General features: G+C 43.2%; 87 protein-coding genes (1 of these 87 running past the window's edge). 33 read left to right on the forward strand and 54 right to left on the reverse strand.

Annotated features, from left to right (window positions below):
• Positions 1 to 80 precede the first annotated feature (80 nt).
• Together L3V43_RS16245 and L3V43_RS16250 are read left to right on the forward strand one after the other, a co-directional pair.
• Entirely contained in the window at positions 81 to 302 is a 222-nt protein-coding gene (locus L3V43_RS16245) for an EF-hand domain-containing protein (protein ID WP_010604272.1), read from the forward strand.
• Between the two features lie 57 nt (positions 303 to 359).
• Complete coding sequence (locus tag L3V43_RS16250; RefSeq protein WP_017217565.1) at positions 360 to 581, forward strand: EF-hand domain-containing protein; 222 nt, start codon at positions 360 to 362, stop codon at positions 579 to 581.
• A 1,137-nt stretch (positions 582 to 1,718) separates the two neighbouring features.
• Here the strand turns inward: L3V43_RS16250 and L3V43_RS16255 are convergent.
• The 4 genes from L3V43_RS16255 to L3V43_RS16270 all read right to left on the reverse strand — a co-directional run bounded on the left by L3V43_RS16255 (position 1,719) and on the right by L3V43_RS16270 (position 3,635).
• Positions 1,719 to 2,165: an Hsp20 family protein gene (locus L3V43_RS16255; RefSeq protein ID WP_237117010.1), complete on the reverse strand. Its 447-nt coding sequence runs from the start codon at positions 2,163 to 2,165 to the stop codon at positions 1,719 to 1,721.
• A gap of 256 nt (positions 2,166 to 2,421) precedes the next feature.
• The gene (locus L3V43_RS16260; protein ID WP_095728319.1) at positions 2,422 to 2,634 is read right to left on the reverse strand and encodes a 4-oxalocrotonate tautomerase family protein; all 213 of its coding nucleotides are present in this window, start codon (positions 2,632 to 2,634) and stop codon (positions 2,422 to 2,424) included.
• Between the two features lie 10 nt (positions 2,635 to 2,644).
• Positions 2,645 to 3,013, reverse strand: coding sequence for a nuclear transport factor 2 family protein (locus L3V43_RS16265; RefSeq protein ID WP_010604269.1), 369 nt, complete (start codon positions 3,011 to 3,013; stop codon positions 2,645 to 2,647).
• 7 nt (positions 3,014 to 3,020) lie between these two features.
• Complete coding sequence (locus L3V43_RS16270) at positions 3,021 to 3,635, reverse strand: glutathione S-transferase family protein (protein ID WP_237117009.1); 615 nt, start codon at positions 3,633 to 3,635, stop codon at positions 3,021 to 3,023.
• 124 nt (positions 3,636 to 3,759) lie between these two features.
• Between L3V43_RS16270 and L3V43_RS16275 the strand changes: the two genes are divergently transcribed.
• The 3 genes from L3V43_RS16275 to L3V43_RS16285 all read left to right on the forward strand — a co-directional run bounded on the left by L3V43_RS16275 (position 3,760) and on the right by L3V43_RS16285 (position 5,185).
• Positions 3,760 to 4,641, forward strand: coding sequence for a LysR family transcriptional regulator (locus tag L3V43_RS16275; RefSeq protein ID WP_237117008.1), 882 nt, complete (start codon positions 3,760 to 3,762; stop codon positions 4,639 to 4,641).
• A 78-nt stretch (positions 4,642 to 4,719) separates the two neighbouring features.
• The gene (locus L3V43_RS16280) at positions 4,720 to 4,878 is read left to right on the forward strand and encodes a hypothetical protein (RefSeq protein WP_019647622.1); all 159 of its coding nucleotides are present in this window, start codon (positions 4,720 to 4,722) and stop codon (positions 4,876 to 4,878) included.
• A gap of 55 nt (positions 4,879 to 4,933) precedes the next feature.
• On the forward strand, positions 4,934 to 5,185 hold the full coding sequence (locus L3V43_RS16285; protein WP_010604266.1) for a TIGR03643 family protein: 252 nt from the start codon (positions 4,934 to 4,936) through the stop codon (positions 5,183 to 5,185).
• 35 nt (positions 5,186 to 5,220) lie between these two features.
• Here the strand turns inward: L3V43_RS16285 and L3V43_RS16290 are convergent, their stop codons facing one another.
• The 3 genes from L3V43_RS16290 to L3V43_RS16300 form a co-directional block, all read right to left on the reverse strand.
• A complete protein-coding gene (locus L3V43_RS16290; RefSeq protein ID WP_102058628.1) occupies positions 5,221 to 5,766 on the reverse strand; it encodes a GNAT family N-acetyltransferase in 546 nt (181 codons plus the stop codon).
• Positions 5,767 to 5,827: 61 nt separating this feature from the next.
• Positions 5,828 to 7,882, reverse strand: a complete 2,055-nt coding sequence (locus L3V43_RS16295; protein ID WP_237117007.1) for a S9 family peptidase — start codon at positions 7,880 to 7,882, stop codon at positions 5,828 to 5,830.
• 134 nt (positions 7,883 to 8,016) lie between these two features.
• Positions 8,017 to 8,322 (reverse strand): hypothetical protein, encoded by a 306-nt coding sequence (locus tag L3V43_RS16300; protein ID WP_235367899.1) that lies wholly within the window; start codon positions 8,320 to 8,322, stop codon positions 8,017 to 8,019.
• 96 nt (positions 8,323 to 8,418) lie between these two features.
• Between L3V43_RS16300 and L3V43_RS16305 the strand changes: the two genes are divergently transcribed.
• Entirely contained in the window at positions 8,419 to 9,324 is a 906-nt protein-coding gene (locus L3V43_RS16305; protein WP_102058501.1) for a LysR family transcriptional regulator, read from the forward strand.
• Here the strand turns inward: L3V43_RS16305 and L3V43_RS16310 are convergent.
• Entirely contained in the window at positions 9,307 to 11,907 is a 2,601-nt protein-coding gene (locus tag L3V43_RS16310) for a TonB-dependent receptor (protein ID WP_235367898.1), read from the reverse strand. The two genes, L3V43_RS16305 and L3V43_RS16310, sit on opposite strands and share 18 nt — an antisense overlap.
• Before the next feature lie 99 nt (positions 11,908 to 12,006).
• Here L3V43_RS16310 and L3V43_RS16315 point away from each other — a divergent pair, with 99 nt between their 5' ends.
• Entirely contained in the window at positions 12,007 to 14,112 is a 2,106-nt protein-coding gene (locus L3V43_RS16315) for a winged helix-turn-helix domain-containing protein (RefSeq protein WP_102058503.1), read from the forward strand.
• A gap of 35 nt (positions 14,113 to 14,147) precedes the next feature.
• On the opposite strand, the gene L3V43_RS16320 is transcribed toward L3V43_RS16315, so the two are convergent.
• The 4 genes from L3V43_RS16320 to L3V43_RS16335 form a co-directional block, all read right to left on the reverse strand.
• Positions 14,148 to 15,476, reverse strand: a complete 1,329-nt coding sequence (locus L3V43_RS16320) for a TonB family protein (protein ID WP_235367896.1) — start codon at positions 15,474 to 15,476, stop codon at positions 14,148 to 14,150.
• Between the two features lie 258 nt (positions 15,477 to 15,734).
• Entirely contained in the window at positions 15,735 to 18,311 is a 2,577-nt protein-coding gene (locus L3V43_RS16325; protein WP_227387779.1) for a TonB-dependent receptor, read from the reverse strand.
• Between the two features lie 435 nt (positions 18,312 to 18,746).
• Positions 18,747 to 19,973 (reverse strand): threonine/serine exporter family protein, encoded by a 1,227-nt coding sequence (locus L3V43_RS16330; protein ID WP_017217546.1) that lies wholly within the window; start codon positions 19,971 to 19,973, stop codon positions 18,747 to 18,749.
• Between the two features lie 353 nt (positions 19,974 to 20,326).
• Positions 20,327 to 21,337: a LacI family DNA-binding transcriptional regulator gene (locus tag L3V43_RS16335; protein ID WP_010604256.1), complete on the reverse strand. Its 1,011-nt coding sequence runs from the start codon at positions 21,335 to 21,337 to the stop codon at positions 20,327 to 20,329.
• Positions 21,338 to 21,474: 137 nt separating this feature from the next.
• Between L3V43_RS16335 and L3V43_RS16340 the strand changes: the two genes are divergently transcribed.
• On the forward strand, positions 21,475 to 23,958 hold the full coding sequence (locus L3V43_RS16340) for a prolyl oligopeptidase family serine peptidase (protein ID WP_237117006.1): 2,484 nt from the start codon (positions 21,475 to 21,477) through the stop codon (positions 23,956 to 23,958).
• 79 nt (positions 23,959 to 24,037) lie between these two features.
• Here L3V43_RS16340 and L3V43_RS16345 read toward each other — a convergent pair whose 3' ends face one another.
• The 7 genes from L3V43_RS16345 to L3V43_RS16375 form a co-directional block, all read right to left on the reverse strand.
• Entirely contained in the window at positions 24,038 to 24,886 is an 849-nt protein-coding gene (locus L3V43_RS16345) for a DMT family transporter (protein WP_102058507.1), read from the reverse strand.
• Between the two features lie 186 nt (positions 24,887 to 25,072).
• Positions 25,073 to 25,855 (reverse strand): Rossmann-like fold-containing protein, encoded by a 783-nt coding sequence (locus L3V43_RS16350; protein WP_237117005.1) that lies wholly within the window; start codon positions 25,853 to 25,855, stop codon positions 25,073 to 25,075.
• 46 nt (positions 25,856 to 25,901) lie between these two features.
• Complete coding sequence (locus L3V43_RS16355) at positions 25,902 to 26,357, reverse strand: hypothetical protein (protein WP_102058509.1); 456 nt, start codon at positions 26,355 to 26,357, stop codon at positions 25,902 to 25,904.
• 58 nt (positions 26,358 to 26,415) lie between these two features.
• Positions 26,416 to 26,994: a hypothetical protein gene (locus tag L3V43_RS16360; protein ID WP_102058510.1), complete on the reverse strand. Its 579-nt coding sequence runs from the start codon at positions 26,992 to 26,994 to the stop codon at positions 26,416 to 26,418.
• Positions 26,995 to 27,063: 69 nt separating this feature from the next.
• Positions 27,064 to 28,146: a methyl-accepting chemotaxis protein gene (locus L3V43_RS23770; protein ID WP_010607417.1), complete on the reverse strand. Its 1,083-nt coding sequence runs from the start codon at positions 28,144 to 28,146 to the stop codon at positions 27,064 to 27,066.
• A 173-nt stretch (positions 28,147 to 28,319) separates the two neighbouring features.
• Positions 28,320 to 29,099, reverse strand: a complete 780-nt coding sequence (locus L3V43_RS16370) for a GGDEF domain-containing protein (protein WP_010607418.1) — start codon at positions 29,097 to 29,099, stop codon at positions 28,320 to 28,322.
• Positions 29,100 to 29,229: 130 nt separating this feature from the next.
• Entirely contained in the window at positions 29,230 to 29,652 is a 423-nt protein-coding gene (locus L3V43_RS16375; protein ID WP_235367889.1) for a DUF3429 domain-containing protein, read from the reverse strand.
• A 228-nt stretch (positions 29,653 to 29,880) separates the two neighbouring features.
• Between L3V43_RS16375 and ahpC the strand changes: the two genes are divergently transcribed.
• Both ahpC and ahpF read left to right on the forward strand, forming a co-directional pair.
• The gene (gene ahpC / locus L3V43_RS16380; protein WP_010377859.1) at positions 29,881 to 30,450 is read left to right on the forward strand and encodes an alkyl hydroperoxide reductase subunit C; all 570 of its coding nucleotides are present in this window, start codon (positions 29,881 to 29,883) and stop codon (positions 30,448 to 30,450) included.
• A 105-nt stretch (positions 30,451 to 30,555) separates the two neighbouring features.
• Positions 30,556 to 32,124 carry an alkyl hydroperoxide reductase subunit F gene (gene ahpF, locus L3V43_RS16385; protein ID WP_237117004.1) on the forward strand — a complete coding sequence of 523 codons (1,569 nt, stop codon included), beginning with the start codon at positions 30,556 to 30,558 and terminating at the stop codon, positions 32,122 to 32,124.
• 364 nt (positions 32,125 to 32,488) lie between these two features.
• Here the strand turns inward: ahpF and L3V43_RS16390 are convergent, their stop codons facing one another.
• Positions 32,489 to 32,977 carry a DM13 domain-containing protein gene (locus L3V43_RS16390; protein ID WP_211865944.1) on the reverse strand — a complete coding sequence of 163 codons (489 nt, stop codon included), beginning with the start codon at positions 32,975 to 32,977 and terminating at the stop codon, positions 32,489 to 32,491.
• Between the two features lie 641 nt (positions 32,978 to 33,618).
• On the opposite strand from L3V43_RS16390, the gene L3V43_RS16395 reads away from it, so the two are divergent.
• Positions 33,619 to 35,196: a lytic polysaccharide monooxygenase gene (locus L3V43_RS16395; RefSeq protein ID WP_237117003.1), complete on the forward strand. Its 1,578-nt coding sequence runs from the start codon at positions 33,619 to 33,621 to the stop codon at positions 35,194 to 35,196.
• Positions 35,197 to 35,287: 91 nt separating this feature from the next.
• On the opposite strand, the gene L3V43_RS16400 is transcribed toward L3V43_RS16395, so the two are convergent.
• The 17 genes from L3V43_RS16400 to L3V43_RS16480 all read right to left on the reverse strand — a co-directional run bounded on the left by L3V43_RS16400 (position 35,288) and on the right by L3V43_RS16480 (position 59,643).
• A complete protein-coding gene (locus L3V43_RS16400) occupies positions 35,288 to 35,824 on the reverse strand; it encodes a YaeQ family protein (protein ID WP_010607423.1) in 537 nt (178 codons plus the stop codon).
• Between the two features lie 137 nt (positions 35,825 to 35,961).
• Positions 35,962 to 38,403 (reverse strand): leucine-rich repeat domain-containing protein, encoded by a 2,442-nt coding sequence (locus tag L3V43_RS16405; RefSeq protein ID WP_237117002.1) that lies wholly within the window; start codon positions 38,401 to 38,403, stop codon positions 35,962 to 35,964.
• Between the two features lie 512 nt (positions 38,404 to 38,915).
• A complete protein-coding gene (locus L3V43_RS16410) occupies positions 38,916 to 40,052 on the reverse strand; it encodes a hypothetical protein (protein WP_237117001.1) in 1,137 nt (378 codons plus the stop codon).
• Positions 40,053 to 40,174: 122 nt separating this feature from the next.
• Positions 40,175 to 41,683 carry a hypothetical protein gene (locus tag L3V43_RS16415; RefSeq protein WP_174170648.1) on the reverse strand — a complete coding sequence of 503 codons (1,509 nt, stop codon included), beginning with the start codon at positions 41,681 to 41,683 and terminating at the stop codon, positions 40,175 to 40,177.
• Positions 41,684 to 41,694: 11 nt separating this feature from the next.
• A complete protein-coding gene (locus L3V43_RS16420) occupies positions 41,695 to 42,534 on the reverse strand; it encodes a GEVED domain-containing protein (protein WP_237117000.1) in 840 nt (279 codons plus the stop codon).
• An 11-nt stretch (positions 42,535 to 42,545) separates the two neighbouring features.
• Entirely contained in the window at positions 42,546 to 43,793 is a 1,248-nt protein-coding gene (locus tag L3V43_RS16425; protein ID WP_010607428.1) for a hypothetical protein, read from the reverse strand.
• 56 nt (positions 43,794 to 43,849) lie between these two features.
• Positions 43,850 to 45,793 (reverse strand): Hint domain-containing protein, encoded by a 1,944-nt coding sequence (locus tag L3V43_RS16430; protein ID WP_237116999.1) that lies wholly within the window; start codon positions 45,791 to 45,793, stop codon positions 43,850 to 43,852.
• Between the two features lie 10 nt (positions 45,794 to 45,803).
• Complete coding sequence (locus L3V43_RS16435) at positions 45,804 to 49,481, reverse strand: PKD domain-containing protein (protein WP_102058523.1); 3,678 nt, start codon at positions 49,479 to 49,481, stop codon at positions 45,804 to 45,806.
• Between the two features lie 508 nt (positions 49,482 to 49,989).
• Positions 49,990 to 50,526: a hypothetical protein gene (locus L3V43_RS16440; protein WP_102058524.1), complete on the reverse strand. Its 537-nt coding sequence runs from the start codon at positions 50,524 to 50,526 to the stop codon at positions 49,990 to 49,992.
• Between the two features lie 696 nt (positions 50,527 to 51,222).
• On the reverse strand, positions 51,223 to 52,458 hold the full coding sequence (locus L3V43_RS16445) for an ABC transporter permease (RefSeq protein ID WP_237116998.1): 1,236 nt from the start codon (positions 52,456 to 52,458) through the stop codon (positions 51,223 to 51,225).
• A complete protein-coding gene (locus tag L3V43_RS16450; protein WP_237116997.1) occupies positions 52,458 to 53,648 on the reverse strand; it encodes an HlyD family efflux transporter periplasmic adaptor subunit in 1,191 nt (396 codons plus the stop codon). Before L3V43_RS16450 ends, L3V43_RS16445 begins: the two co-directional genes overlap by 1 nt.
• A complete protein-coding gene (locus L3V43_RS16455) occupies positions 53,645 to 54,799 on the reverse strand; it encodes an HlyD family efflux transporter periplasmic adaptor subunit (protein ID WP_237116996.1) in 1,155 nt (384 codons plus the stop codon). The genes L3V43_RS16450 and L3V43_RS16455 overlap by 4 nt, the downstream gene beginning before the upstream one ends.
• Positions 54,789 to 55,739 carry an HlyD family efflux transporter periplasmic adaptor subunit gene (locus tag L3V43_RS16460; protein ID WP_237116995.1) on the reverse strand — a complete coding sequence of 317 codons (951 nt, stop codon included), beginning with the start codon at positions 55,737 to 55,739 and terminating at the stop codon, positions 54,789 to 54,791. Before L3V43_RS16460 ends, L3V43_RS16455 begins: the two co-directional genes overlap by 11 nt.
• Positions 55,721 to 56,407, reverse strand: a complete 687-nt coding sequence (locus L3V43_RS16465; protein ID WP_010607436.1) for an ABC transporter ATP-binding protein — start codon at positions 56,405 to 56,407, stop codon at positions 55,721 to 55,723. The genes L3V43_RS16460 and L3V43_RS16465 overlap by 19 nt, the downstream gene beginning before the upstream one ends.
• Positions 56,408 to 56,635: 228 nt before the next feature.
• Positions 56,636 to 57,088 (reverse strand): activity regulator of membrane protease YbbK, encoded by a 453-nt coding sequence (locus tag L3V43_RS16470; protein ID WP_102058530.1) that lies wholly within the window; start codon positions 57,086 to 57,088, stop codon positions 56,636 to 56,638.
• A 5-nt stretch (positions 57,089 to 57,093) separates the two neighbouring features.
• A complete protein-coding gene (locus tag L3V43_RS16475; protein ID WP_095726733.1) occupies positions 57,094 to 58,044 on the reverse strand; it encodes an SPFH domain-containing protein in 951 nt (316 codons plus the stop codon).
• Positions 58,045 to 58,191: 147 nt separating this feature from the next.
• Positions 58,192 to 59,643, reverse strand: coding sequence for a collagenase (locus L3V43_RS16480; RefSeq protein ID WP_102058531.1), 1,452 nt, complete (start codon positions 59,641 to 59,643; stop codon positions 58,192 to 58,194).
• Between the two features lie 189 nt (positions 59,644 to 59,832).
• Here L3V43_RS16480 and L3V43_RS16485 point away from each other — a divergent pair, with 189 nt between their 5' ends.
• Positions 59,833 to 60,711, forward strand: coding sequence for a hypothetical protein (locus tag L3V43_RS16485; protein ID WP_237116994.1), 879 nt, complete (start codon positions 59,833 to 59,835; stop codon positions 60,709 to 60,711).
• 43 nt (positions 60,712 to 60,754) lie between these two features.
• On the opposite strand, the gene L3V43_RS16490 is transcribed toward L3V43_RS16485, so the two are convergent.
• The gene (locus tag L3V43_RS16490; RefSeq protein ID WP_102058533.1) at positions 60,755 to 61,876 is read right to left on the reverse strand and encodes an alanine racemase; all 1,122 of its coding nucleotides are present in this window, start codon (positions 61,874 to 61,876) and stop codon (positions 60,755 to 60,757) included.
• Positions 61,877 to 61,883: 7 nt separating this feature from the next.
• Complete coding sequence (nudB, locus tag L3V43_RS16495) at positions 61,884 to 62,324, reverse strand: dihydroneopterin triphosphate diphosphatase (RefSeq protein WP_237116993.1); 441 nt, start codon at positions 62,322 to 62,324, stop codon at positions 61,884 to 61,886.
• 502 nt (positions 62,325 to 62,826) lie between these two features.
• Between nudB and L3V43_RS16500 the strand changes: the two genes are divergently transcribed.
• Both L3V43_RS16500 and L3V43_RS16505 read left to right on the forward strand, forming a co-directional pair.
• Entirely contained in the window at positions 62,827 to 64,734 is a 1,908-nt protein-coding gene (locus L3V43_RS16500) for a M6 family metalloprotease domain-containing protein (protein ID WP_102058534.1), read from the forward strand.
• Between the two features lie 202 nt (positions 64,735 to 64,936).
• Entirely contained in the window at positions 64,937 to 66,235 is a 1,299-nt protein-coding gene (locus tag L3V43_RS16505; protein ID WP_102058535.1) for a PAS domain-containing methyl-accepting chemotaxis protein, read from the forward strand.
• Between the two features lie 284 nt (positions 66,236 to 66,519).
• Here the strand turns inward: L3V43_RS16505 and L3V43_RS16510 are convergent, their stop codons facing one another.
• Positions 66,520 to 68,367 carry a choice-of-anchor I family protein gene (locus L3V43_RS16510; RefSeq protein ID WP_237116992.1) on the reverse strand — a complete coding sequence of 616 codons (1,848 nt, stop codon included), beginning with the start codon at positions 68,365 to 68,367 and terminating at the stop codon, positions 66,520 to 66,522.
• A 318-nt stretch (positions 68,368 to 68,685) separates the two neighbouring features.
• Between L3V43_RS16510 and L3V43_RS16515 the strand changes: the two genes are divergently transcribed.
• Both L3V43_RS16515 and L3V43_RS16520 read left to right on the forward strand, forming a co-directional pair.
• On the forward strand, positions 68,686 to 70,965 hold the full coding sequence (locus L3V43_RS16515) for a CHRD domain-containing protein (protein WP_237116991.1): 2,280 nt from the start codon (positions 68,686 to 68,688) through the stop codon (positions 70,963 to 70,965).
• Positions 70,966 to 71,411: 446 nt separating this feature from the next.
• Positions 71,412 to 72,788, forward strand: a complete 1,377-nt coding sequence (locus L3V43_RS16520; protein WP_102058538.1) for a glycerophosphodiester phosphodiesterase family protein — start codon at positions 71,412 to 71,414, stop codon at positions 72,786 to 72,788.
• Positions 72,789 to 72,842: 54 nt separating this feature from the next.
• Here the strand turns inward: L3V43_RS16520 and L3V43_RS16525 are convergent, their stop codons facing one another.
• Positions 72,843 to 74,243: a hypothetical protein gene (locus L3V43_RS16525; RefSeq protein ID WP_237116990.1), complete on the reverse strand. Its 1,401-nt coding sequence runs from the start codon at positions 74,241 to 74,243 to the stop codon at positions 72,843 to 72,845.
• 256 nt (positions 74,244 to 74,499) lie between these two features.
• Between L3V43_RS16525 and L3V43_RS16530 the strand changes: the two genes are divergently transcribed.
• Together L3V43_RS16530 and L3V43_RS16535 are read left to right on the forward strand one after the other, a co-directional pair.
• Complete coding sequence (locus tag L3V43_RS16530; RefSeq protein WP_237116989.1) at positions 74,500 to 76,245, forward strand: methyl-accepting chemotaxis protein; 1,746 nt, start codon at positions 74,500 to 74,502, stop codon at positions 76,243 to 76,245.
• Positions 76,246 to 76,794: 549 nt separating this feature from the next.
• Complete coding sequence (locus L3V43_RS16535; protein ID WP_237116988.1) at positions 76,795 to 79,176, forward strand: TonB-dependent receptor; 2,382 nt, start codon at positions 76,795 to 76,797, stop codon at positions 79,174 to 79,176.
• A 362-nt stretch (positions 79,177 to 79,538) separates the two neighbouring features.
• On the opposite strand, the gene dgt is transcribed toward L3V43_RS16535, so the two are convergent.
• Positions 79,539 to 81,062: a dGTPase gene (gene dgt, locus L3V43_RS16540; RefSeq protein ID WP_237116987.1), complete on the reverse strand. Its 1,524-nt coding sequence runs from the start codon at positions 81,060 to 81,062 to the stop codon at positions 79,539 to 79,541.
• Between the two features lie 614 nt (positions 81,063 to 81,676).
• Between dgt and L3V43_RS16545 the strand changes: the two genes are divergently transcribed.
• The 6 genes from L3V43_RS16545 (at position 81,677) to L3V43_RS16570 (ending at position 89,685) form a co-directional block, all read left to right on the forward strand.
• A complete protein-coding gene (locus tag L3V43_RS16545) occupies positions 81,677 to 82,279 on the forward strand; it encodes a class I SAM-dependent methyltransferase (protein ID WP_237116986.1) in 603 nt (200 codons plus the stop codon).
• Between the two features lie 4 nt (positions 82,280 to 82,283).
• Positions 82,284 to 85,277, forward strand: a complete 2,994-nt coding sequence (locus L3V43_RS16550; RefSeq protein WP_237116985.1) for a DEAD/DEAH box helicase family protein — start codon at positions 82,284 to 82,286, stop codon at positions 85,275 to 85,277.
• 189 nt (positions 85,278 to 85,466) lie between these two features.
• The gene (locus L3V43_RS16555; protein WP_237116984.1) at positions 85,467 to 86,237 is read left to right on the forward strand and encodes a hypothetical protein; all 771 of its coding nucleotides are present in this window, start codon (positions 85,467 to 85,469) and stop codon (positions 86,235 to 86,237) included.
• Positions 86,238 to 86,261: 24 nt separating this feature from the next.
• The gene (locus L3V43_RS16560; RefSeq protein ID WP_237116983.1) at positions 86,262 to 86,615 is read left to right on the forward strand and encodes a hypothetical protein; all 354 of its coding nucleotides are present in this window, start codon (positions 86,262 to 86,264) and stop codon (positions 86,613 to 86,615) included.
• 127 nt (positions 86,616 to 86,742) lie between these two features.
• Positions 86,743 to 87,882: a DUF1570 domain-containing protein gene (locus L3V43_RS16565; protein ID WP_237116982.1), complete on the forward strand. Its 1,140-nt coding sequence runs from the start codon at positions 86,743 to 86,745 to the stop codon at positions 87,880 to 87,882.
• A gap of 561 nt (positions 87,883 to 88,443) precedes the next feature.
• A complete protein-coding gene (locus tag L3V43_RS16570) occupies positions 88,444 to 89,685 on the forward strand; it encodes a UPF0149 family protein (RefSeq protein ID WP_237116981.1) in 1,242 nt (413 codons plus the stop codon).
• Positions 89,686 to 89,773: 88 nt separating this feature from the next.
• Here L3V43_RS16570 and L3V43_RS16575 read toward each other — a convergent pair whose 3' ends face one another.
• Positions 89,774 to 91,465, reverse strand: a complete 1,692-nt coding sequence (locus L3V43_RS16575; protein WP_237116980.1) for a hemolysin D — start codon at positions 91,463 to 91,465, stop codon at positions 89,774 to 89,776.
• 385 nt (positions 91,466 to 91,850) lie between these two features.
• On the opposite strand from L3V43_RS16575, the gene lodA reads away from it, so the two are divergent.
• Positions 91,851 to 93,935 (forward strand): CTQ-dependent lysine 6-oxidase LodA, encoded by a 2,085-nt coding sequence (gene lodA, locus L3V43_RS16580; protein WP_102058552.1) that lies wholly within the window; start codon positions 91,851 to 91,853, stop codon positions 93,933 to 93,935.
• A 5-nt stretch (positions 93,936 to 93,940) separates the two neighbouring features.
• Positions 93,941 to 95,071, forward strand: a complete 1,131-nt coding sequence (lodB, locus tag L3V43_RS16585) for a lysine-epsilon-oxidase maturase LodB (protein WP_237116979.1) — start codon at positions 93,941 to 93,943, stop codon at positions 95,069 to 95,071.
• A 68-nt stretch (positions 95,072 to 95,139) separates the two neighbouring features.
• Here the strand turns inward: lodB and L3V43_RS16590 are convergent, their stop codons facing one another.
• A complete protein-coding gene (locus L3V43_RS16590) occupies positions 95,140 to 95,445 on the reverse strand; it encodes a hypothetical protein (protein ID WP_010607466.1) in 306 nt (101 codons plus the stop codon).
• 112 nt (positions 95,446 to 95,557) lie between these two features.
• On the opposite strand from L3V43_RS16590, the gene L3V43_RS16595 reads away from it, so the two are divergent.
• The gene (locus tag L3V43_RS16595; RefSeq protein ID WP_010607467.1) at positions 95,558 to 96,439 is read left to right on the forward strand and encodes a LysR substrate-binding domain-containing protein; all 882 of its coding nucleotides are present in this window, start codon (positions 95,558 to 95,560) and stop codon (positions 96,437 to 96,439) included.
• A 143-nt stretch (positions 96,440 to 96,582) separates the two neighbouring features.
• On the opposite strand, the gene katG is transcribed toward L3V43_RS16595, so the two are convergent.
• On the reverse strand, positions 96,583 to 98,769 hold the full coding sequence (gene katG, locus L3V43_RS16600) for a catalase/peroxidase HPI (protein WP_102058553.1): 2,187 nt from the start codon (positions 98,767 to 98,769) through the stop codon (positions 96,583 to 96,585).
• Between the two features lie 327 nt (positions 98,770 to 99,096).
• Here katG and L3V43_RS16605 point away from each other — a divergent pair, with 327 nt between their 5' ends.
• Both L3V43_RS16605 and L3V43_RS16610 read left to right on the forward strand, forming a co-directional pair.
• Positions 99,097 to 99,312: a hypothetical protein gene (locus L3V43_RS16605; RefSeq protein ID WP_102058554.1), complete on the forward strand. Its 216-nt coding sequence runs from the start codon at positions 99,097 to 99,099 to the stop codon at positions 99,310 to 99,312.
• A 271-nt stretch (positions 99,313 to 99,583) separates the two neighbouring features.
• Positions 99,584 to 102,409, forward strand: coding sequence for a TonB-dependent receptor (locus L3V43_RS16610; RefSeq protein WP_237116978.1), 2,826 nt, complete (start codon positions 99,584 to 99,586; stop codon positions 102,407 to 102,409).
• Between the two features lie 56 nt (positions 102,410 to 102,465).
• Here the strand turns inward: L3V43_RS16610 and L3V43_RS16615 are convergent, their stop codons facing one another.
• From L3V43_RS16615 to aroQ, 5 genes are all read right to left on the reverse strand, one after another.
• Positions 102,466 to 104,061 carry a PepSY-associated TM helix domain-containing protein gene (locus L3V43_RS16615; protein ID WP_237116977.1) on the reverse strand — a complete coding sequence of 532 codons (1,596 nt, stop codon included), beginning with the start codon at positions 104,059 to 104,061 and terminating at the stop codon, positions 102,466 to 102,468.
• Positions 104,062 to 104,064: 3 nt separating this feature from the next.
• Positions 104,065 to 104,319, reverse strand: coding sequence for a hypothetical protein (locus L3V43_RS16620; RefSeq protein ID WP_010607471.1), 255 nt, complete (start codon positions 104,317 to 104,319; stop codon positions 104,065 to 104,067).
• Positions 104,309 to 104,644: a hypothetical protein gene (locus L3V43_RS16625; RefSeq protein ID WP_157782821.1), complete on the reverse strand. Its 336-nt coding sequence runs from the start codon at positions 104,642 to 104,644 to the stop codon at positions 104,309 to 104,311. Before L3V43_RS16625 ends, L3V43_RS16620 begins: the two co-directional genes overlap by 11 nt.
• A 153-nt stretch (positions 104,645 to 104,797) precedes the next feature.
• Positions 104,798 to 105,253, reverse strand: a complete 456-nt coding sequence (azu, locus tag L3V43_RS16630) for an azurin (protein ID WP_237116976.1) — start codon at positions 105,251 to 105,253, stop codon at positions 104,798 to 104,800.
• 289 nt (positions 105,254 to 105,542) lie between these two features.
• Complete coding sequence (gene aroQ / locus L3V43_RS16635) at positions 105,543 to 106,748, reverse strand: gamma subclass chorismate mutase AroQ (protein ID WP_237116975.1); 1,206 nt, start codon at positions 106,746 to 106,748, stop codon at positions 105,543 to 105,545.
• Between the two features lie 286 nt (positions 106,749 to 107,034).
• Here aroQ and L3V43_RS16640 point away from each other — a divergent pair, with 286 nt between their 5' ends.
• Positions 107,035 to 107,709 (forward strand): TorF family putative porin, encoded by a 675-nt coding sequence (locus L3V43_RS16640; RefSeq protein WP_237116974.1) that lies wholly within the window; start codon positions 107,035 to 107,037, stop codon positions 107,707 to 107,709.
• A gap of 137 nt (positions 107,710 to 107,846) precedes the next feature.
• The gene (locus L3V43_RS16645; protein WP_102058560.1) at positions 107,847 to 108,296 is read left to right on the forward strand and encodes a DUF4920 domain-containing protein; all 450 of its coding nucleotides are present in this window, start codon (positions 107,847 to 107,849) and stop codon (positions 108,294 to 108,296) included.
• On the opposite strand, the gene L3V43_RS16650 is transcribed toward L3V43_RS16645, so the two are convergent.
• The 4 genes from L3V43_RS16650 to L3V43_RS16665 form a co-directional block, all read right to left on the reverse strand.
• Positions 108,270 to 108,569, reverse strand: a complete 300-nt coding sequence (locus tag L3V43_RS16650; protein ID WP_039491726.1) for an AzlD domain-containing protein — start codon at positions 108,567 to 108,569, stop codon at positions 108,270 to 108,272. The two genes, L3V43_RS16645 and L3V43_RS16650, sit on opposite strands and share 27 nt — an antisense overlap.
• On the reverse strand, positions 108,566 to 109,249 hold the full coding sequence (locus L3V43_RS16655) for an AzlC family ABC transporter permease (RefSeq protein WP_010607477.1): 684 nt from the start codon (positions 109,247 to 109,249) through the stop codon (positions 108,566 to 108,568). Before L3V43_RS16655 ends, L3V43_RS16650 begins: the two co-directional genes overlap by 4 nt.
• A 1-nt stretch (position 109,250) precedes the next feature.
• The gene (locus L3V43_RS16660; protein ID WP_237116973.1) at positions 109,251 to 110,051 is read right to left on the reverse strand and encodes an AraC family transcriptional regulator; all 801 of its coding nucleotides are present in this window, start codon (positions 110,049 to 110,051) and stop codon (positions 109,251 to 109,253) included.
• Between the two features lie 98 nt (positions 110,052 to 110,149).
• The gene (locus tag L3V43_RS16665; protein WP_010607479.1) at positions 110,150 to 110,623 is read right to left on the reverse strand and encodes a nuclear transport factor 2 family protein; all 474 of its coding nucleotides are present in this window, start codon (positions 110,621 to 110,623) and stop codon (positions 110,150 to 110,152) included.
• Between the two features lie 652 nt (positions 110,624 to 111,275).
• Here L3V43_RS16665 and L3V43_RS16670 point away from each other — a divergent pair.
• Together L3V43_RS16670 and L3V43_RS16675 are read left to right on the forward strand one after the other, a co-directional pair.
• On the forward strand, positions 111,276 to 113,930 hold the full coding sequence (locus L3V43_RS16670; RefSeq protein ID WP_237116972.1) for a glycoside hydrolase family 16 protein: 2,655 nt from the start codon (positions 111,276 to 111,278) through the stop codon (positions 113,928 to 113,930).
• A 70-nt stretch (positions 113,931 to 114,000) separates the two neighbouring features.
• Positions 114,001 to 115,343, forward strand: the beginning of a protein-coding gene (locus L3V43_RS16675; protein WP_237116971.1) for a TonB-dependent receptor. The gene runs 1,609 nt beyond the window's last position; 1,343 of the gene's 2,952 nt are visible here — the first part of the coding sequence; its start codon is at positions 114,001 to 114,003; the stop codon falls past the right edge of the window.

A 115,343-nucleotide genomic window follows, 5' to 3' on the forward strand; every position in this document is an offset into this window, starting at 1 on the left:
AATTCGCAAACTTTAAAGGCTAAACAGTAGCCCTCCAATTTTATAAAACGAACAGTATTTAAATTTTTGAGGAATAAATGATGAAAAACGTACTAATTGCACTTTCAATCACAGGTTTATCTTTCGCGTCTGTTAATGCAATGGCGGGTGAAGACTTCGCAGCGCTAGATACAGATCAAAGCGGCACAATCAGCATGAGTGAAGCACAAGCGCATACAGCGCTTGCAGAGCAATTTAAAGCGCTAGACGCTGATGCAAATGGCGAGCTAAGCGAAACAGAATTCGCAAACTTTAAAGGCTAAACAGTAGCCCTCCAATTTTATAAAACGAACAGTATTTAAATTTTTGAGGAATAAATGATGAAAAACGTACTAATTGCACTTTCAATCACAGGTTTATCTTTCGCTTCTGTTAATGCAATGGCGGGTGAAGACTTCGCTGCGCTAGATACAGATCAAAGCGGCACAATCAGCATGAGTGAAGCACAAGCGCATACTGCACTTGCAGAGCAATTTAAAGCGCTAGACGTTGATGCAAACGGCGAGCTAAGCGAAACAGAATTTGCAAACTTTAAAGGCTAATTAGAGCTGGAGAAGCAGATTTACCTGCGCAAGGGAGTGACAGAGGAAAAGGAACTGATGTCAGGGAGCAGGGAATAGAGTTCAAAGATTATGATTATTGTTGAGTTATTTGGCATCATTACTGATTTGTTCAACTAAGCGCCTTTTTTCGGGCAAGTTTAAACAAACTGGTATAAAGGAATACTTACAGCGAGGCATCGCTATCAGAATCTTTGAGCTCCAAATTGAGAGTTTGGATGTCATTAGGGAAGTAAAGTGAAGGATCATAGTCGGTAAGAGTAAGGCGGTTATTCGCACCGCACCCAAAGCTTGGCTTAATAGCCAAGCTTTTTTTGTTTGTTTTTCAGACTCTTCTGATCTTTAAATTTAACGACATCACAGTTACATTTGGAGTTTTTTACCTATTTTTTGGCAGCTAGATGCAGGAAATGTAAGTTACTTCTATCACTAATAGCTAAGTGATTGCTTGACCTGTGATCGTCACAAATAGAAAAATATAGATCAACTTAGCGCCTTTGATAAAAAATAAGTGTGATACGGCACGGTTTTAAGTGTTGCTTGGTTAACTTAACTGCATGTAATATCACTAGTAATACTTAAAACGGGGAAACAATTTCGGCGTTTGAAACCATTGAATGCTATGTTTTGACCAAATATTAAATCTTAAGGAAAAGTATGATTTTTTTACCTTTTCATAGAGTGAAAAGTGAGTCACTTCAAACTGTTATATGGGTATCTAGGCTCTTTTATATGGCAGGAGTTTTGTCGATGCTCTTAGGAGTGTTTAAGGAATTCTATAGTGTTTATCAGTGGATAGCTTCACCTATATATAGCGAGGATCGAACTCGCTGGACATCATACCAATATAGTTTAGATTTGCTACACCCAAATTGGCACTTTATATTTTTGGGGATAATTTTAGTTTTCTCTTCTTGTATTTTAATTACGTTAGTTGTTAAAAGCGAGTTGAATCTTAACAAGTAAGCTTCAGGTTGGATTTAGCATTGCGCTGACCTCTATATCTACCTTTTTCTAGTGTTACAGTCAGCTCATACATTTTTGCAAACAAAAAAGTCGCCCGAGGGCGACTTAGAAACGTGACATCATGTAAAAACAGGGGGAAGTGACCTCAATCGATTATCTATTTTCGATGAGATTGCCTTTGCCAATTTCAATCTTTCTTGGCTTAAGTGCTTCTGGAATTTCGCGCTCAAGGTCAATGACTAACAGGCCGTTTTCAAGTCCTGCGCCAATCACTTTGACGTGATCGCCAAGTTGAAATTTACGCTCAAAGTTACGCTCTGCGATACCTTGATGGATAAATTTACGCTCAGCTTTGTCTTCTTTGTTTTGCTTTTCGCCTTTCACTGTCAGAGTATTGTTTTCTGACTCAAGGCTAAGCTCTTGCTCGGTAAATCCGGCAACAGCCATGGTAATTTGGTATTTGTCTTCACCGGTGGCTTCGATGTTATATGGCGGAAAGCTTGGTTGCTTTTCGTTGCGTGATGCTGCATCCATTAACTGTGCTAAATGGTCAAAACCGATGAATGAACGATAAAGTGGAGATAGGTCTACTGTACGCATAATTTGTATCCTCATAAAGCGATAATTAAGCTATTTATTGCTTCTATTAAAGCCAATAAATAGCATATAAAACATTTACTTAGTTTGGGTTGGGACCCTGTCGGCGTCCTCACAATACTATCTATGGACGAGGCAAATATTTTTCAAGAAACTTTTTTAAAAAAGTTTTTATTTACCTGAATTTTATAAGATTCTTTTTCAAGAAAATTGTCTTTGCAGGTAAAGAAGCACCATCTGATGCCTCTTTTTTATTGCGTTATTTAGGACTTAAGTTTTGCTGTCTCAACATAGAGACTTGATCAAACCCTATTCCCCAGTCGTCAGTTTCAACTTCTTCTATGACAACAAAAGTAACATGTGGCGCTTTATCAAGGACATCCACCATAAGCTGAGTTGCACCTTTTATTAAGGCTTGCTTCTGAGCAGGCGTAACGCCTTCCTTCGTGATTTTAATATTGATGATTGGCATTGGTTATCTCCTACAGATCATCATACATTTTGTTGACGATACGCCATTGTCCATCTTCTTTAAGTAAACCAATAAAGTCGATATAGTGATGTTCAAACAGTGGGCAATACAGCTTGACCATTGCTTGATGGTTTACAACATCCACCGACAAAATACGGTAATTAAAAGCAGCGCTTTGGCTTTCGGGCGTTTGTCGAGATGAAACCAAATCTAGCCACTGTGATTTGGTGCGCCTCATTCCAGGAGCTTTGAGCACCGCGTCAACGTGGAAAACTGCATCCAACTTTTTAATATCTCCTTGGTGTAGCCCTTCAAAATATTGTTGAATAACCGCAGTTACTTTGTCTAAATCCTGTAGTTTGAAAATAGGCTTAGTCATATTAAGCTCATGCGTCTGCACTGTGTGCTTGTTCAGCTGCTATCGAGGCGATAAAGCTGGGCCTTGCCTCAACTGCAGCTAACATTTTGCTGACTTTTTCTGGAATGATAATGTCGACTGGAAAATAGGCGCCCCAACGCGCATATACAGCCAGCATGATATCCGCAGTGGAAACCTGATCGCCGCCTAAAAATGATTGCTGCGCTAACTTTTTCTCGACTAACACCCATAATTCGTTGATGGCAACCGCTGCCGCTTCTAAAAATGGCTGGCGTGCATGCTCATCAGCGATTGCGCCTGTGGCAAAAAACAGACGATTGTAAGCCGGGTGCATAGTAGCATTGGCAAACAGAATGTTTTCTATCGCTTGTTGCTTTTGAAGAACATTAGTTTGAGGAAGAAGGTTATTTTCGTGTTTATTGAGTAGATAAAGTAGGATTGCAGCGCCTTCTACTAAGCAGTTTTCGCCATCGTTAAGAACCGGGATTTTACCTGTTGGGTTAATGGCTAAAAAGTTATCAACACCGCGTTTGTCAACCAGTTCGAAGGGTTGTTTTAATTCTCTTAATATGACTTGCGTTGCTAGCGCACAAGCACCTGGTAAGTAATATAACGTATACATAATGGTTTTCCTCATTTGCTTCTTGGCTAAAAGACAAGCTCAGTGTATAAACTAGATGTTGTTTGATATATAGCTACAATGAGAACCAAGAGTTCACATAGTGGAAACAATAATCAAGGAAAGTATGAATAAGCTACGAGCGATAGAAATGTTTGTAAAACTGGCTGAGGTACGCAGTTTTACTCGTGTTGCAGAGCAATATAATACATCCAAATCCATGATCAGTAAGGAGATCAGCCGACTAGAAGCTGAGCTTGGTGCGCGGCTTATACATCGCACCACGCGCAATTTGCAGCTCACGCATGTGGGAGAAGGCTATTTACAACGTGCTAAGGATATTCTCAATAAGTTAGAGGATGCAGACACCTTCATACAAGAGTCGCAGCAAGCACCAAAAGGTAAGCTAAAGGTGAATGTGCCAATGGTGCTTGGGATCACTGGCTTGGCAGCAATGTTCGCCGATTTTATGCAAGCGTATCCCGATGTCGATCTTGAAATACATTTAGGAGATGAGGATATCGACTTAGTAGAACAGGGATTCGATTTAGGTTTTCGGGCTTCCAGTCGTCCGTTTGACTCAAGTTATATAGGAAAAGAAATTACTCAATTTAGCTATCATGTATGCGCCTCACCACAATATTTAGCGAGTCACCCTGCAATCGAATCAGCACCAGATTTAATTCATCATAATTGTTTTGAATACAGCTATTCAAAACGCAAGAACTTATGGCCATTAGACGAAGGTGTGCGAATAAAAGGCTCCCTTAAAGTGAACAATGTCCTTTTTATGTTGCAGGCAATTAAAAGCCATTTGGGAATAGGGGTTTTACCTGAATTTGCCTGTAGAGAAGCACTTGAAAAGGGCGAGGTAGTTAGTATTTTGCAGCACGCTGACAAGCCAACGCTAGCCTTATATGCACTGTATCCCGCACGCCAATTTGTGCCAGCCGCGGTACTTCAATGTATCGAGTTTTTACAGGCTTGGTTTAAGCGTGACGGGCACTGATTGTTAAGCAAATAAGGTGGTTTACATTTCTTCATTACTTTGCCACATTAACTACTGGTTTAGATGATGGAACAATCAATGAAATGTGATAAACAAAATGCCAATCGAAAAATAGGTCTGGGGCTGGCTATCGGCGCAGGAATTGGCACAGCCGTGGGCGTTGCATCTGGGCAAATCATGTACACCTTACCTATCGGCATTGCGATGGGAATATTGATTGGACGTAAGTATTTTTAATCTAATGAGCTACTCGATACGTATCTTTGCTTTTAATTAGGGGAAGGTTAAGCAAGTGCAATTTAGTGACTCAGAAATTTCCAGGATCATTGAAATGGCGTGGGAGGATAGGACGCCATTTGAAGCTATTGAGCGACAGTTTGAGCTTAGTGAACCTGAAGTGATAAAATTGATGCGTTGTAGCCTAAAACCCAGCAGTTTTAGGCTATGGCGGCAACGAGTAAATGGCCGTAACACTAAGCATATTAAACTTAGAAGCAAAGCGGTCAATCGCGGATATTGCAAAACCCAATACAAACAAAGGTAACGCGTTATCTAAACCTTTGGGTATTAGTCTTTGCTTTATTGAAGGTCGCTTGCAAGTAAGCCGAATAGTGCAGAGTCTGAGACTTCACCAGCAATTTCCCAGCGAGCACGTAAGTGACCTTCTTTAGTAAATCCAAGTTTTGTTAGCACTTTGGCTGAGCCGATATTAGCGGGATCAATTTCAGCTTCAATACGCCTCAACTGCAGTGTTGAAAAAGCATAGTTAATGAGTGCAGAGCCCGCTTCTTGAATGACACCTTGCCCCCAGTGAGATTTGGCAATACCAAAGCCAATTTCGGCGCGACGTGACTCTTTATCCCAGCTAAAAAGTAAACATTTACCAATTAATGTTTCATCACTTTTCGAAACAATGGCCAGTGTGATCGCTTGTTGCGTAGTCAAATCTTCATGTGATTGCTTGATAAATTGCGTTGCATCGTCAAGGCATTCCCAAGGTGGCGTGTTCCAATAGCGCATGACGTCTGCGTCTGAGAATATGGCAAATAGCGCTTCGGCGTCTTGTGAGGTTAGGGATCTAAGTGTGAATCGCTCGGTGTCGAGTTGGATTGTAGTTAATAGCAATATCTTTTTCCCTGATAAAAAAGGGCGCCAATTAGCGCCCTTAAACATTAAGCTGGCTTACTTATTTATTCGCGCCTTTAACGGCTTTTAGCTTCGCCGCGTGGTCAATTTCATAATCTGGCATGTCTTTTTTGCCTTCGATTAGGTAGTTGTCCATCCAGCGCATCAAGCGCAAGCTGTAATCGTATTGAGCCGCAGCTTTGCGGTTACCGTGGCCTTCGCCTGGATAGTAAACTAGACGTACGTCTTTACCTTGCACTTTCATATAGCGATATAGCTCCATAGACTGTGCTGGGTGTACTCGCGGGTCATCTTTACCATGCATAATGAGTAATGGCGTCTTTGATTGACCAGCCCAGTAAATCGGACTGCGCTCTAGGTACCACTGCCACTTATCCCAAGGGTAAGAGCGAGCGTGCACTAAGTACATTTCGTTTGAGATATCGGTAGTACCAAACTTAGATAGTTGGTTCGTTACCCCAACAAACATCACGCTTGCTGCAAAGTGTTCGGTTAGTTTTGTAGCACCCCAAGCTGAGGCATAACCGCCGTAAGAGCCACCAGTAATACCAACACGCTTAGTGTCTACTAAACCGGTATTGACTAGGTATTCTTTCATATCTACTAAGTCGTCAAACTCTTTACCTGCGTAGTCACCTTGGCCAAGTTTTGAGTAATCAACGCCTTTACCTGTCGAACCACGGTAGTTTGGATAGAATACCGCATAGCCGCGTGCTGCGCCCATTTGACCCGGATCTGAATAGCTCGTGAGCCAGCCATTCTTATCGTGGCTTTCAGGGCCACCGTGCACCGACATGATCAGTGGATAACGTGTACCTTCTTGGTAATCAAGTGGATAAATTAATACGCCACCAATTTCAACGCCATCGCGGGCTTTGAAGTTAATAGCCTCTTGTTTTGCAAACCGTTTGTTGTCTAACCACGGGTTTGAGTTTGATAGACGAGTTGCCTTGCTTGAGCGGATCACAAACACTTCATTTGGGTGCTTAGCGGTATTTGCACGTAGGGCAATGGTTTTGTCTGAGTCAGAGATAGATAGGTTCGATGCGATAAACTTACCTTCTTTGATAAGCTTCTTGTATTTGTTTGAGCCAACTTTAATTTGGCCAACAAAACTCTCAGCGCCGACGTTTGCGACAAAAGTCAGCTGGTTTTTGCGGTTTGACCACTCAAAATCACCGATGTGACCCATAAAGTTTGGGATCCACTCTTCTACTTTGCCGCTTTGCGCATCGGCAAGGTATAAGCGACCAGTTGCCGGGTCATGCTTGTCTTCAGCGCCTAAAATCGCGATGTATTTACCATCGTGAGAAAACTCTGCGGTACCAAGTTTACCTTCTGTTTTGAACGAAGTGGTAATTTGTTGTGTTTTCGCATCAAGCACATGCCATTGTGACTTCATATACTTGTCATCAATAAGCGCTGTTGGCTGGGTTTTTACCAGTAATTTAGAGGCATCATCAGCCCAGTTGATTTCACTAACATAGCCTTCGATGTTCAGTGCCGCTGGAGTTAGCGGTTTTTCTGATGCTGCAAGATCAATGATATGAAGCTGTTTGTTTTTTAAACCCAGTTCATACACTTCAGCCATAAAACCAAGCTTTTTCAGCTCTTTTTCTGACTTATCGGCAGCTGGCATTGCAAGGATTGCAACCTGTTTGCCATCAGGGCTTAGACTATAAGCCGAGATCCCAGTTCCTTTTAGTGAAAGCACTTTCTGTGCTTCCCCACCGTTTACCGCGATGCGATAAAGGGCGCGTTGCTTGTCTTCTTTTTTCTTGGTTAGGAAATAAATGAACTGACCGTCGGCCGACCAAGAGATGCTTGAGATGCTCACTTTACCGGTGATAAATGGGCGCTCTACACCTTCGTCGTCAACCACATAAAGTTCACTGTAATTAGAACCATTTTGGTCAACGTAAAGCTCGCGCGGTACCGAGCGAGTATAAGCAACGAGTTCGCCGTCAGGACTCACCGACGTTGAGCTTACCGATTGGATCTTTGGGATGTCTTCAATAGTGATGGTATCGCTTGCGAGGCTTGCAGCACTGGTGAAGCCCATTGCTAAAGCCAAAGCAGACTTAAGTAGTTTCATTATTTATCCTAAATTTTCATTCACTTGTTGTAACTTCAAGATGAAGTTTTTAGGCATTCTACTTGTCACCAGAATAAAAACCAATGTTTGCGATTAATTGTCGGTTAAGTCTGATAAAGCAAAACCGTTATCTTTTATAGGCCAAAATTCAGCGCGCCTGAATAATCAGCCTGAAACGGCATTAGGTAATTAAGTGCATATGAAATGTTGCCTTTGTCATCCATGATGTAGATAGAAGCACCACAGTGTTTGCAAAAACCATGCTCTTGGATGGTTTGAGCTTTCGAATGCGGCACCACAAATCGTTCGAGAGATTTACAAGGGTTTTCGATCAGACCGTGAGCCTGAATAAACTGCACACCAGTGCATATTTCGTTGGCTGTTGTCGTGGTGAAAATACGATAGTGGATCTGGCCGCAGTGGCACGACGTGGTGATCATGTTGATGTCCTTTGTTTTCTTTTGAGTTAAGTTTACTTTTTATTTTTAGTTAATATATATTCATTTGGTGTAAAGACTTTTTCCTAAGAGGAAATAATGAGAAAGGAATACGATAAACTTCACTTACTTAAAATATTATGTTGTGTCGCTGAGCAACACTCCTTCAGTCGAGCTGCAGAGCAGCTCGGTACCACGACTTCAGCGGTGAGTAAATCGATAGCGCAGCTAGAGTCGTCTTATGGACAAGTACTTTTAAATAGAACAACCCGTAAACTCGCCTTGTCTGATGCCGGTAAGTTGGTTTATGAAAAAGGGAAAAAGATCCTTCGCGCGCTACGCGATTTGGAAGAGGAAGTTGAACAAGTTGGTGTGCATCAATCCGGGCATCTAAAAATAACCTTTCCAAATACGATAGGGCGTATGCTACTAAGCCAAATTTGTATCGATTTTCAAAAGCGCTATCCGCAAATAAAGTTAGAGCTGATGTTTACCGCAGCAAATCAGGATTTAATCGAAGATGAGATTGATGTCGCTTTTAGGCTCTCTGCTGCACTTAAAGACAGTCAATTTTATGTCTTGAAATTAATCAATATAAACTCAACTTTTGTTGCCACGCCCAGCTATTTAGCGGCTCACGGGAAGCCTGAGCAATTAGATGAACTGAGTAGGCACAATATGTTGTTATCTAAACTTAACCATGTTGAAGATAGTTGGCATGACGGAACTCGAAGTTATGCTTTGCAAGGTAATTTGATAGCGAACAGTCGCTTTCACATTCGAGAGGCGGTGTTGGCAGGATTGGGGATTGCCATGCTACCGTCTTATTTCTGCCAACGGGATATTGATTCGGGCGCTTTGGTTGAGCTGTTTCCCGAGCAAAATAGGCCCCAAGTTACTTTGCATGCCATATATAAAGTGAAACGAGAGCACTCTGCAAAGCTAGATTTATTCTTAGGGTTTGTACAGGCGCAATTATCATGCAAATCAGAATTGGTACCTTAGCCCCGCGTAGTAGCGCCGACCATTCACATATACCCCTGTTGGTGCGTACTCATTGCGATCATAGGTATAGATTTGTTCGTCGGTTAAATTAATAAACTCAAATTGTGCATCAAGGTTATCACTTAATTTCACCGTGAGGCTGCCGTCTAACTGACCGTAGTTATCCATCATGGTCTCGCCTACACCGGTGGCAAACTGGGTTCGATAATTATAGCTAAGCCGTGCGCTAAATTGGTGGTTCTCGTAGTAAGCGGTGAGGTTAGCGCTGTGTTTTGAGGTGCCTGGCACTTTGTTCTGTAAGCCAACGTCAGCGTTGTCACGTTCTCCATCAACATAGGTGTAATTGGCGATTAACCCAAATCCGTACGCAAGTGTCTGCTGGTAGCTTAGTTCAACGCCACGGATACTGCCGCCAGCGCCATTACTGGGCCTATCGATAGACATCAAAATACCTTCATGACGCTCAAGCTTTCGCTCAAACTCAATAAAAGACTCCACATCTTTGTTAAATAAGGCGATTGAGGCGAGTCCTGCATCGTCAAAGTACCACTCAAGGCTGGCATCAAACTGCGCCGCTCTATATGGATCTAAGCTGGCGTTACCACCTTGTCCTTGAGCTTGGGTCACGTTGTAATTAGTTGAGGGCATAAGGTGATGAAATTGCGCTCGTGACATGACGCGCGCAACGGAAAAACGGCCAACCAGACTTTCGCTTAAGTCAAACTTGATATTGGCGCTGGGTAGAATATCGATGTAATCCCGAGATTCTTCATGCCAAACATAGCTGTCGGGTGCTTCGATGGGGGAGGCGACACGTTTAAATGCGGCAGAGTCTTGAAAGGTTTTGACCACCCGTACCCCAATGTTGGCTGCATAGGATTCACCAGCGAGTTGCATTTGACCGTAAGCGGCGGCGGTTTTTTCTGTAATATGAAATCGACTGGCTTTTTCTATCTCTTGTTCAAAATTGAGCGTATCGAAGTCTTTGGCGAGCAGTGTAATATCGGCATAACTGTAGTTTTTTAAGGTGTTTGCACTACCTACGCCGCGCAAATAATCATCCACAAAAGTGCCCGGATAGGCGGCCAGTGTAGTGCCAAGCTCGCCGGCTAGACCATCAAGCCCTCCATCTTTTGAGCGATAGCGCAAAAAGTCCCGTTGATGGTCCTTGAGTTTAATGCCAAACTTAATCGCGTCGACCTGTTTAAAGTCGATATCGTACGCAAAATCGGCTTGCGCGAAGTATGATTTATCTTTGCCATCTTGGCTGTCATTTCGAGCTTCGGTGATAAACCAACTCGCCGCATCTAACGGAGAAGCCCCATAACTTGCGATGATGTTTTTTCGCATTGACGTATCAACATGAAAACGGGTGTTAGCAGAAAACTGTGACGTGACGTCTTCTTTGGTGCCACCTGAACCGTGGCTTAGACCCACTTGAAACTGGCTTGACCAATAAATGCCATCATAGACCAAGTCTAGATGAGCACTTTTAGTGCTGATCTGCGAGTCTCGCCAAATGGCTTCCATGCTGGTATTGAACGGCGCAGCTGTGGGTAAATAGTGGGCGCTCACCAAAGTACCATCTTGTACATGTAAATCGGTTACCCCGCCGCCTAGGTCAATAGACTTTGCACTTTGCCAGAGAAAGTTTTGATTGTTGTTGTCTGCGTTTAGATGAGAATAAAGTAAGTGGCTATTTAACCTAAGCCGTGGGGAAAGCTGGAATGCGGCATTGACTGTATAAGCTTGCAACTCTCTTTGCTGCTGAAAAATCGCGGAACCCCCACCTCCTGGAAACCATAACGTCTGGCTTTTGTCTTGTGGGGTCTGCTGGGTGGCATACCAAGTATCATCATCACCTTGGTATAATGTTCTATCGTGCCACCCCCACGATTCTAGGCCGTCGCGTCTGAGGCTGCGATCTCGTCGTGTTGCGGTAAAAAGCACAGCATAGTCGCCACTTTCGCTATGGTAGTTATAAATTGCAGATAATTGTGGGTCGAGTTTATCGCTCAAGTCACTGTATTGGAACTGGGCTGTAATAACGCCATAGCCTGAAGGCGTAAGCAGAGGGTCGCGGGTTTTTATATTGATTGCACCACCTAATGAACCTTCATCCTGCATAGCTTGTGGTGTTTTGAACACCTCGAGGCTAGAGACGATTTCACTGGGTAATAAGGTAAAATTAAAGCCTCGGCTTGGCTGACTTGAGATCCACCAATCAGCGGAGGCGAGATATTGACCATTCAAATAAGTTCTATTTTGCTCAGGGGTTGTGCCTCGCACGCCGATCCGTTCACCTTCACCTTGTGCTCGAGAGAGTGAGATACCGGTGATCCGTTGTAGCGCCTCTGCGACGTTTTTATCTGGAAACTTACCTATGTCTTCAGCACTGATCGTATCTGAAACTTGTTGATTGTGACGTTTATTACTGAGAGACTTGACAACGCTGTCATGGAAGGCACGGATTTCGATGCGTTCTATGGTATTTTCAGCTGTCTGATTTTGCTCAACGGCATAACTTGCAGCTGTGATAAAGAATGCGCTACAAGAAACTGTTCGGATGAGAAATTCTGACATTGTGCTCAACTTATAATACGAGTAAGTTACCTTTAGTTGATACTCATAATACGCTTTTATTACGAGCCTAACCATAGTTTTACAAATTTTTAGTAGTTGATGGTTGAAAACCTAGAAAAACGTTTTTTAATCAATGAGATACTTGTCGACCTGAGCAATTTATCTGTGTGTGTTGACGGTTCTTGGAGAAGCATCGAAGCGAAGCATGCAGCATTATTGCGTCTATTGATTGCTAACAAGGGAGAGGTTGTTACTAGAGATGCGATCTTAGATATCGTATGGCCCGGTACTATCGTCAGTGATAATTCCGTTAGTCAACTGGTGGTACAACTACGTAAGCTGCTTGGTGATAGTTCAAACGAGCCAAAAATAATTAAAACGGTACCGCGCCTAGGTTATCAATGTATTGCACAAATCAAAAAAGCCCCGACGCTACTTGAGCAAGTAGAGGAGCTGTCTCGTGGGCGTGGTGCGCAATTTGCGCTGCTCGGGTTTTTTATGGGTCTTGTGGTATCTTTGCTTGGCGTTTTTATTACCAAGCAGTGGCAAAGTGACTTGCAACAGCAGCCCGTCACAGCAACTCGGATCACGTCCTCACCGGGTGCTGAAGTCTTTGTGCGCTTTTCTCCAAATGGTAACTATTTAGCTTACAGCTATTTAGCTGAGGGAGCCGATCAATTTGATTTGGCGGTCTATGATCTTGAGACCAAAACAACCCATACGATAAAAAGCAGCGGTTATAGTGAAGAGTCGGCAAGTTGGTCTTTAGATGGTAACTGGCTGATTTATTCGCGCTCGGATCCGGTTTCCTGTGAAGTACGGGCGTTACACGTTAAAGGTCCAATAGAAATGTGGCGACTAGCGCGCGATAGCGTGCTTGGCAGCTGTAATAGTGCACAAGACTCAGCGCCTTGGCTAGAATATCGAGCGGGCCATTTTATCACTAAGTCTTGGGATAAAGCTGGGACCTATTTGCAATCTGTAGCGGTCACTTTTGCGGATAATCAACCTAAAGTGCTCAACACCACGGCGTTGCCTATTCGCGATGTAACACATTATCAAGTTAACCAACAAACGCTGTTGTATCAGGTAAAAGAGCAGGGCGTTTATCGGCTTAATCTGGGGCAACTTGGGGACCTTGAAAGCCAAACCACCACACTCTCCAAGCAGTCTTTTTCGGCATTGAGTCATGGTTATGAGGACGATACGGTTATTATCGCCAAACAAAACTTGAGTGTACTTAAAGGTCGTGAGCAACAGTTATTATACTCCGGATTTGGTGCGATATCTGAGATTGATGTCAATGCGAACTTGCGTGCTTCGGCGCACACTGAGGGCGTGGCTGAAATTAACTTTTATCAGCTTGCTGTAGACGTACAAAGCGAAGCACAGCAAAAGCAGTTGACGTCGCCCGCTCGAATGGACCTACTTGCCGCATTGTCTGATGATGGCGCACATTTTGTGTATGCCTCGGTGACAACCAAAAATAATGATGCGCCACAATTTGAGCTGTGGCATAAACATGCTTTTCGGCCAACGTCGAGTTTGCTTGGTACGATGCCGCTGGGAGAAGTGCCTATTTTGCTATTGCTGTCGCCTAATAACGAATATCTCGCCGTATTATCAAAGTCGCACAAAGTGTATTTAATAAGCTCTTTTACTAAAGAGGTGAAAAAAGTAGTTGATAACTTTGCCGAAATTGCCGACTTGCATTGGTCACAGGATGGTAGAAACCTGTATTATCGAGCGAAGCTCTCGGCGGAAGCAAAATGGCAGGCATGGCAATTTACCGTATCTCAAGGGCGCAGTGAGCAACAACCTCTGGTAACGCACTCACCTGATTTACCGCTTACTCAAAAGAACCCTAGCTTTGTGGGGTATAAAGAACAAGTTAGGGAATACCTAATTACTGCGCTCACTGAGACATTTGATGTAGAGCAGTTACGTGGGTCTTTATCTCTTTATCAGCCTGCAGTATATCGAGATGGGGTTTACTTTGTACTGAAAAGAGGCCACCAATTGGTGCTTTATCGTTATTTAAGTAGTGAAAACAAGGTCGAAGAAATTCAACCAATTGGGTTGCACCTTTACGCGGGGTTTACCGAGTTACAGGTATTATCAAGCTTTGATGGCAGTCAGGTAGTATTCAATCGGATCAACAACTATGAAAGTGACATAGTATTACTGGAGTACGGTGACCGATGAAGACATCAATGTTACGAAGCCCAGGTTGGGTACAGTTAGTTAGCTAGCTTTTGCTGGAATAAGCGTATTGCTTTACTACTCCAATTGCGCTGTGATGCCGACTTCAATGCTTGTGAGGCAAGCTTCTTGGCCTCTGCCTGATTATCTGTAAGCTTGGCAGACAGTAGCAGCAGTTCAGGGTGTTCGGGATCGATGGTGAGACCATGACGCAGCCAAGCCTTTGCCTGAGTTTTGTCGTTGAGACGAGTTAAATAAGTGTTTGCTAATAGAAGTGTGGAGCGCAAATGGCCGTTGTTCGAAGCTTCGGTAAGTACTTGTAACGCACGTGGAGTATCTTGCAGCTCTGTGTTTGTAAGTAGTGATCGTGCTAAGCGATATTTTGCGATATCCATGGTTTGTGCTGCGTGTTCAAGCCAAAGTACACTAAGTCGATGCTCTCCCACATTGATAAGTTGAGTTGCTAAGCGATATTGTGCCAAGTCCAAGCCATTTTTGGCTGCAGCTAAATATAATTCATTTTCTGGTTCTTCAGCGCGCCAGTGATAGCGCAGCAGCTGATACGCGTTGTAATCTTTCATACTCAACCAGTTAGCAATATAGTATTGTACTTGCGCCACACCACGTTCTGCAGCGTCGATATTCTGCTTTAGCTGTTTTTCGTAGGCCTTCTTTTGAATGGCTAAGGTTTCGCGATATTGCTCGCCTTTATATGTCGCAAAATGGTAAATCAGCGTGTGTGCTTGCTTTGGTCCACTATATCGCCACTTCTCTACAGCATTTAACAGGCTAGCGGTGAATATATGCTTGGGGTAGCTATCTACGACCTCAATATTGGTTGCCTTACCGCTTTGGTCGATATCAAACTCTAACCAAACCCAGCCCTCAACCCCTTGTCGTACGGCCTCATCAGGATAGTCAGGTAATACATCGTGAGTTTTACTCGGCGTAGAAACGATATTGGGTTGTTTGAGCCGGGCAAGTGTTGAATCAAGTAAGTAGGTGTCTGCCAAACGATTTTTTTGAAGTGTTACGAAATCTTTTAGGCCACTTTGGTCGTCGGACTGCTGCAAAACGAGTTGCGCAGTTTGAAAGGCTTCAGCAATACCGAACTCTTTAGCCAATGAAAACCAAGCAAAGGCATTTGCGGCACTTTGTTCGGTTCCTTGACCGTACAAATACATCACCCCAAGATTATACATGGCGTCTGCATTACCTAACTGAGCTAGGCGATTGAATTCAGAAAATGCAAGAGTGAATTCTTCATTCTGATAGGCGAGGGTAGCATCATAAAGATCGGCTTTTGTCTGCCAACTTATACTCAGAAAAAATGAAAAAATAAGCCCAGAAATGAGATTGTTGCGCATTTTATTGATTACTCATCCTCGGACTGCTCTTTGGGGTTGCTGTGGCCATTTTTAATAGGCTATATAACCACAATATAAGGGAAATTTAAATAATAAAAGCTGATAGCAAACGCTATCAGCTTTTTGGAACTCCGGGCAGGGAGTTTACTAAGTCGAACCTGTGTTAGCTTGGAAGCGACTTAATTCGAGTCATGAAACTATTTCTTTACGACTAATAAGACCAGATTTAGCGGTAAAAGTTTCATTCGCTATTCGGTGTTAGAAGTTAAATCTAACCCCCGCGCTAAAACGCCTTCCATCGGCATAGACACCCGTTAGTGCTTGCTCAACTCCCTTTTCCTGATAGCTAAATGTATGTTCATCCGTCAAGTTGATGGCCTCAAGAATAAATGCCACATTCTCATTGTAGTTATAGGTAAGGTTGGCATCTACTTGACCATAATCGTCAATGTATCCTGGCCAGTCGCGACCTGTATCATACCCTGTTCTGAAGTTGTATGAGATACGGGCACTAATGAATTCGTTTTCATAATAAGAACTCAAGTTAACAGTATGCTCAGAGTTGCCTGGGATAGTGATATCGTTACCTTCATCATCTTTGGCTTCACCATCTACATAGGTATAGTTAGCTGCAACGCCAAAACCTTCGTATAGCTCTTGTTGATAACCCACTTCTAGGCCTTGAATGCGGCCTGCTTTCCCATTAACAGGGCGGCTGATCAGCACTTCTTTACCTTCGTGAGTTTCAAGTGCTGGTTGGCTCTCGATAAACGACTGAATATCTTTGTAGAAAAATACCGCAGAAAAAAGACCTGCATCGCTAAAGTACCACTCGATACCGGTATCAAACTGCGTCGCTCTATATGGGTCGATGTCAGGATTACCGCCAGTGCCGGTTTGTGTTTCTAGGTTGTATGAGGTTGATGCTGTCATATCGGCGTAATCTGGGCGAGACATAACTCGTGCCGCAGAAAAACGCATTAATAAATCGTCATCTAAGTCAATTGCCAAGTTAATGCTTGGAAGAATGTCGAAGTAGTCCTTTTCTTCCGTTGTCCATACCTCTGCACCCGACTCACCTGCAAACGCGGATGAGGTTTGTTTGGTATTTACAAGCCTTACGCCTAAATTACCGCGTAGACCATCTGCATCCAGATTCGCTTTAATGTAGCCTGCGGTAATTTTTTCATTGATATCGAAAGTACTGGCCTTCAATACTCGGTAATTCCAACCCAGCGCATCACCTTCTTGGCGTATTTTATCTGAATCAGTGATTGCATAGCTGCGCGTTGTGCCTGCTGAGCCTATGCCTGAAAGGTAATCAGAAGGCATGGCTTTAGAGTAATCAGCTAGACTCCAGTTTAAGTCGGTACGATTATCCGTTGTGTGTTTGGTATTAAAACGACTGTGATCACGATATTTAAAGCCTACTTTGATCTGGTTAAAGATAGCGACATCAATTGGGCGTTTAAAATCGGCTTGAAAATAAGTTTCATCATCTTTCGCATCATTGCTGTCATAACGTAAAAAGCCTAAATTCCATTTATCACCATCGTTTGGATCGGCAGCATAACTGGTCTTTACGTCTTCCTCTTGTGACGCATCAAAGCTGTGAACATAGTTGCCTTCCCAACCAACGGAGCGATCCGCTTGTGAACCACCCGAACCTTCTGTGTAACCTAAGTGATATGAAGATTCCCAAAGTTGCCCTTGATGTTCAACTTTTAAGTCGTACGATTTGGTTTTGAGCTCAGAGTTACGTACTTTGGTCTCATCCAGAATGTTATTACCATCTGGTGATAAGCCAAGCGTCCCGCCGACGGCCATCTTTCCAACTACGGGGTGGTCGATAACGGTAATGTCAGTATATTGTGAGCCGCCGTAACCGGGTAACCACAGGAAGTTTTGGTTTTCATTGTCGGCTTCAAGTGTAGAGTCTAACGCATTGAATATAATGTCCATATTTTCATTTGGACGATATTGCAAGGCGAGGTTTATACCCGTGCGCACGCGCTGCTGTGAGAACATTGCTGAGCCGCCACCGCCAGGGCTGTAGACATTGTCGACGACGGTACCGTCTTCAAGTGTGATATCACGATAGGTCCAAGACCACGCTTCAATACCATCACGACGTAAGTTGCGCTCTTGGCGCACGACAGAAATTAAGGCGCCAAAAGATTCATCATCGGTCTTAAAGTTGTACATAGCGGAAAGTTGCGGGTCGGTTTCACCTGACACTTCGCTGTGCTGTGCGATAATTGAACCTGCAATTTTATTTGCTTCTAAATCAAGCGGCTTACGTGTTCTAACAATCACGGTTCCACCAATAGAGCCTTCGTCAATATCGGCTTCTGGTGATTTGTAAACTTCAAGCCCAGAAATGATTTCAGAGGGTAACATTGTGTAGTTAAATCCACGGCTCGCCGCTGAGTTAGTCCACCAGTCCGCTGAGCCAACGGCTTGACCATTTAATAAGGTCCGGTTTTGGCTTTCACCTGTGCCTCGAATGCTAACGCGTTCACCTTCACCAAAACTACGCGTGATTGAAACTCCGGTAATTCGTTGTAGCGATTCGGCAACGTTTTGATCTGGAAATTTGCCAATGTCCTCGGCGGTTACTGCATCAACAATGGCGTCAGAGTATCTTTTTGTATTGAGTGATTGAACAACGCTGCCACGGATCCCTCTGACTTGAATAACTTCAACTTCACCATTTTTAGCTGCTTCTTGATTGTTGTTTTCTTCAGCGAGAGCTAGACCCGGTGCAAAAAGTACCGAGCCGAGCAAAGATTGGCTGATTAATACAGCCAGTTTTTTCTTGTTATTGCGAAACATAAATTCCCCTTGAGTACATATACCAATTAGCCTTAATACTTGCTCAGTTTGAAGGAGTAAATCTGACGCTAACTGCGTTAAAAATTTCTTATTTAGAGCAACTAAATAGCAAAATTTTTGCCTTGTTATCGACAAGGTTTTCTCGCCTCAAAATAGACCACTTAATTAAGATAATTGGTATTACTTGTGATTGACCACGAGAAAGATTAAACACCAGCGGGGTTTGTTAAATCTTGAATTGAAATGAATAGTTATGAATTTGGTGGTTTTTTGCTTTGATTTTTCTTATTTTATTGAAATATATGGTTATAAAATAATTTTTTCTGGATTTTGTGCTGTTTAAGTTAAGTTTACTAGAGTGATTTCGCTTTGTTTTTTGTTAACATTCATAACTACAAAGAACTGGAAAGTCGCCTTTCCAGTTCTTTTTGCGCGTTATAAGCTCTTTTTAGGTGGCAGTACAACGTTTGAGAAGATAAGGCCAGCGATAAGAGACATAAATATTAAAAAGGTTTGTTGGCCAATATGGTCCGCATGAACAAAGCTTTGGCCTTCAATTAAAGAATTAAGTCCAATATAGGTTTTAGAACCAGGGACCAACACAATCAAACCTTGCATTGCAACAATGGACGCAGGGGCATTTACCACACGGTTAAAGATATTACTAAAGACACCCACTGCAAATGCACCTACAAAAGTACCAAGTGCATAATCAAAGTAAACCGCAGAGCTGATACTGGCTGCGTAGGCGATAAAGCCTGATGCGAGTGACCAACTTGCATGGCGTAACTTTGTTCTAAAGATAATAACTAGGCTGCTACAAAGTAATAGCACTGCAAGCCAAGCCGTCCAACGTGGTAATGGTGATGGTTGTATAAAATCAACTTGTCCAAAAAACGCAAACCCTAAACTGATCCCCAAAAATGCACCGAAGTAGAGCTTAAAGAGCAACATAATAGAGTCCATGACTCTAGCGGTGCCTGACACTAGATGACGAGCCGATAATTCCGCAAACCCAAGCGCCAGCGCCAAGCCAGGTATAAACACGATAATGGCCGAAAGTACCACCAAACGGATGTTGACCTGCGGGTCAATGTACACAGACACAGCGCAGGCAGCAACCGCTGATACGATGGCGACCAAAGGCTCGAGCATATGTGTTACGCGTTTGGAAATACTTGCCCAAAGCACGAATATGTATACCACAAGCGATATTAGCGCCGACCACCAAACGTCATTCCAGCTAGTTCCCATCAGCATCGCAAATGCGCCACTTGAGGTTGCAAATGCAAGACCCGTCATTAACTTATTATAAGGGGGCTTAGCGTGCAAAATGGCTTCAAGGCATTGTTCAGCTTCTTGGATTGAAAGCTCACCAGATAACACGCGTGTTGCGACGTCATCCGTATCTGCCAATGAACCTAAATCATGATCGCCGGGATCAACTCGCGCCACATGGGTATATTCTTCTTCATGACCTTCGGTCCAAATTACAAAAGTGACAGATGTCGGAGACATGACAAAGGAAGACTTTAGCCCTAGGTGAGTGGCTATTTCCATTAAATGTGCTTCGAGTCGATAGGCAGGGGTACCGTATTTGTGAAGCATTTTGCCTAACTTCACAATAAAGCGGCGTTTCTCTGTAAAGGTTGCGTTATTCAACGAAAGAGAACCTTAAATATGTAATGCCAATTCTACTGAATGAAGCGAATTGGCGAAAATGTTAAAAAAGTATGGTGTTTGAAATTAAAAAAATCAAACTGAGCTCATCATGGGTACGCGCTGCTAGTAAGGTACATATCATTGCTTTTACTAGATTTTAGTTATGTTTTTGCACACGAATTTGATATTCGCAACAGACTATTTGCATAGGTAAATTTGGCGGCCAAGATTGCTGCGAATTCTATCCAGATTCTCAGTAATGTCTATAGTTTTGGCCGCAAATATTTGCATTTTTTATAAACAGGTATCAGCGCTACATTTATTGCTAAGCGCTAAGCGCTAAGCGCTAAGAGTTACGATGATTCTCTGATCTGCAATGACACATCCACTAGGGTTCTAACGGCAGGTTGCGATTTGTTTAAAATTTCGGATAACGTATGGCATGTCCGCTTACCGATGTCGTCGGCATCAATTCTAACGCTCGTTAATGCGGGTTTCATCAGCTGGGAGTCTTGCAAGTCATCAAAACCGACAACTTTGATGTCTTCACCAGGTACCAGTCCATGTTCGCGCATGGCTTCAATTGCACCGTATGCAATGACGTCACTAAAGCAAACGATAGCTTTTATCTCTTTATGGTTAGTGATGAGAGTATTAAACGCTTCTCGGCCCCCTTGGCGATTGGTTGGAGCAGCGATCGCAGGTTGCGCTTCATTTAATCCATTGAGCTTTAGAGCGCTTTGGAAACCAGACAGTCGCTCATGGTAATCTGAAATTTCGGGAGTACCACCCAGAAAAGCAATGTCTTTTATGCCTTGCTCAATGAGGTGAGTCGTTGCTAGGTGAGTCCCTTTTTTATTGTCAGGTAGAATACAGGGGGCTTTCGCGAAGGCCACTTCACGCATAATGGTAATAACTGGAAATCCAGAGTCAGCCAATTGGTCCAGCCACTCTCGTGGAGTACTTGGTGCAGGCACCATAACAAAAGCACAAACGTTGTATTCTTTAAGTGTGTTAACCACTTGGCGTTGGCGATTAAAGTCTTCGCCTGTATTGACCAGCATAGGCACCATACCTAATGCGTAAATATGCTTTTCTAATCCAACAGCAAGCTGAGCAGAGTACGGGTTAGTTAAGTCGTTGATAACAACCGCAACAAGATTAGACTTTTTACTACGTAGCGCTGCTGCGTCGCGATTATAAACATACCCCAGCTTTTCGATGGCTTTTAGTACTTTCTCTTTGCTTTTATCGCTGACTTTATCGCTATGCGTTAGGACAAGGGATACTGTTGATTTAGAAACTTGTGCCTCTTCGGCAACATCAAAAATGGTAACCTTAGCGAGTTTTTTATCGTTGTTCATGCTAATTCGTATCAATTATGGCTGGTTAAGTGACTAAGTGTACATCAAGTTTTCATCGCATTAAATCGCAAATCTCTGCACATTTCCCGATAATCGTTATATGATCACCTGCTAAACGCCGAAGATAGGTAAATACAGTGAAATTATTAAAACAAATCACATTTATCATATTAATGACTACCGTATCATATACGGTATGTGCACAAGAGCAAGGCTACATGACACCTTCTCCAGAGCTGGCAAAGCTTGTTGATGCACCATTGATCCCAACCTCTAAATTGAGTGCAAATGGTAATTGGTTGGCATTGTTACAGCGCAATAGGGTACTCACGCTCGAAGAGCTTAGACAGCCAGAGCAAGCGCTTGCGGGGATAAAGTTCAATCCGCAAACCTTTATGCGGACCTCCAGCCGCCAATATAGCTCTATTGAGTTTAAACATGTCGCAACCGGTGCCTTAATTAAGGTGACAGGTCTACCTAAAGGCAAGATCAAGTCTCCAAGCTGGAGTGCAGATAGCCGCTATCTTGCGTTTATTCTTGAACAAGAAAATAGTGCTACGCTTTGGGCTTACGATATTGAGCAGCGCAATCTTAAACAGCTTACTCAATCAACATTAAATGGCGTGGTGACTTCAACGCCATATCAGTGGTTGCCAGACAGTACTGCAATTATCGCGAATATTGCTATTAATCATGGCAAACAGCCAAGCGCAAAAGATAAATCCAGCCTAACGCCAATAATACAAACCACATCTGGCAAAAAAGCATCAACACGCACTTATCAGAATTTATTGTCTAGTCCCTATGATATTCAGCTATTTAAGTTTTATTCTGAGGGGCAGTTAATTAAGCTAAATCTGAATGCCAGCGCGCAGCAAATTGGTAATCCAACGTATCTTAAACATTTCTCTGTTTCGCCAGACTCTACCAATCTAGTGGTTGGTATGATGGCAGATCCCTTCTCATTCCAAGTGCCTTACAGCCGTTTTCCAGCGGTATGGCAAGTGTGGGGAATGCGTGGCTATCCATTATTTGAAGTTGCAAGACAACCGCTAGCCGACGCACTGCCTGCGGGCTTTGATAGCGTGAGAGAAGGGCCTCGAAAGATCCAATGGCGTGACGACCATGGCGCGACACTGATATGGGCCGAAGCGCAAGATGGTGGGGATATGAGTGTGGAGGTTGACTATCATGACCACCTTTATACGATTAGTTCGCCATTCAAAAAGGAACCTGAACTTTTCGCAAAAGTAGAGCGTCGTTTTTCAAGTATTGAATGGGCTGATAACAATGTTGCGATTTTGAATGAATGGCGCTTTGCCGATCGCAGTATTCGTTCTTCTGTATTTTCTCCGCGTAATCCAGAGCAAAATCGCATGGTGTTTTCAGAGCGCAGTTATAATGATGCATACAAAGATCCTGGCAACTTTGTATATGAAAATAGTGATTTAGGTTCAAGAGTATTGAAGTTAGTTGGAGGCAGGTATTTGTTTTTAACGGGCAACGGTGCATCTGAGAAAGGCAACATTCCTTTTTTAGATCGTTTTGACGTAAAAACCAATACTTCAACTCGTATTTGGCAGTCGAGCGAACCTTATTACGAAAGAGTGCGTGCAATGTTAGATGACGAAGGTATGCGCTTTATTACCGTGCGTGAGTCACGCCAAGAACAACCCAACTTTTTTGTCCGTGACTTACAGTTTGATACTTTGGAGCAGCTAACTAAGTTTGCGCACCCTTATCCTGCATTTAAAGGTGTTGTAAAAGAGCAAATCAAGTACAAACGTGATGATGGCGTTGAGCTATCCGGTAATCTTTATCTTCCTACAGATTATGACCCATCAAAAGGCCGTATACCTGTGTTGATGTGGGCTTATCCGCTCGAGTTTAAAGATAAAGCCGTTGCTTCGCAGGTGCGTGAATCGCCTTATCAATTCCCATATATTGGCTATTGGGGGCCAATGCCGTATTTAGCAAAAGGTATTGCTGTTTTTGATGATCCGACGATGCCGATTGTCGGGGCTGGCGACACACAACCAAATGATACATTTAGGCAGCAATTGGTTGCGAGTGCGAAAGCTGCTGTTGATACCTTAGTAGAAAAAGGTATAGCAGATCCTAAGCGCATTGCGATTGCAGGGCATTCTTATGGAGCATTTATGGTGGCTAACTTACTCGCCCATAGTGACTTGTTTGCCACTGGCATTGCACGAAGCGGAGCTTATAATCGCACCTTGACGCCATTTGGTTTCCAAGGTGAGCCGCGTAACTTCTGGGAAGCGCAAAACGTCTATGCCAGCATGTCGCCTTTCTTCCACGCGGAAAAAATCAATGAACCTATGTTGATGATCCATGGAGAGGAAGATCCAAACTCAGGTACTTTTCCTATGCAGTCTAAACGTATGTTTGCTGCAATGAATGGTTTAGGTGCCAATGCAAGGCTGGTGATGTTGCCAGAAGAAGGCCATGGGTATAAAGCACGAGAAAGTATTTTACATGTACTTTGGGAGCAAGAGCAGTGGCTTGAAAAGTATCTGTTCCCTGAGAAGGAAGAAGCAATCCCTGAAGACACGTCAACAGATGAAATGATCTCGGTCGCAACGGAAGCGACAGTTAACTAACAATAATCGATACAATAGAGGGAGTAGTAGATCTTCTCCCTCTATTTACCCTATTTCAGTTATACGAAAATTAAGCTACCTACTCTTTACTAGACACCGAACTGCCGACGGAAGCGGTAATTACCATAAAAATAGCAAGCCATTGCCAAACAGTCAGTAACTCTCCAAGAATTAAAAAGCCAGCCAACGCCGCAACCGCAGGTTCAACGCTCATTAAAATACTAAACCCTTGTGCGGGCATTTTTCGAAGCGCTACCATTTCTAGGCTATAAGGCAGGGCGCTGGATAACAAACCAATTGCGATACCCAATGGAATAAGTGACCAATTAAGGAGGGCTACACCTTGAGACATCACGCCAAACGGTACGATAGTAAGCGCGGCAACCGTCATGCCGATTGCCACAGTCACCCCGCCGGAGCTTTCGTTGCCTGAGCGCTTACCATAGAGAATATATCCTGCCCAACAAGCGCCAGCAACCAAGGCTAAAGCAACACCTACTGGGTCTAAACCATTGACATCGCCAAGATCTGGTAACAACAGCAAAATTCCTAAAATAGCAAATGCAACCCACAAATAATCACGTTTCCGTTTAGATGAAAATAGCGCTACGGCGAGTGGCCCGGTAAACTCTAAGGCCACACCAATGCCAATAGGGATACGTTCAATGGCATAGTAAAAGGTGATATTCATGCCGCCCAAACATAGGCCATAGACGATGAGTGGTCGCCAGTTTGTCGGTAAATGACGCCAAGGCTTGAACACCAAGCACAAAATAAGAGCTGAAAATCCTAGGCGATATGCTGTGGTGCCCTCAGGCCCAACAAATGGAAATAACTGCTTGGCAATAGAGGCTCCAGATTGGATGGTGACCATAGCGCAAAGCAGGCATAAAATCGCAATGACAAAGTCGCGGCTAAGTAGTGACATTGAGACCCCAACAAGATAAATAACAAGCTTAAAAGATGGCGATATAAGGCTAGTCTAATCGTGTCTAAATAATGGCTCAATTACTTTTGTATATTTTATGCCTTTATTGGTTTTTGAAATGGTTATTTGTTGATTTATTTACTTTTAATTTTCAGTATTTTCTTTTTGTTATCGTTCCAATTGTGCTTACGTATTCAGGTAGTTAAGCCAAGCACTTTCATGTTTTTGCATATTTTTATGCTTTTTCGAGTCTAAGTGCGCGAGCTTATCGCTGTCATTGATAAAAGGGCCTGCTCTACAAATGGTACAGTAATTATCACCCAAGTAGTCAGGCACTTTGAGTTTTTCTTTTATGGCGTGAGCTGGGTTAACAGACCAGTAATAGCTAATACCACTGGTGTCTTTTACGTGCTTATCACGGTCGACATTGCGAATTTGATACTCTGGGAAGTGTGAAATCTCAAACTGAGACTGACCGAGGTAATATTGTTCAAGTCCGTTGACAAGGCTGCCTTCTAGATCCCACTCAATATAGGGCTTTACGTCCTTTGAGGTAATGATCCCGAGTTGAGCGCCATTTGGGTCAAGTGCATAAGCCGCTGCGTTTATTAAGAATTCTCGCAGCAATTTCCGATTGAGGCTGTTAACGCTCAAAGTCTGGTTTTGGAAGCTTTCAAGCGAGTCAAACGCAGGAATGAGAGGAAACTGAAAAATTACCGCATCAAAGGCATGCGACGGCACTTTTTGCCAACAATGTGCCTCAGTGACATCAAATTGAGTCACTACATCAATCCCTAGAGTATGTAGTTTATCAAATGCATTATCTTGATATTTATGCTTAAGTTCACCTTCACTGTCGTAAACACTGGCAGTAAGATGGGCTGGAGCAAAGTACTTTGCTAATGAATATGAGAAGCTTAAATCGCCGTCACCAACGGTAAGAATACGCCAGTTTTTATCGAGTATCATGGAACTGTCTAAATCAGTAAAACGAGGAGTTTATCAAACTAGGCAGTTATCTTGTAGCAATTGGCTCTTTTATTAGTTTAAAACCAACTAGACAAAATACACCCGCCAAAAACCAAATGCTCCCAGCCAAAATTGCAAAACTGGTGGTTTTTTCAGGGAAAACTATAGCTAGCGGCAGTGTAATTGCTCCCCTTACTAAACATAACGTTGAAATAGTAAAGATGGCAGGGCTAAGCATAGGTAATGGTTTGATCCACTTGAGGGCCGAAAGTGCGTAGGCGGCAGTGGTTAGAAATAATGCGGAGATAAAAACGGTTGCAGTAGGCGCATACCAAGTGCCTGCGATGGCGGAGTCGATAATATCTGCTGGAGCAAGTTGCGCGCGATAGCAACTAGCACCCAAATAAATACATGAAAGATGTGCAACTGCAGTAAAGATAGCAATACCCGCAAATGTTGAAAGGAAAATACAGCCTATTATCCTTTTAGTCTGGTATTGCATTGATTTCCTTTATTTATATCGGAACGGTGTAGGACCATTATTTGTCTATTATAAGCGTTTATAACTCAGCATACCTAAATGAAGAGTTCTCTTTAAGAAGTAGTTTACACGTAAAAAAATACAGAGGAATAAGTGCCCAAAATGTATACGAATAGGAAAACTCGCTGCCAAAAGCCGTCATTACACACCCAACTAAAGGCATTGCAATGCCCAGAAAGTAATAAGCTCTGCTTTTATAAAGCCAACCAAATGGAATGAAGTGAGAGCCAAAAAGAATGGCGAAGGCAAAAGGGAACCAATTTGGGACTAATTGAAATACTAAGATTAATACTGGCCAATATAAAAATTGGGCGCATGCTAACACCGTCCCTAAGTTTGATAACGGGGGGTGTTTAGCAAATGGATTGACTTTGAACATTTTTGAGATTAGGAAGGCTATTGGGAATGTACTTCCGGTTGCAAAAATCACCATGACCAAAGCTTGTCTTTGCGGCATAAAATGAATGGCTAAAGTACAAAAGCAAATTACCATTAAACCTGCAAATGGGAATCCTATCCCTTTTTTAGTTAGGTTTATTAATTCATCTCGGTTGTCCATAATATCTCCCTGAGTCAGCCTTTTGCTCTCTCTAGCCATTGGGTATTAACCTTATCGTACCTCTGAAATTCGCTTTCGGTTGCTATGTGTCTGTAAAGAACTTGCTTATCAATGCCCTAGTTGATCGAGTAAGTCCATTACTTCAACGCTGGCATGTTCCATTTGGTTAAGCTGTTTTACTGCGCCTTGAGAATCGCCTGCTTTAAACTTTTTCATTGCTTCTACACCAGCTCTATGGACTTCTTTATGCGGAGCTTCTAGGCGTTTAAACGCGTTGTGACCGCCAAACTTTTGGGCGCCATCGCCACTAAACCACTTGCCTAAGCGGCACATCGTATGATCGGCAAAGTCGCTGATATTTTTATGGCTATTGCCAATAATAACGTTGTATACGTCTCCTTTCCAAACGACATGATCGAGCTTTACTGTCTGGATAAAAGTTTGAGTGGTAGAAACCAAAATGGTGTCTTTCATTGAATCACAACAACTTACAATCCCTTCGTATTCATCGTTTAAGTGTCCAATACTGTCAGATAGCGTGATATTAGACGCTTGAATTTCTTCTACAGCACTCACGGTTGTGTGAGTTGTATCGATGATTTTTTTGACTAAATCGGAGACTTCGTTAGCGGATTCATTGGTATTGGTTGCCAGTGCGCGTACCTCATCGGCGACAACCGAAAAGCCACGGCCAGCTTCACCCGCTCGGGCTGCTTCAATAGCAGCATTAAGCGCTAGCAGATTCGTTTGATCTGAAATTTTTGAAATCGTCGTAACAAAGGTATTAATGCTATCTGCCATCTGCGATAGGCCAGAAATATTGGTGGTCATTCTGTCCATATTACCGCCGAGCTGCTCCATTCCCGTGAGTATTTTACGCAATGCGGTTTCAGATTTAGAAAAGGCGGAGTTTACTTGCTCAATTGAATGGCTTTCTTCTTCAATACTCATAAAGCTCGCAAGAACGGTTTCGCGGATCCCTTGCACTTGGCTTAACCCAGTCAATGCACACTGCAGTAGTTGATTGTCAGTATTATCATTGAGCGCAGCTTGTGAGCTTACAACTTCTTGTTTTAACGACTCATTTTCAGCAACTAATTGCGCATTCGCATGTTTTAAACTGGCAATCTCTTGTTGCGCGGCTAATAAGGCTTGTTGGGTTTCATTGTTTGTAAATAGTTTTGCAAACACGTTATTTTCCCTTGTAACTTGATATTAACGCAAGCTTAGCAATCATTGGAAAATAGTGCTACTTCTTTAGCTTTTAAAAAAGCTATAAATTTAGAGAAGTTAGCGTAGAATTGTAATTGGATTTTGGTGCGCTGAGCGTCATTGAAATTTAACCAATAAAACAGTGCTAAGTGTTATCCTCGAGCACTAGATCTGAGTGATTTACCGCGCTTATCGCCATACATATGCTCATCGGCTTCGTGGATGATGAGATCAGCTTGTTTAGCTGGGTCAACTTTGACCATTCCAATACTGACGTTAATTTTGTAATCGTGTAATCCCTTTAATAATGCCGCTCTTACTTCGTCTGTATCCGGAAGCACTGCATTAATATAGGCAATAAATTCGTCTCCCCCGATACGAAAGCTGTAATCTAAGCCAAAGTAATCTTTCATATTCTGCGTAAACTTAATCAAAACCTCGTCGCCAATATGATGGCCATAGTTGTCATTCACTTGCTTAAAATTATCTAAATCGAGGTAGAGTAGCCATTGATCATCAAAGCGATGTGTTTGCAAGCCTTCAAAACATGCGCGACGACTACCCACGCCTGTCATCGCATCATGGTCAGCTTCATACCGCATCCGCTCCTCTAACAATCTTCTTCTCTCTACTTCTTTTTTTAGCTCTGTAATGCTGGCTCTTTTATTGGTGATCATGCAGTAAAAACCAAAGCTGATGAGTAAAAAACCGATATTTTTCAAAGAAGTGTCAAAGTTAAGTAAGGGAATGGAAAAACCGTCGGTGAAATTATCAATAATATCAAGGAGTAGGCCCGCACAATACACAAGTAGGGCAATGCGTAAGAACGAATTTGCGATTTCTCTGGTGATCAAATTGAATAAAGTGAAAGAAATGCCGAACCAGAACAACTCTTCGTAGCTCTCGTATTCGTAGTGACCAATATAGTACATGTAGCCACCAAAAAAGATGATGGCTATCCATATTACTAAGGGAGGTAACGCGCGTTTGATCAAATTACTTTGGCTTCTGGTGCTTCAGTTATCTTTAGTTATAGTTAATTGAACTTCAGAAGCAAGCCACTTATGTGTTTAATTCAAGTGCTTGAGCAATCATAAATAGATGACTAACAAAAACGAGAGAAGTCAGTACTGTTCGCATTTTTTGATAGTCTTTATGATAGTCACTCCAGCGGGATGAACTGCGCTCTATAAAATATACGAGCCAATATGCGATAGCGAGATAGAGAAGCAACCATTGTGGTGCTGCAATACTAAGTAGGGGGTAAGGGATCACGACAATCACGGCCAGTATCGCTTGTTTGTAGGTTTGCTCTCCTGCACGCCATAAACTGCCGGCCATAAAAGCTAGAATCCCCAGACTGTAAAATTGAAAAGCATGAAGCACGTCACTCGATGCACCTGTCATTAGCGTCCATGCGATACAAGCCAAAAAGGGAATAAAGCCAAAGTAACCAAGTTGAATATGATTGAAGTACGGGTGCATAGTCACGCTCTGCTGTAGTTAATTGCTGGGATCATACCGTAATTATCTTATTTTTATACTCTTATGCTGAATTAGTTGATCACTTATAAGAGAGCTATCAGTTTTTCCGATTACAGTGATTCAAACAATCCATTTTATTTAATCAGCACTTCCCCTTATCTTTGTACTCAAGCCAAGGCGAACAGTAATCGCCAACATTATTTAAACTAAACAACAGTGAGGAAAGCGATGAGCACTTCATTAATCAATACTAAAATTCAACCATTCAACGCAACTGCATACCATGGTGGCGACTTCGTAGAAGTTTCTGAGCAAGACCTACTAGGTAAATGGTCAATCGTATTCTTTTACCCTGCGGATTTCACATTTGTATGTCCAACGGAGCTTGGTGACTTAGCTGACTACTACGCACAGCTACAAGAAATGGGTGTAGAAGTTTACTCTGTATCGACAGACACGCACTTCACGCATAAAGCATGGCACGATGCGTCAGACACTATTAAGAAAATCCAATTCCCAATGATTGGTGACCCGACAGGCCGTATTACTCGTAACTTCGGTGTAATGATCGAGGAAGAAGGTCTTGCACTTCGTGGTACTTTTGTTATCAACCCAGAGGGTGAAATCAAAGTTATCGAAACGCATGACCTAGGTATTGGTCGCAGTGCTAAAGAGCTAGTACGTAAAGTACAAGCTGCTCAATACATCGCATCTCACGATGGTGAAGTATGTCCAGCTTCTTGGCAGCCAGGTGAAGAAACACTCGCACCTTCACTAGATCTAGTTGGCAAAATCTAATTTGTCTGGGGAGTGCGGTATGCACTCCCATCTCAACCATCTAGATGAATCAAATTCATCGTTTTTGCGAATTTTTACTGTAGTTTCTGCAGAGGGTTACCTTATATGTTAGACAACCAAATTAAAACTCAACTACAAAGCCATTTTAGCTCTCTACAACGTCCGATTGAACTCGTCATTACCGTTGATGACAGTAAAAAATCGCAAGAGCTAAAAGGGTTAGCACAAGACTTAGCGTCATTGAGCGACAAAATTACTTTATCTGAATCAATTGAAGGTGAACGTATCCCACAAATGGTGGTGCATGGTGTTGAAACAAAGAGCGAAATTACGTTTGCTGGTGTTCCTATGGGACATGAGTTTACCAGTTTGGTACTTGCATTATTGCATTCAGGCGGTCATGCAACTAAAGCATCGGCAGACGATCTCGAACTGATCACAAATATAGATAACGCATTGAACTTTGAGGTTTACATTTCACTGAGTTGCCAAACTTGTCCGCAAGTCGTACAGGCTTTGAATCTCATGGCGGCTGTTAACCCAAATATTACCACCACCATGATTGATGGCGCTTTGTTCCAAGAAGAAGTGGAATCACGCAACATCATGGCCGTGCCAACCGTGTACTTAAATGGTGAGCAATTTAGCCAAGGCGCAGTGAGCCTGAACGATATACTACTCAAATTGGATAGTAAAGCTGGTGAAAAACAAGCGGCATTACTTAACGAGAAAGACGTGTTTGACGTGCTCGTTGTAGGTGGCGGCCCCGCTGGTGCATCAGCTGCTATCTATGCTGCTCGTAAAGGGTTAAATACAGGGGTAGTTGCGGAGCGTTTTGGCGGCCAAGTTGCCGATACTTTGGGTATTGAGAACTTTATTTCAGTGCAAAAAACTGAAGGCCCTAAGCTGGTTGCACAGTTAGAAGAGCATATTAACCAGTATGGCGTTGATGTGATGAAGAACCAGCGTGCAGCGGCAATTAACAAAGGCGAAACTATTGATATCACGCTTGAAAGCGGTGCGGTATTAAGGGCCAAATCTTTAGTATTGGCTACAGGTGCACGATGGAGAAGCATGAATGTACCCGGCGAAACCGAGTACAAGGGTAGAGGCGTAGCATATTGTCCACATTGCGATGGTCCGTTATTTAAGGGGAAACCTGTCGCGGTTATTGGTGGCGGTAACTCGGGTATTGAAGCAGCTATCGACTTGGCAAATATTGTTGAACACGTCACGGTATTAGAATTTGCCGATACGCTTAGAGCTGACGAAGTGCTGATCAAAAAGGCGAAAAGCCTTGCCAACATCACCATTATTAAAAACGCACAAACCACAGAAGTAGTTGGAGATGGTAGTAAAGTAACGGGTCTTAATTACATAGACAGGGTCAGCGGTGACGCTCATTCGTTGGCACTGGCTGGCATTTTTGTACAAATTGGACTTGTACCAAATACTGAATGGTTAAAGTCGAGTGAAGTTGCACTTAGCCGCTTTGGTGAAATCGAAATTGACAGCAAAGGTGCGACAAGTCTAGCTGGTGTTTACGCCGCAGGCGATGCAACCACCACACCGTTTAAGCAAATTATTATTGCGATGGGTGGAGGAGCGACAGCAAGCTTAGGCGCTTTTGATTATCTAATTCGGTTAGGGCAAGACGACGAGCAAGCTGCTTAATTACTCGCATTACTGGAAAGAATCATTGCAACAATACACCCATGCAATGCTCCCAAGCCACACTCTAGCAGTGTGGCTTTTTTTGCTTTGATTTCGAAGATTCATCGCTGCGTAAAGCAGCTCCTACTCTAACGTGTAGAATGCACTGTGGGAGGAGGCTTATCCGCCGAGCAGTTACTAGCTTAGCTAATAGGATTTTGGCTGAATAAGAAACACAAGATCGCTGCGTAAAGCAGCTCCTACTCTAACGTGTAGAATGCGCTGTGGGAGACGATTTACCCGGCGAGAGGTTACTAGCCTAGCTGAGTGGATTATCTTCCGGTGAAGAAACACAAGATCGCTGCGTAAAACAGTTCCTTCAGTCCTACTCGCTACCAACGCGTTGTAATGGCGCTGCCGATATAAACTGCTCAAAATGTTCACACCAAATAATAGCGCTCTGAAACTGGGCCAGATCGACTTGGCGATATTTACGCTGCACGAACTGCGAAAATTGGTTTATGTTAGCAATTTCCACCACGGTGTGTTTTTGTGCTTTAAAGTCGGCTTCTGTCTCAATAAATGTTTTGGCGAGGTAAAGCCGATAATCAGGCCCTGGGGCTATCTCCCCCACAAATGCAATATGATTATCCGTAAAATAAATTTCACCAGTGGCGTAGTGTAATGCGTCTGAATCTTTAAGCTCCTTCTTGAATTGGCCTTTGTATGTTGCGGCTTTACTGATCGCCAGTATTTCTGTGTGGCTAGCCGCCGGAGGTTGCGTCATTATCGGTAAAGTGTACACACCCATAATAAACCCTGTGATAAACACCACAATGAGCAACAGTAACGTAAATAGCGTTCGCAAAATCATTTCCAAGTAAGCAGTAAAGTCTAAGTATAGCCAAATTATAAGGCTATAGTACAAAACGTGACTGAGTAAAAAGGATTGTTTTTAATATTTTTGATAAGAACAAAGTGTTTTTATTAAATGTAATTTAGTACCCAATGTAGATAAAACTTTACATAGAGTAGCGCCTTCTGATTGTTAACTATTAGAGAATAAAGTATTTCAATTGTTTTGATTATTGTAATAGTCAAAGTAAACAGGTGTTTAGGCCAGAGTTATGGCGTAAAGGCGTTTTCCAATCTGGTTATAAAGTACTGAATGTAATTAATAATCTCAGCTATTGTTATTGATTTGTGCTTGAGTAAAATGCCTCGAATTCGAGTTGATTCTTACAATAAAATTAACTTGGATACGTTTCTATTACAAAAAATGAAAGCGAGCATGTCATGGACGTGCGATAGCTTATCAGTTGTTAAAAAATGACAGCGTTGTTTTTTACTGTCGAAACACAGTAGCGCGACCAAGATAAGTTGTGTTTATCAACGTGCGAAACCTAGGTGCACAGAACAAGGTTGAATTTCGTGTGGCAAGCATCGATAGACTCTCGCTCATTCTAATCTTAATCGAAGTGGCGGCAGTCACTTCTCTAATACGAGTAGAAGAAAATGAAAAATTCAATGTTAACAGTCAGTATTGGCATGGCACTTGGCATGGCAGCATCGAACGCATTTGCACATGGTTATATGGATAGTCCAAAGGCAAGACAAGCGATTTGTGAAGAACAGGGGGGATTTTGGTGGCCAAAAGATGGAAGCAATATCCCGAACGCGGCATGTCGAGCAGCTTACCTAGCGTCTGAACATGTGCAGTTTGTTCAAAAGCATGAGTTTGCAGCGAATGTTCCCGATTATTTTAATTTGCAAGCTGTACAGGCTGCTGTTCCTGACGGACAACTTTGTGCGGGTGGCGATAGAAATAAAGCGGGCATGAATATCGCGTCGAGTGAGTGGCAAAGGACCGCGATAACGCCCAATGCTCAAAACCAAATTAACGTGAGATTTCGTGCAACAACGCCTCACAACCCTAGCTTTTGGCAGTTTTATCTCACCAAACCGGAGGCGGATATTCAGTCAACGCCCCTAGCGTGGCAAGATTTAGAGCTAGTGCAAGAGTATGGCAATGTTGACTTCTTCGTTGCGCCAGATGGTAAACGCTATTATGAAATGCAGGTCGCGGTGCCGAGTAAATTTAGCGGAGATGCTATCTTGTATACGCGTTGGCAGCGTGATGATGTTGTAGGTGAAGGCTTTTACAATTGTAGCGACGTCACTATAGTGCGTGATACTACACCGACTGAGCCGGTAAGTTGGACGCCTGCTGGATTTTTAATTAAACCTGGCCAACAAGCCAATGTAGGCGATACGGTATGGCTACGTGTGTTTGATGGTGATGGCCAAGAATTGGTACAAGAAAAACTGTCGATAACACAAAGCAATATCAATCATTGGACTGCGCAATTTGCTAGCACACTAAATAATAATCATGCGAATACGCTGCAAATTGGCGTACAACAAAGTGACGGCAATATTGTATTTGATGCTGCGCAACTCGCTGCTAATCAGCTGTTTGTAAGTTTTCCCCAGTACACTTTTAACCTTTCAATTCTAGCTAAGCCACAAAACCGCGCCCCTGTGGTTCATACCCCCGCCGATATCACGCTAAAAGAAGGCTCAAGCTCATCACTTCATGTTCATGCGTTTGATGATGACAAAGATCCACTCACCTTTGCATGGCAGATCCCTGTGCCACTGAGTTATAGCGGTAGCGGTGCAACTATCACGTTGGCTGCGCCTGAGGTTCAGCAAAATACCGACTATCAGGGGCAAGTCACCGTTTCTGATGGCACGTTTGAAAAAACTGTTAGCTTTACCATCACAGTGACTAACCAAACCGCACCACCACCAAGTGGTGACACATGGCGTGCCGATCAAGTTTATACCGCTGGCGATACCGCAGTGTATCAGGGCAAAAGCTATCGCGCTAAATGGTGGGTAAAAGGCCAAAAGCCCGATCAAAGTGATGCGTGGGAGCTGGTAGATAAGTCTGATGGCAGTAACTCATGGAGTGCTAATAAGGCATACACTGGCGGCGACAAAGTGAGTTATCTAGGCGTTGAATATCAGGCGCGCTGGTGGACGCGCGGTCAGCAACCTGGCACTGACTCAGTGTGGCGTAAGCTTTAATGTAAAGCACCTCTAATAAATCACTGGCAGATATCGCTGCCAGTGAGATCAAGTGTTCAATGAGTTACATCATCTAACACTGAGCAAAATGTTACATCAGCTGTTGTGGTTTGATTTCAATATTAGCACTATCAGAGCTTACCCATACTTCGCCATCTTGAATGGTAATAGTGAGCTTGATACTACGATCTGCTAACTGAGCTAAAGCCTGAGTCGCACTATAATCCAAGCTGAAAATACTCAGGTTTTTAAAGTCGTATAATTTCGGCTGATGTTTTTGCCACCAAATAGCTTGATTATTTTCACCATAGGTATAGAGGACCACTTGCTTTGATTTATTGCACGCTTTTTTAAGGCGTTTTTCATCAGGCAGTCCTAATTCAATCCAAAGCTCAATCTCTTCGCTGTAGTTCTTAACCCATAGCTCAGGTTCATCGTCAGCGCACAAGCCTTTAGTAAACTCAAGTCCCTCACACGCATTCAGTGCATAGGCAAGTAAACGGATCATTAACCGTTGTTCGTTTTCAGAAGGGTGTTGAGCTAGCGTTAAATTAAAGTCTTGGTAAACATGCCTGTCCATATCGCTAAGTGATAGTTGGGCTTTAATAATAGTAGATTTGAGCGCCATAAATTTGCTTAAAAAATTTTTGCGCTAGTATAGCGGATTGAGATAAAAATTTGCAGAATGTTATTGTGGAAATGAAACACAGCCTCGCAAAGAGACTGTGTTTATTTGAGCAACTTAATTAATGCTTAGCGTTAAAATTAATTACAGCTACTCGAGATACGCCAAACATTGGGTAACGACTCTTGTAGTTTGCTTACTTGAGCACAGTCGATATTTGGGTTTCCATATAAACTTAAATATTCCAGATTGGTCAAATCGAAAAACGGTGACAGATCTGAAATGTTGCTATTGTCCAAGTCTAAACTGGTAAGTTCGACGTAATTTTTAATTGCGCCATAGTTTGTCAGCTTGGTATTACTCAAATTTAACTCAGTCATGCTAGTAGGTAAAACAAAGAAAGAAAAGTCGTACACTATATCGTTATTTGTATTTAGTTGGAATTTAGTCAGCGTTTGAGGAAGTACCACTTTTGTCGTCAATTCATCATTTAGCCCATTAACTTCTATACTATTGAGTGAACTAAGTTGCGCTAAGTTTGGATCCCCTAGTAATGAACTGTTAATTGAACCAATAAAGTGTATGTGGGTAACATCTTCAAATTGAGCGATGCCTTCTAATGAGCTAATAAAAGAGCCGTAGCAAGTAAGAGTGCCTCGCCCCAGTGCGTCTTGATAACCTCGCACAATGATGCATTGTTTAAATGCTTCGTCAGTGATCAAACTCAAGTCGATAGGTTTTTTAATACAGTTGGAGTTAGCGAAGAGTGTGTTTATGTCATCAACAGAACTTAGTAGCTCCTGATCATCACAGTAAATGGCACTATCCTGTATTTTTAGACTTTCAAGTTTGTTCAAATTTGCAAGCATATCGGCTCTAAAAAATTTACTGAACTTTTGTAACGTCAGTGATTTTAAAGCTGTTAACGTAGCTACAGGAGAAATATCAGTTACTTTTGACTCTCTGATTGTCAATGTTTCAAGATTGTCAAATAGCGAGAGTTGAGAGATGCTTTCTAAATGGGGAAAACCTTCTAGCCTTAATATTTTCAAGTTTGAGTTAGAACCTAAATCGTCGAGCGTAGTTACTGCTTTAGCGTAGTAACTTTCACGTGAATGTAGTTCCACAGAATTAATTGCCGATAGGTTAGTTAGGTCAATTAGCTCTGAAAAGTTGTAAGCACTAGCGTAGAGCGAAGTTAAGCTTGGCAGTGCGATATTATTTACGCCTTCAAATGACCCTGCGTAAACATGAAGCTTTTCTAGTGCTTGCATCTCAGAAATATTATTAAAATCGAAATTATAGTTGACGTCTTCAATTTCTAATGTCGACACTTTAGTTAGGTTTGATAAAACGGATAAATCCACATTGTTACCAATCTGAGAAATACTCAATGTATTTAGATTTGGTGTCAAAGATAACCAGCCAAGGTCATTGATGTAATTCAGATTTGATAAATCAAGTGATTTCAGCTCTGGTATAGATTTTAAAAAGCTAAGAGATGAAATGTTCAGAGAATCTAGCGTTAGTGATTCTAGTTCAGTAAGGCTCGAAAGTTGGCTTGTATTACTAAGTCTGAATTGATTTAAAGACAAAGACCTAAGCGTCTTATTATTGATAATGCTGCTGATATCAAGTTGTGTGCTAGCAGCTAGTTCGAGCACTTCTAATTCACTAAATCCACTTAAAAATTCGAAATCCTGGATTTGTGTTTCATCTAGAACGAGCTTTTTCAATCCTGTTTTGGCTTCGATAGCTGCATGGTCTGCGGCAGCTACATTTTTTAAAAGTAATTCATTCAAGTTAGGTATGGAGTTTAAAAATGCAAGTGAACTTAAATCTGCAATGTTGTCTAGCGCTAGGCTATTTAAATTAGTGAAACGTCTTAATTCGCTGAGGTCATCGATGCGAAAATGTTTTAACTTTAAAGTCGTTAGGCTTTCACTCTGAAGCGTATTTAAGGCGAGCGTTTCGTAGTCGTAATCGTTGTTTGCTAATTCAAGAGTTTTTAATTGCTCGAAACCAGAAAGGTCTAAATTACTGAAATGTAAGCGTCTGTTTCCCCAAGTGTGTATGTCATTCTCAGTAATTGATAGTGATTCTAGCTTAGTAAGCGCACTTATTTGGGTTAAGTGAGTTTCAAGATATTGAGTATCAACGGTTTCTAAAAAAGCATTATCAAGCTTTAATGACGTCAGTGTCGAGATGTCCGCAAGCTCACTTAGATCCTTCAATTCTGCATTGGTAACATTTACAGTAGTTAAACCTGTTAACTCAGATAAACCTGATAATGTTTCGATTGGATAGTCACGACACTCAACAATTGATATACCTACATCTTTGTGTGTATCTGATAAGCACTGAGCAAGCGCCGCGTCTGAAATCGTTAAGCTTGAAAGTGGAGCGTAAGCACTTAGGTTGACGGTCAATTCCTGTGAACGTGAACTTCCTTTATCATCGGTAGCTGTTAGCTTAAACGTGAGCGTAGTTGCCTCATCAATATCCGGCGCGTGAAACTCTAGCGTTTCACTATTGTTGTTTGTGAGCTCAACAGTTGTACCAGCTGTCTGCTCCCAAAGCAAAGCTTCAATCGCTCCGTCTTCATCTGTTACGGTCGCAACGGCTGTGATTGAGTTCCTTTCTATTGCTGTAATTGGTCTATGCTTGCAATTACTGGGCTTTATTAGTTGGTGATTGGTTTGTCAGTTCCAGTATCATTGCTGTCGCTGCCACTTCCACCGCCACATGCGGCTATAGTTGATGCAAGCAATGAAGTTACGATTCCTTTGTATATAGCGCTTTTGATCATCTTGATATCTTGTTTTGTTTTATTGAATAGTCAGAAAGCGCAGAAGTGTACTTTATTTAGATACTAGTTTCCAATAGTTACACATGGTTCCTAGCAATGGTATAGCTATCTGTTTTAGGTGTGAATTTTAAAAACAAGAAAAACAATAAATTAAAAGGAAGCAGTACATTTTGTTTGAGCCGTAATAGCTTATTGATGATTACTGAAAAGAAGCGAGGCTATATAGCCTCATTGGTTGGAGAACAAAATAATAAGGACGAGTGAATAACGGAATAAGCGTGTTGTTTAATCAACGTTTGCGATTGCCGATTCAATGCGGTTCTCGCATAGAGTCGTGCCAGGCAGAGTCGCACAGTATTCGCCAGCTTGCTCGAGCCCAATGCGCTGAGAATTGCGAGCTGTAATACGAGCTGTAAGCTGTTCGATTTCAAGCGGGTCTTCAGACACAGCTTTAAATGCACTCAACCTTTCTATTTCGTCATACACTAAATCTTGATAACTTCTGAGTCTGGCGGACAGTGCAATATAGCGGTTAGGTATTGCTGTTTGACCAGCATAGGCGAGATCATAATGGCCAGAATCCTCATAGCTTTCGACTTCGTACTTTAAAACGTTTAAATGTTCGTCTTTAAGGTCGTCGACATAATCACCACCGTCTAGTAAGTAGCTAAATAGATTGTCGGCATATGTAATACAGGGAGTTAGGTTATCTGTTTTGCAGTGCATGGTGCCATTTTTACTGAGTCTAGCGAGTTCCGGCGTCATACCTCCATCGGTATTCACCTGAATCGTATAGACGGCATCTTTGGTTGCCTCTTGAAATACTTTGGTTTTAGTAAAAGTTTTACTGAAAAATAGAAACTTCACTTTGATTTTGGTCTGAAACCATTCGTATTTTGTGCGATCTTTGAAATGGAGCTTTGCGGTAACATAGATACGAGAACCAAGTTTGATATTGTGAATAAAGCTATCACCACAGCGGTTTCTTACCTGAGTTGGATCTGTACTGAGCAGCTCGACAAAAGCGGGTTTGGTGGTTCGATTTTCAAAGTTATAACTTCCTTTTTCATAGGTTAACTCGACCGCTGAGGCAGCTGAGTTTCTATTTTTGGTTACTTTCCTGCGCATGGAAAACTTGGCTGAGCCACCAAAAATAACTAAGTTGATACCAGCCTTTACACTACCTGTAATGGTATTGATCATGGTGTCGGAGTCAAAATCGCCACGATAAGCCAAGTCGCCCATGCTACCACCTTGAAATTGCCACTGACCATCGAGGCACGATTCAAGCGGTATGCCTAATTCCTGTTCAAATCCCTGTCCGAGTTGTTCATGCTCAGTATTTAAAGAGTAATAGGTATGTGCATTTGCATAAAAGCTTAACAGGCCACAGAGCACTATTAATATGGTTCTTAAGTGCATACATAAATTCCTGTAGATGGTTTACTGTGGAAAAGACGTGGAAGTAATAATTCAATATTCTACTGTTTATTACTTGCCACGCCTCAATTGGACTAATTGAGTCTTAGTGTTTTTACGACACACTAATTTTCAAAAGCGGTTCCATAAGTTGGCAGGGCTGATTTACATGGTAGCCAAACCATCACGCCCGCAGCAGGGTCATTTGCATCAACAAAAGAAGGCGCCCAGCCCAACTGTCTAAACCCAAGTGATACATGATTTTCTTCAACCCCAAAGTTTGCTGTTGCTTCTCGGGCATTTTCACATTTGAAGTATTGCGTCATGTTATCAGCTGGTATATTCAGATCGGCAAGCGTGTAGTTTTGTATGCAGCCGACGCCACTACCACTACAGGTATTTAGGTAATCGTTCCACGCATCTGTACAAGCTGTACCATAAGGGTTATCGCGACAAACTCGAGCATATTGCTCATAAATCCATGCATTGTTGTAAGCGGCTTCCTGTACGCCTTCTGCTTTTTGACGTTGTACATCCGTCATCCAACTAGCGTATTGCGCAAGTACACCACGCGCACGGTGTTCATGATTAACCGACTTTTTGAATTGATCTTCAAGCCATAAAGTACGGTAAGTGGTTTCAAAGCGAATATCTTTATTACCTGAATCTAAACGACGTACATCTTGTGAGCTGATCTCGTAAGGCGTAGCCTTGTAACGCACTACGTTGTAATCAGATAACGCATTAAACTGATTACCAAAATCGTTCTTCGCATAGTTCACCGCTTGTTCAAATAAAGTAAAGCAAGGCTCGTAGTTATCGAGCGAACAAGTGATAATATTGTTAGGGATTATGCTGAGAAGCTGTTTAGGATCACCGCCTTTTTGTAAGGCTCTGACGGTAATACGCACACTTTTCTTTAGGTCTTCGTCGATATAATTAAGCTTACCATCGACGCTAATACCAATATTACCAGCACCGTAACTTACCCCTAAGTAACCACCAATCTCACTTTTGTGCTGCTCACTTAAGTATTCAATTTTCATGTTAATGAGTAGCTGTGCACCGTATTCAATCTCACTGATAAATCCATCGCCAGCCATGCTCATTAGCTTACTTTGGTACTCATTTGCTAGCGTATTACCTGACGGAGTCAAGGTGTAACCAATGTTGGCATCCGCTGGCATAAGTACACGTTTTTTCGGTGTTAATGATGCTTGGAAAGTATAAGTATTAGAAAATTCAGTCGAGGACATCTCTTTGGCTAAGTGACCGCCAGCTTTCACACGAATGACTGGAAAGCCAACATCAACATCAACATTACCATTGAGTTGACGGAGCACTTCGTCATAGCTGCCATTGTTTACTAGTTCAAATTGCACACGGGTATTGCCGAGAGTTTCAACAGTTTCCCCTGCGACAGTTTGAACATTCAAAAAGCGCTTTTGGTCACTGTTATAAGCCGTACCTAGTACAATGTGATCGTTCATCAATCCAGGGATTTCGCTCTGAAAAGTATTTACATTCTGTGCTTTTTGCATTAATTCCGCTTCTTTCACAAAATTGGAATCTGCGAATGCGAAAGGTGTAGTGCCGGCAATAAGTGCCGCGATAGTCTGTTTGTATAAGTTCATGTTGCCACCTATTACTTCACGTAAAGGAGGTAATCTTCTACCTCTCCGGAGTCTACTTCTTTACATGCGTCATTGCTGCCACCCAAGTAATCCATAGTGACGCGCATTTTCGTCATGCCCTTTTTGGCGCCCGTTGGCGGTGTAATTTCTACCTGAACTGCTTGCTCAGAAACACCAGCAAATAAGGTTTCTTTTGTATCGTTAAAATCACCATCTTGGTTCCAGTCAATAAACACATGCCAAGTCTCTGGATATGTTTCTGCACTACTAAATCCTGGAGTTAACGTTAACTGGTAGCTTTTATCTGCATATATTTTCGCGGTATCGCCGACATAGTTACTGTAAAAGGTGTTGCTACTGGTATTTTCAATATTTGAAAATTTAACCGATTTGATAAACTCATAAGCACGTTCACGAGACTTCGTGGTGCAATAATTCGGTATTGCAGGTGTGATCATTACAGCACTGATCCGGTAATCAGACGGGATTTGCAAACAAGATGTCGTTGGCGATTTACCCGCAAACCAATTCTTTGGATTCGCATTGTCTTCATCTCCAAAGGTAAGGTATTTCGCATCAGTCCTGAGGGTACTATTTTTGTATAGCATTACTTTTTTAAGATTTGCTATTTTCTCATCATTTGGAATGGGAGTAGTGGGATCAAAGATATTATCAGAGACTTCAACCAATAGTCCTGGGTAGCACTTTTCCAACCATTGAAAGCGTCCTAGCGCTTGTTGTGGCGTAAGTACATCTCGAGATTCAAATAAAGTCGTATTTGCCTGCGCTGATGGTGCAATTGTGGCAGCAAAGGAGGCAATTAATGTGCTGGTTAGCATGACTTTTAACATAGTCTTATTCCTTATAATTCTAGCCATTTACGGTCATACTGATGAACGCGGCCACGAGTCTGTAACTCTCTATCGCGGCAGTAATTACCAATTGGATTACGCTTACAGTAGTCAACGGCGTCCGCCAGAATAAATGAGTTAAAGAGTGCATTATCGCGAATAGTTTCTAATGCAGTTCGATGTGAGTTATTCAACTCACTGGCATAGTAATTGAGTAGGTTATCGGCACGACGATTGTCGAGAATTGCTTGCACCCAATCATCGCTCATGTTTTTGAGCGCCAATTTAGTTAGGATGCTTTTGGCAGGATAGACATCATCAGGTACTAACGGGGATAGGCTTGGCCCTGAGTCAGTATAACTTTGTGTCAAGACTCGACCGACATTGTATTTATCTAAGGTATCAAACTGAGTTACGTAGTTAGTTTTGATGTAATCGATACTGTTTTTAAATACATCAAAGCATGGTGTTGGGTTTTCCATCGTACAGTTGACGAGTTGATTAGGGATCACCTTCAAAAGTTCAGTCGGATCACCACCAAGTTGTAGCGCAGAAACGGTAATTTTGATGTTACGCTTCACATCTTCGTCTACTTTTTGCAGTTTACCACTGACACTGACTTTACCCGCCCAGTCTACACCAAGCTGACCACCCCATTTGACTTTGTCTTCGTCATTTTTATATTGAAACTTGAGATTGATCATAACTTGAGAGCCGTACTCAATCGCAGATACAAACTCATTACCAATATTATTGAATTTATCTCCAGGGTTAGCATTGACCAAATCAAGCGCAGCTTGTGTAGGTTTAAACCCGGTTTGAGGATCCGCAACTAACAGCCGTTTTTTTGGTTTTAAGGAGAGAAATAGGGTGTAAGTGCCGGTGTAGTTATCTGCGGCGTTTTGTTTTGCGTAGCTTGCGCCAACCCCAACTTTTATGACAGGAACATCAAGTGCAGCGCCTAAGTTACCATCTAGCATGCTAGATAGTTGGCTATAGCTCATATCTACACCGACTACAAAATCCATTTCGGTATTACCATAGGTTTCATCAACTCGACCAAGTACACTTTGCAGTGCATAAAAGCCTTCTTTTTCGCTATGGTAAGCAGTACCGAGTGTCACTGAGTCTAAATCAGAATTATTTGCTTGGGTAGTGAACTCTGGATTAGCAACTTGACCCGCAGTAGCTGAAAAACTGCAGGCAAAAAGTCCCACTACCCCCATGGCACGTGCCAATGGAGAATATATAAATTTCATGTTGAATTCCTTACTGAGAAGTATGGCCCCTCAATAGGAGAGGCCAGATGCAGCGATTAGTTCAGGCTGTTGATGTAGTCTGTTTTCCACTTTTCAGGAAGACGTTGAAGAATCTCTTCTTCTGACATGCGTAAGTCCTGATCTTTGTAGTTGAACTCATCTTGTGTAGCAAGATCGCCTACCGCCATACCATTGGCAAACATGGCAAAATTACGAGACTCAGCTAGTTTAGAATCTGCTGTTGGAGCAAGTTTTAGGTTATAAATCTTGTCGCGATACTTCTCTTTGGTCACGCTAGTAACCAGCACTGACCCATCCTCAGTTAAGATACGGTCACCAACTTTTAGTTCTTTCGCCCAAATAATTCCTTTATTTGACGTTGAAATTGGGTGAGTTTCAGTAGTTAAGATATCAGAGCCATCGGCGCCTTTTACGCGATACATCTTGATAGCTTCAATCCCAACCGACACATCAATAACTTGCATTGGTTCTTTAACTTGGGTATTCGAAGCAATTGCACCTAATACCAAATCGCCTTTCGCAATGTCTTCAATAGCAAGTTGTTTTCCATCGGCCATGGTGATCATTGTGCCCGTTGCTAGACAGCTGTACCCTAGCTTCATCATAGGCAATACTTCACTATAGAAGTTACCAAAACGTGTTGATGTTTCTGAGGTTAGTGAAACTTGGAATGCAACGGCGCCACCACGTCCTTTCTTAAAGTACGGATAACCTTTCACAGCAAAGGTCATATACCAGTTTGCTTCAGCGATATTAGAGAACAGTTTAGCATTACCAAAACGTCCTTCTGAACGTGGAATATTCCAGCGAATAATCGACTCTTGGTTTACTGTATCAACTTCAAACTCCAAGTAATCTGAAAATTGCTTAACGGCGTTTTCGAGTCCTTTGTAGCTTTGCTTTGTCGCGCCGCCATAGATACCTTCTTGTAGATAGATATTCGTTGGTTCATCTATACCGTTTGGTAAATCGCCCACAGTTGGATAGATTTCAGTGATCTCGTGAGGAACGCGTAATTCGCCATTGAATGGAATATTTACATCGGTAATTTCATTCGGTTCACGGTATTGATCTGCTGCGTAGTCACAGTCAGTGTGACTACGGTTTAAACAGATCTTAATAACAGCGTCGTTGTTCTTATCGATAGGCGCAGTCGCATTGTATTTCGGACGTGTATCCAATGATGAGCTGATCCCTACGCTAAGTGCAGAAGCCTCACCTTTTGCAACTGGTGAAGTAGAGCCATACAGCGCTTCAAAGTGTTCCCATGAGAATGGGTATTCAGTGTACTTCATCGTCGTGCTGATAGTGCCATCTTCTTGCTCAAGTTCAACGTATGAACTGGCGTAAATGGTATCTAGGTCGGGAAAGTTTGCTTTCAATGACTTTAGTGAAATAGTCGAAGTTGCAAGCGTGTCTTTACCATCTAATACATTAAATGTAGAACCTAAAGGCGCAAGCTGATTGCCGTTTGCATCTTCTAATAATAAGTCGATGTAGGTCGCTTTTGTGCCGCCAAAACGAGAGCTTTTCGCACGTACAATCAGGTATGGTTCATTAGTATCTGATGAAATGGCTAGGTTCATATCTAAGAAGAAATGCGCTTCTTTAATGATATCCACATCCGTTTCGCTAACAGGTGGTACTGCGGACGTTGTGATGTTCATTTTTGCTGATAAGTGCTGTCCTTTTGCTACGTCTAGTGTTTTGTGTAGCTGTGGGAATTCACTCTCAATACGATTTGCCTTCATTAATCGAGACTTTGCTAATTGATAGTGCTGCGGGTTGGACATATCGAGTTTACGGATCCCGAATTGATCCGGTTGAGTTACCGCGGTGCCTTGTATCGCTGCTGGTTCAGACTTTTGCTTCGATGCAGAGGTGGCTTGTTGATCAACACTGTTGCTAGCAGCTACTGCGTTACTGACTGCTAACGCGATTGCAAGCGGCATGAGCACCTTTTTGTTTAGTTTTTTCATGTTATTTTCCTTAATTCTTATAGATTTCTACAAGGTAGTCTTCAATTTCTCCGCTCCCCGAGGTTGCGGCACTGCTATAGTCAGAGCAAGGATCGATACTGTTTACTCTGCTAAATCCGTAATACTGCAAAATTCTCATACGAGTCGTCGTGACAGGTTGTGACAACTTATTACTTGGAATGCTAAATTCACCTTCAACATAACCTTTGCCGTAGTCTTGGTTAGTTTGGTCGAAGTCCATTACTAAAAGTTCTGATTTGTTGTTTCTCCAGTCACCATCACCAAATTGACCATCATTGTTTAAATCAATCCAAATATGATAATTTTCAGCGAATGTTTCTGTGCCAGCATAGCCAGCTTCAATACGATAGGTATTATTCTGTGTGGCATAGAGTTTGATTGGATTGTTAGGATTAACAACACCAGACTGCTGCGCATTGCTAAACGGACCATCTTGATTGAAAGTCACACTGCTGATGTGTTCATAATCAGTGATACCTACAGCTGTGCAGTATTCAACGGGCTGAGTGGCCTTTAGTTCTAACACCATATTCTTGGTACCAGTGACTCGTTCTCCTCGATCATGCCACCAAGGTTTGTCATAACTGATAGTCAAGCTTGCGGTATAGGTTCCAGCTGCTTGATAGGTATGAACTGTATCTTGGCCGAAACTATCATTCTGATTGTGCGTTGATCCGTCTCCGAAATCCCATACTAAAGTGACATTAGGATTCCAAGCGGCATTGTCAGGTTTTGCGGTGGTGTTATTAAAGCTGACCTTAAACGTACCGTCTGCTTGCTCGGCTACCGTGTAGCTCACTTCAGGAATAAAGCTTGTCTCGCCAATTTTTACCGTTTCACTGGCCGATTGTGTACCATCAACATGGTTAACTGTGAGTGTAATAGTGTATTCACCATCAGCTTGGTAGGTGTGCTGAGTGTCTCTTACCGAGGACGTGGCACCATCACCAAATTGCCACTGTATGGTGCTACCTTGAGGGATAACACTTTGGTTTGTGTCTACATAAACAGTGCTACCGGATTTACGAGGTGTGAATCTTGCGGTGATAGTTGTGTTAAACTGAACCTGTTTGTTCCAATTTCCTATGACTTTGTTGAATCTGTCATATGCTTTTAGCTCGACCGTATAGCTTCCAGCTTGCGCATATTGATGAGTAGGCGATTTTTTACTACTGGTTGAGCCATCTCCAAATTCCCATTTCCAACGTTTAACACGTGCATCAACCGTGTTGTTATCAAAACTCATTTGATTAACACCTTGGTTGGCGGTGATTCTCAAATCAACAGGGTCATTGTTTTCAGTGAGTTTAACTGTGTAGTCTTCGACTTCGCCCCAGGACATATCTCCGCATGCAGACTTCACTAAACCAAATGACACCATAGTACGAAGGCGATAGCTTTGATTTAACTCACCACTCAATGAGATGTCGCCAGCCAATTGCGTCTTACTGCTTCCAAAGAGTACAAGTTCCTCAGTCTTATGGAATAAGCCATCGTTGTCTTTATCTAACCAAACATAAAAATTCTTTGTTTTGTCTTGAGTATCTGGGTGTGGCGCTGCGGTCAGCGTTACATTGAGTGCTTTACCGTCTTTTACTTCGACGACATCATATGAGTAATCACTGTAATTGCTTGAGGTGGAATCATTTTTGTAACTATTTAACGAAACTGATGATAGGTAATATTTACTGTGATTGATGCCTTGTGCCGGACAATAGTCATCAAATACTTCAATGGGTAGTACAAATGTATCGGACTGGCCAGAAGGTGCGATGGCGGTCAGCTCAACGTTGTATTTGCCTGCGGTAGTGAAATTATGTTTGGGCTCAAAGGCGCTGTTTTGTGCACTTCCATCACCAAAGTTCCACTGCCATTGCCAGCCTTCGCTATTACTCGCCGAGACTTGCTGGCCATCACTACGGGTTAAGTTTTTAAAGTCAAAAGCTAAGAATTGGCGATCAAAACCAAGTTCGCTCTCAAGTCCACGGTCTACCTTTAAACTTATACCGACTTGTGCAAATGCCTTACGTACGTGGTTTTGTAATTCAGTGGCTTGCCAGTTACTACCATCTTGCTTTGTAACCCCATCTTGAGTCAGCTGATCAGTCACTGTGTGGGTTTGTCGCATTACACAATCTGCACCAGTAAGATAAGTACTATTGCTGGTCCAGCAATTTTTATTTGCGTTAGCAAATAGAATGAAGGAGTATTTTGTATTCCAAGGAGAGGGGTCACTATCTAAGTCAGCAGTAGTAAGATAGTAAAAAGCTTTGTTAAACACCCCAGCGCCATGGTGGGAAGTGACTGAGTCGTCATAGTCATCAACATGATCGATTGAGTTTCCATCTAGCGTCGGAGTTTCAAAATAACGTAGAGCATCATCTAGGCGGAATGTTTCGTGATTGCTTTTCCAGTCATTCGATCCAGAGTAAAAAAATTCAGCTGCCTCACCAGCCATATCGGAAAACGCTTCGTTGATAGCACGAGCTTGACCTGTCAACATTGACTTTGGTGTACTTGAGCCATACTCCTCAGTAAAACCATGGGCGATTTCATGGGCGACAACATCTAAGGAAACCATAGGGTAAAAGAGGTAGTCCCCATCACCAAAATAGACCTCGCCGTTTTCATAAAATGCCTGATCCATATTCAGACCATAATGGACATTCTGAATTATCTTTTTATTATAGTAGGGCTTATGTCCCAGATATGCTTCGAACATTAAACTCGTTGTTTGTCCGTGATGATGGGCATCATTCAAAGCAGAGCGAGCTCCGTGATATTCTTTATAATCATTACGAGTTGAATCTGAGCAGTTATAGCTATAAGGCGTATTAACTTGCGCTGTGCCGTGATTGTAGTTTCTGGTCTCAACGTTCTTTGCATCAAATAAGCAGCTAGTTTGCTGAGCATCGGTTTCCATTGCGACGACAAAGGTCTTTGGTGGGTAGGAAACATAATCAGCTTGTTGGTAATCTGGACGTGCAATCTTGTCATTGCCAGATGGACCGCTTCCACCTTCATACACAACCCGCTGCAATACATCGGATTGGTTGATAAGCTCGTTTGTTGTTAAATCGACAAAGGAGATGATCCTTTGAGGCTTAAAAGGAGCAGAGTTAAAATCGGTGAAAAAGGTAAGTTTAGCTGCATGTCGAGCTTTACCGCGATCATCTATATAAATAACTTCTTCTGTTGATTTACGTCGAAAAACTCTAGGGCGTTCACTGGCAAATTGCGAGATGATTGAATCTAATGCTGCGTTAAGTTGGTCATCAGACGCTGGAGTTAGTGCAGGTAAATCTTTAGCAACGTCTACAATGAGATCGCCATAAACTTGCTCAACTACGCCATTTTCGTCCGTAAGCACAACAAGGTCGTGATTCCAGATAGGTATATTTTGGTATTTTTGAGTTATGGTATGGCTTTGCCTAGTTTGATCTACTTGGCTTTGATGAAATGTAAGTGTGTGACCTGTGTATTGCGCAGCAAATGTTTTAAGCGCGAGTAGATAGTTTTGATTAGAATCATCACCAAATGTGGATTGTTTTTGTTGTAAAGTAGACGCAATTTTCTGCGTGTCATTGAATAAAGAGACGCGTTCAGCGCCGTGACAATACATACTTATCGCAGATGCTAAAACGCACAGAGACTTTAACCCTTGCATGTTAACTCCATAATTATTTTGAAGATTCCTTCCCACTAAAACGCAACTACTCAGTACATGAGATAAAAGAGCGAATGAGTGCGGCTGATTATTAGTGCTATTACTTTGAGCACAAACTCTAAGGTAATAAAGAATTTCAAATAAATAAATAACAAAAAATAAACAAAATTATAACTTTATGTTTTCGCAGGGAATTTAGGGAGCGATTTTGTTTTTTGTTATTTTTATCTAACTAATTATTATTATTGAATAAATCTAAATTCTTTGGGGCCTGAGAAAAACGTAAGAAAAGCTCACACGCTAGAGGAAGTAATCATCATTTTGTAATTTAAAGTAAATTTAAATGCTGGTGGGGTTACTGGGTGTTTCTTTATTGGGAATTTTTGCGCACTATTGATGAAATAAAAAGGATAAGAAGTGTTGTTTTAGGTTGCTTGATTAAAGAGGAAATTGCTCTGGTAAAAAGTACCTAGTGACTTTGCAAAAGCTAGGTACTTTTTGTGATTTTTTATTGGACGGTTACATTGATGTAGTTAGTTACAAAGGGCACTATTTCTATGGTTCCGGTCGCATAGACTTTTTTACCCACATCTTCACCTTTTATCTTTATATAGTATTGGCCGGCTGGAATAACAATGTCAGCGTAATGGCGTGTGCCAAAGTGAATAGTATCGCCTTTGACCAACCAGCCCTCTGGTGAAACTTCGTATAGATAGCCTTCGCACCTTATTTTGCCAATTCGCGGATGTTTGCATTCATTAAACTTAAGTCTAGTTTTACCACTTGGGTTTTTTGCCGTTTTTACAAACGCCAATGAGCCATAGTCTCGAGCCGTTTTCGTTGCTTGATGAGGCCATATGTCTTCTTTTTCGACTGAGTAATCGTTACTAGAGCCACTACCGGTTGCTGAAACAACGGTACCTGAACTGCCAAAAATACCATTAATAGCACCGTCTACACCGTCATTCACGACACGGTTGATATCATTACTTTTACAAGCAGTGAGTGAGGCGAGAGAAAGCGCGATAAGCGTTACTTTTTTCATTATTTGTCCTTGAAGTTCCATTCTCAGCAGCATTTTAACTGTGTTAGCTATTTTTCAAAGCTTAATTAAATATTTAATGATTTATTAAGCAGTAAAACAACACAAGTCATACGAGCATTCTTTGCTCAAATAATGCTTCCTGTTATTTTTGAGTTAAATCGGATAAAAGTTTACCTTGTGGCGAAAAAAAGTCCAATAAAAAGCGTGCTAGTTAACCTGAATTCGGGATAAGAAGTAAGTTAAACCACTAAAACCACTAAGTTCAAAAGCGTAATATCACTCTAGCCAGAAGTTATTTCTTAATACAAGGCAAATTTGTGCGTCAATAGCTGGCCTATTGCAAGCAAATTTAACGCAGTAGTAAGGGATAACGTCTGCTAGAGAACAAGTTGTTATCCCGAGTTCTGGTTAGTTAATGACTTTGGTCACTGAGCTGTATGCGAAAAAGTATTTTAACCTGAGGTTTGGATAAGGAATGTTCCAACTCATTGTTGCTAAAGCACAACTTAGCTTTTTCCTTGTCTAGCCAGAGAGTTTTAGGGAAAACAAGGCGAATTTACGCACCAATAGCTGGCTATTGGAAGTGAATTCAACGCAGTTAGCGCTAAAACTGGCTGCTAGAAAGGCATTAGTTATCCGCAGCTCAGGTTATTTTAGTCTCAAAATAAAGGATGGCGTTAGTGCCTTCCTAATTGGTTAATCACTTTGTAAGGCTTCGATCGGGTCTAGCTTTGAAGCCTTGATTGCAGGATATACACCAAATGTTAAGCCAACTAAGGCACAAATACTAAAAGAAAGAATAATAGCACTCAGAGACCAAGAAACCGCCCAGTTTGAATAAAATGCAATTATCTCTGAAAGTAAAATACCAAACACCACGCCTAATAGCCCTCCGAGTATCGAGATGGTAAAACTCTCTGTAATAAACTGAACTTGAATATTTTTCCGAGTCGCACCGATTGCGCGTAATAAGCCGATTTCTTTGGTCCGTTCAAGTACGGTTGCAAGCATGATATTCATAATCCCAATACCGCCAACAAGGAGTGATATACCTGCTACGCAAGACATCACCATATTAAAAATGGCTTGTGTTTGTTTTTGCTGAGCAAGAAGCGCTGCGGGAATGGTCAACCTATAGTCATCAATATCGCTATGACGATTGGTTAGAATGTTAGTGATAGCTTGAGATGCCAAAATTGGACTCTGAGATTTGTCGATAGCGAGTTTTAGTTCGGTAACTTCTGGTTCAAGTAATCCCTTATTGAAGCGATGAATTGCGGTCGTTAGCGGAACAAAAATACGGCTTTGCTCGCCTCCTAATGCAACGCCTTGAAACTCCTTTTTGTTCAGGTGCGGCGCTTGCAAAATGCCAACAACCTCAAACCATAAATGGTTAATTTTTACTTGTTGGCCAACAGCGCTCCCGAGGGGAAATAGCGTTTTTGCAGTATTGGCGCCGAGTAACGCAACCTGCCTATATTCTTTGCTATCTTCAGTATTTAGCAGGCGACCAGCAGCGAGTTCATAATGCGCAAGGCTAAAATAGTTTGCTGTGACGCCCGCGGCTTCCCCTTCAAAACTGCCGAATTCGCTAAATATCTGGTAGGTATCTACTAGCCGTTCAGCTGAAAAATCACTAACAAAGGGCAGGGCGTCGACAATCACTTGGCCGTCTAATAGATTAAGACCTTGCGAGTGTTTTCGTTGTTCTTTTAGGTCATTCTCTTCAATGTTTTTAGCGCTGACAATAACATTATTGATCCCCATAGAATCGATCATCTTAAGCGCTTCTCGTTCAGCACCTTCACCGATGTTCAACATAGCAATAACAGCACCCACACCGAAAATCATCCCAAGTAAGGTCAATAGGGTTCTGAGCTTATGTTGCTTTAATTGCACAATAGCGTCGGTAAATAAATCCAAATATTTCATTACAGTTCCTTATTCGCGACAAGTGCAATTTGTTGCTTGGGCGATAAACCAGAAAGTACTTCAGTATGGCTTAGGTTGCTTTGGCCTAATTCCACTTTTACGCGTTTAAACTGACTACCGTCTTTAACTTGAACAAAAAACGCATTGTTATCATTAATCACGCTGTGTTTAGGTACGAGTAACGCTTCTTTATTTTCTTGGACAAATAACGTAGCAAGCACCTTATTACCAGGTTTAAAGTAGGCTGGAGTTTCATCAAGGCTCGCTATGACCTCGTAGTATTTTTGTGGATCTCCACGACGAATAGATTGTGGGTAAGGTGACACTTTGGTGACTCTACCATCAAAGCGCTCATCGCTATTGGAGAGCAGGGTAAACGCAACCTTTTGGCCAATCGCAAGGCCAAGCGCTTCTTTTTCATGAACGAAAAGCTTAGCTTGCAGGGATGAAATATCTGGTAACCCCCCGATCTTTTGCCCAGGCCATAGTGCTTGACCTGATTTGGGCTTCTCTCCACGCCAATCGGCACTGAGGGTAAGTAAGCCATCATGTGGCGCGATGACCTCAAGACCTTCTAAGTTTGCGTTGTACATCGCAATTTTGCTTTCATGCTGCTTTGACTGCAATTTTAACAGTTCCATTTCTCCAAGAGCTGAAGATGAAAACTGCTCTGTCTGCCAGCCAAAATAAGCCTCTTTTGCATTGAGATACTCAACATTTTGCATTTGATCTAAAATGTCGAGCTTTGAGCGGATCCGTTCATCGTCAACTGAAAAGGTTTCGGCAAAGTGTTTCTCTTCACTAACGATAACCTTGTCGCTATCCAAATGGGACTTTCTCGTGGTTAAATCACTATCGGTGACCGTAATATCTTGCGCGACTTTGCCTTTGTCGAACTCACTAAAGCGTTTTCGTCTTTCTAATTGGCTGCCATCGAATCGTGCGATAACATCGCCTTTTTTCACCTGAGTGTACTCTGGCATGATCCATGCGAGCGTCTGAGCCCCTCTTGCTGAGGTTGGGGCGGATATGACGGTTTCACTTGCGGCTTCCAATTCGCCTTCTGCATCCACAGTAATCGAAAATGGCTTCGACTCTACGGTATATAGTAGTTGCGCTGGCTGCTCAGGTGCTTCTTGGCAGCCAAGTAACCATAGTGGGACAATGACTGCGAGTAATGTTTTTTTCATAGCTTTACCTCCGCGCCTTGACTAATACCAGAAGAAATCACGGCAAGCGTCGGTGTGGTATAAGAGACAGTGACCTCTTTCTCTCCGCTATTTGTGCTTACATGTACTTTACCCGCGCTTTGTTTTAACGCGTTTAATGGCACGGTCAAGGCGTTATCGAGTTGTGCTGTCACTATCTCTATACGAGCACTCAAGCCTGGCCGCAGCTTTTCGGGATCGACTTTGTCCAGCTCTATAATAGCATCAACAATGCGGCTTTTATCTTGATACGACTTTTCTCTAAAGGCCTTTCCTATTTCAACGAGTGTTCCGCCGATAACATAGCCGTCGGCGCTGTCTATGGTAACTTTGACCTTTTGCCCCAATTTGATCCGTCCAAAATCGGCTTCTTTAATTTGTGCTTTTACTTGCATTTGTTCAATAACTGATAGCTCAACAACAGGTTGACCAAATTGCATGGATTCACCAACACTGGGTTTTTCTCCTTCCCTATTTGCTCGATATGCAACTAACCCATCCATTGGCGCTTTTACTTGTAAACGCGCTATGTCACGTTTTAGTTCTTTCACTTCAGCATCCATTCGTGCAACCTTACTTCTTGCCATTTGGATACTCAGTTCTTTGTTGTTTAGATGAAAAGCGAGTTTACCGCGGGCAAGTTCTAAATCATTGGTTGCAATGGTGAAGTCGATTTGCGCTTTTTTACGATCATTGTCTGAGCGTGAGTTATCTATGATCTCTGCGCGTCGTTTTGCCTTATCAAAGTTCATTTGCGCTTCAGCGAGTGCGAGTTTGTATTCTTCTTCTTGCTTCCCGACTTGAGCTTGTTTATTTTCCAGTTCTTTTTGCGCTTGGCTTAGCTTCGAATTGTATTCCATCAAGCGATCTCTAACGGTTTGATCGTCAAATGAAACAACAATTTGGCCTTTTTGAACCGTGGTATTTTCAGGCATTAGCTGTTTTATTTTGTATTGCCACATACGCTTGATTGAAGGAGGGGCTATCAACGCTCGGCTTTTTGATTCTAATTCACCATTCGCTTCTACTGTGATAGTGATTGGCTGTGCATTAACGATATGTATATCGCTGGGGGCCTGACTACAGCCTAGTAAATATAGTGGAATGATGACTGCCAGTAACTTAACTTTCATTTTTCTCTCCTGGCAAAGTTATGCTTCCGCTCATGCCCGGTAATAGTGGCAAATCGGTGTTGAATGTGAACTTAGCTCGGTAATACATGCCTTGGCCCCAGTCTTGGCGCTTTTCAGGTTGTGTTGATAGCTCGGTGAGCGTACCTGGCGTTGGTGATGAGCGAAAGGCGTCAAATTTTAAATCGGCGGTTTGACCTTCCTTAATACCAATAGCATCTACTTCATGGATCCAGGCTTCTAGATACAGACCCGCTGTAGAAGGGATTTCTGCTACTTTCCAACCCGGTTGTACTGTTGCGCCAGCAAACAACTTGTTGCCATTCCAAGGGTGATCCGTATACAGAATTGGGCCGCTGTTACTAGCCGTTAGACTCATTTTATCGAGCTGCTCTTGGTTGTGCGTGAGGCTTGCTTCTAGACGCTTTATCTCTAGTCGCTGTTTCTGAGTATTTGCCTTTGCTTCAGTTTCTGCCTTGCCTAAACTTATTTCGGCTTTATGATTTTCGATAATCGCTTTTTCTAACGTCAGCTGGTGTTGCTCGTAGTCGTAGGTGCTGATATTGGCTTTTGGCACGCTAGCATCTATCTTGGCTCTTTCGACGAGCAAAATAGTTTTTTTCAACTGAAACTGAGCTTCGAGTATCTTTTGGGCGCCGTCTTGCTCAATTCGTTTGTACTCATCTTTTGCAGCATCAAGCGCCACTTTATCTTGGTCGATTGAGGTCGCGATAGAGCCAGAATCGTAGACGACAACAATATCCCCCTCGTTGGCAACTTCCCCTTCGGGCAGCATCCACTGAATTTGCGTTTTCCAAGAGTCGCTCATCGGTGCGTGAAAGACCTGAGTTTCACCTGCTTTAATAAGGCCTGAGACGATGATTGGTTTGGCAAAAGCCGGCAAAGAGGTGAGCAGGGCGATGCTTATGATGTAGTTGTGCATTGGCTATCCTCGACTTTTTCGCCATCTTTCATTCTGATGATACGCTCGGCATATGCTGCAATATCGTCCTCGTGTGTTACCATCACAATGGTATGGCCTTGCTGGTGTAGCTGGCATAGTAACTCCATGATTTCATGTGAGGTTTTACTATCTAAGTTACCAGTTGGTTCATCGGCAAAAATGACTTTTGGCTCATTAATGAGTGCCCGTGCAATGGCAACACGTTGGCGTTGTCCGCCAGACATTTCGAAGGGTTTATGATGTGCTCTGCTATCAAGACCTACTTTTTTTAGCATGGCAAGTCCGCGACTTTTTGCCTCTGATGGGGAAGTCTCTGTGTACCTTAGCGGTAAGATGACATTTTCCAGTGCGGTTAGGCGAGTAAGTAGATGGAATGTTTGAAAGATAAAGCCAATTTTTTGATTTCTAATTTGTGATAAGGCTTCATCTTCCACGGCCTGAATTTCTTGATTAGCAAGATAGTAAGAGCCGGAGGTCGGAGAGTCCAAGCAGCCAAGTATATTCATTAAAGTAGACTTCCCAGAGCCAGAAGACCCCATCACTGCGACAAATTCACCTTCCATTACTTCTAGAGAAACTGATTTTAGTGCATGCACTTGTGTCTCTCCGCTTCCGTATACTCGGCTTAAGTTTTCGACCCGAATCATTGTAGGTTATAATCCCTTGTTTTTTTATTATATTTTATTCATGGTTCAGAGGTGTTTAACCTTGTACCTAAATTTGAGTGTAACTGTTGTGCAGGATAGAGTAAACCGAGAAGGTACTAGACGAAAAGAGAATAAGGTAAAAAGTTGTTTCTGAACACAGAGAGTTGTTGAAAATGCCTAACAACATTTGCTGCTAGGCACTTTGTTCGCAAGGCTATACCAATTTGCTTAATTTGGCTCTACCCAAAACGCTCCAACCTCTTTTTTAACCACTTTGACTTGTGTTCCTGCGGTGATGGGTTGTTTACTTTTTAGCTGCCATGCAATACCAGAATAAGTATGAAAAATACGACTATCTGGATTTAAGTCCTTTTCTAGCGTAAAGCTAAGCTCAGCAAAATCACTCGTTACTTCCTTGTCGTCAGTTACATCTTGCATACGTCTTAGTGGTTTCCATAAAAACACCGCCAGTAATGTCGTGACTAGCGCATTAAACCAAAGTGCAGTTAGCCAAGTTTGGTCAAGCATACCTGCGTACATTAAGCCGCCGCTTATCACCAACGATAGACCTAAAAAGAACAATACAAAGGTCGCAAAACCAAGCACAGCAACCTCAACAATTAGGCAAGCAATTCCTAGTACTACTAAGGTTTGTGCTAAGTGCTCAAGTAAAAAGGCCATAGGCGTTACCCTTGCTTTTTATTCAATGTGTTAATAATAGACATGCCTTGTGCGACAAGCGAGCTTGCATCAGTGCCACTTTCTGGCAGCAATACCACAGAAGATTCTTTGGCTATTGCTTCTTTTGCTGCAATGGCTTTTGTTGCCAAGTCAAGCTGTATGGCCTTTTGACCTTCTTCGGTATTTGCGGCTTCACCGACTTTACGCAGGGCTTCAGCTTGTGCGTCTGCAACGGCAATGATCGCCTTTGCCTCACCTTCGGCGCTTAAGATCTGCTCTGCTTTTTCGGCTTCAGCTGCAAGTACTTGTGCTTGTTTCTTACCTTCCGCGACATTGATTGCAGCTTGACGGTCACCCTCAGATTCTAATATTTGAGCACGTTTCACACGCTCAGCCTTCATTTGTGCTTCCATTGCTTCCATTACAGAGTTTGGTGGCACAATATCTTTAATCTCGTAGCGCAGTACTTGAATGCCCCACGGATCAGAAGCTGAGTTGATGGCGGCGACGATGTTGGTGTTAAGCAAATCTCGTTCTTCAAAGGTTTTATCCAACTCCATTTTGCCCAATTCACTACGCATGGTGGTTTGCGCGAGCTGAGTTACCGCGAAGATATAATCGTCAACACCGTAAGTCGCTTTATACGGATCTAAAACCCTAAAATAGAGTACACCATCGACAATCAATGAAATATTGTCTTTGGTTATGGCTGATTGAGACGGTACATCAACTGCTTGCTCTTTTAAGCTTCTATCGGCGGCTACACGATCGATAAATGGCAGAATAAAGTTAAGGCCGGCTTCTTTAGTGGATTGATACTTGCCGAAACGTTCAATAATCCACGCACGGTTCTGCGGGACAAATTTGATACTACCTTTTAGTACCACGATAACGAAAATCAATAAAAACGCTTGAATGGTAAAAAGGTAATCAAAAATAAGTGTGACTGGATCCATGTTAGCTCTCCTACTACATAAGAATTGTTCGCATCAAATGCATGTTCCCAATATAGATGAACCATTAGTGAATTACTATAAATAAATTCACTCAGAGGTATAGCGATGGCAATCATCCTCAAACGATAGCCATCGTTACTTACTCTATTAAAGTAGTTCTACTTTTATTTCTATCCATGCGGTAGCGCTATTTTCTGCTCCGCCCTTTGATGTCGGGGTGATTTTGAATCCTCCCCAGTGATCGGTATATGAATTTCCGATTGTTAGCTCCGAATCGGTTTGGTCGTCACCCCACCAGCCTGGTGTTTTTGACCCTGGGGTCATATCTAAGAGGTAAGAGGTCGTTTTCCAAAAGCGTGGGTCTTGCTCATTTTCGAAGTAGCCCTCTAAATTGATGAGTATGCCGTTTTTGGTATTTGGATATCGCGCATTTGTAGTTCTGTACTCTAACCAATACGTATATAAGCCGTTACCCGATTTTAGCTTTAATCCGATATATCCTTGATCATTGCGCCCGTGGTCAAATGCATAAATGCGATATGTTCCCGATGAGGTAATGAGTGGGACTTCTGATCCGCTTACCCAACCGAAATACTTTTTGTACAGTAAGTTATATTCTTCTAAAGAATGAGCGCCCATTCCCATCATGCTATATACGTTACCATAGTTTAAGCTTTCCTTTGCATAATCATGATCGCCAATTACTCTACCAGGGCCAGCTTCTAGCGCTTTAGCATGACGTAGCCCTAGTGCATGTCCTAACTCATGTGCCACCACGCCTGATTTGTGGTGATATAAACTGATTGAAGGAGGAGCAGCGCTGGAATTGAAGTTACCAACTTGAGGGGCAACCATCATTACCACATTACCAGTTCCAGGGTTTTCGGGGTCAACGCCGTTGGCTTTAACATGCTTCTTCCATTCAGCTGTCCAACCGTGAAAGTCATTGTCAAAGTCACTTTTGGGTCGAGCAATATTAATTATTGGCACCGATGTATCATATGTGAGGTTAAATTTACCGTAAGATTGGTCCGTGTAATATGCTGCAGCATCAGCTAAATCACGCTGCATTGAATTCCAGTTAAGTTGCGCATCGCTAAATTGAAATCTAAAAACCTTGATGTTGGCATAATTTAAAGGATAACCATCATTATTTCCAGGTGGTGGAGTAGAACCTAAGTTACGGCATGAGGTTGCACCTAAATCAACGACTAATGAGGCCCCTTGACTGGCCCCATCTAACGTAATGTAAGTCCAATATTGGTTTAAGTTCTTAAGCACGATACATTCGCTATTACCGTTTCTTTTTGAATTTGGATCGCTACCGTCCAGTTTTGGCCACCCCCCATTTTTTGAATATAAATTAAGATTTCCTGAGCCATGTCCAGTGGTAATTGCCAAACTATTTGCACCTGGAATACTTAAGTAAGTTCGAGCACCACTCGGAAGGCAAATAGGTTGCTTATTTTCAATTTCTCTTCCAGTAAATGGGGCTGAGGATTTACAGGTGTCAGTGAGTTGAGCTGCACTTGCCGGACCTGCCGTTAATAGTAATAGAAGCGCATAACAGCGCGCTCTTCTCAAATATATCTTTTTCACAGTTGTATCCTTATTAAATAAGCTTGCTAATTTACAAGCCTATTTAACATAGGATTAAAGTATACAATATTCAATATGATATTCTTGTGAATTTGCTAAAGGTATGGATTTTACAATCGTAAAATCCTCAACTAAATTTAGAGAGGGAGGTATTAGGTTCAGGAATCCTTTTGTTTACCAGGTAATTGAATGATGTATATGAATTTTCTGGGGTACCTATTTGTCGTTTTTTGCTTAGCAGTCACTGCTAATGTTGATGCAACAACGATTCAGATATTTTTGGATGATGAAGAAGACCTCGCTATTTTGACGCAAAAAGCTAAACCTGAAAATATTGCTGGCGCAACCAACAAAATACTATTTGAACAGTTAAACCTCTCAAACATTGAGTTTCTCGGCGCAAGTTATAAACGGACGTTACGCTCAATGCTAAAGCAAGATAAATCAGCTATTTGCACTCTTAACAAAGTAAAAACTACTTATCGCGAAAAAAACTTTCTATTCAGCTTGCCAGTAAATTTTTATATCAGTAGACGTCTATATCAACATGCTGATTCACCTCCGCTATCTAAAGAAGTGCTTGATGAAGAAGGTAATGTAGTCTCTCTTATGCAACTTTTTAACGTATACAGAAATAAGCTGATAGTAACTGCTGACGATCTGTCATATGGGCCTTTTTTAGATAAGCAATTAGCACAGGTGGATAGCGCTAATAAAGTGGTGAGAGGTGGAAGTAATCATTATGAAACTGTACATCGGATGTTCGAATTGAAACGTGTGGATTTTTTGCTTGGTTACCCTGTTGAAGTGATGCGATATGCCAAGAGCAACCAAGATAAATATGAGTCCTATCTAATCGCGGATTCACCTCGGTTTATTTTAGGTCATGTGATGTGTAATAAGACTCAAGTAAGCAGGCTGGTGTTAGAGAGAGTAAATCAGATACTACTCAGTAATTATGGTACCAAAGAGTTTTTATTGGCCCATATAAATTATTTACCCGTTCAGGAGCATCGATCTATTCAGGAAGTTATAGAGCGCTACATAGATCAACTCGGCTCAAACTAATCCACTAAGCATGCTCCTGATCCTGTGTCGGGCGGTACAGCTATCACCACCCCCCAAATCTTGGCCAAAACTCGATGTCATCATGACTTAACACATGATAGCCCGAGTGCTGAGCAGCTGTTGCACATGCATGATTTGGTAAAATACGTAGTAGGTCACCATGTTTCACGTCTGGTAAGGTGAAGCCGGGTTCACATTCAATAACGCCATGTTCTTGATTTGCTGAGGTTACTTTGAGCCCAGGCAGCAAATTACCCGCTTGGTCACAGACGAGGCCATAGCCGCAATCAAACGCTTGACTCGCGGTACCCCTGTCTCTTGAAAGCGCCATCCAACCTGCATCTATAAAGAGTTTATTTTCACTACGCTTGATACCAGTGACACGTGTTAGCACGCTTAGTGCAATATCTTCGATATCACATATGCCGATACCAGCCATAACAAGGTCGAAGAATGTGTAGACCCCAGCTCGCACTTCAGTGATCCCATCTAGGTTTTGCGTTGACAGCGCTGTTGGTGTAGAGCCAATACTCAGCACTGTTGTGGCTATTTGGGCTTCTTCTAACATCGAGGCGGCAGCCACAACCGCTGAGCGCTCTTTCTCTGCAAACTGTATTAGCTGCTCTAGGGTGTTACAGGCGTATGAGCCGCCTGCATGTGTAAGCAAGCCCTGATATAAACCACCGCTTTCCAGTATGGTTGCGATTGTCACGATCTCTTTGTTTTTAGGACTAAGTCCTGCCCGATGTCCGTCACAGTCGATTTCTATCAGACAACTAATTTTACAGCCATTTTCCGCGCAAAATTGAGAGACAAACATAGCTTGTTCCATGCTGTCTAGTAGTATGGTTAAATTGACACCTTGATTGATAAGGACAAGAACGCGTTGTAACTTATCCTCTGTTATCCCCACCGCATAAGTGATATTGGTGTAACCTTCCGCTGCAAACGTTTCTGCTTCTTTTAGGGTGGAAACCGTACATCCCGCTTGCTTGTCGGCCAAAATATAGTTTGCGGCTGCAGTAGATTTTACCGTTTTCAAATGTGGGCGAAGAGCCACATTAAAAGCATCAAGATGCTTTTCCATGCGCGAAAGGTTATGTAAAAAAGCAATTTTATCAACAACTAAACATGGTGTTTGTAAAGATCCTAATGATGTAAACATAGCTCAATCATACTCCTATAAGTTCTATTGCCTGTCGATTGCTTGGGGACCAGACGCGTTCACAAGCGTGTGTTTTGTTTAGCCAGATAAAGTCCGTGTGTTCATCTTCAGCAAGTACCACGTTGATCCCTGACGGTACTTGGACACTAAAAACATGCTCAGTGTTCATGGTAACACCCGGCTCATAGCGATGGCGCCACTGTGGTCTTATCGTGTATTGATTCGTTTTATTATGCGAGTGGATGGTGATCCCAAGCGCCGCGGCGTCAATGCTGGTTTCTTCTTTTAACTCTCTATAAGCGGTAGCCATTGGAGTTTCACCGGGATCAACTCCCCCAGTTACCGATTGCCAAAAGTGTTTGTCGTCTGCCCTTTGTAATAGCAAAAACTCATTATGCTCGTTGTATATTACGACTAACACCGAAATGGGTTTACGTAGTGCCGACATGGTTTACATCAAATCAGGAACATGTACTTTGAGTTTAACTAGTTGAATCGCACTCGGCAATTGGTCCAAAGCGAATTTTGGACAAAAAAAAAGCAGGCCATACTGGCCTGCATAAAAACTCCAATAGCAACAAGCTGTGCCAAGGAAATCCCAATAATGCCAACATCCTAGTCGGCAAGCTCTACTTCTCGGGAGTTCAATTGTGACTTTAGGCACGCCTAGTTACGCAGGTAAAAAGGTGCAGCCCCAAAGGAACGAGACCAATGCTAATGTAATGTTTAGTACTTGTAAACTATAAATTGAAAAAAATAGTTTAAATGGGTTTTTTTTGCTCACTTTGAAATGTAAAAGCTTCTAAAATGATGAAATTGTAATCGTTGTAACTATTTGTTATTTATCTAATTGATAAATTTTGTACCTTTAATGGGCTGGTGGTTGTTGCAATTTTGTATCCTTTCTGTATGTTAACGAGTTGTACAACATGTAACCTAGGAAAGGAAAAATGAAATTAACATCAGCAATTATCGCAACGTCATTATTGGCAACCAGTGTCGCAGTAAACGCGGCTATACCTTATAAAAATGAACAGTACCAATTTACCCAACCAAGTGGTGAGGTGATCACACTTATCCTTAATGGTAATACGTACTTTGCTCAGCAGCGTACACTTGACGGCGAGCTTGTAGTGTATGACGCCTCGCTTAAAGGCATGGCTTACGCTCAGGTTTCGGCCGATGGTGAGCGACTTATATCAACAGGTAAGTTAGTTACTGAACAAGAAAAACTGGGAATAAAAAGTCGCTCAGTTTCAACTGAGCGGCAAGGATTATCATCCGCTGCTATTGCAAAAAAAGTAAAAGCGGCACAACAAGTAATGTTGGGTCAAAACCAAACACCTGTCGACTTGGTACATACGCATCAGTTTGAACGCAATAACAATGAAACGGCGTTGAATGCTGAGATCAGTGGTCAAGTAAAAGGGTTAACCATCATCATTGATTTCCCTGATGAGCGCGGCACTATCACAAAAGCGCAAGTTGAGCGTTTTTTAAATGACCAAAATTACAATGAATTTGGTAACGCGCAGTCAGTAAGAGGGTATTTTTCGTCGGTCTCTGGAGGCAAGCTCGATTATACCAATACGGTAACGGCTTATTACACCGCAAAGAAAAACAAAGCGTATTACGCGGATAGCGCATTAAGCTCAACAGTACGCTCGCAAGAACTCATAAAAGAAGCGCTAAATTGGCTTGAATTTCAACAGGGATTTGATTTTAGTTCGCTGACTACAAATGGTAGCGGGCAGATCCGTGGGTTAAATATTTTTTATGCTGGCAACTCTGATAGTGCATGGTCTAAAGGCTTATGGCCACATATGGCAAGGCTCAGTCCACGTTTTTGTGCTGATGGCGTGTGTACCGATCGCTATCAAATCACTGATATGGGAAATAGCCTTGCAATTGGCACCTTTGTCCATGAATCTGGTCACTTGATCACAAATTGGCCCGATCTTTATGATTATGATGGCAGCTCAGAGGGCTCTGTCGCAAGTTTTGGTGTTATGGGGTTTGGCGCGATTGGCGCTTCCAACCGTTTTAAGCCGACGCCACCTGTTGCACACTTTAGAGCCATAGCTGGTTGGGATACGGTAACTGAACTTAACCCAGCCGTAAATGCCAATGCCCCAACAGGAAGGCTCAGCCATATTTCAGGCGCTAATAGCTCATATAAATGGACCAACCCAAGTAACGCGAATGAAGCTTTTTACATTGAGGCTATTCATCAATCGGGACAAAACTCAGAGCAACTCGATTCAGGTTTGGCTATTTGGCACGTTGATTCCGCGGGCAATAACTCGAATGAATGGTATCCGTATATCCAAATGGAGCATGGTGATGCCAAGCGAGATCCTGAAAATGGCCGAAACCGTGGGGATAATGGCGATTTATTTGATGTGGCCGGAGAGTTTAGTGCCACACTGCCGAATGCGTTGAGTAGCAAAGGGACGAATGCGCTATGGTGGAATGGAAGCGACTCGGGCTTGTCCATCAGCAATATTTCTGATCCCGCTGCAGAGATCCAATTTACCGTAAGCGGTAGTACAACCCCACCACCAGCGGGAGATGTTTACACTGGATACTTAACGGACAAGCAACAAGCCATACAACCTGACGGCAGTTGGTTTCAGTACAGCGGTGGCACAATCGCACTTACGTTAGAGGGACCGGCGAACGCAGACTTCGATTTGAAACTCGAAGCTTGGCAAGGTGGTGCATGGCAACAAGTTGCCATTTCGGAGACGCCGACCTCACAAGAGTCAATTAACTATACGGCAAATTCAGGTTACTACCGCATCTTGGTTTATTCATACAGCGGTGCGGGTGATTACCGTCTGACGGTACAGAAGTAGTTAACCAAAGCGCTGCACTGGTTAGTCAATACAATTGATATAATGCCAAGTCGCGTTGCTTGTGTGGTAAGCGCGCGGCTTGTTTTTACTTTGGTGGATACTCTAGTGCACCAAATTCCACTTTCTTATCTATAATTCATACTTTATTACCAAAATTATGATAATAATGCGGTCATGCATATTGTTTGTTATGGAATAGCTTATGAATTTTTTTCGAAAGCCAAATCAAGAAGTTGAAAATTTGACCGCTGAACTCAAGCGTGCTCGGGCATTACTTTCTGCGATTGATGAAGCGGTCGCAAAGATTGAATTTACACCCGATGGTCAAATAGCAGCAGTCAACCAACATTTTCTTGCTGTCGTGGGTTACACTGAGACTGAAGTGATAGGGCGGCACCATCGTATTTTTTGCCATAAAGACTATGTAAGTTCTTCGGAATATCGCAGTTTTTGGGCAAGCCTTCAACATGGCCAGGCTCAGTATGGTAATTTTGAACGCTTTACCAAAAAAGGTGATGTAGTTTGGCTTGATGCTACCTATTTCCCAGTTGAAGAGAATGGCAAAGTCACCCGTATTGTTAAAATTGCGAATGACATCACAGCAGAAAAACTCACCATCAAAGCACAAGAAGCGATAGCTAAAGCGCTAAACAAATCCATGGCAACCATAGAGTTTACACCCGAGGGCGTTATTTTAGATGCGAATCCAAATTTCACGGCAACAGTGGGTTATAAACTCAGTGAGATTAAAGGTCAGCATCATCGAATGTTCTGTGACGACAGCTTTTATAAAGAGCAGCCAAATTTTTGGCAAGAGCTAGCAAAAGGACAGCATAAAAGTGGTCGCTTTCATCGCTTAGGTAAACATGGCGAAGATATTTGGATTGAAGCAACGTACAACCCTATTTTTGATGAACACGGCAAAGTCATTAAAGTGATAAAGTTTGCGACGAATATCACGGCGCGGGTGCAAAAAGCGCATCGAGTCGCACAAGCTGCCGAAGTTGCGCAGGTGACATCTGAGCAAACCGAGCAAATAGCGGCCCGTGCGAGTTTGCTGCTGCAAGAGTCTGTCAGTACCTCTGGACTTATTTCTAATCAAGTGCGAAGTGCAATGGCCGCAATAGCACAGCTTAATGAACAGTCAAAAGGGATTTCGGCAATTGTGTCCACCATCAGCGCGATTGCGGAGCAAACCAATTTGTTAGCTCTCAATGCAGCGATAGAAGCTGCCAGAGCGGGCGAGCAGGGAAGAGGGTTTGCGGTGGTAGCCGATGAAGTAAGAAGTTTAGCCGCACGTACTTCGCAGTCGACCAACGAAATCAATGATGTGGTAAATCAGAACGAAGTGCTAACTAAAGAAGCCACCGCACTGATGAATACGGTGTCCGAAAGCACCGAGCTCGGTCTTGCACAAATCGATGAAGTGAATAAAGTAATGAATGAAATAAAGCAAGGTGCAGAAAACCTCACAAATACGGTTAAAGGATTGTCAGAATAACCTAAAGATCGCCGCGTAAAGCGGCTCCCACCAAGGGTTTAAGTATGTTGTAGGAGCGAGTTCATCCCGCGAGCTTTTCATCAAAATCGGCGCGTAAAGCGGCTCCCACCAAAGACTTGAGTATTTGGTAGGAGCGGGTTCACCCCGCGAGCTTTTCATCAAAATCGGCGCGTAAAGTGGCTCACACCAAAGGCTGAATATGTTGTGGGAGCGGGTTCACCCCGCGATCTTTTCATCAAGATCGGCGCATAGAGCGTCTCCCACAGCGACATAATGTGAATGCTTTATTTTTCAGAGATTTGCCATACCGCAACTGAGCCGGAAATTTCATTACCGATCACCAATAAGGCTTCGCCAGTTGCACTTTTTTCGGCAGGAATAAATGCCATGCCCTCAGGGGCTAAGTCGCCACTGATTTCGGCATCTTCAACTAATCCGCGGTTGTAAAAATAATCTTCAAACTTAACATCGTAAGGGTTGGTGATATCGTAAACCATGATACTACCCATACGCTCTAAGCCAACGAATGCAAAAGTGCGTTCACCAATTTGACCTAGCGCTAGTGCTTCCGGCTCTGGGCCTTTTGCATCGGAGCGCGTATCGCCTTCATTGGTGTCTTCATCATTGTTAAATTGTGCGCCATGCACGGAGGCTGTGATCCGCTCGATTTGATCGCCAGAGTCGAACACCACAAGGCCGTTGCTATCCCAAATGGTGAATGAACGTGCACCATAGGTGTACAGCGCTTCATATTGGCCGTCATTATTTTCATCGCCTTTCACCGTTGTGACTTTAAGGCGACCAATGTCGTCATCGTCATTATTAAGATAAGCAAAGTTGCTTGCTAGGGTGAGATCTTCGGCACGGCTCTCATCAATGTACGCTAAACAGCCATCGTCTTTATCGTAATCTAGACCACCTTTCGCGGTACAGTCGGCTTCATCCGCAGCATCAAAAAAGTACTCTCTACCATCACCTTCATTGGCAGAGACAATAAAGTTAGCGCCTTTCCACGTGTAGCTGGAGATAGTGTCTGGCTGATACATGCCATAAAGACCGGGATACTTTTTAAAGTTGATCTTTTTATCTTTATCCGAGGCATCCATGGTGTAATTAGACCAGTCTTTGAATCCTAAACCGACTAAATTAAGGCTATTGTCACTGAGATCTACGATAGCGAGTGCGTTGTTTTCTTGGATTGAAACATAAGCGAAGCGGTTGTCTTTAGAGATGGTGGCATATTCCGGTTCTAAATCCATCGCAACTGTCGTATTAATAAGTTTGCCATTGATAGTGCGACCAGTTGGATTGGCGAAGACAACGCCTTGTGCTTCTAGCTCAGCTTGCTTGGTGTTAAATGCGCTAAAGTTTAATTGTGTTGCTGTATTTGCAACTACGCCATTTGTAAGGTTGATAATGCTGATGCTACCTTCAGGATCAACGCTGTAGTCACCTGCGGGTTCCCCTTCATTTGCGACCACGACCTTGCTGCCATCATGAGTAAAGGTAACCATATCAGGTAGTGCACCCGCCGTTACATTTTTAACAAAGGCCGGAGTTGCACCTGAGATATCATAAAAAGCGATTTGTCCTGCGTCACCCGTAGTCTTGGCAGCCATTGCAACTGCCAATAGTTGGTTGTTTTCGTCAACTGCAATACTGTTTGCGTCGCCGGGTGTATTGTCGTTTAAGTTGATAGTCATGGCTGATGTTAAATTTGTAGCGGTAATAACACCTTCATTATTTTTGACCAGAGTGGCCGTATCAAAGCTGGTTGCTGGAATAACTTCAACCACAGCGGCACTGCCTGAACTATTAATGGCATATATCCATTTTTTGGATGCTTGGTAAGCGACAATTTCTGCGGCGCCTTCAGGGCTTTCTGCATTAAGCACTGCGCGTCCCACAAGACTTATTTCAAGCACGCTATTGGCGTTAGTGCCATTGGTTCCGTCTTGTCCGTTTGCTCCATCTTGGCCGTCGGAGCCATTTGTACCATTTTGACCATCGTTACCATCTTGTCCGGCAACGCCTTGTTGCCCTTGCGAGCCTGTGGCGCCATCGTCACCATCAAGTGAACAACCTGTGAGAAGAGAAAGCAAAGAGAGCGCGATAAGTGAGTGCTTAAACATAAAATATCCTGATTATTATTGTTAAAGCAGCTACTTAATCACAAAAATATGACTCTTATATGGCAATGAGGTTTCACAATTATTGTGAGAAATTCATTGATATCACTGAGCTGAATGTAATGCCATTCAAGCGTTAGTATCATCGGTATCAATGGATGAACAGGCAAAAGTTGCTATTGCAGTTGATGCAATTAGGTACAGACAAAAAATATACAATAATTTTGCAAATTTGATGAACTTTTATTCAAACCTGTTCGTAAGGGTTAGCTATGGGTGACAAAAGTCATTCTTTTTAACCGAGTCTACAGGATGAGTATAATGAAAAAGTTTATAGTAAGTGCCAGCTTCATGCTTCTTATGGCATGCAGCGATAATGACGATAACGATACTGTTACACCTCCGCCACCGCCGCCAGCCCAAGAGTTTTCAGCGACTAAGACCTTTGAATTGATGTTATCAGGAAAGCAAGAAGTGCCGATGAATACGTCAATGCAAACCGCTTCCGCAACAGTTGAGCTTGATGAAAATCTGATGCAACTCAGAGCAACACTCGACTACAGCAACGTCGAAGGTTTTAGTGCTGCACATATTCACGATGGTGATTTGGGGGCGAATGGCGATGTGGCATTCGCCTTTGAAGCATCAGATGACAATAAAGTGAGTATTCCGATCACAGATCTGTCTGAGGATCTAATTGAGGATATGTTGGATGGTGATTGGTATATTAATCTACACACCGAAGCCTTTCCAAACGGCGAGTTACGCGCTCAGATTGTGCCTGACACGGTAAGCGTGATCACGTTTAAATTAGATGGCTCACAACAGGTGCCAATGAATGAAAGTAGTGCCATGGGGTATGGTTATGCGTCATACGACAGCACCGATGGCGAGCTTTACCTTCGCGCGGTGACTATGGGCGTTGATGATGCCACAGCTGCACATATTCACACGGGCCGCATTGGTATGAACGGCGATGTACTTGTGGTGTTAGAGCAGGACGACGAAGTAATGACAGACTGGGTAACGCCAGATGACACGATGATCGACGAAGCGACGTTGAATGTTTTGCTCTCGGGTGGACACTACGTCAATGTTCATACGCCAGAGCTGCCAAATGGTGAGATCCGCGGCCAAATCCTGACGGACAATTACGCAGTTGCGACATTTGACTTATCCGGCAAACAGGAAGTGCCAGCAGTAACAACAATGGCATCCGGTGATGGCTATGCTCTTGTTAACACTGATAACTATGAAGTAGAACTCAGAGTTGTCACTAGCGGTGTTGAGGATGCAACGGCGGCACATATTCATACCGGCCGGATCGGCATGAATGGTGATGTTTTAGTAGGCCTTGAGCAAAGCACCGATGATATGAATGTATGGATGACGCCAGACAACACTATGATAAATGCTGAGATTTTTGCGGTGCTCGCATCGGGTGGTCACTATGTTAATGTCCATACTCCTAGCAATCCCAGTGGTGAGCTACGTGGCCAAATTCTTACCAGCAATTATGCGCTCGCTACATTTGCGCTATCAGGACAGCAAGAGGTTCCTGCGGTATCGACCATGGCGTCAGGGGACGGCTACGCACTGGTTAACACAAACGATTATGAAGTTGAACTTCGTGTAGTGACAATGGGTGTTGAAGATGCAACGGCGGCACATATTCATACCGGCCGGATCGGCATGAATGGTGATGTTTTAGTGGGCCTTGAGCAAAGCACCGATGATATGAATGTATGGATGACGCCAGACAACACTATGATCAATGCTGAGATTTTTGCGGTGCTCGCATCAGGTGGTCACTATGTTAATGTCCATACCCCTAGCAATCCCAGTGGTGAGCTACGTGGCCAAATTCTTACCAGCAATTATGCGCTCGCTACATTTGCGCTTTCAGGTCAGCAAGAGGTTCCTGCAGTATCGACCATGGCGTCAGGGGACGGCTATGCATTGGTTAACACAAACGATTATGAAGTTGAACTTCGTGTAGTGACAATGGGTGTTGAGGATGCAACGGCGGCACATATTCATACCGGCCGGATCGGCATGAATGGTGATGTTTTAGTTGGCCTTGAGCAAAGCACCGATGATATGAATGTATGGATGACGCCAGACAACACCATGATCAATGCCGAGATTTTTGCAGTGCTCGCATCGGGTGGTCACTATGTTAATGTGCATACACCAGCAAATGCGAGTGGTGAGCTACGTGGCCAGATCCTCACTGACAACTACACTTTGGTAGCGTTTCCATTGAGTGGCGAGCAAGAAGTCCCAGTCGTTACAACCACAGCCACAGGTAGTGGATATGCTTTGGTAAATCGAAACGGCTTCGACCTTGAATTACAAGTCCTCACCTCAGGTGTTGCCGATGCAACGGCTGCGCATATACATACTGGTATTGCTGGTGAAAACGGCCCTGTTTTACTAACGTTAATGCAAGATAGTAGTGATGCCAATCGCTGGATGGCTCCGGCCAATGCAGCATTGACAGCGGAAATATTTGCGATTCTGGCTGGCGGTGGTCACTACGTGAATGTGCATACACCAGCAAATCCAAGTGGTGAGTTAAGAGGCCAAATAGTTAATTAACCTGAGGTTTGGATAAGGAATGTTCCAACTCATTGTTTCTAAAGAACAGCTTAGTTTTTTCCTTCTCTAGCCAGAGAGTTTTAGGGAAAACACCGCTTCCGCGTCCTGCTCTCGCTAAGGTACCTACATCCTGTAGGCAAGGCGAATTTACGCACCAATAGCTGGCTATTGGAAGTGAATTCAACGCAGTTAGCGCTAAAACTGGCTGCTAGAAAGGCATTAATTATCCGCAGCTCAGGTTAATTAATGGCTTAGATAATTATCTCGCATCTAAGAGTCTGTTAACTGCAGGCTCTTTTTCTTTATATTCAAATTACACAACCATTATCCAGTCAAGGGAGTTATATTTAGTTAAAAATATGTAACTAAAAAATCATGATTTGTTCCCGTAATCGTAATACAAAGCGTCTAGCGTAAGCCTTCTTTAAAATAATAATGGTATTACAATGAATAAGATAAGCGTTTGTTCTGCGATCGTAGCTGCATTATTACTGAGTGCATGTGATGATGATTCTGTGGAGGTTGTGCAGGTTGAAAAGCCGGTGATCACAACGGAGACTGAAATAAAAGTCGTTGAAGTTCCGGTAATTGTGGAAGTGCCAGCAGGTAGCGCAAGTGCCATGCAAGTGGGCACACGGCCTGATTTCTTGATTCAAGATATGGAAGACAGTGCACTCAAAACTAAGCTTGAGCAGTGTGCTAACGGACCTTTTTATAAAACAGACTTTTCAATTGGGCACCGTGGTGCGCCAATGCAGTTTCCTGAACACACCAAAGAATCTTATATTGCGGCAGCTAAAATGGGGGCTGGGATTTTAGAGTGTGACGTTGCTTTTACCAAAGACAAAGAGCTGGTTTGTCGCCATTCACAATGTGATTTACACACTACAACAAATATTTTAGCAACGGATTTAGGCCAAAAATGTACAACACCATTTGTACCAGGCGATCCTGAAAATGGAATTGCAGCCCAAGCTATGTGTTGTACCAGCGACATTACTTTGGCTGAGTTTAAGACATTAAAAGGTAAAATGGATGCCGCGAACTCAATGGCTACAACTGTAGCGGAATATATGGATGGCACGGCAAATTGGCGCACCGATTTATATTCGAGCCGTGGCACTTTAATGACCCATGCCCAGAGTATTGAGTTATTTAAAAGTTTAGGCGTGAAAATGACGCCAGAGCTGAAGACTCCGTCTGTCGCCATGCCTTTTGACGGTTTTACACAAGAAGCCTACGCACAAAAAATGATTGACGAATATAAAGCCGCAAATGTAGATCCAAAAAATGTCTGGGCGCAGTCATTTAATCGTGACGATGTCGTCTATTGGATAAAAGAAAATCCAGAGTTTGGTGCACAGGCAGTGTATTTGGACGACAGATACGAAGCGCAAGCAGTAGACAATGAAACCATGGTATCAGCAGAGCAAATCGTGCATAACCCAGAGCTACTTTCACCAACGATGGAAGAGCTTGCAGCGGATGGTGTTAACATTATCGCACCGCCACTTTGGATGTTATTAACCGAAGAAGGGGGGAAAATCGTTCCCTCACCATATGCCAAAGCTGCAAAAGCAGCAGGGCTTGGGATCATCACTTGGACACTAGAGCGCTCTGGTCACTTAGCCAGCGGTGGTGGTTGGTATTATCAAAGCATCAACGGCAGTCTGTCAGGTGAGGCGATGATAGATAACGATGGTGATACCTTTAAAGTACTAGATGTATTGGCCAAAGAGGTTGGCGTAATCGGCGTATTCTCTGATTGGCCAGCAACGACCACTTACTACGCAAGCTGCATGGGCATGCCTGCCAGTATTTAATATTATGTAAAAAAGGAGGGGAGCACTTCCTCCTTTAATCTATTTTTTGATAAATTATGGAAAGGTTGGTAAAAAGTCAAAAAGATACTGATAAGTAGGCGCTAGAGATTTGGTATTGGTTGTAACGCTATCAAGAGCGGTATTAAATGCTTCTAGTTGGTGTAAAACGAGCTTTTGTTGGGCGAGTAATTGTGTTTCTAGCGCCTTTAGTCTTAACTGAGATGCTAATATGTCTTGTTCATCAGTATAGCTGTTGAGATTGTCTAATTCTTCTGTGTACGCATTTTGAATTTTGTTCAAGTAATCAACGTATTTCTCGTTGATAGCTTCAATCCATTTCTTGCTTGCAGCTGTCTTTTCGTCTTTGAGCGTTAAAAGTAAAGCTTTCAGATGTGGTCGTTCTTCAGCTTTAGCATAAAATGCTTGGACTAAATTGCTTCCTAAAGTGGCGAGTTTTGTGTCAAATTGTAGCGCCAATGTCTTTTCTGGTTGAGTCGATTTGGATTCGGAAAAGCTTTGGAACTTAAACTGCTCAGGTGTTTTTCCCTGTAAAATCTCTTCTACATGGCGACTTTTATAGAGCGACTTAGTCATTAAATCTAAGCCAGGATTCTCTACTCTCTCGATGGCTGATTCAGCAGCTTCCAAACCCGTTAAAATATTGCAAGCACCATGATAGTGTATGGCATCAGCGATAGCTGCTTGCAGCGTATATTGTGTTGTATTTTCACTTCGCCTAGCGTTCAACTTTGTTCGTAACTCATTTCGTCTAGCTGTTATCCCCTTAGTGATCACTTGAGCTGCCTGACTTGCCAGATAAGCTTGGTTAAACTCAGCCCTAACACCACTCGTTATTCCTGCTAGGCCAGAAAGAATGCGGTTGCCTACTTGGTTCGTAAAAAGCGCCCCAGCACCGCCTAACACTGTTGTTAAGGTACCTAGCATAAAATTATTGCGTGACTCAGTGCGTTTTAAGTACATCCTATAGACATTACATCTTTGTTCAGATGCCGCGATGATCCGATCTTGTAGTTCATTTCTTATTTGTTGCTGAGTGTGTTGGTCATTTTTACTGTATAGGTCAAAAGCGTAGTCTAGTCGAGCCCTAGCTAGAATACAGGGTTTGCTCCCGGGGTCACTGTTTTGCTCACAATGCAAATTTTTATCAGTTAATATGGGTTTATAGTTGACAGCTTTCTCTACTTTTCTACCTCTTTGATGTTCCGCCGTCTCTACAGTGTATCCATAGAGATAAAATCCATTATCATGTTCCCATTTTTGTAATTTTTTGTCGTCCGCGATTTGTCTAGCTAAATCGATCGTAACAAACTCCGCATGCGGAAAAAGTTGGGAAGCTCCAGCCATATTGATGCGGCTATCTCCAATATACGAATATTCGGGGTTGCCACTACAACCAACAAGCAGTACAGAGAGCGCAACAATGGTATATTTCATAGCATATTCCTTATAATTATCATTTGATATACGATCCTTAGACTGCAGGATTAAAGAGGTAAGCTTAATTTGTGCTTTTGTAACTATAGTGAATTAAATGTAATTTTAAAGTTTTGAATGAGTGTTGGTTGCCTTTAAAGGATGCCGTGTTTTGCTGAGCACTTTCTCAGCTTTGATCTGTTCCCAATTTCAAACTAGAAGAATCTCACCCTCTGCACTAGTCTTTATTGTGAACGCTTTAATAAAGGCTAGAATCATGAAGTTAAACTCTATCCGTATCCTCATGACCACTATATTCGGTGGCATTATTGTTTTTGTCGTCATCGTTACCTTATTGGTTGTTAACATGTACAACGCCTTGCTTGATTTTGAGCAAATGGCGGACAACCGATATAAAGCTTATCAACTGGCCGACGAATTAAGACAAAGCTCCGACGATTTAACGCGATTGGGCAGAACTTATGCGGTAACTGGGAACGATAAATACGAAAAGATGTATATGGATGTATTAGCGATCCGTAATGGTGAAAAGCCAAGGCCTGAAGGTTACCATAAAATTTATTGGGATTTGGTGCTTAACTATGGTGAGAAACCAAAACCAGACGGTCAGCGAGAAGTATTACTCGATGCCATGAAAGCGGCGGGCTTTAGCCAAAAAGAGCTCAACTACTTAAGTGAGGCACAAGCCAATTCCGATGGCCTTGTTGCATTAGAAGTCGAAGCCATGAACGCCGTAAAAGGTAAGTTTAAAGATAGTGCCGGTAATTACACCATTCAAGGCGAGCCCAATTTGAACAAAGCGGTTAAGCTTACCCACAGTGATGATTATCATCGCTATAAAGCCAACATCATGAAGCCAGTTGAATCGTTTTTTACTGAACTTGAAAGCCGCACCAAACAAAATGTTGTGCAAGCTCACAGTGCTGTAGAGTCTTATGTTTTGTGGGCTATGGTGATGTTAGTGATAACCGTATGCTTCAGTTTATTTGGCGTGTACTTAGTTCGTCGTCGTATCGTGAAACCGATAGAGTTACTTGGTAGGACTTTTGAAGAGATAGGCAGTTCAAACGATCTTAGAAAAACGGTAGACGAAAGCGGTGCAACTGAGATTAAAGCGGTGGCCAATATTGTAAATCGTATGCTCAGTAGCTTTAAAAATACAGTCACGAATATCGGCTCAGCAGGTGGCGCGATGTCGCAATCTTCCAAAGAAGTAGCGCACTTTATTCGCAGTAACAAAGAGATAAGCGAAGAACAAAATGCCCGTCTCGAAACCATCGCCACGGCTGCGGAAGAAATGACCGCAACACTCAATGAGGTCACGTCCAGCACAGTGAGTACCGCAGATTATGCCAATCAGGTTGAACTTGAAGCACAGCGGGGGATGGAAGTGATGTCGCAAACCAGTCAGCAATTTAGTGATTTGTCAGTGCGCTTTGACGAAACTGCGAATATTATCTCTGAGTTGACTGAGCAAAGTGACCAAGTGTCAAATGTAGTGAGCGTTATCCAAGCTATTGCAGAACAAACTAACCTGCTTGCATTAAATGCAGCCATCGAAGCGGCGAGGGCGGGAGAGCAAGGCCGTGGTTTTGCTGTTGTTGCAGATGAGGTACGGACCCTTGCACAAAGAACCCAAAAATCCACCGAAGAAATTCGCGATATTATCAACCAGCTACAAACCAAAGCGGGGAGTGCGAATACCGCCATTCAGCAAAGCCAGCACCAAGTGCAAACGACGGAAGAGCAGGTGATGGTATCTTCCGAAGTGCTCGATAGTATCTTTGAAGCGGTGAGCAAAATCAAAGACTTGACTCAAGGTGTTGCCACCGCCTCACAGGAACAGTTATCGGTGACAGAAGACATTAACACTAATATCAATGGTTTGAGTGATATTTCTAAAGAAGCGATTAAGCGGATGAATGAGTTTATGGCCATTGTTGAGCAGTTAGAGCAAACCAGCCATCGCCTCAACGACAATGCGAGGGAGTTTACTGTTTAGCTTGTAGCAAGCGCTTTACGCGGTGGTCTCTTCTTTACTGATCGCCGCATAAAGCGGCTCCCACCAAGGGGTTGAGTATTTTGTATGAACGGGTTCACCCCGTGAGCTTTTCTCTAATAATCGCCGCATAAAGCGCCTCCCACGAAGGGCTTGAATATGTGGTAGGAGAGGATTTACTCCGCGATTTTGTCTCTAATTATCGCTGCGTAAAGCGGCTCCCACCAAGGGTTTAAGTATGTTGTAGGAACGGATTTACTCCGCGCTCTTTTCTCTAATAATCGCCGCGTAAAGCGCTTCCTACCAAGGGTTTGAGTATATTGTAGGAACGGATTTACTCCGCGATCTTTTCTCTAAAAATCGCCGCTTTACGCGGCGATCTCTTCATAAGCAGAAAAAAGAAAAATCAAAAAGCCTATAACGCCCCTTAAATATGATTTAAATCAAAAATGCAAATGAGATTAATTATCAATGTTTTTGACTTTTGTTCAGTTTCCATTTAGAGTACGCGCCAAAATTTACTTTAATGCAATAAATTTTGGGATATTAACAATGACAAACACGCCTTTTAAACGTGGTGTACTTTCTGCTTTGGTGCTTTCAGCCCTTAGTCCAGTTGCTTTTGCTGATTCGGTAAAAGCGCAGCCAGACATGGAGCGCATCGTGGTAACAGCGACTGGCTTTGAGCAAAAAATACCAGAAGCACCAGCGAGTATTTCAGTGATCACCGCTGAAGACATTCAAGCTCAGTCCTATACGACTTTACTTGATGCCGTGAAGTACCAAGAAGGCGTGGACATTGGCACAACTCGAGATAAAACCGGGCAAGGCAGCGTGAGTATGCGCGGTTTAACAGGTGAATATACGCTGCTACTTATTGATGGTAAGCGTCAAAACAACCACGGTGATATCTACCCAAATAACTTTGGTGGTAACGCGTTTAACCATATTCCACCTAAAAGTGCCATTGAGCGTATTGAAGTCATTAGGGGGCCAGCTTCTACACTTTACGGCGCAGATGCGATGGGCGGCGTAATCAACATTATTACTAAAAAGTCAGTTGATGAATGGACTGGCAGCATTGATTTTGGCCGAAGCTTGCAAACAAACGACCAGTTTGGTGATGACATTACCACTGACTTCAGTATCTATGGACCTTTGGTTAAAGGTTTACTCAACTTTTCTGCTCGCGGTAGCATTTATGAGCGTCAAGCTTCAAACCCTGAGTTTTCACCTGCAATCGATCCAAATGGTGAGCTGCATCATCGTGAACTTGGCTTTGGACGCGGTGGCAAAACAGTAGACAACACTAACACCCAATTGGGTGCAACCTTTGTATTCACGCCAAACGACAACCACACAGTTACTTTTGATTATGATATCTCGAATCAAGAGTACGATAATACACCAAACTACGACGTTAAGTCGGGCAAAATTACCTATCCGCTTGGCACTAAAGACAACATCGAATCAATCTGGCAAACACGCCGTGGCAAGGTAAATCCGCGCGCAGGTTATGCGGCGGATCAAGAATTCGACAGAAGCTGGTGGTCACTAACGCACCAAGGTACCTTTGGTGATATTGAATCTTTTGTGTCATTGGCGTTTGTTGATACCGATAACAATGGCCGTACTATGCCGCTTTCTGTTGCTGAGCGTAAATTACTACAAGCCATGTATGATGGCAGTGGCAAATATGCCGATATGGAAGAAGCTGAGCGTAAAGCGCTTGCTGAAAGCACATTCTTACCACGTCCAAAGCGTACACTGAACAGTAACCAATATACACTAGACGCGCGAGTGGATATTCCAGTTGACGATTTACTTGGCGATCACGTGTTTGTTGTGGGCGGCCAGTGGGTTGACGGTGAATTACAAGATGGCGTATTTGGTATGGAGTCGGGCGTTGATCAAGGCGTTCAGGAACACCAAATGTACTCGCTATTTGTAGAAGATAACTGGCACTTAAGCGACCCGCTAACAGTTACAGTGGGTGTCCGTCACGATAACCACGATGTATTTGGTAGCCAACTTTCTCCGCGTCTATACGGTGTATACGAGCTGTCTGATGATTGGACAGTAAAAGGCGGGATCAGCACTGGTTATAAAACGCCACAAACGACTGACTTATACAATGGTATTACCGGCTTTGGTGGTCAAGGTACGTCACCGTTTGCAGGTAACCCCGATCTTGAACCAGAAACCAGCGTAAACAACGAAGTTGCATTGTATTGGACACACCCAACAGAGAACCACAATTTTAATATCACTTACTTCTCAACGGAGTTTGACGATAAAATCGCCCGTGGTGACACCATCAAGAGCTGCTCTGCAACCAATGGTGCAAAACCATGCGTGAACTTGGGCGTATACGACGAGCTTGGTTACGATACTTATAGCCAAAAAATCAATATCGACAAAGTTGAGATCCAAGGTATTGAGCTTGCAGGCCGTTACCAGTTCACGGATGCGGTTTCACTTTACGCGAATTACACCTGGACAGACAGCGAGCAAAAGAGCGGCCCTCAAGAAGGTCAACCACTAACCAATACCGCTGAACACATGGCAAATGCCACGGTAAACTGGCAAGTAACAGACGAGTTCTCACTAACGCTAAATGCTGAAATGCGCTCTGATCGTTACCGTGGCTGGGACAACAACCTAGACAAAGCCATGTACTACAAAAACTACAACCTACTGCACTTAGGTGCTAAATACACCTTTAACGACAATGTTACTGTGTTTGCGCGTATCAATAACTTATTGGATGAAGACTTTACGTCTTATAGCACAGATTACAACGACTTAAACGGTGATGGTAAATACGAATACCTAAGCGGCCGTGGTGTGGTAAGTGAAGTCGTATTTAGCGACGACTACAACGTAAAAGACAAAGCCCGCAATATTTGGTTTGGTGTAAACGTGACGTTTTAATATTCATGTAAAGCATTACTAGATTACAAAGCTCAAAGGAGGTGCAATTTGCACCTCCTTCTTTATTGCCACTTGTGCAGGACGCAGCGATCATTTCTCTACTTTTACCTCACTCGTAGCAGCGGCTTTAAGCCACGACAGTCACCTGTTTTAACAGAATAAATCCGCTTGCTACCTTGCGTAGGAGCCGCTTCACGCGGCGATCTTTTCTCTACCTTTTTTACCTCACTCGTAGCAGCGGCTTTACGCCGCGATAGTCATCTGTTTTAACAGAATAAATCCGCTTGCTACCTTGTGTAGGAACCGCTTCACGCGGCGAGATTTTCAACAAAATCGCGCGCTCACTCTCTCAACCATTAACCTCAATCCAATGCGGTCAAGGCACGATAGGTATCATAAGCAAACTGATCAGTCATACCGCTAATAAAATCCTGAATAAGACGGCTGCGATAATAAAACTCAAAAATCGGCTCTGCTTGCTCAGCCTCACTAAGCTTCGCGACCGTCTCGCGGTATACCGCAATATACTTTTTGGAAATTCGATTAATCAATCGCGACTCTATCGCAAAGTCATGCTCGCCATTTAATGCTGCGTTAAATTCATCAGCGTCTAAGTCAAGCACTCGCTGATATTCATTCAATATGCTGCTGGTGATCTTGTAGCCTTGAAGCTCCAACTGTTCGACTTCTTTATTCGAGAATACCTTGTTGGCCGCCACCGTTTTCAACGATTTTACAATGGCATGAAGGTGGCTGTTATCCTCCAGTAACGAAGCGTTAAAACTCCCTTCGTAGATCGCTTCAATATTATCGATAAAACGCGTTTTGGCATGTTCTGCAAGCGGGTGCAACAACCCCACGCGGAGCCAAATAAAAAATTCATTATCAAAATTCGCCATATGCTTGCTGGCTTTGTCATTGGCATAGTGCAGCTTTTTACTCATAAGCTCTAAAAGCTTGTCATCGGTGATCCCAAATCCTGCTGCGATATTTTGATATTCCTCTATTAAACAGCCCGTTAACTCATCTACGCTAATAATGCCTTTTTCTACGGCGTCTTCCATATCAGCAAGGCAATAAGCAATATCGTCAGCCGCTTCCATGATATAAGTCACCGGGTGGCGATTACCCACTTGGATCTGCAATTTGTCGCACAGCTCACTGACAAAACCACTTTCACTAAAATAGTATCCTGCTTTCTTTTGCAGATAGGACTTATCAATGGCCACGGTTGATTTAGGTGTAGTCGCGCAGCGGGTATATTTCATCACAGTGGCACATTGTGAATAGGTAAGGTTAAGTCGAGAAAGCGTATGAATAACGCGAATGGCTTGGGCGTTACCCTCAAAACTACAAATATCGAGCAGTAACTCCATTTCTTGATTTAATACCGCCAGATCAGACGCTCTGCTCTCTTTTGAGCCATACCTAAGCGCCGCCCGAGCACTTTTTGCAAACTGTTGATGCTGACACAAATAGCGCTTAAACCAATCATTGATAGCGGCCTCGCCAAAGTGACCAAACGCAGGGTTACCAATATCGTGCATCAAACAGGCCATTTCAGACAGAGTAACCAAACACTCAGACAAATCCACCTGCTGGCCGTTTTTATCTTCATATTGCAGCAAATCTTGTCTACCTTGCTGCACCAGCGCATCAACAATTTTTTTAGCAATGTAACGGCCGTTTTGTTGCACCTCTAGCGAGTGCGTTAAGCGCGAACGCACAGCCGCATTACGCTCAAGCGGAAACACTTGGGTTTTTTGTTGCAGTCGTCTAAGCGCAGCACTGTTGATAATACGCCCACGGTCGCTCTCAAGGCTACTCGCCTCACTGCCACCGGTATTGTAAGAACGCTCGTTTGTTATTTTATTTTTGAAGTGCATGCCACTTTCCTGTTGAAACCCAAGCTACATTTCCAATGTAGGTGAATGTGGAAAAGTTGTAAACCGAATCGACACCTCGCATAGCCAGCCTACAAGCAAACCTTCATATAAGGTAAGGTAGCGCAGTATCTCTACACCGAACTAACAACAGGCAAAACACAAAAATACCAATCTAATCAGCAGGTCGATAAAAAGAGACAGTAATGTTTAGTAATAGTTTTCCGGCTTAATATTTGTTAAGTTAATTGGTTTTAATGTTGTTGATTTTTGTTTATGAATCTAATTTGTTGCTGTTTTGATTTTAAAAAGATCTAAACTTGACTTAAATCACTACAAAACTTACGGATTTTCGGGTTTAATACTCTCAGCATTCGTTTACATCTAATTTCAAATGAATATATACAGCGGTTAAGGATGAAGTAACCGCTCACGAACAGGATCTTTATGTGTTTGAGCGTTTATCTAACCATTTAGATTAGTAAGATCAGCTTTACTGTGGCATCACATTGGTAACGGACAGCAAATGTGAGTTAGCAGAGTTTCAATGGTGACATGGAAATTATACTTTTCGTCATTTACACTGCGCCACTAAATGAAGTTATGTTAGGTAAAAGATGTCCGAAATTACGCTCGCTTATTACAACCAACATGCAGATGAATTTGCAAACTCAACACTCAATGTGGACATGCAACCGCTTTATCAGGAGTTTCTTCCTGAATTACCAAAGCGTGATAAACGTCATATTCACATTTTAGACGCTGGTTGTGGCAGTGGCCGCGACGCTGTCGCGTTCAAACAACTTGGCTATGAAGTTAGCGCAATGGATGCGTGCGAAAAGCTAGTGAAGATTGCCGGCACACGACTAGGCCAACCAGTGAGACACCAATTCTTTGAAGAGATACAAGATATTGCTGCTTTTGATGGTATTTGGGCCTGCGCTAGTCTTTTACATGTGGCAGAGAAAGACCTGTCTAATGTTTTTGTGAAGTTACAAGACGCGCTTAAACCTCATGGTGTGTTGTATGTGTCGTTCAAATATGGTGCGGGTGAACGGGAGCACAATGGCCGCAAGTTTACAGATCTCAATGAAGACGGATTATCAAAAGTTATCACAATATGTCCAAATCTCAACATCATCAAGCAATGGGTGACGGAAGATAGAAGACCCAACCGCGATAACGAGCTTTGGTTAAATGCTCTGCTTAGGAAGAATTAATTAAGTGAGTAGCAATATCCAAGGAAGACAGCTCGCGCTTTGCACCAATAAGCAACTTTATATAGGGGGTGATGACCCCTTGTTACCTGCACTGCTCCACGCCATAGAACAAGCTGACGAGATTGAAATTACCGTTTCATTTATTCAGCGATCTGGTCTTGATTTACTTTTTGATGCTTTGTACGACGCTCTAGCAAACGGCACTACCTTAAAGCTACTTACGTCGGATTACCTAGACTTTACTTGCCCGTTCGCACTTAAAGAATTGATGACACTACAGACTTTAGGGGCTGATCTACGAGTATATGAAACTCGCGGAAATGAGAGTTTTCATATGAAGTCATACATTTTCACCAAAACCAAAGGTGAAGATGGTCAAATTTACGAGGGGAGTGCGTTTATTGGTTCAAACAATATAAGTGCAGTGGCACTAACTCAAGGGTTAGAATGGTGTTTTCGGCATGATTTCATAGCCAGTCACAGTGCTAATAACAAGGCAACGTTTTTGCAGTTTAAGGCTGCGTTTACCAGTTTATTTACTCATCCTCAAACAACATGTTTAAGCTACCCGTGGATACAGCACTATCAAAAACGTCGTAAGAAGCCACAGTTCAAAACTGTTAGTAAGGTCGATGACGACATAGATATTGAACCGATTGGCCCTAGACCTGAGCAGCAAGAAGCCCTAGAAAAACTGAATAACGCAAGAGCACAAAGCTATAAAAGAGGCTTAGTGGTATTAGCGACGGGAATGGGCAAAACGTGGCTTGCTGCTTTTGATGTTCAACAAGTAGGCGCTAAAAAAGTCCTATTTGTGGCACATAGAGAAGAAATCCTCAAGCAAGCGGCCAAGACCTTTACGCGACTAATTGATTGTACTGCAGGGTTTTATATCGGTAAGCATAAACAAAGTGATGCCGACTTTTTGTTTGCCTCTGTACAGAGCATTGGTAAAACAGAGAATTTGAGGCAGTTTACAGCTGATTACTTTGACTACATTATTGTTGATGAGTTTCACCACGCGAGTAGTAAATTATACCGAAATTTGCTGTCTTATTTTGAGCCGCAATTCTTACTTGGTTTAACAGCTACACCAGAGCGAACGGATCAAGCCGATATTTTAAGCCTATGTGACAATAACCTCGTCTATGAGCGGAATATGGTGCAGGGGATTGACGCCAAAACGCTCGCGCCGTTTCATTATTATGGTATTTGGGACGAAAGCGTTGACTATACCGCAATTCCTTGGCGTAACGGCAAGTTTGATCCAACCAGTCTAAACAATCAATTTGCGACAGAGCGCAGAGCAAAACATGCTTTACAGCACTGGAAACAGTTAGCGCAAACACGCACGCTGGCTTTTTGTATTTCGACCGCACACGCCGACTACATGGCAAACTACTTCAATAAAGCGGGAGTTAAAGCGGCCTCAGTACATGGAAAGTCAAGCATAAAACGTAGCGAAGCTCTCGCGCATTTAGCATCTGGAAAACTACAAATTATTTTTAGTGTTGACCTGTTTAATGAGGGCACTGATTTACCCTGTATCGACACTGTGATGATGTTGAGGCCCAGTGAATCAAAGGTTTTATTCTTACAACAATTAGGCCGTGGACTGAGAGCCCATCAACAGAAAACGCATTTGGTGGTATTAGATTTTATTGGTAACCACCACAGTTTTTTGAACAAGCCTTATGCACTTTTTGCTACACACTCGCCTAGAGACTTAGTTGCTAAGTTAAGTAAAGACAACCAAGTAGTCCAGCTACCCGAAGGATGTTTTGTAAATTACGACCTAGAAATTACTGACTTTTGGCGGCAACTCGCTAAAGAACAGCGAACCACGGCTCTTGATGATTATCAAAATTTAACAGAGCAACTAGGTCATGCGCCTGATGCTTGTGAGTTTTTCCATGAATATGGTGAGTTTAAGAAGGTAAAGGCTTATGGAAGTTGGTTTGAGCTCGTTGTAAAAGCAAAGAGCATTAGTAGTATTTCAGCTGAGTGGCTTGCGCCCTACAAGGTGTTTTTAAAAGAGGCTGTCGAAATGACCAGTATGACAAAATGCTTTAAAGCCATTTTGCTTGAAGCCTTTGTTCAACTCGATGGTATAGCTTACCCTCCCACATTAAGAGCGCTGGCAGATAAGAGTTATGATGTGCTATTGCACTACCCTCAGCTAAGCAAGCTAGACATATCAGAAAAGGACAGAAGCAAAAGCAAAGGCAGTAAAGTTTGGTTCAACTATTGGTTTGATAATCCGGTTAATGCCTATACAGAAGCAAAAAAGCCTGTGCATAAGCGAAAAGCACACCACTGGTTTTCAATTGAACAAGCACCAAATCAATCCATTGAAGAAGCACAGTTCAAACTAAACCTTGAAGTTAACACGCAAGATATTGAACAACTGACCGATTGTATATTGGAGTTAAGCCGCTATCGCCTTGCTAGATATCTTCATACCAAACGTGACAGGCTAGCCGAACTCGAAAGTACACAGACGGTGACAGATGATGCGATACCAAACCAACTTCAAAGCACAGATGTTGGGGAAAACGTAGTACAGCTGCCATATTTTCCTAACTTACAAATTGCTTGTGGTCACTTTAAAACAGGTGATAGTAGCGAAATGTCCTTCGTGCCTGCACCACCAGAGTGTGGGAAAGTCGACCCTGAAAAACACTTCTTAGCTCATGCTAGTGGCAATTCTATGAATGGTGGGAAATACCCGATCTTCGATGGGGATTTATTGTTACTAGAGCGGATCACATCGAACAATGCAGGATCAATTACAAATACCACTATCGCCATCGAGCGCTTTGACGCAGCTGGCGACGAACAATTTTTACTACGAGACGTAAGAAAACAGATTGATGCGCAAGGTGAAGTAACCTACTTACTAGTGGCAAGAAACCCAGAATATTCAGTGATGGAAGCCACCGATGAGTTTGTGACGTTTGCGCGGTTGAGGGAGGTGTTGAGACGCTCTGAGAACTAGCGCAGGGTAGGTATGAGCTGTCTGTGTCAAAGAGGATCTGGTATTGATTTAACAACCAGATAGGTTTCTCTATCCACATAACGGGTGATAGATTACAGCTTGAACTCTATGTAGATGGATTGTAAATTTATTTATCGATAAAAACTTTGATTGTATTTCAAAACTTTAGCAACTAGGACACGCAAACAAATGGATGGCTCAGCGTCACAACAACACAGCACAGTAAAAAAAGCGGCTTTATTTTCATTTAATAAATTGATTGCTTTTACCGTTTTTATAACCAGTATCGTCATTGGCGCATATGCAACTGATCTTGTTGAGATAGTGAAGGCCTACGTGCTTTATTCTGGTAGTAGCTTGATTCGCTTTATACCAATTTTGGTGCTTAGTGTGGTGATGATAAGTTATTTGTATTATCAATTTGAGCGAGCTGGACTAAGCACTTTTAGGAGATTCATAAAGTCAATTTCAACTGTGTTTGTATGTGTAGCATTTTTTTCAGCAGGGATGTTTCTAAAAGATCCTTGGATATCACTTTCCATGTTCAACGATGAATACGATGGCCCCGTCAAAACTTTTCAACACTACGCGGGGTTTGAAGTAAAGAAGGATAAATGTGAAAAGCGCGGTAAAAATCTTACTTGCTCCTTTTACGCTATTAATCTGCTTCCTCGTGATAATGCTTTTAGGATTAGAAATAAAAGTTATGCGATTGATCATAAAGATAGTCAAGCTAGATTACTTGCATACTATGTAGGCGAAAAGCGGTACGGTAGTTATAACTCTGATTACTTTACTGTGCCTGTAGGAAGTAAGCGAATGTTTAAAATGGAGTTTGAGCTCTCATCAGATGAAAAAATGGTATTTGCTCCGTACTTGTCAGTAGTGCTAGATGCAGAACATCATGAAGAAAAGCATCTCAACTTTAGATCCATGGATGTTGTGGACTATGTTCAGTAGTCTGTGGTTTTGCAAAGGTGAATTATGAACCAAGCCCCTAAATTTTTACTGTCTATCATAATCGTCATCATAACTTTTATCGTGTCAGCAACCTTGGCTGGGATGTTGGCGGAGTATGCGGGCTGGTGGAAGAAGCCGGTGATAGGCGGTGTAGCAGCGGCTTGTGTGGTGCTGTCGGGTTATTTGAGTGCGCCGGTGTATAAGCTGTATTCTGCGGCGGTATGGCTGTTGATTGGTGCAGTTGCAGCTTGGGTGATGTCGAGCGTGTTTATGTATGCTGAGGATGCCGACACCTCAGTGCCTTTGTATGTGACCTATGTAAGTGGTGTGTTTGCTTTGGCGCTTTGCTGGATTTGGCAGCGTCGAAAGGTTATGTGAGGAGTTGATTTTCTGGAATAAGGTGCAAGAGATCGCCGCGTAAAGCGGCTCCTAATTGCGGAAGTCTAACTTGGTTATTCTTACTATCAGGATATTTCAATAAAAAAATAGGATTGAGGGTCAAGGAATGAAGGACGCTTGGAGCGAGTGGAAGGAGGCTATTTTTAAGGCCTGTTTAGTTGTGTTTTCTGTGTTGTTGTTTCTCTTTTTTGATGGCCGTGAGTTTTGGTTTACTCAAATACAGCCTCAGCTAACCAATATGCTAAGCAACCAAAAAACTGAATTAAATAATGCGCCTGTGGTTGCAGAGCAAAAGTTCAAACAACCAAGTTCAGTTCAGTCACCAAAAGGGGATACCTATGACCATCAAACGAGTTTAAGAGAGTTTGGTCGTTGTGTTTCTCAGCAAGCCGAGGGAATCAAATACCGTGTTGAGAATGGGATATACACTTGGGTTGATGAGAGAGGCATTACGAATTACTCGGATAAAAAACCGAGTTTTGCGGCTAAGCATTATCAGCCAGAGCGTAATCGTGCTCTTGATTTCTTTGACCTCAATATCTCCGGTCCAAATATCACGGATCAGTTTAAAAACACCTTGAGCGCTAAACTGAATGCTGTATTTAGAGGGTATACCAGTATTGTTGGCTTGGATGCGATGCAAAAGGTGACGCTCAGGATCAAGGTGCTACCTAATCGGCGCGAATATGAGCGAGTGGTTAAATCTTATGGTGGCAATCCAAAGGGAAGTGTCGGTCTTTACTTGGGTAGATACAACCTTGCTTTGGTTGAGCAAAGAAATCATCATGCGACGATGCAAACCGCTGTTCATGAAGCGGTGCACGCTATTAATCAGGCTGTGATTGGATATACGCCGCGTTGGTTAAATGAGGGACTTGCAGGCTATTTTCAAACCGTAAAAGTGACGATGCAGGTCGGCACTGTTGCACCAAATCAAGCTAGATTACATCGCGGTTATATTACAGGGCGAGTGTTATCGCCTTATGAACTTATCAATGCAGAATCCAAGTGGAAGTCTTACGATTCTGAGCTGATGTATAAAAGTAGTTGGGCGACCATCCATTTTTTGATGTCTACCACGACTGGTAGACTGAGTTTGAAAAAGTTGATGCTGCAAGAGCAAACTGAGCGATGTCGTGCTTTGAGTAACCGTGAGTCACAAGCTCTGTTACGTGTGCATTATCCAAACATAGTTGATAGATTCGCCGCCTTTATACAGAGCCCTGTAGAGCCGCAAAGGTTGTGATCCTGAGTTTGACGCAAAGATCGCCGCGTAAAGCGGCTCCCCCCAACGGGGGGTAGTGTGGTGAATGAGGATTTATTCCTCGATGTTTTATGAAGAGATCGCCGCGTGAAGCGGCTCCTACCAGTGGGGGGCTAATGTGGTGGGAGTGGATTTATTCCGCGATGTTTTCTGTAAAGATCGCCGCGTAAAGCGGCTCCTATCAGTGGGGGGCTAGTATGGTGGGAGCGGATTTATTCCGCGATGTTTTCTGTAAAGATCGCCGCGTGAAGCGGCTCCTACCAGTGGGGAGCTAGTGTGGTGGGAGTAGATTTATTCCTCGATGTTTTATGAAGAGATCGCCGCGTGACGCGGCTCCTATCAGTGGTGGCTAGTGTGGTGGGAGCGGATTGGCTCCGCAATGTTTTATGTAGAGTTCGCTGCGTAAAGCGACCCCACCTGCGTGAAGTGGTTTTTACCAGTGGGATCTAGTATGGTAGGAGCGGATTTATTCCGCGATGTTTTTTGTAGAGTTCGCTGCGTAAAGCTGCCCCTACCTACCCAATTATTAAAGGAATGTTCTATATGACTCCAAGTGCGTTACGCAAAGCTGTTAATGCCTTTTCTAATGATACTCAGCATCAACCGGATTATTATTTTGTTGAAGGCTATTTGATTGGCAAAGTTGCCATTAATGATATTGCTGAAATACACGAGTGGTTGCCTGAGCTCTTTGGTGATTACACGGCTATTTACCGTGCTCAGTTAGAGGCCTTAATGGATTTGCATGAGCAGTGCGTTTCAAGCTTGGATGGAAAAACTTATAAGTTGCCAAAAGAGTGTGCGCTCTCTAAGCAGGACTTTGCAGCATCATTAGCAAAGGGGGCTCCATTACCGAGCTTTTGTCTTGGTCTGCTCAAAGCTTTGGAAAAAGTATCTTTTGAGAACTTGTCACTAGAGCAAAAAGGTGCGGTAAGTGAATTACAACAACAGCTCACCGGATTTACAAGCTTAGATGCAGCAAAGGCGGCATTTTCAAACGCTGAGCCTATGGTGTCTTTTGAGCGAGAGGCTCATGACGTAAAGCGTTATTTGGCAGGCGCGATTATGGAGTTAGGGGATACTTTAATTTGGGATCCTGAGTTAGACAACGAGCTCGGAGCGTTTGAATTTGAAGAAGGTTTTGATGAAGAACAAGAAGAAATAAGAAACTCACTGATTGAGAACTTACTCAAATTGACTCACATTGATTCAATCCCTTTACTTGACCAGTTTATTCATAATGAAGAACAAGACTTTATTACGCCTGATTATATTGAGGAAAATCAAGGTAATTTTTGGCTTATCCACGAAACCAGACCTTATATGTTTATTCGTTACCATAAAGCGTGGATTTACTTCTGGGCAGACAGAGTACAAGAGGCGGTTGATGAGTTAGACGTGCTGCTGCGACTTAATCCCAACGATAATCAGGCCTGTCGATACCTGTATGTGAACGGTTTAGTTATCTTGAAGCAGTGGGATAAACTACAAGCTTGCCTTGATGAGTATGAAGAAGAGAGTATTTTTATGCTATCTGCAGAGGCGTTGATGCGTTTTGCGCAGGATGGCGAGAGCAAAGCCTTAAGTGAGCTAAAAGCGACAATCAAAGGGTACAATAAGCACTTTATCAAGATGCTTACAGGTCAAGAAAAGACTAAGCAAAAAGAGATATATGGCTACACCTTGGGTTCAAAAGAAGAAGTCTTAAGTTATATAGATTTTGGTGGCAAAAAAGCCTGGTTAAGCGTTGAAGGAAGCCTGTTTTGGCTGCGTAAAAAAAGTTAATCGTACTTTGTTTCAGGCTTGCTGAGTGAGTCTATTTAGGAAAAGGCCCTAAATTAGATAGGGCCTGCTGGTTGGGGGCTGTGTTAAGTTATATGCCTTCAATCATCCACTTAGCGGATAACTGGTCCGGCTCGCCATGGCGATTTAACTCAGGTTGGTTTTGCGCTTGGTTAAACCAAATATATTGCTGCCAAAATTGATTTTTGATATTCCAAACACCACCTTGATAAATCAATGCGTAGAGTGCTTGTTTAGGGGAGTCTACGAGTTTGAGATAGCCTGCGCTTGTGCTGCTGTAACTTAAAAACAGTGAAGGGGCCTGAGTGGCTCTAAAATAGTGATGACCCTGAGCATAGGTTACCTGAATTAAATTGAGAGGCTCAGTTGGGCTAAAGGTAATTCGGGTGTCATTGCTTAGGGTCTGTGCTGCTAAATACTGGTTATTTACTGGCGACTTTATCGTGATTTGTGTGCCCGTATCTGCACTTAACTGCGGATATGTCCAGCCGCTTGGTGGCGTTTGCCAGGTTAGAGATTTCCAGCGCCAGTTGTAGGGAATATCTAAGTGTGGATCGTTAAGATCTTCAAAACCAGGTTCGGCTTCAATATTAAAAAGACATTGGTTTCGCTCTGCATCTAGCTGTGCAACACGCTCAGCTTGGTTCGTTGTGCCTACATTCAACTCCGCCATACACGCTTCAAGCGACTTCCCTTTTCCTGACTCATTAGGGGCCAGTACATAAGTATGATCACGTTTATTTTCGTCCTTATACCAAGCCAGCATAGCGGCCTCGTCAAACGACAACCAGTTTTGTACTAGTTGCTGTGCTTCTTGCTCGGCTACGCTACGTCTTTGTGCCTTTGGTGTTGCCATTGTGCGAATAAACGCAGCCCAGAGATCTTTACTGGCCTCCAGCGCGACAATCGCGACCGGTTTCATGCTACTAATACGATAAGACTGCCAGCCTGACTCTAGGCGTGTATTCGCCTGCCAAATCACATCGCCACTGGAGAAGTTAAGCACATCTTTAGTGTCGTGCGAATGCTGCTCTGCACCCTCAGAGCAAAGGTAAGCTTTTACTTGCCAAACCTTTTCGTAGTTATCTTGTGGAAGCCTTACCGTATGCTCTGGACTAAATGAGTCTTGAAATAGGTGAACGGCACGGCCAAACAAAAAGTAATTATGATCTACTTCCGCAAGTGCGGCGTGGCCACCACCATCCCATACTTTGAGGCGCTTTTCCTCAGCCATGGCTGCATCAATAAAATGTTGAACAAAGCGTTTTTGCGCGCGATAAGCTGCATCTACACCACCTTGGCCTGCAATATCATCATAGCGGCGCATAAAGTGATCTAGCTGAATGTCAGCCGGTTCTTGCGAGACTGCGCTAAAACAGTTTGGGCCGGTAGGATCGGTACTGGCGTTGGTGACGTTAAATCCAGCAATATCAACCCAACGCTCACCGACAATGGCGGAATTCACACTGTCGTATCTTGGTTCATAGAGTGGGTTATTGTTTAACTGGGACTGAAGTCGAGTAATTTCATCTTGTGCGGCATGTAGTGCGATGTTCTTTGCCAGACCATAGCGCCAAGCATGTCTGGGGTCGTTGGGATCTGGTTCGATAATATGTTCGGCATCCAGCACTTCAAGTGCTGCGGTGCGGGTTAACCATTCATGTCCCATGGGCATGATCCCTTGTCCACCAAATTGGGTGAATGCTTGAACTGTGCTGCTTAATGCAAGTCCTAGTGAAATTGTAAGAGGCTTTATTTTCATATCTACTCCTTGAAAACCAAAAGCAAAAATAGAGTTTTTACTCAATGTAGGGGCAAAGATTATAGTTTGTGAAATAAATGTTTCAATTGATTTTTGTTTGTAACTAATAGGTTTTTTATCACCTGATTTGTTTGGTGAGTGTTTTCCTCTTACATGGCTTAAAAAAGATAAAAGTAATTTTTATTTAATATCAGATTGTTACAGTTTATTTTGTTCGTGTCTTATGTTCTGTAATGACGTGAAATATGCACATTTTCTTGCTGGTGCTACAGTTACTCTACTTAGCTGGGAATCAATTTAAGCGAAAGTTAGCGCACACTTGAGTATCTTTTGTTAACAAGTGTGTTGTTTTGTGCCGTGGTTACTATATCTAAAGGATATAAATATGAACTATTCACTTCACCCCTCTGTCGGTGTCGCAAGACTCGGTAATAGCGATGGTCAGTTTTATTTAGCACCAGACAAAATAGGTGGTTTACCGTTTGAATCCGATGAATGGGGCAATAAGATAGACAGCCCTGTCAGTCAGTTTAAAGACGCAGAAGGCCGGATCCGCAGACAGGGCCAACCCTTTAAAATCATTGACGAAAATAACAATGAGCTTACGTTATCGAGCGATAACGTTAAATCCATTAGTTGGACTGTACACGTCGCTAATAAAAAGGCGGCATGGTATGAGTTTAATGAATTACAAGGCAACTTACTCTATGGTCAAGATAATAGTTATAGCAATCGCAACACGCCTTGGCGTAATGCGGATGCAACGGATCGCCGAAGCTTAATTATTGACCCAGGTCCAAGAACGATATCTGGCGCAAATGCAAAGGCTGAATTTGACGCCGCCAGTGCGCCTGCAGGATATCCGGTTAGTTTCCCTCCCAAACCGTGCCAAGGCACTGAAATAAAGTCGCTCGGAGACATTTTAACCGATAACGAAGGCCGCTTAGTGGTACTTGGCGGTAAAGGGAATGCGGGTGGTAACCAGCCTCTTGAATCTTACGGTGGTGCGGACACATGGCATGATGATATTGCGGATGGAACTGTGTATTGCACGGTTACGTTTGACGATGGTAAAACCTTGCAACTCTCTGCTTGGGTAATTGTTGGCTCTCCGGATTTTGCACCGGAAATCGTTAATATCTCCAATCTCAGTGATACTATGTTTGACGTTGCGGTGCGCGAACAAAACTTATGTCCTGAGCTATACAGCGATGGTGAGTATCAGTCTTCTTATCAGGCAAATTATTACCAAGATATTGAGCCGATTATCCAGCGTATTAGCCGTTATCAGTGGGTATCAAATGTCCAATCTATGTCGGCATTTGTTTCCAATATTTTTGATTTTAAAGACAACTCTGAAGATAATAAAGCCAATCGTCAGGCTTACTTTAAGTACTTTAGACAGCCAGTTGACCCAGCCACAGTGCAGCAAACTCCGCCAAACGAGCAAACCAATCAGCAACTATTCGAGTATGGTATTGAGGGTAATTTACCACTGATGCCAATGAACTCTGGTAGTAACTCTGTGAGCAACGCTGAAGACAATATTGTCGATAAGTTTCTGACGTTAACGCAGACTCAATACTTCTTACTGAGTCAGTGGGCCGCTGGTAACTTTTCAAGTGCTAAACCTTCAGCGCCACAGAGCGCAGTCGATGAGTTTGGCGTATTTTATGCGGATCAAGGTAGCGTGGGTAATTGCGTTGGCTTACCTATGTGTCCAGGGATTGAGGTAACGTGGAGCTTACAAAATCCAGCAGTGTACGCGGCGCCTTATATCATCAAAGATCAAAGCATGGGTAATGGCTTTCCGAGCGGCTTGGATGCTGAGCGTGATGAGTGCGAAGGCGGTGGATGTCAGCCTGGAGATTTAACCAAGCGCATGGCATGCCCGTGGCAAGCAGACTTTTTCAACTGTACTATTCAAAATGTGAACTTTACCGAGCCAACGGTGAATAAAGTGAACGTCGGCACGGAAGACGATCCGCAAATGGTGCCAGCTGCCCCAACTTACTATAGTTACTGGTGGCCACCACAAAGCCCTTGGGATGTATTGACGAATCAATTTGATGATCAATCACTTACCCATCTGCCAGCAGGCCAGCAAGTCAACTATGCACGTGGTATCAATAGTTTTGTGCAAATGGTTGAGCATTGGTCTGCACTTGGTTTTATCCGCAATCAAAATAGTGATGAACCGAATTTCCCTTACTTTACGGAAATCGAACGTAATCACCAACTGTTTGCCTATAAGGATGTGCCTGTCTCTGATATTACTGGGAATTGCCAAGACGACGGAACCGATATTCCGGTGTTTTATATTCCTGATGACCTTAAAGATCACCTATCGTGCGGGTGCTCTAAGGCCAAAGCAATATTAAAAGGACTTGAAGAAAAAATGGCTAAGCCAATTACGCAAAAACGAGCTGCGAAAAAAGTGCCTCGCAGTGGTACTCGAACAAGACGGTAATGGATATGAATGGTACTCACGAATGTGATGTGCTAGTAATTGGTGCTGGCCCTGCCGGGGCTAGCACCGCATTAAACTTGCTCAATCACACAGACCTATCAGTCATTTTAATCGAGCAGTCTGATTTACAAAAATTAAGAATTGGCGAAAGTGTATCTGCAAGTGTGTTTTCGGTATTGGACTATTTGCAGATAGATAGAGCGGATTTCGGTCCGCACTGTTTTACTCCAACTCAAGGTAATAGTGCATTTTGGGGAAGTGAGAAATCTGCTAATCGTCACGCGATTTTTGCACCAGACAGAGCAACCTATCAAATTAATCGCGAGATATTTGATCTAACCTTGCTCGAAAGCACAATCCAGCGCGGTGGAACGGTGTTCCCGCGCACTAAAAGCAAAGCAATTACTCAGTTACAAGACGGTCGTTACTCAGTGGTGGTGAGTCATCCTGACTATGGTCAGTTCACCATTGTTTGCAAGTATCTAGTTGATGCGTCAGGGCGTAATTCGTCTATTGGCAAATCTCTAGGAGCGGCTGTTCAGCAATATGACAGACTTACTGGGGTTGGTGCCTTCTTTAAAGTAAAGCGGGGGGCGCTTGAGCAACTTCAACTAATTGAAAGTGATGAATGTGGCTGGTGGTACAGTGCGGCGCTTTCTAACGATATGTTAGTTGTAACGTATTTTAGTGATTTTGAATTGCTCTCAAAGCAGCGCTTAAATCGTTTGGCACAGTGGCAAGCGCACTTAGGTAGCAGTAAATATATGTCAAGGCGTGTTGAGGGGGCAAAGATGGTCGACGAAAGCCTATGGGTCCGACCTGCCGGGAGCCATTTTAACAGTTTTGCTCATCTCAAAAATTATCTACCAGTGGGGGATGCGGCTTGTGCGTTTGACCCTATTTCCTCTATGGGATTAGGGTTTGCCATGACATCGGGATGCCAAGCGGCAGCCATTATCGGCAATACCAAAACATCTCAAGCGTTTATGCACAGTAGCAAGATGTATCAACAAGACTTAGCGCGTCAGTTTGATCAGTACTTAGCGCTAAAGCAGCGGTTTTATAATAAGGAAAAACGTTGGTGTGATGCGCCTTTTTGGTTCAAGCGGCAGCAACTTATCAATCAGGTTGCTTAACTGAAACTAACCGAAGAATAACAACTGCTTGCGCATAAGTTGTTATTCTGATTTCGGGTTAGCTCATATTAAAGCAAGCTTAAAATGTGTTTGGCGTTTTGTCGGGCAAGACAGCCCTTGACGGGATCGGTTGAAAACGTTTTAGCCGATATCTCCATAGGCTTCCCTTCATGAAGTACATCACCGCTATAGACCTTAACTCGACAGGTCGTTTTGTTTTGCTCTTCTGAATAAACAAGCTCCACTTTTTCGGCCTTCATGATTAAGTTTTTGTAGGGGTATCCCGCATCAGTAAATACTTTTTCAGTTTGTACCTGCTCGGATGTTGATGCGAGTGCTGCTAGAGGAAATGCAAGAATAATTGCGTATTTCATGATAAAGACTCCTTCCGTCTCTGATTTCACTGCTAAGTATTGTGTGCATTCATAAAACTGACAAACTAGAAATTCTGACCTATAGTTAAGTTTTAATTAAGTAAGATGACGAATGAAATCACCTCCACTCAAAGGACTTTGGTATTTTAAAACGGCGGCGGAATTAGGCAGTTTTAAGCAGGCGGCGGAAGCCTTATTTGTGACTCAAGCCGCTGTGAGTCAACAGATAAGAACCCTTGAGCAACAGCTTGGTTGTATGTTATTTGAACGACAAACAAGAAAGGTATTGCTAACTCAGCAAGGACAAGACTTGTTGCCTTACTTACACAAGGCCTTTGGGCAAATGGAAATGGGCTTGTCGACGTTAAAATCAGATCCTAACCCAAACACCATTAACCTGTCGGTTTTGCCTTCATTTGCTACTTGTTGGCTGTTGCCAAGGTTGGCGAGCTTCAACAAAGCATTACCAGACTACCAGCTACGTATTGATCCAACCGAGCAACTCGCCGATTTTAACCACGACGATATTGATATTGGGATCCGCTTTGGATTTGGTAACTATCCAGGACTGAAAAGCGAGCTCATCGCGGAGGATGAGTTAGTCCTTGCCTACCGTCCTGGATTAATTGACCCAAATAAACCGTTGCGAGAACAGCTATCTAAACTCAATTTTATCTATGATGAAGGCCGGGATAATGAGCATGCGTGGCTTGAACTAAACAAACAACTGGATTTGAGTGGTCATACATTCAGTAATCTCAAAATTGATAATGCGGCGTTGGTACAGCAAGCAACGGTGGCAGGGCAGGGGTTTTCTTTGTTACGTCGACGTTTAGTGAATCAATCTTTAGAGCTAGGTCAATTAGAAATCTATCCCGACTTTGCATGGTTATGTGAATATCGGTATTACTTGGTCGCACCAGAGCGCCATTTTGAGTGGCCTAAATTAAAGGCGTTTCGAGATTGGATTGTGGCTGAGCTTAGCGCATGTTGAAATAGCGATTTTATATGTTCTTGGTTAACTTTAGCTTGGCCCATAAGGCGGCGAGTTGAGTACTGCAAAAAATAAAGCGGATAGGATAAACAGGCCAAGCCACTGTTATATACGCACCAGTGGCTAGGCTGAGTTATAAGCAGCTATTTTAGGTCAAATCGGTCTGCATTCATTACTTTGGTCCATACCTCAACAAAGTCACGGACAAACTTCTCTTTGCTATCATCTTGTGCGTACACTTCGGCGTAAGCGCGCAAAATAGAATTAGAACCAAAGACAAGATCAACGCGAGTCGCAGTCCATTTTACCGTGTCCGTGTCGCGTGTTTTTATCTCATATAGGTTCTCTCCACTTGGCTCCCAGCGATATGCCATATCGGTCAAGTTGACGAAAAAGTCATTACTCAAAGTGCCAACGTTATCGGTAAATACGCCATGCGATGTTTGCCCGTGATTGGTGCCTAGCACGCGCATTCCGCCGATCAGTACGGTCATTTCCTTGGCTGTGAGGCCCAACAGTTGAGCTTTATCAAGTAGCATTTCTTCTGGTTTTACGCTGTAGTGCTGTTTTTGCCAATTGCGAAAACCGTCATGTACAGGCTCTAATACATCAAATGACTCAATGTCGGTTTGCTCGTCTGTGGCATCGCCTCGCCCAGCGGCAAAAGGCACTTGGATTGATACACCGGCATTTTTAGCCGCTTGTTCAACGGCAGCGCAGCCACCCAATACGATTAGATCGGCCATGCTTACGGTAGGCGTAAAATTACTTTGCACGGTTTCTAATGCCGCAAGTACTTTCGCTAGACGCTCCGGCTCATTTCCAAGCCAATCTTTTTGCGGGGCTAGGCGGATCCTCGCACCATTTGCACCCCCTCTAAAATCGGAATATCTAAACGTTCTAGCACTATCCCACGCGGTGGCTACTAATTCTGAAAGCGTCACATTGGTTGCTAGAATTTGTTGCTTGAGTGCGCTAATTTCACTGTCGTTTAGAGTGTAGTTAACGCTGGGGACGGGGTCTTGCCATAGCAGGTCTTCGTTAGGGACTTCTGGGCCTAGATAACGGCTTTTTGGGCCAAGGTCGCGATGGGTTAGCTTAAACCACGCTCTTGCAAAAACATCGTTAAAATAGTCGGGATCGGCATAGAACTTCTCTGAAATTTTACGATAAGCAGGGTCCATTTTCAGCGCCATATCGGCATCTGTCATCATCGGCATGCAGCGTTTGGATGCGTCTTCAGCATCAACCGGCTTATCTTCTTCCTTTATATTAATAGGCTGCCATTGCCATGCACCCGCAGGGCTTTTGGTCTGCTCCCACTCGTACGTTAACAGCAAGTAGAAGTAGCCATTGTCCCATTGAGTTGGGTTCGTCGTCCAAGCGCCTTCAATACCACTGGTTACTGCATCAGAGCCAATGCCACGCGAGCTATGATTCATCCAACCAAAACCTTGTTCATGCAAGTCCGCGCCTTCTGGTGCCGGGCCTAATTCATCGGCATTGCCATTTCCGTGCGCTTTTCCCACAGTGTGTCCGCCAGCGGTTAGGGCAACGGTTTCTTCATCGTTCATTGCCATTCGAGCGAAGGTAACACGCATATCTTCAGCTGTTTTTAACGGATCGGGATTACCATCTACGCCCTCAGGATTAACGTAGATAAGACCCATCATCACAGCGGCAAGCGGGTTTTCTAAATCGCGTTCACCGCTATAGCGGCTGTTTGAATTATTGGAGGGAGCCAGCCACTCTTTTTCGCTGCCCCAGTAGGTGTCTTTTTCTGGATGCCAGATATCTTCTCGGCCACCGGCAAAACCAAAGGTTTTGAATCCCATCGACTCATAAGCAACGTTGCCCGCCAGCACGATTAAATCGGCCCAAGAAATACGATTGCCATACTTTCTTTTAATCGGCCAAAGTAAACGCCGGGCTTTATCTAAGTTTCCGTTGTCCGGCCAGCTGTTTAGCGGAGCAAAGCGCTGATTACCCGTGTTTGCACCACCGCGACCATCCGCAACACGATAACTGCCCGCAGCGTGCCATGCCATTCTGATCATTAATCCTCCATAGTGTCCCCAATCTGCGGGCCACCATGGCTGCGAGTCTGTCATAAGTTGCTCGAGATCTTTCTTCAGGGCGGGGTAATCGAGGCTGTTAAATGCGCTTTTGTAATCAAAATCGGCATCCATCGGATCGGTTTTCGTATCGTGCTGATGCAATATGTCTAAGTTCAGGCTATTTGGCCACCACTGGTGCTCGCTATGCTCTGACGACGTATTTGCACCATGTGCAAAAGGACAAATCGATGGTGTGTTTTGCTTCTTATCCATGGGAGATCCTTGTTTGTTCGATGACGGAAGATTGCTAGGGCCTGTTTATCTTTCAAGTTTGTTTCTGCAGCAGTTTGATTGATGTATACATAGGGCAAGTTGTACGCCGCGAGCAAAATACGCTCAGAGGAACAAAAATCAAATCGTAAAGACCAATAAACCCTAGGGCCTGTTGATCTTTCAAGTTTGTTTTTGCAGCAGTTTGATTGGTATTTATACAAGGCAGAGCCAGCGTAGCATAGTCACTCTATGTAAGTCTGGCGATAAAGACTTTGTGCTCCTGCAAAGTCACCTTACCCCACATCCTTGTGGGGCAACACAGTAGAAATGCTAATCAAGCGCTGCCCTTTGGGTTCATCTGAGTGCGCTTTGTTCATTGTTGCTCAACTTTTGCCTAGATTACTAGGCGGCAAGTCGAGCGTCGCGACCAAAACACACTCAGAAGAACAAAAATCAAACAGCAAAGGTCAACAGGCCCTAGATAAAGGTAGTCCCGATAAGTGCTTTTTACCAGATTTAGGTGGCCTTAAAGGCCAATATTGAATACCAAGAGAGTGGCGACATTTGTGACTCTCTGGGTAGTGAACATGCCAAATCTGACTGATTACATGATTTTTAATTAGACGCTTGAATATTCAATAAAAGTAAATAAATATTGCGCAAATCGTCTAGAATTGTTTGTTGGAACGATTTAATTGTGTTATCAGTATAAAAAGGCGCAATAAATAACCTATTTCATTTCCTATAGTGATAATAAGAAACTTTCTATCGTCAGCGTCTAACTATAATTTGGAACGTTACAAAGGAAACCGTTATGACAATAACAAAACAAAAAACGACTTTGGCGTTGGCAATCGCCAGCTTGTGTGGTTCGGGCGCTATGGTGTGGACGGCCCCTGTGTTTGCCGAGGAAGCAGCGTCGGAACCCGTTGAAAAGATTATGGTAACGGGGTCGCGTATCGCGCGGGCAAACCTAAGTAAACCCGGCGCGGTAACCACAATATCTAGATCGGATATTGAGCAAACCGGGTTTAAAAATATTGGTGATATGCTGCAAAATCTAACGGTTTCCGCCAGTGCTCCTAATGCTTCTCAAAATGAAAATACGTCGGGCGTGACAAACTTCGACTTACGCGGTCTAGGTGCACAGCGCACGTTGGTCTTGCTAAATGGCCGCCGCTTACCAAACGGGGGAAATGGCGCGGATGCTGCGGTTGACCTAAGTGCTATACCTACAGCGATTATTGAACGTGTTGAAATTCTATTGGACGGTGCCTCTTCTATTTACGGCTCTGATGCGGTGTCTGGTGTCGTAAACATTATTACTCGCCAAACGGGCGATATTTTTGAGGTCAGTGGCTCAATTGGCCAATCCGCTGAAGGCGATGCTGATACGACTTCTTTGGAACTTGTAACAGGGATTGTTGGCGATAAAGGGCGTTTTATGGTGAGTGCCAGCTACGATGAAAAACAAGAAGTGTATGCTGGCGACAGAGACTTTAGCCGCTATGATTTAACACTTAATCCGGATGGCAGTTACGGCCAAGGCGGTAGTTCCGCAATGCCATGGAGTAACCTAAAAGTCACGGATGAAAACGGTAAGGAAATATTTGTTACCCGAGGCCCAGAATATGGCGAGTGGCGTGAAACTATCTCCGATGCATCACTTGCACAAAATGATTTATACAACTACCAAGAGCCTAGCTTGCTACAAACGCCTTTTGAACGCTATAGCATGAGTGCGTTTGGCGAGTATGATCTTGGCAATTTGAAGTTTTCGGATGACGTGGTATTCAATTTCGAGGCGCTTTATTCGCATCGAAAATCCACTACCAATGGTGCGCCTCAGCCACTAGTTCCAGTTTGGGGTGGGTATTTAGATTTCACTTACTCTCCTGATAACTATTACAACCAACAATTTGGTCCGAAAGACAAAGATGGTAATCCTTATGCCATCAATGACTGGCGTCGCAGAATGGTAGAAACCAATGGCCGTATGAACCATGTGGAAAACAGCCAGTACCGTATTGTGATGGCGCTCTCTGGTGATTTTAATGCAGATTGGAGCTGGGAGTTGGCCTACAATTTTGGTCGCAACTCAAACAAACGACTAAAAACCGGCATATTCAATTGGCCTGCGGCTAAAAATGCGGTCGGTCCTACCCATTTTGATGATCAAGGCGTGCTGCGCTGTGGTGCTACACCGGATGCGCTAATTGCGGGTTGTGTGCCGCTTAATATCTTTGGCCAACCCGGTACCGACTCCGAAATTTCCGAGGACATGCTAAATTATCTCTCTGGTGATTGGCCGGGGATCCAACAAGGTCATAACCAGATTAAAATCGCCAGCGCGAACCTAAGTGGCGTAGTGGCGAGTTTGCCTGCGGGCGACCTAGGTGTGTCTTTTGGCATCGAAAATCAAAAAGTTGAGGCGCGTAATCAAACAGATGCCGTTTCTATTAATATTTTAGTCACGGATGGATTAGGTAGACCAACTGGCGGCGAATATTCGCTCAATGAAGCCTACCTAGAAGCTGTCGTACCACTACTATCAGACCACGATTGGGCGCAGAACCTAGAGTTAAATCTCGCGACTCGATATTCAGACTTTGATACGTTTGGTTCGACCACCAATTCAAAAGTGGGCGTATTTTGGGCGTTGAATGAGCAGTTGAGTTTTAGAGGGACTTGGTCACAAGCATTTAGAGCGCCTAATGTGGTGGAACTTTATAAAGGAAGGTTACCTGGTTTTGAAAATGGCGACGATCCTTGTGCCGTAGCAAATCCAAACCAAAACTGTGTCAGCACAGGCGTTCCCGCTGATGGCAGTTACCGAGAAACGATCGGACAGATCAGAACTAATACTGGCGGTAACACCGAACTTGAACCAGAAACCGCGACGAGCAAAACACTTGGGGTGATTTATCAGCCGAGCTGGCTTACTAACGGTTCAATCACCTTAGATTTTTATGACATCCAATTAAAAGATGCCATTGGTAACATTAGCGCGGTGACTAAATTGAGTGAATGTATGAATAATGGTTTGTACTGCGACTCTGTACATCGTGTTCAATCTGGTGAGTTTCAGGGGGTGATCACCGGTGTTGATGTGTTTAATGAAAACCTCAATGCGTTAAACCGTCAAGGGGTGGACGCGGAAGTTCGTTTTGACATCGGGCAGTTTTCATTTGGTGATTTGAGTACCGCACTAAACTGGTCATTTGTGAGTAAACATGAAGTCATTGAACCAGGCCTTGCAACCAAAGACAGAGCCGGACAGCGCGTTAATGGCCAGATGGCGGTGCCTGAGCACAGAGTTAACTTTGCACTTAATTGGCAGCATGACGGCTTTAGCGCAAGTTGGCAAAGTTACTACATCGATTCAATGTTAGAAGAAGTATCGGTTAAACAAGGCGACCAAATCGTTAACTTTACCAATACCGTTGATAGCACGCTGACACATAATGCTCAAGTAACCTACCATTTAGACTCTGTTGATACTCAAATTACGCTGGGCGTTAACAATCTACTGGATGAAGCGCCGCCTTTTGCGACGGGTAATGGAAATAACGCAGATCCCATTCATTCATCTTTATATTTGGGTCGTGAGTACTACCTAAGATTTAAGACAGAGTTTTAACTTCACATTGTTTCCCTGTGAGAGTAAGACAAAGCGGGCTATGTAAGCCCGCTTTTTTAGTTCGCAGTTTGGTGCGAAGTTCGTTCTGACGAAGTTGCGCTTGTGGTTTGCGCTGCGGCGTTGATCCGTGACACTGCCTTCCAACAGATCAAGGCCATTAGTGCTATTAGTCCAATTACAATCGCGAAGTCTACTTTAGTTTGTAGCGGTAATAAGTTGTATTGGTTACCGAAGTAGGCCAAATTCATCACTAAACTTAAACAATAGCAAATCCCACTTAGTCCTAATAACACCTTGCTAAAGGACAAAACATCTTTGGCAAATTGGCTACTTATCAGGGCGAAGAAAAAGGCTATAAACATAGAGGACTTGACGGTTTCTAATTTGTCGGCATGCGTCGCAGGAAGTAAAGTGGTTAATGTAAAGCCAACAGCAACCGCTAAAATCACCCCAATAAAACTGCCGCTGGTCAGTCTTTTGACAAACATTAGGCTTTTAGGACTTTGCTTTTTCTGCTTTGCTCGTTTGTCAATCCACATCAAATTGCCAGTAACAATTAAGTAGGCGGTTGCAAGACCAAGGCATAAAAACGCCAGTCGCATGCCATATCCAGCAAAATCACCAAAGTGGAGGCTTGCAATGGTAGAGAGTCCCGCTCGTACCGCATTATCATAGTTGTTTTCTGTGAGGTAAACTTGCGAGCTGTCACTTAGCTTATACTGAATTTCTTTAATATTAGAGAAAGCATCATTGCTTTTTGCTGTAAAGCCCACCACCGCATTCTTGTCACCAAAGTGGCTAATTTCAACCATAGTAAAGGTAACATCCCCAAGCTTAGCCTGTGCTTGAGCTCTTAGTTGATCGATGCCTTGCATGGGTTGTATTTGGTTTATGGCCTCAATTTTTGGCTCGTTAAATCCAGCTGCTTGCAGTAATGCAGTTTGGTTGCCACCATAGAGCAGCACGGCGTATGAAATCTGGTAGATAATCACGAGGTTGAAAACAAGCCCTGTGAAGGCGTACATAATGTGAAAAGGTAGGCCCATCGTGCCAATCAGGTTATGAGCATCCAGCCATTTGTCTTTTTTACCTTCGGCGCGATATTGAAAGAAGTTTTTAGCAATTTTACGCCAATGGATCACAACGCCACTTAGTATAGCAACGAAGAAAAATAACGTAATCACTCCAACAAAATAGAGTCCAGGCCTACCTAACCCCAAATCGAAATGGAGTTCAAAAAGCAACGTAGAAAACTCAAACTTATCGGCGTCAGCAAGTACCTCACCAGATTGCGGTGATATCAATAGGTGTTGATCCTGATGATCCTCCCCCGTGATCGGGTGGGGCTGATCTAAATGGGTTGCAAAATATACTTCAATAAACGGATTATGCGGCGTAGGCTCTCGCATAAAAAAGCCATGATCGGTATCAACATCGTATTGTTGTTGAATAGAGTTTATGGCGTTGTCATAAGAAATTGTGGTTATTGACTCGTTTGATTGTACAGCCAGAGGTGCACGCTCCCAACCCCGAATATTATCTCTAAATAGGCTAAGTGAGCCTGTGATAAAAACGATGAATAATACCGTTGAAATAATGAGTCCAATCCAGGCGTGCGCTTCGGTTAATGATTTTAGTGTTTGGTTTTTCATTGTTTATCTCATTAACAATAATGCTGTATTTAGTAGCAGCGAAGGGATAAAAATAGCAAATAACGGCTTGCAGGCTGCTTTTGCACTTGGAAATGCGTAGCTCCATACGATAAAACCCGCCCAGATAGGAAATGCTAAGATCAGACCCAGCATGAGTTTTGCCGATTCAGAAAATGGTAGTAACAAGTTGAGGTTTAGCACCAAAGAAATAGACAGTAATAATCCCAATGAAAATCCAAGTAAGGTTTTAGGCCACATAACTTATTCCCCCTACAAATAGAGATAACAAGAAGACTAATGCTGAACTGAGATAGAAACGTCTTATTGAATACCCACTTAACAAAGTTACTGAAACTAAACTAAACATCAAGATAACAAGTGCTGCTAACATCGCAGAGATAACAGGATATTGCACAGTTAAAATACCAAGTCCGGACAAAATTAGTAGAGTGGCTAAAGGATATGCTGCGAGTCTACTAATAGATGAAGCCAAAAATCGTTGTTTAGGGCTTGCCAAGTAGAGTAACACTGCGGCAAACCAAAATGGTATAATTGAGAAAAAGCTCATGATGGTGATAATCATTATTGTTTGCAATTGATTGTAATGATTATAGGTATGTTCTTCAAGGCTTGAGTAATAATTGTCACAAATTAGATAAATTAATGATATGGCAAAAGCAGGGCTGCGCTGTGAGGCTTCAGGAAGTCACGGTTTGATCCCTGCTCTGTAGCACTTTTAGCTAAGTGTAAAAGTGCCTTGCATAATGGCGAAATGGCCCGGGAAAGAACAGAAGAACTTGTAGCTGTCACCTTGCTTTAACTGCTCAGTAGAGAAGGTCACTGTGGTTTTCTCGCCACCGCCAATCACCTTTGATACGGCTAAAACGCGACTGTCGTTTGGCTTTACATAGCTATTATTTGCACCTGCCGACATACCATCGGTTGCAACGGCTTGAACATCTGCTGCTTTGCTCAACACCCAGTTGTGGCCCATGGTGGTGGCTGGCAGTTTGCCCGTATGCTTTAACGTGACTGAAATTTCTTTACAGCTAGATGGCGCACTGAGTGATTTTTTAGAAAACTGCATCATGTCGTTGGCTTCGATGCTGAGTTCACATTCGTTTGCCGATGCAGTATGAGAAAACAGAAAGACACCTAGGCTAAGCAAAGTGATGGAAAGAGAGGTTTTCATATTTAACTCCTTAATTAAAAATCATTCTCATTATTATCTTTGCCGGGGTGAATGTAAATGGATGCAGATCAATAAAACGGTTCTTTGCGTGAAGTGACTGAAATTAAAGAGTGAAAAGCAAAATGAAAGCTCAACAGGCCCAGATATTCAGGGCATCAATGCAATGGAAAGCCGTCAAGCAGCCAAAACAAGAGGGTAGTTCTTTTAAAACCATTGTCTTATGGCTGATGTCGTTGGTGTAATCATGATCAGTCAAGACATCAGCTAATCCGACTTATTGCTAATTTGTTTATGAAGCAGTGATAGTGCAGTTATCCACCCTGCGTACCTTTTGCAGTGCCGAAAAGAGTCTAGTTTTGTCGTTTGCAAAGAGCTGTTCGGTGTTTATTATTTGGTTAAACAAGCCTGCCAGTTCATCCGTGAGGTTACCGTGCTTGGCAAGATGCTGGATCAGTGTTTCAAGAATGGCTGCACCAAGCTGATTTAATGTGCTTCTTAGCTGATCCAAATTGGCATCTTCGTTTGGTACGCCTTCAGCCAGCCATTGTGCCCGGTATCTGTATTGAATAGCTTTTGCAGCATCCATTTGTGCTTGGAAAAACGCCTCAACGCTTGCACTATCCAGACATTGCTGGCGGGCTTGCTCTAGCGCTTTTGAGAGCACAGTGGCTTCACGGGATAAGTCTTCAATTGGCCTGTGTTGTTGTGCTTTAAACAGTGCTACAGGCTGCATCTGAGCAAGACGTTGGTTGATATGTGAGAATAGCACCTCAGCAGAGTCTGTTCGCGTTTTGACCAATGTATTTGCCTTTTCAACGACCTGCGCCAGCGCGGTGCGAGCTTCATCTTCGCTTATCGGCTGAGACCGTTTCTCCACTTTCATCAGACCAAACAGCGTATGGTTATCCGCGTTATCCTGAATGCTTACTTCGCGCAGTATCAGCTCTGGGTAAACCACTTTAAGTGCGCAGCTACCTACGGCAACGGTGTTTTGGTCAAATTGCCCATTTGCAAGTAAGCGAGCCGCTTCGTTGGTGCCTTTGGGCACGGGCTTGGTTTGTACCTGATGAGCATTGAGCCAATGACCAATTTGGTTCAGGGCTGCCGGGTGGGATGCTGCATGCGTAATTTTAGTTGTCTTTTTCAATCCAAAAACACACATTTCGATAGGGATATACACAGCAGCACTCAGCTCCGTTACCTTGTAGTTACGCATCGCATTGACAATGGCTGGGACCAGTTGTCCTTCAATAGTGGAGTTGGCCAGCGCGCTAAAGGCCCAGCTCTGCGCTTGTGCGGCATTGGCATAAGTATGCTCCGGGGTGCCCGAGTAAAAACGCTCATACTCCTGCGACTGGCGGTTGGCGAGTAGGTCAAGTGCGGCATGATTAAAACTCCCCGGCCCGGCTTGTATATAAACAGACTCGGCCTGAGTTGTCAGCGTAAACAGCAGCGCGGATAACACCAGTAAGCGAAACATAAATGACAATTTCAAGGGCTTTTCCAAAGGTTCTACAGGCAAAAAACGCATCCTAACAGAACCTCTACGCGCTGTCCTGCAAGCGGAGTGATTTATTGATAACTCACAGCGTACTTTATGTGCCTGCTTAATCGCCTTATAGCATCAATAAGTGCTTTTGTTGTTACCGCCAGCCAGACGCTTATGAAACGAAAAAAGAATCATACCAAGCACGTTAAAAAGCGGATGAAACTGTGTCAGTGACAGGGCGGGAACGGCGGTCTATGCTTGAAATGACTGCAATTAAAGGGTGATTTTAAAGATGAAAAAATACTGGCTGCTGCCATTGTTGTTTACTCCACTATTTGTCAATGCGGCGACATCTTCTACCGTAACATTGGCTTCCGATTATTTATTTAACGGCGTGAGTCAAACTAAGGAAGACGAAGCGCTGCAAGTTAGTCTCGATTGGTTTGGAAAAAGTGGTTGGTATGCTGGAGGCTGGGTGTCTCAAGTAGATTTTGGTGATGGTACGGATTTAGAAGGAGATCTGTATGGTGGCTACAAATTTACGCTAACTGAAAAATTAAAGCTTGATGTTGGCCTCTCCCAATATACCTATCATGGTGATGATGTGAGTTCTGATTACAACTATGCAGAAGCCTTTGCAAAGTTTAATTATGGCCAGACAAATTTAGACTTTTGGTATGCATGGGATTACTTTGGAACAGGGGCTGCTCACGGGATAGTGATGCTCACGCATAGTATCCCAATCACAGATCGGTGGTTACTGACGCTCGGGGTTGATCATTCAATGAGCTTTGATAGTGATAAATACGAATGGGAGTTGGGTGATGATGACTATACCCACTGGCATCTAACTGGAACTTACTCGATTAGTACTTGGTCTTTTTCATTGGGTTATGAAAGCAATGACATTGATTCTTATGCAGATTCTACATTTGTGGCGTCAATTTCAAAAACATTTAACTTCTAAATTTACCTTTTATTAACTTTTGTGTTGATTTTAGTTGCGAATTGTACTTTTATATAGCTATATGATTGATGCTCCATAACTTTTTATAGGAGTAAGCAATTGATGAGGTAAATAGTGATAAAAGCTATGGAGTCGCAATGATGAAGGATACGATAAAACTAACAGCACTCTCTTTGGCGGTATTTTCTCGGTTTAGCTTTTCAAGCCCGCTAGAATTTGCCGGTGGCGCAGACATGTCTAAGTTAGTCGAGGCAGAGCACATATTGCCAAATCTCAATGACTACACAACAAACCTTGTGACCGTAAAAGGAGTGGTCACTCATGTTTGCAGAAAGTTAGGTTGCTGGATGACGCTGCGAGTAGCAAATGGCCTAGACGTAAATATCGAAGTTGAGCAAGGCGATATGGTATTTCCACTTGCTGCGATTGGCCGTGAAGCCCATGTGACGGGGCGCTTCGAAGCGCTAAACCAGCGCGCTTTGGCTTGCGTGAGTAAAGCAGACGATGAAGCTGCACTTATGCGTTTGGGATTTAATCCAACGGCCGTAACCATTTCGCATTTAGTACAGCAGATAAAACACAGCTAGACTCCCAAACGTGGTGACATAGAGGTTTTTAAAGCGAAACGCCAGTATTACCGCAACCGTTGCGGCGACCAAATAGGGGTTGCTTGGCGTGATGGCAAGTTGCTTGTCTTGAATAAATACAATGGGCACCCAAATAGCGGTCAATACGCAAGGGGCGCTAAAGCTTAAAAAGCGCTGTAGTTTAGGGCCGATAGTAAAAGGCAGTTGTTTTGCCAAAAATAAATATCGAGTTGCAAACGTGACGCAAGCCATGGCTAAAATAGTGGTGATCATACACGCTCCTTTTTACTTTGTAGCACATATCCTACCGACATTCCGAGCAGCGCTGAGGCGATTAAACCAAATTCAAAATGGATCAGTTTGAACACTAAGATAGTTACGGCCGACGTTAAACAGGCGCATAACACGGGTAATGCGTTAATACTCGGGACCACTAAAGCAATAAATATTGCCGCAATCGCGAAGTCTAAGCCAAGGTTGGTCAAGTCAGGTAAAAACTGACCTGCGACAATACCAATGAGCGTCCACAGATTCCATGCAACATAAAAGCTACCACCTGCGATGAGCGCATACACGAGCCGAAGTTTGCCTTGATAGGCACGGTGGTGATGGGAAAACGCAAATAATTCGTCAGTGAGAAAAAACGCAATGGGGCCACGCCATTTAAGGGGCTTATCTATCATTTTGTTGCGGATAGCAAGGCCGTAGAGTAAATGTCTCGCGCTGATAATAAAGGTAGTCGCAAGCAAGGTGATAAGCGCGGTGTCTTTGGCAATAAGTTCTATTGCCACTAACTGCGCCGAGCCTGCAAAAACTAATAACGACATTAACTGTGCTTCGAGCGGCGTAAAGCCATTTTGCACGGCAAGGGAGCCACACAATATTCCCCAAGGAAGTACGGCGAGATTTAATGGCAACATATCCCAAAAGCCTTTGCATACTGCGACTTTCATATTAACAAGCCTTGCTATATTGACTGGGAGTGATCCCCATATTCTTTTTAAAATGACGGTTGAAGTGGCTTTGATCATAAAAGCCTACGCTTAACGCTGCATGGGAAACACTTTTGCCACTGCGCAGTAATGCCTTGGCATGATTAAGCCGGTGTTGTATTTGAAAGGCATGGGGAGTGAGGCCAGTGTGGGCCTTAAATACGCGAATAAAGTAAAAGGGACTCATGCCGACAAGGCTCGCTAAGGAGTCGAGTGATACATCTTCAAATAAATTATCCAAAAGAAAATGGCGTGCTGTGGTAATTCGCTGCTTCACCGAAGGGATTTTTGTATCGAATGTGACTTTGCCTTGCTTATTGCTTAAATAAGATAGCAGAGTAATAAGTTGAGACTGCTTTTCAAGTACGCTGGTATCACATTCTAAGACGTTAAAAGTGGTGTCCATGAGTGCCGCAAGCGCTCGGTCGTGTACCACTGCATCATGGAAAAAAGGAGCCATTGCCTTGCCATCACCAAGAAACTGATTAAATAGTTCAGGCGTTGGGTAGAGTGAGCGGTACGAAGACTTATCTTTTGACGCCTTTCTGCAATCGTGCACCTGCTCTGCATTAATCAAAATGACACTATGCTGACTAGCTAAGTGTTCACTGCCACTGCGGTAGAATCGCTGTGCACCACTATCCACTAAGGCAAGCGTATAGCCGCTGTGGCTATGTCTACCAAAGTCTTCCTGCTTATCAATGTTGTGTAGTACTTCTAGGCCACCGAGTTCACGATGAAAACTAAACTTTGAGTGTTGCATAATTCTCTCCCCCATTGATGAAAAGCGTATCTGTCTTCACTCAAAAAGTCTTGTACAAAATTGCACAATGCCACAAACAATAACTGGGTTAATAACGCCTAATGCCAAGTCTCTTTTTTGATCACGTTAACAAGGCGGTGATTGATTAAGCATCGGCCATCGATTACTTTAAGCTCGTCTTCATACACTCCGTTAAATACGGTGATTGGGGCATCTGATTGAGATTTTGGCTGCTGATAAAGAACAAAGTAGCTTTTAGCACTAAACTTATTTGCCTCGATAGGTTGAATATCGGCACTGGTTATCATGTGCATACTTTTTGTTGTTTTTATGGCTTGTTGCTGCCTTATTGTTATTTCTTCAGCACCAGTAATATTGATACTGAGTGCTGGGATACTAAATGTTGCATCCTGTGTAAAAACACTTTGGTATGCTTGTGCTGAACCCGAATCTCGATATTTTATGTAATTGTGCAGTGTCGTTTCACAGAGGCGCTGGTTACTGCTTGGCTTGGTGGTCATGCAACCACTCATAACACCTGCCGCTGCAACTAAAAGGAAATATGATTTCATAACATGACCCTAATTTTTTGCTCTCAACCTGAGGTTTGGATAAGGAATGAGCTGATTCATTGTTTTTAACTCACGTAAAATTATTCCCTTGTCTAGCCAGAGAGTTTTGGGGATAACAAGACGAATTTACGCACCAATAGCTGGCTATTGGAAGTGAATTCAACGCAGTTAGCGCTAAAACTGGCTGCTAGAAAGGCATTAATTATCCGAAGCTCAGGTTCGATAATCTCAGTGAATTTAACCGTATTGTCAACCAAGCTAAAGCGTATGATTTATCTTGACGTAACGATTGCGTAAACATGTAAAGCCCCTTTACGGCTTTTTCTGCTACGGTTTTATTAGATGCTACTGATCTGTTAAGTGTGTATTTATATCATGCAGATTTTCACCTTATGACAATTTAATATTGACGAATAAATTAACTTAGTTTACTTTTGTGAAAGCGCTTACATTTTGCGTTTGTTTTTTTAACTCCATTTGTAAGCGCTTACATTTGTTGCTAGGAACGCGCTGAGTAGTCTTCCAGCGTATAGCTAAATAACCTGCTCTGAGAAACGATGAGTTAATCGACGGCTTATCTAAGCCTCAGGTTAAATAATAAAGTTCTTAGCATTCAACCATTTGACAACGACGTTTTGCATCGGGGTAACTGATGAAAATTGCAGCAAGAAAATTAACAAGGCTATGTACCGCAATCTCTGTGGCTATCATAGCGGGATGTGGCGGAAGCGCCGAGACAGAAACTAATTATAAATCCGTTGATACCACAGCGCCGGTTTCAGACTGGACGCTAGTGTGGAGCGATGAATTTGATAGCGATGCGATAGACACATCTAAGTGGACGCACGAGGTAAATTGCGACGGCGGTGGCAATAATGAAAAACAGTGTTACACCGACAGTGAACAGAACGCGTTTATTGCCGATGGCATGCTGAATATTGTCGCTACCCCTGCGCAAGCAGGCGCACAACTGCCGTATACCTCGGCAAGATTGAACACCAAATATAAAGCTGACTTTAAGTATGGCAGATTCGAAATGCGGGCCAAGCTACCAAGCGGGCAAGGCAGTTGGCCCGCGTTTTGGATGTTGCCTACGGATGAGGTTTACGGTGGCTGGCCCAAGTCTGGTGAAATAGACATTATGGAAGCGGTAAACCTCAAGGTCGCTAATGAAGACGGCTCGGTTGAATCTAACGTGCATGGCACGCTTCATTACGGCCGTGATTGGCCTAATAATGTTCACACCGGTAAAGCATACGCCATACCTGATGGTGTAAATCCAGCCGATGACTTCCATACCTATGCTGTGGAGTGGCAAGAGGGTGAGATCCGTTGGTACGTTGATGGTTATCTCTATGCCACGCAACGTCAATCGGAAGTTCGTTACAACTCAAAGCAAGAAGCGGTTGGTTTAAAACACCGTGGATGGTTTGCTGAATACTACGAGCAAGGCTCAGGCGAGCTGGTTACTCATTGGGATAGTGCGCCTTTTGATCAACAGTTTCACCTTATCTTAAACCTTGCCGTTGGCGGTGATTGGCCTGAAAACGTTAATAATAAAGGTATCGACTCGGACGCCTTTGTGAACGGACAATCGTTTGTGGTTGACTATGTCAGAGTGTATGAATGCGGCTCTAACCCTGAAACGGGCAAAGGATGTGAAACGGTGCGTCCAGGCTACGACGACCTTGAGGATGCGTTAGTCGAAGGCGAAGCACCTATTCCGTCGCCACCTTCTTCGGGTACCGCTAAAAACCTAACCATCTTTGATGATAATTTTAATGTTAACTGGCCAGCTTGGGATTGTTGTGGTGGCTCTACGCCTGCATTGGTTGCAGACGAAAGCCGTGGCAATGTTGTTGAGTTTATGGTCGGTGAGACGCCAACCGTAAATGGCTTTACCAGCCGTGCCGAATTTATCACAGATCCAAGCGGTAAAGCCTCGCCATTTGATGCAACGAGTATGCTAGAAGCGGGCTATATTCGGTTCGATATGCAAGTGACACAAATGCCTTCAGACCCGAGCGCAGCATGGAAATTTAAAGTCGAAAGCCAAGGTGCTTCTAGCGCTGCTGAACTCGATCTTTTTGCAAGCGTTGAAGGACAATCACCAGCCGCAGGCTCGTGGCAAACTTATACCTTCCCACTACAGCAGTTAGCTGATGCAGGACTTGATGTGTCAGCCATTGATGTTGTGATGATCTTCCCAGCATGGGGGGCTGGTAATGGTGCTATCTATCGTGTTGATAAGGTTGAGATTGCACAGGATACAAACTTACCTTCGTTGACCTTATTTGAAAATGCCATTAACGCGCAGTGGCCGCTTTGGGATTGTTGTGGTGGCTCGACACCGGCTGAAGTCTCTGACGATGCGACGCATGGTATTGTTGCTGAATTCACGATTGGTGACACACCAACGGTAATGGGGTTTTCGTCTCGAACAGAAGTGGGCGGAGCTGGAAAACCGTTTGATGCAACTGCAATTTTAGCAGGTGGCGTAGTACAGTTTGAGATGAAAGTTATGAGCTTACCGTCAACACCTGATGCCCCTTGGCTACTTAAAATTGAGTCTGATAACGCCGCGAGTGCGGTTGAGCTACCACTATCTGAATCACAAGAGGGTGTAGCGCCACAGGCTGGTGAATGGCAAACCTATACTTTCTCAATTGAAGCTTTGGCTCAGGCAGGACTTGATCCAAGTGCAATTGATGTGGTGATGATTTTCCCAGCTTGGGGCTCAGGTAGCGGTGCGGTTTATCGTGTTGATAACGCAAAAATCTTTCATCCTGACGGTGACAAGGCGAGTGGTGGTCTAAGCTTATTCAAAGATCAAGCTGCTGAGCAGTGGTCAATTTGGGATTGCTGTGGTGGCTCTACACCCGCAATCGAAGTCGACGAAGATGCAGCCCATGGTCAAGTTGCGCAATTTGTTATTGGTGCAACCCCAACTGTGATGGGGTTCTTAGCGGATGACGATGTCTATTATGATGCTTCCCATTTACTAGAAACTGGCGTAGTTAAGTTTGATATGAAAGTGACTTCAGCACCTGCAAATATCGACGCTCAATGGCTGTTTAAAATTGAGTCAAATGATGCCAGTGCAGCGGTAGAGCTTGCTCTGAACCAAAGCGCTGAAGGTCAAGCTCCAGAAGTTGGCAAATGGCAAACGTATACGTTTCCACTTCAAGCTTTGTACGATGCTGGACTCGATATTAGTGCCATTGATGTCTTGATGGTATTCCCCAGCTGGGGAATGGGCGAGGGCGCCGTTTACCGCATAGACAATGTTGAAATCGTCAGTCAATAAGCCAGTGTGGATCGCCAATAGTGCTTTGAACTCGGTGATCCAGCAGCAAGAATAGAATCGCAGGGCAGTCATGAATAACAAACAATTCAATAAAAGTAAGCTTGCCGTTCAGTTGTCGCTAGCAATAGCGATGAATGCGGGAATGGTCAGCATAGCTCAAGCAGAAGAGCAACAAGCAGCCGAAAAAGTCGAAGTGATCGAAGTGAAAGGGATCCGCGGAAGTTTGATCCGTTCAATGGATTTAAAGCGCTCCGCATCGGGGGTTATGGATGCCATTTCGGCAGAGGAAATGGGGAAATTTCCAGACACCAACTTAGCCGAGTCTTTACAGCGGATCACCGGTGTTTCGGTCAGCCGCGCCAACGGTGAAGGCAGCCAAATTACCGTACGTGGTTTTGGGCCTGATTTTAACTTGGTGACATTAAATGGTCGTCAAATGCCGGGCACAGGTAATACTCGTTCGTATAACTTGGAAAACCTAGCCGCTGAAGGCGTGAGTGCGCTTGAGGTATATAAAACCGGGCGTGCTGATGTACCAAGTGGCGGTTTAGGGGCTTTGGTCAACATTGTCACGGCTAAGCCACTACAACGCCCAGGGCAACACTTTAGCGCAACAGCAAAGGCGATTGTTGATACCTCTAACGAAGCGGGAGATGATGTTACACCTGAGGTTTCCGCGGTTTATAGTAATACCTTTGCCGATGAAACCTTTGGTTTTGGATTTTCCTTCTCCCATCAGCAACGTGATTTTCAAAAGCAGCAAGCCAATATTCAGGGCTGGCAGGCCAATGTTGATCTACCTGATTTAGACCCGTCTAAAATCATTGATGGCCGTGCTGAAGATGCCGAGGGTAATAAAGTCGGAAATTACTTTTTTCCAAAAGACATGAACTACGGCATCGAAGATCTAGAGCGAGAAAGAACGAACGGTCAAGTTACCTTTCAATATGCACCGACTAACGGCTTTGTTGCCACCTTAGACTACACGGCAAGCCTTGCCGTAACTGGCTCTAATACGGTGGGGTGGGGTATTTGGAATGAGTTTGGCGGTAACATTAACGCCTATGAGTTAGATGCCAATGGCACCGCGGTTTATGCCGATATTGGCGGTAATGATGCGTCGTTCACTGCAAATAGAAATACGACGGAAGTCGAGGCGCGTTCACTTGGCTTAAATCTGGACTGGCAAATTAACGATAATTGGCATGTAGAGCTTGATTATCACGACTCAAAAAACGAAACCGATAATGGCGCAGATAAAGGCTTGGGTAGTGATGGTCAAATCATCTTAGGCTCAGATCAGTTGCTCACTAAGATTTATGATTATCGGCAGGGCGAAGTACCGCATGCAAATGTGCTTTGGAAAAATGGCACGAATGAACTCATGGCAAGTGAAATTGATTCTAACTTTAG

Source organism: Pseudoalteromonas sp. L23 (genome assembly GCF_021728455.1).
GTDB lineage: Bacteria > Pseudomonadota > Gammaproteobacteria > Enterobacterales > Alteromonadaceae > Pseudoalteromonas.

Excerpts from the sequence above, each read along its gene's own strand:
- L3V43_RS16245 (WP_010604272.1), top strand. The coding sequence starts at position 81 with ATGAAAAACGTACTAATTGCACTTTCAATCACAGGTTTATCTTTCGCG.
- L3V43_RS16250 (WP_017217565.1), top strand. The coding sequence starts at position 360 with ATGAAAAACGTACTAATTGCACTTTCAATCACAGGTTTATCTTTCGCT.
- L3V43_RS16255 (WP_237117010.1), bottom strand. The coding sequence starts at position 2,165 with ATGCGTACAGTAGACCTATCTCCACTTTATCGTTCATTCATCGGTTTT.
- L3V43_RS16260 (WP_095728319.1), bottom strand. The coding sequence starts at position 2,634 with ATGCCAATCATCAATATTAAAATCACGAAGGAAGGCGTTACGCCTGCT.
- L3V43_RS16265 (WP_010604269.1), bottom strand. The coding sequence starts at position 3,013 with ATGACTAAGCCTATTTTCAAACTACAGGATTTAGACAAAGTAACTGCG.
- L3V43_RS16270 (WP_237117009.1), bottom strand. The coding sequence starts at position 3,635 with ATGTATACGTTATATTACTTACCAGGTGCTTGTGCGCTAGCAACGCAA.
- L3V43_RS16275 (WP_237117008.1), top strand. The coding sequence starts at position 3,760 with ATGAATAAGCTACGAGCGATAGAAATGTTTGTAAAACTGGCTGAGGTA.
- L3V43_RS16280 (WP_019647622.1), top strand. The coding sequence starts at position 4,720 with ATGAAATGTGATAAACAAAATGCCAATCGAAAAATAGGTCTGGGGCTG.
- L3V43_RS16295 (WP_237117007.1), bottom strand. The coding sequence starts at position 7,882 with ATGAAACTACTTAAGTCTGCTTTGGCTTTAGCAATGGGCTTCACCAGT.
- L3V43_RS16300 (WP_235367899.1), bottom strand. The coding sequence starts at position 8,322 with ATGATCACCACGTCGTGCCACTGCGGCCAGATCCACTATCGTATTTTC.
- L3V43_RS16305 (WP_102058501.1), top strand. The coding sequence starts at position 8,419 with ATGAGAAAGGAATACGATAAACTTCACTTACTTAAAATATTATGTTGT.
- L3V43_RS16310 (WP_235367898.1), bottom strand. The coding sequence starts at position 11,907 with ATGTCAGAATTTCTCATCCGAACAGTTTCTTGTAGCGCATTCTTTATC.
- L3V43_RS16315 (WP_102058503.1), top strand. The coding sequence starts at position 12,007 with ATGGTTGAAAACCTAGAAAAACGTTTTTTAATCAATGAGATACTTGTC.
- L3V43_RS16320 (WP_235367896.1), bottom strand. The coding sequence starts at position 15,476 with ATGCGCAACAATCTCATTTCTGGGCTTATTTTTTCATTTTTTCTGAGT.
- L3V43_RS16325 (WP_227387779.1), bottom strand. The coding sequence starts at position 18,311 with ATGTTTCGCAATAACAAGAAAAAACTGGCTGTATTAATCAGCCAATCT.
- L3V43_RS16335 (WP_010604256.1), bottom strand. The coding sequence starts at position 21,337 with ATGAACAACGATAAAAAACTCGCTAAGGTTACCATTTTTGATGTTGCC.
- L3V43_RS16345 (WP_102058507.1), bottom strand. The coding sequence starts at position 24,886 with ATGTCACTACTTAGCCGCGACTTTGTCATTGCGATTTTATGCCTGCTT.
- L3V43_RS16350 (WP_237117005.1), bottom strand. The coding sequence starts at position 25,855 with ATGATACTCGATAAAAACTGGCGTATTCTTACCGTTGGTGACGGCGAT.
- L3V43_RS16355 (WP_102058509.1), bottom strand. The coding sequence starts at position 26,357 with ATGCAATACCAGACTAAAAGGATAATAGGCTGTATTTTCCTTTCAACA.
- L3V43_RS16360 (WP_102058510.1), bottom strand. The coding sequence starts at position 26,994 with ATGGCTAGAGAGAGCAAAAGGCTGACTCAGGGAGATATTATGGACAAC.
- L3V43_RS16370 (WP_010607418.1), bottom strand. The coding sequence starts at position 29,099 with ATGTACTATATTGGTCACTACGAATACGAGAGCTACGAAGAGTTGTTC.
- L3V43_RS16375 (WP_235367889.1), bottom strand. The coding sequence starts at position 29,652 with ATGCACCCGTACTTCAATCATATTCAACTTGGTTACTTTGGCTTTATT.
- ahpC (WP_010377859.1), top strand. The coding sequence starts at position 29,881 with ATGAGCACTTCATTAATCAATACTAAAATTCAACCATTCAACGCAACT.
- ahpF (WP_237117004.1), top strand. The coding sequence starts at position 30,556 with ATGTTAGACAACCAAATTAAAACTCAACTACAAAGCCATTTTAGCTCT.
- L3V43_RS16390 (WP_211865944.1), bottom strand. The coding sequence starts at position 32,977 with ATGATTTTGCGAACGCTATTTACGTTACTGTTGCTCATTGTGGTGTTT.
- L3V43_RS16395 (WP_237117003.1), top strand. The coding sequence starts at position 33,619 with ATGAAAAATTCAATGTTAACAGTCAGTATTGGCATGGCACTTGGCATG.
- L3V43_RS16400 (WP_010607423.1), bottom strand. The coding sequence starts at position 35,824 with ATGGCGCTCAAATCTACTATTATTAAAGCCCAACTATCACTTAGCGAT.
- L3V43_RS16410 (WP_237117001.1), bottom strand. The coding sequence starts at position 40,052 with ATGCACTTAAGAACCATATTAATAGTGCTCTGTGGCCTGTTAAGCTTT.
- L3V43_RS16415 (WP_174170648.1), bottom strand. The coding sequence starts at position 41,683 with ATGAACTTATACAAACAGACTATCGCGGCACTTATTGCCGGCACTACA.
- L3V43_RS16420 (WP_237117000.1), bottom strand. The coding sequence starts at position 42,534 with ATGTTAAAAGTCATGCTAACCAGCACATTAATTGCCTCCTTTGCTGCC.
- L3V43_RS16425 (WP_010607428.1), bottom strand. The coding sequence starts at position 43,793 with ATGAAATTTATATATTCTCCATTGGCACGTGCCATGGGGGTAGTGGGA.
- L3V43_RS16430 (WP_237116999.1), bottom strand. The coding sequence starts at position 45,793 with ATGAAAAAACTAAACAAAAAGGTGCTCATGCCGCTTGCAATCGCGTTA.
- L3V43_RS16435 (WP_102058523.1), bottom strand. The coding sequence starts at position 49,481 with ATGCAAGGGTTAAAGTCTCTGTGCGTTTTAGCATCTGCGATAAGTATG.
- L3V43_RS16440 (WP_102058524.1), bottom strand. The coding sequence starts at position 50,526 with ATGAAAAAAGTAACGCTTATCGCGCTTTCTCTCGCCTCACTCACTGCT.
- L3V43_RS16445 (WP_237116998.1), bottom strand. The coding sequence starts at position 52,458 with ATGAAATATTTGGATTTATTTACCGACGCTATTGTGCAATTAAAGCAA.
- L3V43_RS16450 (WP_237116997.1), bottom strand. The coding sequence starts at position 53,648 with ATGAAAAAAACATTACTCGCAGTCATTGTCCCACTATGGTTACTTGGC.
- L3V43_RS16455 (WP_237116996.1), bottom strand. The coding sequence starts at position 54,799 with ATGAAAGTTAAGTTACTGGCAGTCATCATTCCACTATATTTACTAGGC.
- L3V43_RS16460 (WP_237116995.1), bottom strand. The coding sequence starts at position 55,739 with ATGCACAACTACATCATAAGCATCGCCCTGCTCACCTCTTTGCCGGCT.
- L3V43_RS16465 (WP_010607436.1), bottom strand. The coding sequence starts at position 56,407 with ATGATTCGGGTCGAAAACTTAAGCCGAGTATACGGAAGCGGAGAGACA.
- L3V43_RS16470 (WP_102058530.1), bottom strand. The coding sequence starts at position 57,088 with ATGGCCTTTTTACTTGAGCACTTAGCACAAACCTTAGTAGTACTAGGA.
- L3V43_RS16475 (WP_095726733.1), bottom strand. The coding sequence starts at position 58,044 with ATGGATCCAGTCACACTTATTTTTGATTACCTTTTTACCATTCAAGCG.
- L3V43_RS16485 (WP_237116994.1), top strand. The coding sequence starts at position 59,833 with ATGATGTATATGAATTTTCTGGGGTACCTATTTGTCGTTTTTTGCTTA.
- L3V43_RS16490 (WP_102058533.1), bottom strand. The coding sequence starts at position 61,876 with ATGTTTACATCATTAGGATCTTTACAAACACCATGTTTAGTTGTTGAT.
- nudB (WP_237116993.1), bottom strand. The coding sequence starts at position 62,324 with ATGTCGGCACTACGTAAACCCATTTCGGTGTTAGTCGTAATATACAAC.
- L3V43_RS16500 (WP_102058534.1), top strand. The coding sequence starts at position 62,827 with ATGAAATTAACATCAGCAATTATCGCAACGTCATTATTGGCAACCAGT.
- L3V43_RS16505 (WP_102058535.1), top strand. The coding sequence starts at position 64,937 with ATGAATTTTTTTCGAAAGCCAAATCAAGAAGTTGAAAATTTGACCGCT.
- L3V43_RS16510 (WP_237116992.1), bottom strand. The coding sequence starts at position 68,367 with ATGTTTAAGCACTCACTTATCGCGCTCTCTTTGCTTTCTCTTCTCACA.
- L3V43_RS16515 (WP_237116991.1), top strand. The coding sequence starts at position 68,686 with ATGAAAAAGTTTATAGTAAGTGCCAGCTTCATGCTTCTTATGGCATGC.
- L3V43_RS16520 (WP_102058538.1), top strand. The coding sequence starts at position 71,412 with ATGAATAAGATAAGCGTTTGTTCTGCGATCGTAGCTGCATTATTACTG.
- L3V43_RS16525 (WP_237116990.1), bottom strand. The coding sequence starts at position 74,243 with ATGAAATATACCATTGTTGCGCTCTCTGTACTGCTTGTTGGTTGTAGT.
- L3V43_RS16530 (WP_237116989.1), top strand. The coding sequence starts at position 74,500 with ATGAAGTTAAACTCTATCCGTATCCTCATGACCACTATATTCGGTGGC.
- L3V43_RS16535 (WP_237116988.1), top strand. The coding sequence starts at position 76,795 with ATGACAAACACGCCTTTTAAACGTGGTGTACTTTCTGCTTTGGTGCTT.
- dgt (WP_237116987.1), bottom strand. The coding sequence starts at position 81,062 with ATGCACTTCAAAAATAAAATAACAAACGAGCGTTCTTACAATACCGGT.
- L3V43_RS16545 (WP_237116986.1), top strand. The coding sequence starts at position 81,677 with ATGTCCGAAATTACGCTCGCTTATTACAACCAACATGCAGATGAATTT.
- L3V43_RS16555 (WP_237116984.1), top strand. The coding sequence starts at position 85,467 with ATGGATGGCTCAGCGTCACAACAACACAGCACAGTAAAAAAAGCGGCT.
- L3V43_RS16560 (WP_237116983.1), top strand. The coding sequence starts at position 86,262 with ATGAACCAAGCCCCTAAATTTTTACTGTCTATCATAATCGTCATCATA.
- L3V43_RS16565 (WP_237116982.1), top strand. The coding sequence starts at position 86,743 with ATGAAGGACGCTTGGAGCGAGTGGAAGGAGGCTATTTTTAAGGCCTGT.
- L3V43_RS16570 (WP_237116981.1), top strand. The coding sequence starts at position 88,444 with ATGACTCCAAGTGCGTTACGCAAAGCTGTTAATGCCTTTTCTAATGAT.
- L3V43_RS16575 (WP_237116980.1), bottom strand. The coding sequence starts at position 91,465 with ATGAAAATAAAGCCTCTTACAATTTCACTAGGACTTGCATTAAGCAGC.
- lodA (WP_102058552.1), top strand. The coding sequence starts at position 91,851 with ATGAACTATTCACTTCACCCCTCTGTCGGTGTCGCAAGACTCGGTAAT.
- lodB (WP_237116979.1), top strand. The coding sequence starts at position 93,941 with ATGAATGGTACTCACGAATGTGATGTGCTAGTAATTGGTGCTGGCCCT.
- L3V43_RS16590 (WP_010607466.1), bottom strand. The coding sequence starts at position 95,445 with ATGAAATACGCAATTATTCTTGCATTTCCTCTAGCAGCACTCGCATCA.
- L3V43_RS16595 (WP_010607467.1), top strand. The coding sequence starts at position 95,558 with ATGAAATCACCTCCACTCAAAGGACTTTGGTATTTTAAAACGGCGGCG.
- katG (WP_102058553.1), bottom strand. The coding sequence starts at position 98,769 with ATGGATAAGAAGCAAAACACACCATCGATTTGTCCTTTTGCACATGGT.
- L3V43_RS16605 (WP_102058554.1), top strand. The coding sequence starts at position 99,097 with ATGCTAATCAAGCGCTGCCCTTTGGGTTCATCTGAGTGCGCTTTGTTC.
- L3V43_RS16610 (WP_237116978.1), top strand. The coding sequence starts at position 99,584 with ATGACAATAACAAAACAAAAAACGACTTTGGCGTTGGCAATCGCCAGC.
- L3V43_RS16615 (WP_237116977.1), bottom strand. The coding sequence starts at position 104,061 with ATGAAAAACCAAACACTAAAATCATTAACCGAAGCGCACGCCTGGATT.
- L3V43_RS16620 (WP_010607471.1), bottom strand. The coding sequence starts at position 104,319 with ATGTGGCCTAAAACCTTACTTGGATTTTCATTGGGATTATTACTGTCT.
- L3V43_RS16625 (WP_157782821.1), bottom strand. The coding sequence starts at position 104,644 with ATGATTATCACCATCATGAGCTTTTTCTCAATTATACCATTTTGGTTT.
- azu (WP_237116976.1), bottom strand. The coding sequence starts at position 105,253 with ATGAAAACCTCTCTTTCCATCACTTTGCTTAGCCTAGGTGTCTTTCTG.
- L3V43_RS16640 (WP_237116974.1), top strand. The coding sequence starts at position 107,035 with ATGAAAAAATACTGGCTGCTGCCATTGTTGTTTACTCCACTATTTGTC.
- L3V43_RS16645 (WP_102058560.1), top strand. The coding sequence starts at position 107,847 with ATGATGAAGGATACGATAAAACTAACAGCACTCTCTTTGGCGGTATTT.
- L3V43_RS16650 (WP_039491726.1), bottom strand. The coding sequence starts at position 108,569 with ATGATCACCACTATTTTAGCCATGGCTTGCGTCACGTTTGCAACTCGA.
- L3V43_RS16655 (WP_010607477.1), bottom strand. The coding sequence starts at position 109,249 with ATGAAAGTCGCAGTATGCAAAGGCTTTTGGGATATGTTGCCATTAAAT.
- L3V43_RS16660 (WP_237116973.1), bottom strand. The coding sequence starts at position 110,051 with ATGCAACACTCAAAGTTTAGTTTTCATCGTGAACTCGGTGGCCTAGAA.
- L3V43_RS16665 (WP_010607479.1), bottom strand. The coding sequence starts at position 110,623 with ATGAAATCATATTTCCTTTTAGTTGCAGCGGCAGGTGTTATGAGTGGT.
- L3V43_RS16670 (WP_237116972.1), top strand. The coding sequence starts at position 111,276 with ATGAAAATTGCAGCAAGAAAATTAACAAGGCTATGTACCGCAATCTCT.